We start from the raw sequence: 115,343 nt of genomic DNA, 5'->3' as shown, positions 1-115,343 counted from the left end.
CTGCGGGAGAATGCGAAGGTCGCGCTCAATGAGGGCGATACCTTTGGCACCGGCGGTCCGGGCCATGCGCGGTTGAATTTCTCTACCTCGCGCGAGATTTTGGAGGAGGCACTCGACCGCATGGAGCGTGCCTTCGCCGCACTCGATTAAGCCGGCCCGACTGGGTCAACCATGTATTCTGCGTCACCCCCACACTTTGATTTCTCACCATGTGGGCGGTAATGTCTCATTACACGAACAGGCGTGACCCGCCACCTCGGACCACGAAGACGCACCCCACCCTGCCACCACCCCTCGGCAGATTGGGGAAAGCTTCCTCGCATTCTAGCTGTACATGGAAAATTAAGGAACCACCATGGCTACCCCAGTCGCGTCAAGCACTGCAAAGCCCGTCGCCACCATCGTAATTGCGTCGCTGATGCTGTTTTCGATGTTCTTCGGCGCCGGCAACCTCATCTTCCCACCCATGGTGGGAGTTTCGGCCGGCACCAATTTTTGGCCTGCCGTCCTCGGCTTCCTCGCCGCCGGCGTGCTCCTTCCGGTCCTAGCCATTGTCGCCGTCTCCATTTCGGGCCGCTCCGTGCGCGACCTGAGCTCCAACGGCGGCGCGCTTTTCGGCCTCGTCTTTTCTGTAATGGCCTACCTTGCCATCGGCGCGTTCTACGCCCTGCCGCGCACCGGCGCCGTTTCCATGGAAACCGCCATCACCCCACTGCTGGGCTGGGAGGGAACCATGGCCAATGGCATCTTCAATGCGGTCTTTTTCCTCATCGCCCTAGCACTGTCCTGGAAGCCGAACTCCATTATCGATACCTTGGGTAAGTTCCTCACCCCGGCTTTGGTGGCGTTGTTGGTTATCCTCATCGCCTTGGCAGCTTTCAACAATCCCCGCGATCCCCAGACCCCTACTGCGGACTATACTTCTTCCCCCATGGTCACCGGCCTTTTTGAGGGCTATAACACCATGGATGCCATTGCGGGTCTGGCCTTTTCCATCGTCATTGTCGGTGCTTTACGTTCCAAGGGCTTTAAGACCAAGAAGTCCTTGATCAATGGCACCATCACCGCCGCTCTGGTTGCTGGCGCTTTGCTGGCCGCTATCTATCTGGGCTTGGCGTGGGTAGGCCAAACCATTCCCAATGGCCAGTCCTATGAGTCTGGAGCGCCCCTGCTTGCCGACGCCGCAAATCTCACCATGGGCACCATCGGCCAGGTCGTCTTCTCCGCCATCGTCATCCTGGCCTGCATGACCACCGCGGTGGGCCTTATCACCTCCACCTCCGCCTTCTTCGAAATGCTGCTGCCCAAGGTCAAGTACCACGTTTGGGCCTGCCTCTTTACCGCACTGTCCATTCTCTTTGCCTTCCAGGGGCTGGAGACGGTGCTGTCCATTGCAGTGCCCTTCATTACTTTCCTGTATCCACCAGCTATTTCCCTTATCTTCCTCACCCTGACCCAGCCAGTGGTGAAAAAGTCCGTGGTCTTTTATTGGACCTACCGTTTGGCACTGTGGGTATCGGTGCTGTGGTCGGCCTTGTCCGTTATCGCAGCTCAGGGCTGGGGAACCGACGCACTCGATCCCCTCTTGAGCTTGGCTCCTGGTCAGTCCGTAGACCTCGGCTGGATCGTTCCCACCGCCATCGCGGCAGTCATCGGCCTCGTTGTCGATATCGCCACCAAGGCAGGCGAGAAGCACGAGGCCGCCAACCCACCGGCAACAGAGCCGGCGGAGGCCGACGCCCTCGCTGAGGCTTAGTCTCTCATTCCTACCTCCCCCTCCCACTCCACACCTCACCACGGTGCCGAGGCGGAGGGGTTTTTATGTCAACAGGCCCCTGCGGCGATGCGGTATAGCCCGGAATAGTCAGGCGGCGCGTACCGTTGGAAGAAGAGAACTTAGACAGGATTTACCGAAAGCAAAAGGAAGGCTCTCCCCGTGACCGAACGCGCGCATCTTTCCGTCTTGGACTTCTGCACCATTTATGAGGGCGAGACCCCAGCACAATCCATCGCCCGCTCCGTGCAGTTGGCCCAGGAAGCAGAAAAGCTGGGCTATTCTCGCATGTGGTACACCGAGCACCACAATATGAAGTCCATCATGTCTTCTTCCCCGGCCGTGCTCATCGCCCATATCGGCGCAAAGACTGAGCGCATTCGCTTGGGCTCCGGCGGAGTGATGCTGCCTAACCACTCCCCTTATGTCATCGCCGAGCAATTCGGCACTTTGGAGGAGATGTATCCCAAGCGCATCGACTTAGGCGTAGGCCGCGCACCCGGCACGGATATGAATACCCTGGGCCGCGCCCTGCGCCGCGACGCCCACTCTGCCGAACGCTTCCCCGAAGACGTCAAAGAGCTCAACTCCTATCTCGAGGGCAAGTCTTATATCCCGGGGGTCAGCGCCGTTCCAGGTGCCAATACCAACGTGCCGATCTATATTTTGGGCTCGTCCATGTTCGGCGCCTCGCTAGCCGCCAAGCTCGGCCTGCCTTATGCCTTTGCTTCTCACTTTGCCCCGCAGCACCTCGAGCAGGCTACCACCTACTACCGCGAGAACTTCCAGCCTTCCGAGCGCTTCAGCAAGCCCTACCTCATCGCCGGAGTCAACGTCACCGCCGCCGAGACCACCCAAAAGGCGCAGGAGGAATACGAGCGCGTGTGTTTCAACCGCGTCAAGGCCTTCGCCGGCCGCGGCAAGCACCTCACCGATGAGCAGGTGGAGCAGATTATCGGTTCTTACCAGGGCCAGCAGATCCTAGACATGCTGAAGTACTCCGCCGTGGGCACCGCCGATGAGGTGGCAAACTACCTCGAGACCTTCCAAGAGCACGCTAAGGCCGATGAGCTGATGGTTTCCTTGCAGTCCAGCTCGCACGAGGAAGTAATCAAGAATATGCAGCTGCTCGCGCAGGGCTGGCAGCTCGATCCGGCACGCGTAGCCGGCACCCCGAGCTAGCCTTCGGCCCTTACGTGGCCTAGGTGGTCAATGGGGACCTCGGGGAACCGTTCCCGGAGTTTTCCCTCAAGCTCCCGCGGTCCCAGGTTCGCCTGCTCCGGCAATCGCACCGAATACTGCTGCGCTTCGTCCAAGGTAGAAACGCGTACCCCACGCGGAATCAGGGCCAGGAAATTTTGGCCCGGCTCGAGCGAATAGAACTGCATGCGGTCTAGCTCAGCGGCCGAAAAGCTAACCCGTTGGAAAGGCAAGGAAATATCCTCGCCAATGCGCAGCAGCGCACGAGCTCGGCGCCGCGCGGAGGCTACCACCGCCAGCATCGCGCACAGCGCCCCGCCTAAGGGCATAAGCGCGGCAATGAGGTAGACGGTATGCAAGCGTGTGCCGGCCGGCTCCTGCAGCGCCGAGTAAATAAGCACTCCACCGATTAGCAGCAGCGCGACGGCGATAATGACAGCCATCGTCACTGCCTTGCCCAAGCGCGCGGTTCCACCGGCTTCGCGTACTTCAATGGTTTCGGTGCTCTCGTCCACGAAAACTTAGCCTAGCGCGCTCCCCTACCAACCTGGCGCTGATAGAGCGGCGCGTGGTCTTTTGGTTAGTGCTTTTCACTCAAATAGCGCGTAGTTTCTTAGTGACGCTGTTGCATTAGCGCACCCTAGCAAAATGGAATAACATTGACGTGTTTCGCTCCGCTGCGAAAAGCCCCGGAGAGACTAAGGACAAAGGTTGAATGAGCCCACGCGATAAACAGCAGCATAGAAAGATCGCTGATTACCTGCGAGAGCAGATCAGCTCTGGCGTGCTGCAACCAGGCGATTTTCTACCTAGTGAAGCAGATTTATGCGAGAAGTTTTCTTCTTCCCGCGGACCCGTGCGCCAAGCAGTTGCGGCTTTGCGGGCCAAAGGGCTGGTTTCCTCCGGCCGGGGGCGCCGCTCCACCGTTTTAGCCTCTACCCAGGCAGAGCTTTTTGAATCCATCTATTCCATCTCCAGCTGGCTCAGCGAATATGACGCGGATCCCCAACAGCACACCCTGTGGCTGGCTCGCCGCCGTGCGCCGCGGGAAATCACTCGTTTTCTGCGTGTGGACCCAGAACAAAATGTGGTCTTTGTCCACCGCGTGCGCTATACCGAGGACCACCCCATTGCCATTGAGCGCATGTATTTCCCCATGGTGGTGGGAAAGCACATCTTGGACTTCGACGCGGATGCCGGCTCTATTCATGCGCACCTGCACGAATGCGGCGTGGACTTTGATAATGTGCGCCGCGAACTCACGTTGGAGGAAGCCACGGCCGAGGATGCCGAGGCACTTGAAGTAGCCACTGGCACCCCACTGTGGCGGCTCCAGATGGAAATATCCAACCACTCCGGCGAACCGGTGGAATTGGCGGTATACCTCTATCGCGCGGACCGCATGAAGCTGGCTATGAACAACGTACGCGGGGGCGTTTCACCCCTAGAAGTTATCCCCACTCCAGGAAATTTTGCATAAGTTTCACGGCAGCTATCCCCACCGGCTACCCTGCTTCCTATGAGAAGATTTCGCGCCGGCAGGGCGCTGGGTAGCCTCGCCATGGCGGCCGCTGTCGGAACCGTATCAGCGTGCTCGGCAGGCCATACCGCGGTGGTTGATACCTCCCAAGCAGATAGCGACTCCGCTTCTGCTTCCCTTACCGTAGCCTCCACCTCGGCGGCCACTTCCCTAGATTTCACCACTACCGGTGGTGCTGCCATCCCCGCCGTACTCATGGACAATGTCTACGAAACTCTCGTGCGCATCGATGAGGATGGTTCTATCACCCCAGGGCTCGCCACCTCGTGGGAGATCAGCGACGATGCCCGCAGCTATACCTTCCATCTGCGCAAAGGTGTCACCTTTTCCAATGGCGATGCTTTTACCGCCGAGACCGCGGCCTTTTCCATTGATTACGTTCGCGAGAAATGGACCAATGACATCTCAGCAGCCATGGATCCGGTAGAAAAAGCCACGGCCACCGATGAACACACACTAAAGGTGCGCCTGAAACAGCCGTCGAATGGCTGGCTCTGGTCCATGGGCACGGCCACCGGCGCGATGATGACGCCTAATGGCATGGATAACCTCGCCGCCCAACCGGTGGGTACCGGGCCCTTTGAGGTGTCCCGCTTTGCGCCTTCGGAATTTGTGGAGCTCAAGGTCCGCAAAAATTATTGGGGAAAGCCCGCCGCGCACGATGTCACCGTTCGCTATTTCCCAGACACCATCTCCTCGGTCAATGCCCTGCAGGCCGGCGGCGTGGATGTGGTCTGGGGTGTGCAAAACCCGGAGCTTCTCGACGACGTCAAGGACGGCATCGCTACCGAGGTCGGCACCACCAATGGTGAGGTGTTGCTATCCATGAATAATGCCCGGGCTCCCTTTGATGATCCGCGCGTGCGCCAGGCAGTCGCCTATGCCGTCGACCGCAAGGCGGCCAATGACATTTTGTGGAATGGCCTAGCCAAAGACACCGGTGGTGCACCAATCCCACCTACAGATCCATGGTTCCAAGGCAAGCGCTACTACGACTACAATCCGGATAAGGCCCGCCAGTTGCTCGAAGAGGCCGGCGCAGAAGGGGCCGAAATCACGCTGACTACACCGACGCTGCCCTATGCCCAGACCGTCGCCGAGCTGCTGTACTCGCAACTCACCGAAGTTGGCTTTAAGGTGAAGCTGGAATCCGCCGAGTTCCCAGCCGTATGGTTGGGCCAGGTCATGGGCGCCAAAGACTATCAAATGTCGCTCATCTCCCACGTAGAACCGCGCGATGTGCCAACCCTATTCGGCGATCCGGACTATTACCTCAACTACGATTCGCCGCGCACCCGCGAACTTTTGGCCCAAGCCGACTCCGCGCCCGAGCAGGACTATCCCCAGCTCATGGCACAAGCCGTGGATCAGATCATGGCAGATGCCGGCGCGCTGACCTTGATGAATATGCCAAATATCGTGCTCACCCGCACAGGCGTGCGCGGGCTGCACCCTGATCAGGTCACGGACGCGCTGATCTTGCGCGATCTCAGCTCCGCAGTGACCACCGAAAAGGAGGCACGATGACTTCCCTTCGCCTTACTGGGCGCGCCATCGTGCGCCCGCTGCTGCGCTTTGCATTAACGCTCTTTGCCGCCTCCATCATCATCTTCGCGCTCATGCGCGCGGTGCCAGGCAACCCGGCGCGGGTGGCGCTGGGAGTGAATGCGACCGAAGAGGCCGTCGGCAAGCTCAGCTCTGAGCTGGGCCTGGATCGCCCGCTGCTCACGCAATATTGGGAGTGGATAAAAGGCCTGTTTACCGGCAGTTTTGGGCAGTCATTGTCCTCGCAACAAGATATTACGCCGCTGGTGCTGGACCGCGCCCAAGTCACGCTCATCCTGATTGGTTTGGCGATGCTGCTCGCATTGGCCGGGGCCATTCCGGTGGGAATGTGGTTGGCACTGCGCAACCGTACCCGCAGCGCGGATGTGGTTTCTGCCGGTACGCAGCTAGGCATTGCGGTGCCCAGCTTCCTTCTCGGCATCATCCTGGTGGCCATCTTTGCCGTTCACCTAGGCTGGCTGCCGGCCAATGGTTGGGTGCCGCCAAACCAGGGCGCAGGCGAGTTTATGCGCCACCTCATCTTGCCGGTTATTGCGCTGGCCGTGGTGCAAGGTGCAATGCTGACGCGCTATGTGCGCTCGGCTGTGCTCGATGTGCTGCATCAGGACTATATTCGTACCGCCCGTGCGCTGGGTCAGTCCCCGTGGCAGGCGCTGAAGCGCCACGGCCTGCGCAATGCGGCGCTGCCCGTGCTTACCGTGGCCGGCGTACAGCTAACCACGATGGTCGTGGGCGCCGTAGTAATTGAGTCCGTCTTTGTCATCCCCGGCATAGGTTCGATGCTGCTGGATGCGGTGGCGGTGCGCGATCTGACCACGGTGCAGACCTTGGTCATGCTGCTCGTCGCCTTTGCCTTGGTGGTCAATGCCCTCACGGATGTGGCCTACCGATTCATCGATCCGCGCATCACGGCAGGTGATAAATAATGAAGCTGCGTTTTTCTGGCTGGCTGGGGGCCATCCTCGTCGCCGCCACGGTGCTGGTGGCAGTGATTTCGCTGGTGTGGACGCCGTATGACCCTACTCTCGCGCACCCGGATGTGAGCCTTGCCGGCCCCAGCGCCGAGCATCTCCTTGGTACGGACCGCTTCGGTCGCGATACCGCTTCCCGGATCATGGCGGGTGCCCAGATTACGGTCTTCGTCGGCCTAGTGGCCGTGGGAATCGCCGCCGTGGTCGGCGTGCCGCTCGGCATCCTTGCTGGCATGCGCCGCGGCACATGGGCCGATGCGTTAGTGATGCGCGGTGCAGATTTGCTGCTTGCCTTCCCTGCGCTGCTTTTGGCGATTATTGCTGGCGCGGTCTGGGGGCCTTCAACACTTACGGCCATGATTGCCATCGGCATCGCCGGCATTCCCTCCTTTGCCAGGGTTGCGCGCTCGGGCACGCTGCAGGTCATCACGCAGGACTATATTTCCTCCGCGCGCATTTCCGCGGTGCCGGGCTGGAAGGTAGCGTGGCGCCATATTCTGCCCAATCTTGCCGGTCTGCTCATCGTGCAGGCCTCGGTATATTTCGCGCTTGCCATCCTGGCCGAGGCCGGCCTGTCCTATCTTGGCTTAGGCACCGCCCCACCGGCCGCCTCGTGGGGCCGGATGCTGCAAGATTCCCAGTCGCTTCTGGGCACCGCTCCCCTGCAGGCCTTCTGGCCTGGCCTGGCCATTGCGGCAACAGTGCTGGGCTTTAACCTGCTTGGCGACGCCCTCCGTGACCTCCTCGATCCCCGCCTGAAAGGATCCGCGCGATGAGCCTGCTCAAAGTAGATAACCTGGCGGTCACCGCTGCTGGGTCCACCACTGCCCTTTTGGGGCCCTTGAACTTCGAGCTCGCGGCCGGCGAAAGGCTCGGCATTATTGGTGAATCCGGCTCCGGCAAATCGCTCACTGCGCTGTCCATCATGGGGCTTTTGCCCGATGGGGTACGCGCGAGCGGCTCCGTCACTGTGGATGGCCACGAGGTGATAGGCGCACGCGATGCCCGTATCCGCCCATTGCGCGGGAAGACCATGGCCATGGTCTTCCAAGAACCAATGAGCGCGCTGGATCCGCTTATGCGCGTGGGCAAACAGCTGGCCCACGCCGGGGTGCGCGATGCCGCAACCGCTCTCGAAGAGGTGGACCTGGCCGCCGATATCGCCACCCGATTCCCACACCAGCTCTCCGGAGGCCAGCGCCAGCGCGTGCTCATTGCCATGGCTATGGCCGGCCATCCCGATCTGCTCATCTGCGATGAACCGACCACCGCGCTGGATGCCACCACGCAAGATGGCGTATTGCGCGTCATCGAGCGGGTGACCAAGGCCCGCGGCACCGCGCTGATCTTCATCACCCATGACTTGGGAGTCATCCGCCGCATGTGTCCCCGCGTTGTGGTAATGCACCACGGCGCAGTGGTGGAGTCTGGCCCTACCGAGCGGATTCTTGCCCAGCCCGAGCATCCCTACACCCGCGAGCTCATCGATTCCTCCCAGCTGCCAGAGATGAGCCTTGCCCCGGCCGCAGCGGAAGATTCCCTCGTCACGCTCGAAGAGGTTAGCAAGGTGCACGGCACTCACGCCGCACTCGACGGCATCGACTTGCGCGTGCACCACGGCGAGCGCCTCGGCATTGTGGGTGGCTCCGGATCGGGAAAGACCAGCCTGCTCAAGCTCATCGCCGGACTCGACCAGCCGACAAGCGGCGAGGTCACCGTCGGCGGCCGCGTGCAAATGGTCTTCCAAGACCCGCAGGGCTCTCTCAATCCCCGGCTAAAGATCTGGAAATCCATCGCAGAGGCTATGCCGGGCAACCCAAACAAGGCCGAAAAGCGGTCCCGCGCCGCGGCCGCGCTCGAGGAGGTCGGGCTTCCGACCGATAGCCTCGACCGCTTCCCGCACGAGTTTTCAGGTGGCCAGCGCCAGCGCATTTCCATTGCCCGCGCGCTGTGTGGCGAGCCAGATATCCTGCTGGCCGATGAAGCAGTCTCGGCCCTCGATATGTCCGTGCGCGCACAGGTTTTGGAGCTACTGGCAGAGATCATCGACAAGCGAGGGCTTACCTTGCTCTTTGTCACCCACGACCTTGCGGTGGTGCGCCACCTCTGCGATAGCGTCGCCGTTCTCGACCACGGCCGGCTCATCGAGCACGGCCCTACCGAGGCCGTATGGTCCTCCCCCAGCACGGACTACACGCGCCGGCTTATCGCGGCCGCCGAGATGTAAAGCGGGTGTTGGTGGGCGTAAGGTAGTCGGGTCAGATAACTCCACTTAGAAAGGATCCTGCTGCTCCGTGGCCGCCCAGCTTGACTATCCCATCCCGCAGCGCCCTAGCACCACCCAGCTACTCACCGCGTTTAATAGCGCCTCGGTGCGCTGGCCTGGTGCACTGCGCGCGGGATTGGCGATTCTCCTGCCCGGCGCCATTGCGCTGCTTACCGGCCACGACTACGCTATCCTGCTCATTTCCACCGGCGCGTTTACCGTCATCTTTGGCGAGGGACAGCCCTATCGCACCCGCCCGCGCGTCATGCTCACCGCCGGCACCGCGCTCATTACCGTCGCCGCCGTCGGCGTGTTGGTAGGCCATCTTATCTTTGCGCCCGGCCACGGCCATTGGTGGCTCCTACTCGCAGGCCTCTACTCCACGGCATTGGCCGCCGGTTGTGGCTTTGCCCAAAATGCGCTGCGCCTGCCGCCACCGGGCACCTTCTTCCTCGTCATGGTCGGCGGCGGCTCGGTCATGCTCGCCCGCACCGATGTCACCGTGGGCCAGCTGCTCTTTTGGGCGCTGACGGGCATGGTGGCCAGCTTGATCCTCGGCATGGCCCCGGCCCTTTTTGACCCGCACGGCCCTGAGCGCCGCGCCGTAGCCAGCCTGGAAACGGCCGCGTCTGCCTTCCAGGCCGGACAGGATGATTCACTCGCCCGCCACCACCAAGCACAAACCGCACTTTTTGCTGCATGGCAGGCGCTTTCCGACGCCCACATTATCCGCGGTGGCCGCATCATCGACTCCCAAGGAGCCCACCTAGTAGAGCGCACCCTTGCAGCCCAGCACACCATCGTGGCACATAACCGCGCCCTTGACCTCGGCTCCGATTCGGACCAGCTTACCGATCATGTCACCGACGTCGACCCGAATCGCACCGCTATCCCCCATACCCGGCCCACCGGCCGGTACCGGCTTTACCGCGCCGCGGTGCGGGATTCGCATGCCATGGTCACTACCCAAAAGGTGGTTCTTTCGGCGATCATTACCGTGCTCGTGGGCCTTAGCCTCGGCTTCGACCGGCCGGACTGGGGCGTGGTCTCTGCCTTCCTCATGCTGCAATGGGGACCCGACCATGTGCCGGGCACCGTCCGCGGCATCCACCGCATGCTCGGCTCTGTAGTGGGCGTGCTGCTATTTTCCATCCTTCACTACTTCGGTATTAATGGCTGGACGCTGCTGCTGGCTCTGGCTGCCTGCCAATTCTGCGCCGAAATCTTCGTGGCGAAAAACTACGCCATCTGCGTTATCTTCTCCACCCCGCTCGCGCTTCTCATGGGCAACTCAGCTACCCGCCCCCTGTTGCCCACCATTCAAGCTCGCTGCGGCGAGATCCTCTTGTCCATCCTCATCGCCACCGCGGTGCTATGGCTATGGCAGCGCAGCGCCCCGGTACGCAATCAGGCCCGCCTGCAGGTCCGCGCGATGGAATCCATGGCTACCCTGCTCGGACTGCTCTTTGTCAATACCCCGGATTCCGTGTTGTCCGCACGCCGTGACCTACAGTACGAGCTGCTTTCCGAGCGCCGCGCCATCCAATCCCTCGCCGCCGATAACCCAGATGCCGTGCGCCAATTCTGGGCCCGCCACATCGCGCTGCAGCACGCCGGCTACTTCCTTTTGGACTTTTGCACCACCCACCCAGACCGCACCGCCACCCGCGAAGAGCTCGATGCCCTCGTGCGGGAAATCCGTGCCGCCCGCGCCGCCTAGAATAGGGGGTATTCCTCAATTACTTCGTAGCGCGGCCCGCCGCCGCGGCCCTCGCCCAGGTGCGATTGCATAAGGCAAACCCGGTCCGCGCAAAAGTCCGGTCCTCGGTACACCGATAACGCACGCACGACATCCCCCAGTACCCACGGATCACGGGTACGCCGGCCGGCGCGCGCGACGGTGAGGTGGGGGCGGTGGTGATTAAAGGGGACATCGGCAAGCTGGCAATCCGCCATCAACTCCCGCACACCCCGCGCCTGGCCACCGACGCCCAACCACAGGGTGCGCTGCTCAAAACTTCCCGCTCCGCTCACATGCACATCCAACGCCGAGCGCCCAGCCACCGCGTGGGCGAGGTGCTCGCGCACAGCCGCGGCATCATTGGGCTGGTCGCCATAAAAGGCCATGGTCACATGCCAATTATCCGGATCCGTCCAGCGCAACTCGTTGGTAGTTGCCGCATGGATGGGCCTAAGCGTATGTACCATATGCTCGCGCGCGGCGGCAGAAGGCAGCAGCGCGGAAAAGACGCGAATCATGGTCTAGCTGGCATACACGTTAAGGCGCAGCTCCGCGTCTAGCACGTGTTCTTCCTCGCGTTCAAAGACGGCGAAGGCATGCAAAATATCCGCAACGGCGGTGGAATTATCATCAAACTCGGGCATGAGATAACTTCTTTCAAACCACAAAGGAGGCAGAAGAATCACGCGCGATTCTTCTGCCTCCACATAGTAGCTGACAATGATGTAATTAGCCGCCCTTGACTACCGTGACCTGCCAGCCGGCATCGCCCGCGCGATGGAAATCACGAATCTCATGGCCTTCATCGGCCGCCCACTGCGGAATCGAGTCGGTGGCCTGGGTGCAGTCAAAATCAATGACCAGCGCCTCACCAGGCTCTAGCTCCGCCATGACCTGCTTGGCCTCAATCAAGGGGAACGGGCAGACTGCACCGAGGGTATCCAGCGCGTAGCGCCCACCGCCTAGAGCACGGGCCTTTTCCTTGGCCTGCGGTTTGGTCTTGAGCGCCACTGCCCCGGTGGCAGAGGCAAAGCTCGGCAGCACCTTCTCCTCGGCGGAGACCGCCGAGTTATCCACGGACTCCTCGGTGGAGTAGGTCTGCGGCTGCCGTGACTGGTGGCCCTGCGCCTTCTTCGGCTTGAGCCATAGGCGTGCGCCCGCACCCACGCCGAGTGCCATAAAGAACAACGATACCCAGCCCTGGAAGCTAAACAAGGAGGTCTCCACCATGCCGTTGCCCACGGTGCAACCGCCAGCCAGCGAAGCACCCACACCCATCATGATGCCACCCCAAATAGCGCGGGTTGCAGTCTGTGCATCCGGAACGCGCACGCGGAACTCGCCGGCGGACTTCGCGGCAATGAAAGCACCCACCAGAAGGCCGATGACCAACAGGGTGCCCCAATTCATGCGCACGGAATCACCGGTGGCGGCCCAGCGCACGATATCCGCAGTCGGCGTGGTAATGCCGAGCCCACCATTGCGGCCGGCGTCGGCAGAGAGTACGAAACCCACCGTGCCGATGATGCCAACAGCAACCGCCGCGATATTCATATTCAACGGCTTGGCGTACCACGGCTGGCCCAAGTCCACCTTCGGGCGCCCGGCATCCTTGGCGCGGTAGTGGCGACACAGCATAAAGGTCACGCCCCACAGCACAGCCACGAGAATCCACGGCGAGATATGCAGCGCGTCGTGGATGGTGGTTACCGGCAGGCTCCACTGCTTGAACCAATCATTCGCCCCAGCCAGCGGACCGGACTTCATCGCCGCGGCCGATAGCCCATAAAACAGCAGCGCAATCCACGAGCCAACTAGGCCCTCGGCAGAGCGGTACCACGTGCCTGAAGCGCAGCCGCCAGACAAGATGATGCCAAGGCCAAAGATGAAGCCGCCAACGATGACGGCTACTGGTTTGAAATCAGCAATCTCCGGAGAGAGCACGTCAGCGCCGGTCAACAGGGTAAGGCCAAAAGCATGGACCGAGATCAAAATGAGCAGAGCGGTAAAACCGCGCCAGGTCTTAGTGAGGAAAATATCGCGCAGCATGCCGGTCACGCAGAAGCGCCCGCGCTGCAGCACAGCACCGAAGACGATGCCGGTGAGAAGTCCGGTAATAATCACACTGTCTCCTTGTATCGAGTCAAAGGCCTCAGACTACGCCTTCTAAGACAGATTTGTCTATAATAGATGTACAACCCGGTTCTAGGGTGGCAGATTTCCGCGTTTCCGTCGGCCTTCCCTATGCCACCTCAGGCGCCCCAGCCGCCCCCGGACACTAATAAGGAGAAATAATGGGAATCCCAGATGACGTCGTACTCGATGGATATACCCTCATCGAACAACACGAAATTGACCACGAGTTCCTGCTGCGCGGCTCTCCGCTGGGCACCGAAACTCCCCTCCTCTTCGCCCTGACCATCGCGGGCGTACTGCTGGTTGCGGCCAGCTTCTTCTTGCGTGGGGGCAGCCGCGTTGCCGCCGGCCTCGTGGGCGCGCTGCTCACCCTGACCAAGCTGTGGTGGATGCCTGTAACACTGTGGCAGCACTTCGATGACGGCCAAGTCTTTGGCTACACGCTCAAGTACTACCCGCAATACTGGCCGGCCGCCTCCATCATCGTCGGCGCCATTGCGCTTATCGGGCTAGTCTCCGCCATTTTCCGTCGGCCCTAGCCGGTCCCGCACCGAGCAGGAGCTAGCCGCCAAGCACTGCAATGGCAATATGCACCCGGTTGGTGCCATCGATCTTGGCCAGGATGTGCTTCATGTGCGTCTTGACCGTGGTCAGCGAGATGAAAAGCTGCTCGGCAATCTCGGCATTGCTCAGCCCCTGGGCCACCAGCTGGGCGATTTCATTTTCGCGCTCGCTAAGCTCATCTAGCCCACTGGGCTGAATCATCTCCTGTTCCGGCTGCGGCGGCGTGTCTGCCAACCCCACCAGGTTTTTTAGCACCTTCGGGCTTAACTGTTGCTGGCCTTGGGCCGCTGCTCTTACCGACGCCACCAGCGCCTCCGGCGCCGTCGTCTTCAACAAGAATCCCACCGCCCCAGCGCGCAGGGCGTGCAGGATGAACTCGTCGGTATCAAAAGCAGTGAGCATCACCACCGGGATATCACGCGCGCCGGCGAGCGAATGCAACTGCGCCGTCGCCTCGATGCCGTCCATGACCGGCATGCGGATATCCATCAGCACCACATCAGGTTCCTCGGCCAGGATAAGTTCGATGCCTTCCTTGCCGTTGCCGGCCTCGCCAATGACGCTAATGCCCGGCGCGCCTTCCAAGATCATGCGCAGGCCGTGGCGCAGCAGCGGCTCATCGTCGACGAGCACCACCCGAATTTCACTCACTTTTCTTCCTTCCTTGGCAGGCGCAGCGTCCACGAGAAGCTTTCTTCCCAGTCTTGTACCTGCAATGATCCGCCCACAACACTAGCGCGCTCGCGCATGCCGACGATCCCGTACCCACCACTGTGCACGCCTGCCTTTTCCCCAGTCTGGGCGGTGGGGTTAGACATGGTGATAGACAGGGCGTCGGCAAGCGTGGCGATGGTGATGGTAACCGGCTGCCCCGGTGCGTGCTTGCGTGCGTTGGTCAGGCCCTCCTGGACCACGCGGTTGAGCGCGTGGCCGGCCATGGTGCTCAGCTCCTCCAGCGATTGCGGCCCCGCGCCCGCCTGGTAGCGCACTTCCACGTCCATGCCCGCCTGGCGGGAACGCTCCACCAGCGATTCCACGCCCTCGCGCGGATCGATGCGCCCCTCGCTGCGCAGCGAGTGCAGCGCCTCACGCAGATCCCCCACGGCGGCCTCGGCTTCATCGCGAATCGTGCGCGCGGACTTCCGTGTCTCTTCCGGATCTAGGTCCTTGCGGTAGGCCAACCCGCCGGCGTAGACCGCAATCATGCTCAGTCGATGCGAGAGTGTATCGTGCATATCCCGCGCGATCCGGTCGCGTTCTTCCTGCCGCGCAAAATTCTCCCGGGTGGTCATTTCCTCATGCGTGAGCTCCGCCTGCGCCTGCAGCGCAATCGTGCGCTCTTTTTGGTTCGAGCGAACCAACCCGACGACTAAAACCACTACTGCTGGGAGGATGATGCCAGAGAAAAATCCCAACTTCCCGGGCGCACTAAGCCCTTCGCTTCGAGATATATCAAAATCGACCAACTCCGAGAGCACCATGGCCGTGCATACCAGCGCCATCCACAACCGGCTGCGGCGCGAGGCCGCAGAAAACGCCGCTATAAATACCGAAGGCCGGAACTCAGCAATCGTCACCGTCGCCGAAATAATGGTTGCGGCTACCAATGCACTGCGCGGGCCAGGCTGCGTGCTGCGCGGGTCACGCTCCCCAACGGCATGGCGCAAAGCCAAAGGTAAAAGCGCCCAAGTTCCGACCAACACCGCAAGTATAACAAGCACCCGATTCTCTGAGACATCATTTACCGAAACACTATCCGAGGCGGCCAACACGTCGCCGACGACAGCGATTACTGCGATGAGAATTTTCTGCCACAGCGGACGCTGGAGCATTTCGTCGGATTTTCGGAACAATTTCATAACGTGCACCAGTCTAAGCCGGCCCGCCGGCGGCGCGGTATCCCCCGCAGGGAGGATTCTCCGGCCTTAGCCACGCGCCTCTAAGACCATAATGGCGATGTGCACGCGGCTGGTGCCGCCGATCTTTTTCAAAATATGCTGCATATGCGACTTCACCGTCGCCATGGACACCACCAGTTGCTCGGCGATTTCTTGATTATTCAAGCCCTGGGCCACCAGCCCGGCTATTTCCCGCTCGCGCGAGCTCAAAGTGGAAAGCCGGGTGCGAGCGGTGCGGGTGTGGTGTGAATGGGCGTCGGAAAGCGCGGGGCTTTGCATGCCCACCAGCTTGTCGACGACCTGCGGGCTCAACAACGGCTGCCCCGCCGCGGCCGCACGCACGGCCGCCATGAGCGATTCCGGCGGCGTCGACTTCAACAAGAACCCGGCCGCCCCGGCGCGCAGGGCCCGCAGGATGAAGGAATCGGTATCAAAGGCCGTAAGCATGATTATCGGCATGGCGTGGACCGATAGAATCTTCTCCACGGCCGCGATGCCATCCATGACCGGCATGCGAATATCCATTAACACCACATCGGGCTGCGCGTCGAGCACGGTAGCCACCGCGTCTCGGCCATTGCTCGCCTCGGCCACGACCTCGATATCGGGCGCGTTGGATAGCAGCAGGCGCAGGCCGCTGCGGACTAGAGCCTCGTCATCAACCAGCACCACGCGCAGGGTATCTGCCATCATGCTTCCTTTCCCACTGGTTGATTCCACCGCGCGCGCCAGAACTTCGACGCGACGGGCGTATACGCCACTGTAAGCACCACAAGACTCGCCAGCGCTACCGGCACTATAGTGGCGTGGCCTGCCACTACGCCGTTGAGGAACGAGGGCACGAGAATCTCGTTTATCTTTTCGAAGAATTTCGGGAAAAATTCGATGACTAGTGTGGCCGCAATGAATGTCAGCGCCGTCTGCAAGAGCAACGCCCACAGGTTCACCCGATGCAGCCGCTTATCGACGCCCGGCTCCCCCACCGCCGCAAACATCACTCTCGCTCCTTGCCCGCGAAACTGTGGCACGATATAGCCACGGCGCTCCACCAGCTCGATGCGATCTGCGTCTTCGGGCGCATTATCATCGCTATTTCCGCGCAGGAATTCCACGCTATAGGCCGAAGCATCGGTATCGGTATAGCTGAGCTTGCGCGAAGTTCCGTCGACCATAGAGGTAAAAAGACTGCGCTTAGAGTCTAAGTACTTTCCTGTCCATCCCTCGCGGGTCGTGGTTTCTTCTAGGTCAATGCGCATGAGCCCGTAATCGGGATGGCGCAACTGCCAACTCATTTCGCTCATTGCGTGGCCTCCTGGCGCGCTAGCGGTAAACGGATACTCCATCCAAATTCCTCGCCTTCTTCGCCGACGTGGACATTCATGCGCCCGCCGGATAGCTCCACACGCTCGCGCAGTCCCACCAGCCCGTAGCCGCCGACGCCGCTACCTGCGCGCTCCTCGGCCTTAGCCACTGGGAGCGGGTTGCGCATCTCGACGCCCACCTCACCGGCCACCTCGCGCACCGTGATGCTCACCGGCTGGCCTGCGGCATGCTTGCGCGCATTGGTCAGGCCCTCCTGTACTGCGCGGTGCACGGCGTGCTGCGCCATCGTGGACAACCCAGTAAAAACATCCGGGCTGGCACCGTCCGCGTAGGTCACGGTCACCTGCGTGCCGGCCTCCTGCGCGCTCGCGACTAGCTCTTCTAAGGTGGTGCGCGGATCCTGGGAAAGATCTTCACGTAAAGCGCTAAGGACGGTGCGCAAATCTTCTACCGCGTTCTGGGCCTCCGCGCGGATGGTGCGCGCTGCGTCTGTGAACTCGGCCGGCACGCCTTCACGCGGATAGCTCAGCGCACCCGCATGAATGGCCACAAGGCTCAGCCGATGCGAGAGCGTATCGTGCATGTCCCGCGCGATATTCTCGCGCTCCTCTCGCCGCGCGCGTTCTACCTTGGCACGCATCTCTTCGCGATTCATCCGGGCTTGCTGCTCCACCCGCCACCGCTTTTCGCGCAGATTGGCGCGCTTTTGGCCTACCAATAACCCCGCGACTATCACGACCACAACGAAGATGGCACCAACCCATCCGATATCGTCCCAGGCCATATAGGGGTTGAAGAACGCATCAATCGCAAACGCCGCCACGAAGCACGCCACTGCGGCCACCGAGCGCGAAGTCGAGCGGCGCGAGACCATGGAAATGAAAGCCACGACTCCACTAGCCGCACCAAAATAGGAGCTCGACCCCAGCAGCACGATACAGCCAGCGATGAAGCTACGGGTGGAGTCGCTATAGTCGACGTCGGAAAGCTCGCGCGGCTGGTGCTCTAACGCAAAGGGCAGGGCGATAATCGTCACCACGCCCACCGCAAAACCGGTACAGATATAGGGCCCGTACTCCTCAAACGACGGTGAATACTCCTCGATATCCATGCTCATCAGTACTACGCCGATAAGCCAATTCGCCACCGCACAAGCGGCAACGATACCGGCCGTGCTCCACTTCGTTCTGATCATGGCCTAAAGCTTAAGCCAGCGGCCATAATCCCTAGGGATGAATTATTTTTGCACCCCGGCCGCATCGCGCATGGCCTTCGTCTGCGCGGACGGGTGCTCGTTTTCGGTGGCCAAGCGCTCAAATGCGACGGCCGCCAGTGCCGCGGACTGCATTCCCAGCACCGAGTCATCGAAACGCATCATCGGAGAGTGGTTCCACTCGCGCTCATTTTCGGGCTTGTCTGGATTGGCCGTGCCCATCCACATAAACGTGCCCGGCACTTGCGCGAGGACGTAGCCGAAGTCTTCGGAGGCCATCATCGGGGCATCGAAAGGCTGGACGTTTTCGGTGCCAAACATCTGGCTCCACAAGGTGGCGGCAAACTGATTTTCCCGCGGATTCGTCTTGGTGGTCGGGTACAAAACCTCGAAATCCACCTGTGCGGTGCACCGGTGCGAAGCAGCGACAGAACTGGAGACCTCCGTGATCATCTGCCGCACGGCGTCGATCTTCTCATCGCGCAGCACGCGCACCGTCGCACCCAAGGCCGCGCGCTCCGGAATGGCGTTATACGCGCCGTCTCCGGCCCACAGGTTGGTCACGGTAATAACGATGGGCTCGAGCGCATCGAAGCGGCGGGTCAGTGCGGTCTGCAGCGACATTTGGATCTCCGCCAGCGCCGCCACCGGGTCGATGGCATCGTGTGGGCGAGAGCCATGCCCGCCCTTGCCCAGCACAGTAATGGTCAGGTTGGACGAGCTAGCCATCATCGGGCCTGGCACGTAGTGGAACGTGCCGCGGTCCTGCGGGCCAACGTGGAGGCCGTAGGCGGCAATGGGGCGTCGGCCAGCGGCATCGAGCACGCCCTCTTCAATCATCGGCAGCGCGCCGCCCGGCCCTTCCTCGCCGGGCTGGAACATAAAGGTAACGTCGCCGTGCAGCTCCTCGCGATGCTCGCACAGAATCCGTGCTGCGCCCACCAGTCCGGCGGTATGTAGGTCGTGGCCGCAGGCGTGCATATACCCATTCGTCGAGGCAAACGGGCTGCCGGTCTGCTCGCGTACCTCGAGGGCGTCCATGTCCGCGCGCAAAAGCACCGACACCGGCCGCTCGCCGCGCTGGCCGCCGCGCAGCACGGCCACCACCGAGCTCAAATCCTGGCCCACGTGGATCTCCAGCGGTAGGCCCTCGAGCGCTTCCAAGACCTTCTTTTGCGTACGCGGCAGGTCCAGGCCGATTTCCGGGTTGCGGTGCAGATCGCGGCGGAAGTTCTGCAACTCTTCGAGCATCTCCTCGCCCATTTCCTGAAAGACCTCGGTGGCCATCTGCTCGCCAATGCGCGCCCGAGTCACCGGCAGGGGCGGCAGCTGCTGGGCCTGGCGTGGGGCAGCCAGGCGTCCGGGGTTGGTAGGACGGATTCGCTTGGTCGGGTCAGTCATGGTGGGCTCCTTTTCTCGCTTTCGCATTCGAGGGTACCGCAGGTTATCCACAGGCTGCCGGGTGGGTTCGGGGGTGGTGTGACGGGAGAGGCGAGTTATCCACAGGCTCACGCGGGGGCGCTACTGCGGCCTTGCGGGGTGTCTTATGCTCACGGGCATGACCCGCTTGCAGGACTACGCCCGCCAACTTGCCTCGCCGATGGAGCTTCTCGGCGAGGTCTCCGGCGTGCGCGAGGCGGATCTGCGTCGGCTGGGCCTGCCCCGGCAGGAAGCTCGTAGCCTACTCGCGCTTGCCGACGTCTACTTTGGCCCCACCTCCTTCACCCGCCGGCAGCGCTCGTGCCGGGCGACTAAGCATTGCTTAGCGACGTTGAAGATCATCGAAAAGTACGTCTCCCGCACGAAATCCAAGCGGGACGCGTGGGCGCTGCGCGCTGAATTGTGCGCGACAGACCGGGATGTGGAGCATCTTGCCCGCACGCGGTTGAAGGAGATGTATCCGCCGCGGCAGCCGGAGAAGGGGGTGCGGATGACGCGGCGCAAGGGCGGGCCGTCGACGCTTTCGATTACCGGTGATTCCGATTTCATCGCTGACCTGCACGCCAGCATCAGCGAAGAGAAACCCTTGGATTCCGTGGAGAATATTTTCTTCCGCGGCGGAGCTACGGCGCACCCTGCCGCGATGACGAATATCATCATCCAGCTCGATGAATTGGACGAGATTCTCTCTGGCGGTGGAGAAGAAATCACCCTACGGCTGACCAATGGGGCCGAAATCAGCGGCGCCAAACTGGTGGAAAAGCGCCTTGCCGACTGCGGACTTGTCACGCTCGTCCATCCCTATGAGGGCGCAGTAAACCTGTATCGCACCTCGCGGCATGCCTCGGACAAGCAGCGGCTAATGGCGGGCGCGGAAAACCCCACGTGCCCGTGGGCCGAGTGCAATTATCCGGCTGATAAGTGCCAGATTCATCATCTGCGGGCGTGGAAACACGGCGGCGAGACCAATATGGCGAATCTCAGTGTGGCGTGTCCGTACCACAACGGCGTCAATGACGATGACCCGAACGCCCCGCCGGTGCGCGGCCGGTTAGCGCGGCGGCGGGGCCGAATAGTCTGGGTCCCGCCGTGGGCCAATTCAAGCTGAAGACCCTGCCCTCATTTTTTGGGCGGACGCTTCCCAGATCACACGGCTTTCCCGCACAGTGCGAGTCGGTGAAGCATTTCTAGGCTTGGAGGAGGGAGCGGCCGAAAAAGTCGGAGTCATCAGTGACGCCGGGCAAAGCATAAAAATAGCCACCACCATAGGGGCGAATATAGTCCGCTAGGGGTTCACCTTCGAGGCGCTTTTGCACCGTAATGAACTGACGCTCCAAGTTCTGCTGGAAGCAGATAAAGACGAGGCCGACATCGAGGGTGCCGTTATCGCGCACGCCATTGTCGTAGTTATAGGCGCGGCGCAGCATGAGCTGGTCCGCGGTTTCTGGCGTACGCGGATTCGCCAGGCGAATATGCGCGTCGGTGGGAATGACATCGCCGGTGGCATCGTCGAGGTAGTTGGGCTCGGCATATTCGTCGCCACCGGAAAGCGGGCCACCGGTTGCACGGTCGCGGCCGAAGATTTGCTCCTGCTCAGCAATGGAGATGCGATCCCAGAATTCCGTATACATAGCGATGAGTCGAACCACCATATAGCTGCCGCCGGCGGCCCAGTCCGGCTCATCCGTACCGGCCCAAACCAGCTTGTCCTGATCCTTTTCGGCTGGATTGACGATGCCGTCTTTAAACCCAAGGTGGTTGCGCTGGGTGCCAGACGGCCGCGGTTCATTCATATAACCGTTTTGGCGCCAGCGCACGGCCACATCTCCACGGGTGTGCCGCAAAATATCGCGCAGCGCGTGAATGACGGTATCGTGCTGGTCGGCGCAAATCTGCAGGGCGAGGTCGCCGTGGCATAGCTCCTCCTCCAACGTGTCATCGGCGAAGGCCTGCATGGAACTTAGGTGGGCGGGTTTGTGGGGTTTAAGGCCGAAGCGGTCGTCGAAAAGCGAATTGCCCACGGCGAGGGTAATGGACAAGCTATCGGTGGGAAGCTTAGGTCCTAGCTCCCCGGAATCGCCGGCGGGATAGGCAATGCCATCGGCCGCAGTAGCGCCGCCGGAGGTGAGAATGCGGGCGCGCTCGGTCATGGTGCGAAGCAACTTCTCTAAGCGCGATTTCTCGGTGAACTGTACATCGAGGGCGACGACCTCGGAATACTTTTGGGCTGGGGTCACGATCCCCTGCTGGTGCTCGCCGTGGAAAGGAAGTTCGAGCGGAGCGTCCGCCTCGTTGCGCGGCGATGGAGAAGCATGGTCAGCAGCGCCTTCGCTTCGCTTAGAGGAACCAAAGGAAGAGCCCGCGAGGCTGGACTGCGCATTGGCAGCTGCTGCCGGGCCAGAAAGCGCGGCGGTGGCCGCGAGCCCAGAGAGGAACGAGCGGCGGGAAAAATTAAACGGGCAGGGCACTAATCCATCCTTCTGACTACGGTCATCGTGGCGACAGGGGCAAGCAGTTCATTGGCACGCGCGACGGCGGACTGCACACGCATCCGGTCCTTCTGGGACCACTTATCAAAAGCGGTGTCATATTTTTTATCGAACTCTGCGGCGAGCTTGTCAAGTTCATCCAGCTGCTCATAGATGGGCGAAGCATCGAGCCCACGGCCCTCGACAAGGGAGCGGACGGCATCCAGCGTCAGCCGGGTTGAAATGACATCGCCACGCAGCACGGTGGGCAGGGCATGGGCGCCGAAATCGCGTTCGCCGCGCATATCGAAGCGCTCGAATTCCTCCATTACTTCATGGGTGCGCAGGCCGTAGTCGGGTGCGGGAATGGCGAAATGGGAGGTATCGAGGGCGCGGGCGGTTTTATCGACGGCGTCGGCAAGCGCGCGGGCAGGCTTCGCCGCATCCTTGACGGGGTGCTTGGACCACAGCAGCTTTTCGACGTCCATGTATCCCTCCAAGCCGGGCCCCGGCCACATCTCGCTGGAATCGTCGAAGGATCGGTAGGTCTCGAGGTAGTCAAGGTAGGCCGCTTGGGCAGCGCGGCGATCTTTCGAGGTGGCTTTAGCAAGAGCGTGGGCTTTCTTCTGTAGCTCGGGCACACGCTTTTTCTGCCTGTCCGCTTGCTGAATGGCCACGGCCGCGACCTCGCGGTCAGTAATGGGGACCATCTTGGGAGCATCGGTGATGGTGGAACCGGTGACCGCAAAATCATCAGATTTCACGGCCGAATCATTGTGGAAAACGCAGGTGAGGTGGTATGTGCCGTCCTGCAGTTTCGGGGCCCAGGCGCGCTTGGCTGGGGTGCCTACACGCTCGAGGACCTGGTAGGCGTTGCCCGCATCATCTGCCACGTAGACGGTGAGCGCAAGCCCCGAGGTGTTATAGACCTTCCACGATGCCTGCCCCTGTACCTTCTCCGGCGTAGGACATGAATACACGTCGCGCACATTTAGCTGTGGTTCTTTCGGCTTCGTGCTTTTGCTTGTCGACGCCGCCGGCCGCGAGTCTCGCGAGCTAGACGAGCTAGAACCGAGAGAGCTCAAGGAGCTTTGGGCGACGGCAGTAGGAGCTATGGCCGCGATGGCAAGCACCGCGGCGGTGGCAATATGGAAGGTCTTCATTGATTAAAACGGGAGGTTGGGCAATGGCGGGAGCTTAAAATCTTGCAGCTTCTTCAGGTCTAGGCCGGGGTGGCCATTCATGTACCAAGCGACAACCCCTGCGCCGACGCCCAGAGCCGTAAGGATAGCCGCAATGATACCGCCCTTAGAAGAACCAGCGGAAGAACTGGAACTCGAATTATCGGGCTTATTCGCACCGGGCTGTGGCTTCGCATCTTGGTGCAGCTTGGTGATGTCGGGAACGCCCTGTTCGGTGACCTTGGGGTCGTCCATGCCCTCGACGACGTCCTTGAGGTTGGTGCCGGCGCGGGAGGAATTATCCACCTTTTCAATGGAGGCGTAGTCCTTGGCCACGGTACCGTCGGTCTCGTTCAAGAAAAGCTTCGGGGCCTTGTGGGCGGCGTTGAAGTCAAACATGTTGTTGAGCTCGCCGGCGCGCTCGTCAAAGGCAATGCCCCCTAGACGGCCGAGTCCCCAATTGTCCTGAATGAACTTGGTGACGGAAGTCTGCTCGGTGTAAGTGGAGTCGATGTGGTTAGTCTTCGCGTATGGGGAGATAACCAGCAAAGGCTGGCGGGTACCCGGCCCGCACTGGCCGTCCTTTCCGCCGGCAACGCCTACTTTTGCTGCGGCGGCGGTGCAGATTTCTTTGTCCTGGTGCGGGTCATTGGAACCATTGCGGATTTCTGGGGCCTTGTGGTCGTACCAGCCATCGGAGTCATCGTAGGCGATAACGACCGCGGTGGAATCCCACTCTGGGGAATTTTGCAGCTCATTGATGTAATGGGTGATGAAGGCCTGCTCGTCTAGCGGGTTGGAGTAACCGGCGTGTCCGTCTTGGTAGTTGGCAGCCTTCAGGAAGGACACGGCCGGCAGGTTGCCCTGCTCCAGAGCGGTATCGAAGTCCTGCAGATCGTACTGGTGGTTGGCGCGGTCAGTCTTGCCAATCATGTCATCGCTCGACGGCGCCAAGTGGTGCGGATTCGCGGTGGAAGCGTAGTACTGGAACGGCTGGTGGTGCGGGTTATAGTCCGTCTTGTTCTGGCCGGTCAGCGTGGTGTGGGAGGCGCCGCAGCGTGCGCGAGCGTCGTCTGTAGCTTCCTCGGTTGGCCGGAAGCCGCCTTGGAACCAGCCCCAAGTGACGTCCTTGTCATTGAGCTGGTCACCGATGTTCTTGGAGTGCATCGCGGTGACCTGGTTGGTGCCGGTGGAAGAGTTATTCGAGCAGTCGTCGTAAAGCGGATCTGGGTCGCCGACAACAGTGGCGGTCTTACCATCTTCGGATACCCCAGCGAGGGCGTGGTTCTTGCCAGGTTCGATCTTCTTCTGCTCGCCCGTGGCTGGGTCATGCATGGTCCCGCCGGCCACGGTTCCGGAAATCAGATTCAGCGCGCCTGGGGTGGATGGGCCGAAGATAGTGGAGTAACTATTATCGTTCATCGCAAAGTTTTGCGCGTAGTTCCACATTCCGGTGACGGTATTGCCGTCGTAATAGCCCATAGTCATGCCTGGAACGACATAATAGCCGTTGGAAGACTTATCGATGTCGGTGGATACAGTCTCCGGGAACTTGTCCATCTTGCCGCCGTTATATGCGGCCTGTTCATCACCGTAGTGGTGGTTCTGGTCCGTAGTTACTGCATGGTCTGGCCCGATGCGGAAAGGCTTGACGGAGTTGGGGTTCTTGTCCCCCATTACGCCATCATTTTCGAGGTTTTTCGCCTTGGGGGTGTCCTTCTTGGCGGTAAATTTTGGGGCGTCCTTGTCGCTGCCCTGCAGCTTTTCGCCGTCCTTATTCAGGGCGTTTGGGTAGGTTCCAAAGTAGTGGTCGAAGGAAATATTCTCCGAGTAAATGACAACGACGTGTTCAATTGGGGTCGTGGTGGCTGCCTGGGCAACGCCGGGGACAAGGGACGTAGTGGCGGCTGCGGCGGCGCAAAGGGCCACAGCGCGAGAGCGAAGCTTCATTAAAAATCCAACCTTGGTCAAGAATTTGCGGGGCAGGTCGAAAGTGGCTGTGGCTCACCAGGCGAGTCATCGGTCGCTTTCAAATCGAAATTTAACGCCGCTAAAACACCGACTGCAACTAGATTAAAAGGGCGTCCCCGGCCGTGGGGACGCCCTATAGAAGCAGCTCACTTTGAACTTTTGCCGGCCGCACCCCGGGAGCCGTTAACGAAATGTTAAGAATCTATTCGGCTCCACTTTGCCAATAGGGGGTACGGGGTTAATCGTCGGCGTCGGTAGACAGCGCGGCCACGAAAGCCTCCTGCGGCACCGAGACGGAGCCCAGCGTCTTCATGCGCTTCTTACCGGCCTTCTGCTTCTCCAACAGCTTGCGCTTACGGGAGATATCGCCGCCGTAGCACTTGGCCAGCACGTCCTTGCGCATGGCGCGAATATTCTCGCGGGCGATGATCTTCGAACCAATGGCCGCCTGCACCGGCACCTCGAACTGCTGGCGCGGGATGAGCTCTTTAAGCTTCTTGGTCATCTTATTGCCGTACCACTGGGCGGAATCGCGGTGGACGATGGCGGAGAAGGCGTCGACCGGGTTGCCGTTGAGCAGGATATCGACCTTGACCAAGTCCGCGAGCTGTTCGCCGGCCTCTTCATAGTTCAACGAGGCGTAGCCCTTGGTGCGGGACTTGAGCATATCGAAGAAGTCGAAGATGATTTCACCAAGCGGCATGGTGTAGCGCAGTTCCACGCGGTCCTCGGAGAGGTAATCCATGCCGCCCATCTGGCCGCGCTTGGACTGGCAAAGTTCCATGGTGGGGCCGACGAATTGCTCGGGCACGATGACGGTCATCTTCACCACCGGCTCGTAGACCTCGTTAAGCTTTCCTTCCGGCCAGTCAGACGGGTTGTGAACCCACTTTTCTTCGCCGTCTTCGGCCACCACGCGGTAGGTCACCGACGGCGCGGTAGAAATCAGATCGAGGCCGAACTCACGCTCCAAGCGGTCGCGGGTAATTTCCATATGCAATAGGCCCAAGAACCCACAGCGGAAACCAAAGCCGAGGGCGACGGAGGTTTCGGGCTCGAAGGTAAGGGAGGCGTCGTTAAGCTGCAGCTTTTCCAAAGCATCACGCAAGTCTGGGAAATCGGCCTGGGAGATGGGGAAAAGGCCGGAATAGACCATCGGGTCCGGGTCCTTGTAACCCTTGAGCGGAGTCTCAGCGCCGCCGTTGGACCAAGTGACGGTATCGCCCACCTTGGTCTCGCGCACGTCCTTTACGCCGGTAATGAGGTAGCCCACCTCGCCGGGGCCCAAGCCCTCACACTTTTGCATCGTAGGGGACACGATGCCGATTTCGAGCAGCTCGTGGTTGGCGTTGGTCGACATCATGGTGACCTTCTGGCGCGGGGTGAGCTTGCCATCCACCATGCGAATATAGGTCACAACGCCGCGGTAGGTGTCATAAACGGAGTCAAAAATCATGGCGCGGGCCGGCGCATCCGCGTCGTACTCGGAGGACGGCGGCGGCACCAACTCGCAGACCTTGTCCAGCAGCTCGACCACACCCTCGCCGGTCTTGCCGGATACGCGCAGGACCTCTTCTGGCTCGCAGCCGATGATATTGGCGATTTCCAGCGCGTACTTTTCCGGGTCGGCGGCCGGCAGGTCGATTTTATTGAGGACCGGGATGATTTCCAGGTCGTTTTCCATCGCCAGGTACAGGTTGGCGAGGGTTTGGGCTTCGATGCCCTGGGCGGCGTCGACAAGCAGGATGGCGCCTTCACACGCCTCGAGGGCGCGGGAGACTTCGTAGGTAAAGTCCACGTGGCCAGGAGTGTCGATCATCTGTAGGACGATCTGCTCCCCTTCGTCCGGACCGGACTGGGGTACCCAGGGCAGGCGCACGTTCTGCGCCTTAATGGTGATACCGCGTTCGCGTTCGATGTCCATATTATCGAGGAACTGGTCACGCATATCGCGCTCCGCAACCACCTTGGATAGCTGCAGGATGCGGTCCGCCAGCGTCGACTTGCCGTGGTCGATGTGAGCAATAATGCAGAAGTTTCGGATTCGGGCGGGATCCGTAAACGTCGTGGCCGCAAAGTTTTCAGACATACGTCTACAATAGTCGACATGAAAAGCGCCATGCTCACCCGACTGCGCCAAGCGCTGGGAATCAGCGAGCGCGAGCCCATAGACACCGGCCTGACCCGCATTAATTCCCGGTTGGGGCTGGATAGGTCGGACGAGTTCCACGAGCCGCGCAAGGCCGCTGATATCCGGGTCGAGGCCACCGCCTCTCACCCCCGCTCCATATTTTTCTCCCCCGATATGGATGGCCAGGCTGATTCCGGCGAGGTGGTCTGGGTATGGGCCCCGGCCGAAGGCAAGCAGGCCCCGCCGCGTGAGCGCGCCATCCTGGTTGTCGGCCGCACGCGCACCACGGTGATGGGTTTGCTTATCTCCCCCAACCCGAAGCATGCGCTTGACGACGCCTGGCTGGAAATCGGCGCCGGCGAGTGGGACGAATCCGGGTGCGATTGCTGGGTGCGCCTCGACCGCTTGCTGGAGGTTTCCGAAGAACAGGTGCGCCGACAAGGCACACTTTTTCCCGAACGCCGGTTCGAAAGAATCGCGAATAGGTTACGCGCGCGCTACCACTGGGCCTAACCAGTCGCACAGACGGCGGCCATGCTGAGAGTTTTGGCAGGTCGGGTTCGGTACTGCTATTGTATGTTGGTTACTTACTTGCCGGGCGCGTTGGTCGGGGCGGGCAGGACCTTGGGTTCGCTCTTCGAATACCAGCGCCGAGCGTGCCAGCGATTGCTGGCCGCGGGAGTAGTCCGAGTAGGTCGGTTCCTACGTCAATCACTTTCGATTACTAAGAGGTATTTTTCATGGCAAATATCAAGTCCAAGCAGAAGCGCGTTATCACCAACGAGAAGGCACGCCAGCGCAACAAGAGCGTTCGCTCCGCCGTCCGTACCGAGATCCGCAAGTTCCGCGAGGCCGTTACCGCTGGCGACAAGGCTGCTGCTGAAAAGCAGCTGCGCGTGGCATCCCGCGCCCTGGACAAGTCCGTGTCCAAGGGTGTCTTCCACCGCAACACTGCAGCCAACAAGAAGTCCGGCATGGCTTCCGCGTTCAACAAGATGGACTAAGAGCCATTGCACTGACAATCCCCCGGTCGCACTCTACGGAGCGCACCGGGGGATTTTCTTAGCCTAGACCCGAGCGGGGAGGCTTAGGCGATTTCGTCGTTGAAGTAATCTTCGAAGATGGCACCGGCGTTGCGGAAGGCTTCATTAAGCGAAGTTCCACCACGGGTTTCCACAAAAATCTCGAAGGCGGTCAGGAACTGGGTGTGGATGATGTTGACGGTCGGCGTGAGGCGCGAATCGGAGGATTTCCAGCCCTCACGGGCCTGCACGGCTTGGCGGAGGCGCTCAATAGTGCGGCTATTGCGCTGGTAATACAGGGCACGCAGCTTCGTATCCTTAGCTAGCGCCTGGGCCGTCAGCTGGGAAATTTCGGGGAAGAACTCATCACCCACGGCGCGGTCAAATACGGCTTTGGCCACGATTTCAGAATCTTCGCGCAGGCTTCCGGTGGGCAGCCCGGCGGCGAAATTCTGAAATTGGTGCTCTAGTTCCTCCGAAAATTCGGGACCTAAAACTGCCGATTCTTTGTCTTTTATGTAATTAAAAAGGGTACGGCGGGAAACGCCTACCTTTTGGGCGAGTTCCTCCATAGTAAACCCGCCGTATCCGGCTTCGATGACGAGGTTGAGCGCAGCGACTCGGATTTGTGATATACGCGGCATAAATGCCCCTTTCTGTCCCGACGCTCTAAGGGCCTTACTTTCGTTTTCTAAACCCTTAAATCTTTAGGTGAAAATGGTATTTCCCTACAAACTAAGGCGTTTGGGGTGATTTTATTACCTAATATTCGACTATGGAAACAGCCGTGCGCACGGGAAGAATTTACTACCGGCCGGCCGTACGTTTAGGCCCGTCATAGAACTATTTAACAAAGCTGTGATGTTAGACAACCAAAGTATCTGTGCGGCCAGCCATCCGCTCCAGTTATCCGCCCGCACGTTCGAAAGCCCAATGGTGCTCGTGTCGGGTAGGGCCGCTAAGATGAGTCAACGATGAAAAACGTTAAGCCACTGGTGAAATGGGCGGGCGGGAAGCGCCAGCTCTTACCACATATCCACGCCGCCCTACCGGCGGATAACCCGCGGCGGTTTTATGAGCCCTTCATCGGTGGCGGCGCGGTGCTTTTCTCTCTCCAACCAGCCAGCGCACGGGTCAATGATCTCAATGCTGAGCTCATCAACCTATATGAGGTGGTACGCGGCGGCGTCGACGAGCTCATTGCAGAGCTCGTGAGCTATCCCAATGAGGCGGAGTTTTTCTATGCGCTGCGCGCAGTGGACAGGGATGCGAAGCGGTTTGCCGCCCTCTCCCCTGTCGAGCGTGCTGCACGAACGCTGTATCTCAACCGCACCTGCTATAACGGCCTGTATCGCGTGAATACGGCAGGTCAATTTAATGCGCCGTTCGGGCGCTATAAGAATCCCACCATTTGCGATGAAGACACGCTGCGTGCGGTGCACCGCTATTTTGCGGAAAATGAGGTGATCTTTTCCCAAGGCGATTTCGCCGCAGCGGTGGCAGAAGCAGGCGAAGGCGATTTTGTCTATTTCGACCCGCCCTATGACCCAGTCAATGTGACGAGCTCGTTTACCGGCTATCAAAAGGGCGGCTTTGACCGCGCGGAGCAAGAACGGCTCAAAGAGGTCTGCGATGAGTTGGACAAACGCGGGGCAAAGTTTCTGCTGTCGAATTCAGCCACCGAGTTCATCCGAGAGCTCTATGCGGATTATGAGGTAGGCATCGTGGGGGCAACGCGGGCGATCAATTCCGTCGCTTCGAAGCGCGGCAAGGTCGATGAGGTACTGGTGCGCAATTATGAGGTCAGCGGTGACTAGCGGGCCGAAGGCGCACGCGGGGCGGGAGCTGCAGGAGGAGCTGCGGGCACGTTTTGGCGTTCCGGAGTCGGTGAAGCTAGGCGTTAATGACTGGGGTTGGCTGCGCATCTTGGCGGCTGGCTACGGCGAAGAATTGGAACGGCGCGGGTATTTTTTCATCAGGGCGCGGGAAGTGGAGAAAATCTCTGCTCGGCAGCCACGGTTGATGGCCAAGCATGATTTTTCCACCTCGCGGCCTTGGATCTTTCAGCGCCTGCAGCTCGGCATCGTGCCGGTAAGCCGCAGCGAATACTTGGTGGGCCGGTTCAACCTCTACGAGAAGTTTCCGCAGGCACAGCGCGGGGAGGTACGTACGCTGCAGCTGCCAGCGGGTCTAGATACCCTCTCGTTGGAGAGGGTGAGCTCGGAGGCGGTGGCGTTAAATGGGGCGTCGGCAAGCGGGATGCTAGAAGACTTTCTGGCCTGCGGGCCTTTGCAAGCTACGGTGGCAGGCCGCATGTCCACGCGCGAGATGCAGGTGCGGCTGCCGGACCTGGGCGTGGAGGTCGCGGTGGACCGCGCACAGATGGAAATCGACGGCGGTTTTGAATCGCTCGAGCATCTAGTGCTGGTGGAGGCGAAAAATCACCTCTCGGATGATTTCAATATCCGGCAGCTCTATTTTCCCTACCGGCGCTTCCAACAGCGCCTGGCAAAGGAAGTGGTACCGGTTTACCTGGTGTATTCCAATGGCATTTTCCACCTATACCGCTATGAATTTAGGGATCCGGCCGATTTTCGCAGCATTGCGCTGGTCGATAGCGCCCGCTACGCACTATCGGCCTCGCACCTGGATGCGCAGGCAGCGCTGGATATCGTTCGGGCGGTGGAGCCCGACGTCGAGCCGGAGGTGCCCTTTCCGCAGGCCAATAACTTTGAGCGGGTGGTCAACCTCTTGGAGCTCATGGCGCTGCAGCCGCTGAGTAAGGCAGAGATTACTCAGCGCTATGATTTCGATCCGCGGCAGGCGGACTATTATGCCAACGCCGCGCGCTACCTGGGGTTGGCGGTGCCGGTGGATGAGGCCTGGGAGCCCACCGAGCTCGGGAGGCGAATTATCGAACAGCCGCAGCGCGATGCCCGAAATGCGGCGCTCATACGGACGTTGGCGGCGCGACGGGTATTTCGCGAGGTGCTCGAACTCAGCTTGGCTCGCGGCGCGGTCGCCAGCACCGCGGAGATTATTGCGGCGATGGAGGAATTGGGGCTGAGCTTGGCGACGTCCCGGCGGCGCGCCTCCACCGTCGCCCGCTGGACCCAGTGGGTGCTCGACACGGTGGCGGAGGGAATGCCGCGGCTGTTTTAGTGCAGGAGGTTCTGCGCACCGGAGACAATAAGGACGATGCCGGCGATAATGAAAAACAGGCCCGAGCCGATATCGATCCACGGACCAGCGGCGATGAGCTTGCGGCGCACGGCGTTGGTAGAAATTACCGTGGCAACGACGAGGAAAAAGAGGAAGGCCGAAAGCGATAAGGACAGCGTCAACCCGATGGCCAACCAGATGGGCGGGCTGGCCGGCAGCAGCGGGGCAATCATCGCGGCGAGGAAGAGCACGATTTTCGGGTTGGACATATTCGTGGCTAGGCCGACTTTGAAAGCGGTGCGCAGGCGGCCCAGCTGGGCGGCGGCGTCTTCCAGATCAACCGGCGGGTTAGCGCGTTGGGCGATACCGCTGCGCAGCGCGCGCGAGCCCATAAACACCAGGAAGCAGCCGCCAACGGCCTGAACCGCTCCCAAAATTTCCGGAAAAGCCGTCAGCAGCGCGGCGGCGCCGAAAACGGTGGCGGCGCACCAAAAAAGCACGCCGATTTGGATGCCTGCAGCCGCAGCGACAGCGTGGCGGCGCGATCGGGTGGCGTAACGGGTCACCAAGATGATGTCCGGTCCGGGTGAGGCAACGCCCACCAAATTCATAAGAAGGAGGGTAAAAAAGGATGTCCAGGTCACTCCCCTGCCTCGCTTCCCAGGCGCGGGAGAAGGTCCTCTCGGCCAAAGATGCGGGCGGAATCCAGCGCGGAGGGCTGACCGGCGGTGGGATCGGCGTGGGCAGCTAGGAGGGCGTCGATGACCGCGTCTTCCTTCTTGAAGATGGCTCCGGCCAGGGGCGATTGGCCGCGGTCATTGAGCAGATTAACGTCCGCGCCGGCGCGAGCAAGTGCGATAACCAGCTCGGCGTGGCCGTGATAGGCCGCGAGCATGAGGAAGGACTGACCGTCCTGGTTCACGAGGTCAATATTTACGCCGTGGTCGATATAGGCCAGGAGGTCCAAGCTGCCCTCGCGTGCCATGTCAAAGAGCCGACCGGCGAATTCCTGCACTTGCGTCTCAGACATAGCTTCTAGCTTATCGCGCCAGTTCCGCGACTCGTTTGACGGCCGCCTCTATGGCGAATTCGGGCTCACCGCCTTGGCCTTTGACGGCGGCATCGAGTTCCGAGACGAGGATGACGGCCTTGGTGACATTATCGGCGGACCAGCGGCGAGCCACCGGCTGGGTCATCTTGACCACGTAGGGCGCTAGGCCGGTTTGGCTAGCTAAAGAATACTGGTCCCCGCGGGCGGAATACAGGCGGGCTACGGCTCCGACCTTATTGGCTAGCGCTGCGGCAATCGCCACGGGGCTGGCGCCAAGCTGCAGGGCGCGGCGGCAGGTGGACACGGCGGCTTCGACGCGGCCGGCAACGGCGGCATCGGCAATATCCCAATTGGCAACCTCGGCCACGCCGACGTAGTAGTTCTGCACGGCCTCGCGGGTGACGTTGCCGCCGGTATCGGACACCAACTGGGAGATGGCAGAGGCCAGCTCGCGTAGGTCAGAGCCCACGCCTTCGAGCACGGCATGGATGACGTCCGGGGTCGGGCGCACACCGTGGGAGGAGAATTCGCGGGTGGCCCACTGCCCCAGCTCATTGGGATAGAGCGAGAAGACTTCGTGAACCTCGGCAATCTTGCGCAGCTTGGCCACCAGTTCAGGTTGCTTCTTCTTTTTCTTTAGGGTCTTGGCCGTCACGGAGTAAATGATGACCATGGTCATGCCCGGCGCGGGGTTCGCGCAGGCACGCAGGATGATATCGACTACTTCCTTGCCGGCTCGCTCGCAGTCACTGATGACGATGACGCGGCTATCTCCAAAAAGAGAGGGGCTAGTGGCCTCGAGGATTTCGCCCTCGGAGACTTCGGAAGCTTTAAGCTTGGTCAGCTCGGGGCGAGCACCGGTTGGGCTGCTCTCCTCGGCCGCGGCACGCTGAATCTGCAGGCGGGCGCGTTCGGTGAGGAATTCATCGTCGCCAAGGATGAGATGTACTGGAGGCATGCCCGCCATTCTAACCTGCCGCCACACCGAGCCAGGCGATGCCCGCTAGCGTCAGCGCCAGAGTCAGCCAGGGGCGGTGATAGAGGAGGCCGGCAATGATCCAGGCGTAGGCAAGCAGCGTAAAAAGCGGGCTAGCGGGGATGGTGACCACCGGAAGGTGGGCCACGCCGTGGGCGATGGTATTAATCCACCACGAAAAGGGTTCTATAAGGCGCAGCAAGCCCGCACCTAGCACATCGAGTGGACCGAGCTGGGCGAAGACGGCGGCGATAAGCCCCACGATGGTAATCGGCACGGTGGCGGGCTCAACCAGGATATTGGCCAACACGGAGACCACGGAGACCTCGCCGGACATGAGTGCGACTAGCGGGAGGGTAACGATATCGGCGGCAATGGCCACAGCGACCGCGCGCAGAAAAATGGCGGGCCAGCCGGTTGTGGCCAAGTGTTTATAAATGAGCGGGCTAAGCGCCACGATGCCGAGCGTCGCCGCGCAAGAAAGTGCGAAACCAAAGTGCACGGCGAGGTCGGAATCCACGAAGAGCAGGGCAATGATGCCGAGGCTAAGAGCATGAATCGGCTCCATGCGCGTGGAATTAAGCACGGCGAGCAGCCCCACCAGCCCAGCCACGGCCGCGCGCTGGACGGAGGGCTCAAAACCCACGAGCACAACATAGGTGGCCAAAGCACACAGAGAGGCAGCCACGCGGGCGCGTGGCCCCAGCGCGAAGGCGGCGCAGACCATGGCTGCGGCGGAGCACACGATGGCGACATTTGCACCGGAAACTGCGCTTAAGTGCGAAAGGCCGGTGATGATATACAGGTCGCGCTCTGAAGAGCTTTGCAGGCTAGTATCGCCGAGCACCATGCCAGGAATCAGGCCCTGCCTGGAAGGACCGACGGTATCTACAACCAGCGCGCGAAATGTGTCGGACACGTGGGCCGCCCAGCCGGCTAGGCCTTCGGGCTCACCGGTTACCTGCACGTCTGTGGCAGTGGCGCTGAGCTTTCCGACGCCCGCCCTATCCGACTCCCTCACCTCCACCCTGGCCGTGAGTTCGGCGCCCGCAGCGGCCGGGACCGGTTCCGAGCTAAAGACCGGCAGTTGAGTCGGATACCCTGGCACCTTGAGCTTGAGCAGCCAGCCGCCCGTGCTAGTCTGCGTCGGCGCGGTGGTCAGGCGACCGGTAACCTCGGTGCCGAGGTCGAACGCAGCGGCACGGGCCTGGCGCACCGCGGCAACCAGCGCCGCGGCTGTCGCGACCATTCCGGAAAATAGCGCTTGGCCCCATTGGCGGGCGATCAGGCAGCACCCGACGACCGCCGCAATGATAAAGATTGCCCAGCCACGGCCGCCTAGCAGCACAGCAATGACAGCCAGCCAAGCGGTGGCCGCGCCGGGGACGAGCCGCAGTTCTCGCATCGCGTGCTCGTACTCAGCTTAGAGCTGGACCTGGTCTTTAAGCTGCGCTAGCTTCGCCGGTCCGATGCCGGTGACCTCGAGTAATTCCTCAATATCTTGGAAGCCGCCATGTTCCTCGCGGTACGCCACGATAGCTTGCGCGGTGACCTCACCAACGCCCTTGAGTTCTGTAAGTTCCTCCGCGGTGGCGTTATTCAGGCTCACGCCGCCGGTACTGATGCCGTTTCCGCCGGATGGGGCTGGTTCGCCGGGTGCGGGAGGTGGGGCGGCGCCGGAGGGAAGGATGTGGAGCTGCTGGCCGTCGGAAAGCCGCTGGGCATGGTTGAGCGCGATTGTGTCTGCACCGGGAAGGGGTTGAGCGGCGTCGAGGGCATCGGCGACGCGCGCGCCGGGCTCGAGGGTCTGCAAGCCGGGCTCGGCCACCTCGCCAATGACAGAGACGATGATTTCACTGGGCTCTGCACTGGGTGCAGTGCCAGAATCACCGCTTATTGCCGCAGGCTCGGGCATGCCCGAGGATTCATCGGAGCGGGCGTTGATGCCAAGCCACGCCACCACGCCGACGACGAGAATGACCGCCACGGCGCAGGCTTGCCACGGGCTAATGCGCAGACGCGGGCGAGGATAATCGACGGCGAGGAGCTCTTCCTCACCGGTGGGTTGGGTAAATTCGCGGAGTCGTTCGCTAATCTTGGGTGCCGCCATGGCGCTGAGAATAAAGGCGTGGGCGCTAAGGCAGTAGGTACAGCGAAGGCGGGCTGTGGATAACTTGTTGGGGACGTCAACGAACCCGGCGCACTGGGCCTAGTTATCCACAGAACGGCGCGGTGGGAAGGCGCGTGGTCGACCACGCGTGTGAGGATGCGCTGGATCGGCGGGAGGCTCCGAGCTAAACACCGCAGATACGCCGATGGCGGAGGGGCCGACGTGGACGGAGAGGACGTCGTTAAGCGGGGTGCAGATAAAGGACGAGCCCTGCGGCAGGGCCGCTTCAAGCAGCGCCTCCAGCTTGGCGGCCGCGCCTTCGGCGTGGTTGTGCTGGATGGCGACGAAGACCGGCTTCCCGTTGGCGCGGGAGGCAATGAGGTCTACTAGCTTGGTAAAAGCCTTGGTCTGGGTGCGGGTTTTTCCCACCAGCTCCAGCTTGCCGCGGTTAATCGACATGATCGGCTTGGTGGCCAAAAGCGCCGTAGATAACACGGCTGTGGCCGGCGAAAGGCGGCCGGAGCGGCGCAGATCCTCCGTGGAATGCAGGTACACCCAGGTAGCCGCACGCTTGAGGGTGTCCATGGCCGCAGCGTAGCACTCCTCCAAGCCGGCTCCGCGGGAGGCGACCTTGGCTGCGGACATGGCGGCCGCACCCATCGCCATGCCGGCCGACCCGGAATCAATCACCCGCACCGTGTGCGGGAAAACGCCCGAAGCAGTCACTGCGGCGGAGTAGGTGGAAGAAAGCTCTTTGGATAGGTGTATGGCCACCACGCCATCATCCTGAGAGCGCTCCATTTCGCGGCCATAGGCGGCTGCCAGCTCCAGCGCGCTTAATCCCGAAGTAGATTGCTCCAAGCCATCCTTGCCGTGGCGTTCCATGAGGTGGAGGTCAATGACGGTGATGGATAGCTGCTCCGCCAGCTCCCGGGGCAGGCCTGCAGCGGAATCCGTAATGACGCGAACCGCCACTAGATATCCGCCCCGCCGTCCCCGGTGACCTCGCCGCCCATATTCCAACCGTCGAAGTACCACTGGGCGCGGCCCACGTTGTCGCGGGTGAATTCCAGCGAAGACAGCGGCGTTTCCGGGTTGAAGTCTGGGCGAGCGGTCAGCTGCGACCAGTGGGTATTCTTCAACCCCGAAAGGATCCCGTACTGCGCGTGGTCAAGGCCCAACAGGTGGCAGGTAAGCGCCGAGATGGCCCCGCCATGGGCCACGATGAGGACGGGGCCGGCGTCCCAGCCGGCAAAGTCTTCCATGAGCTCATCGATGACAGGGCGGGCACGCTCAGCCACGTCCACGCGAGATTCCCCCTCCGGCGGGGCCCAGGTGGGATCGTGGCGCCAAATGGCGCGCGCTCCTGGAAACTCCGCATCTACCTCAGCAGAGGTTCTGCCCTGCCACTGACCTAAGTGGGTCTCGCGCAGGCGGGCATCCGTGGTGAAGTCCACGCCAAGAGTTTCAGCGACAACGCGGGCGGTTTCCCGCGCGCGGATGAGATCGGAGGCCACGATTTTAGAGACGCCCTGATCCTGCAGCAGGCGCGCGGCGGCGCGGGCCTGCTCATAGCCCAGCTCGGACAGCTCGGTATCCAAGTGGCCTTGCATGCGGCCGGTGGCGTTATAGGTAGTTTGTCCGTGGCGGATCAGGATCAGGCGGCGACTCATATGGGTTTAAAGCTCCTCGTCCTCACCTGGGACCTTATCGGCCAGTGGGAGCTCGTCGATGGAATCTACCTCACGCGGGTTGACGCCATTGGTCCATTCGCCCGGACGCTCCGGGGCTTCGATGCCCTCAATCTCCAGTGCCGGGCAATCATGGTAAAGGCGGTCCAAGCCGTAGAACTCGCGCTGGTCATTGCGCTGGACATGGACGACGATATTGCCGTAATCCAGCAGCACCCAGCGATTTTCGCGGTTGCCTTCACGGCGCTGCGGTTCAAAGCCCTGCTTGGTCATCTCATCTTCGACTTCATCCACAATGGAGCCCACCTGGCGCTCGTTATCTGCAGAAGCCAGCACGAAGACCTCAGTAATTGCGAGGACATCGGAGACATCAATGGCCGCGATATTGGTGGCTAACTTTTCTTGCGCCGCGTGTGCCGCGGTTTCTGCCATGCTGCGGGCGAGATCAGAAGTAGACAATGTGTATAAATTCCCTTTTCGCGTCTGAGTGCATTCGAAATGAACTATCTCTAGTGAGAATCTATTCTTGCACGTTTAGCAGGCCCGTGCCCAAAATCTGGGAAAGGCCGTGAAAGTTTCTACAGGGGCTTGTCCGGGTTGGGACCGTAGAGATTGTTTTTGGTGATGTACTGCACCACTCCATCCGGTACGAGGTACCACACGGGCTGGCCTTGAGCAGAGCGCTCGCGGCACGCGGTGGAGGAAATGGCCATGGCAGGGATACCGATGAGGTCAATATCCTCTTGGGCATCGGCGGGCAGCATATCGGCGCTTAATTCGTATCCGGGGCGGGTAACCCCCACGAAGTGCGCCATCTCCAGCATCTCTTCCCAGTTATGCCAGCTCATAATGGAGGCCAGTGAATCGGCGCCGGTAATGAAATAGAACTCCGCTTCTGGGAAAAGCTTACGCAGATCCCGCAGCGTATCGATGGTATAGGTAGGCCCCTCGCGGTCAATATCTACCCGCGAGACGGTAAAACGCGGATTGGATGCGGTTGCCACCATCGTCATCAAGTAGCGGTGCTCGGCCGCAGTGACCTCGCGGTGAGACTTCTGCCAAGGCTGACCTGTGGGCACAAAGATGACGCTATCGAGGGCAAAGCGATGCGCGGCCTCACTGGCGGCTACCAAGTGACCGTTGTGGATGGGGTCAAAGGTGCCACCCATGATGCCAATGCGCTGTGGGCTAGTCATGGGTGGTGATTATAGTCCCCGGCCGAGGAGGGAGTAAGCAAGGTGGCGAGGGAGTCGGCAAAAGCGGCGTCGCCAAGCGAGGGCTCTACAAAATAAGAAGCATGGCGAGCCGCCTTGGTAGCCAACGCGTCGTGGGCGGAGGCGAGGTTCAGGTCGCAAACGAAGTCTCCGTCCAGGCAATAGTTAAGCCGGCGCGAGTCCGGCAATGCCGCAGGTTGTAAGAGCAAACGCTGCGGTAGCCAGCCCGCCATACCGTGGGGACGGCTGAGGGGATTGCCCAGGTAAACTGCCCCCACGAGCTTGCCTCGTTGTGCAAGGTAGCGCTCCGCGCTGGTAGCGACAATGGCGCCTTGGGAGTAGCCAGCCGTAATATAGCGCGGCTGGCAGCCTGTTTCGCGCTCATACTTTTCCACCACGCGCGGAGCGTTGGCCATGCCGGTGCGCAAACTATGTACAAAACCAACGGTGACCGAATACGCCAGCTCGTGCAACGGATGCTCCATCACTACCCCACCGAGGCGGCGAATAAGCTGGAGCGGATTCAACTGTTCACCTTCCTGCGCCAGCGGCGGCAGGTTCATTGACGCCGGGTATGCCTGGGGGTCAAGGGCGAGGACATGGACTTTATCCATCGTGCCGGGATGGCGTTTTTCCACTAGATGAAAAAGCGCGGAGAGGTTTGCCCCTTCATAGCCATTCGACGGCGCGGCATGCGGCGAATACTGCTGCGGTCCGAAATACTCGCCGTATTCCTCATTCTGGTCGGAGCCACGAGCAGCCAAAACAACGAACTCGGGACACCCAGCAGGCTGCGGCGATGGGGCGGATTGTGCTGCTGCCTGGGGCACGACCGGGGCAGCATTCGCGGTGGCGGCGGCGGGGGCTATAGAAACGGCAAGCGCCGCCGAGGCGCTTAGGGCGACGGCGGCACGGAAGAAAGCAGATCGAATCATGGCGGGGAGAATTATGGACGGGTCTGACCTGTACCCTGCAGGATCCACTTAGAAGAGGTGAGCTCCGGCAGCGCCATTGGGCCACGAGCGTGCAGCTTCTGGGTGGAAATGCCGATTTCGGCGCCCATGCCGTAGACCTCGCCATCGGTGAAGGCGGTAGAGGCATTGAGCATCACCGCGGCGGCATCCACCTCGTTGCCGAATTTCACTAGGACATCGGCGTCTTGCGCGGCGATGGCCTCGGTGTGGCCAGTGGTGAACTCGGTGATATGCGCGATGGCCCCATCTACGCCGTCGACCACCTTGGCGCAGATATCCATAGATAGTGACTCCTCGCGCCAGTCTTCATCGGTGGCCTGCACGGCATCCTTGACGCCGAAGGCCTCGAGCTCGGCGACGTCGCCGTGGATGGTCACGCCAGCATCCTGCAGCGCGGCGATGATGCGGAGCTTGACGGAGTCATCCAAAGCGGCGTCGATAAGCACGCACTCCGTGGAGTTGCACACGGAGGTGCGGCGGGTCTTGCCGTTGATGACCATGTCGATGGCCTTATCAATGTCTGCAGAGGCATCCACGTAGAAGTGGCAATTGCCGGTGCCGGTCTCAATGGCGGGGACGGTGGCGCCGGTAACGACGGCCTCAATAAGCTTTGCGCCACCACGCGGAATAACCAGGTCCACCAGACCACGGGCGGTAATGAGGTCCTGGACGGAATCGTGCGTCTCGCACGGCAAAAGCTGCACGGCCTCGCGCGGCAGGTCAAACTCAACGAGGGTATCCTGCAAGATTTCTACCAGCTTGGTGTTGGAGTTGCGGGCGGATTTGGAGCCACGCAATAGCGGCACATTGCCGGACTTGATGGCCAAACCGAAGGCGTCCACGGTGACGTTCGGGCGGGCCTCATAGACCATGCCCATGACACCGAGCGGCACGCGCACCTGCTTCATCTGGATTCCGTTATCCATGGTGCGCCCCTGCAGGATCTCCCCTACCGGGTCCTGCAGGCCAGCTACCTGGCGCAGGCCGCCGGCAATGCCTTCCACGCGCGCGGCGTCGAGAGACAGGCGGTCAATAAGGGACTCGGACATGCCGCGTTCGCGGCCGGCATCGATATCCTGCTTATTGGCGGCGAGAATGGCTTCGGTGTGGGCAATGAGGTTGTCGGCTGCGCGCTGCAAGATCTCATTCTTGCGCGGCGTGGACAGCTGCGCCACAACGGGCGCGACTTCCTTGGCAGCACGGGCTTTGGACAGAACTTCTTCGCGTTCAGTGTTGCTCATGTCATACCAGCCTAACGAAAGGCCGCGCGCTTTTCAGCCAGTTGGGCGGCAAGCACCCGCACGGTGGTGTCCTTATTGGCCGAGCTCGCGGCTCCGCTTGTCGGATGCCCGGCGGCGGCGCTTCTCGTCCTTCCGCTCGAACATGAGGTATTCCTCTTCGTAATAGCTCAAGTTATAAACGTGGCGGGCTCCGGCCGAGCATATAAAACAGATAATCGGGATAACCCAAAAATAGGACCAGTGGAAGAAGAAATAGCCGAGCACAACGGAAAGGATGGTGGCCGCCCAGGCAGCATAATCGACCGCCTGTACCTTCTTCCGGCGCTCCTTCATATCCGCGACCTCGGCTTCGGTGGTATTAAAAGAGCTCCCTTGATAAGAACCGTCTTGTGAGGCGGCGTTGTCCATTAATAACCCGCCTGAATATCGACTTCCGTGGGGATTGCTTCACCTGCGGAGTAGCGCTCCATGACCTGTACTGTATGCGAGCCGATGCGCCGGCGCACCGAATAGGGAGGGTTGGCCAGGTGCGGGGTGATGACCACGTTAGGCATGTCCCACAGTGGGTGCCCATCGGGCAGCGGCTCAGGGTCGGTGACATCCAAGCCAGCGCCGGCGATGTCTCCTGCCCGCAAGGCTTCGACTAGAGCATCGGTGTCCACCAGTGGTCCGCGGCCAACGTTAATAATCACGGCGTGATCGGGCATGGCACGGAAGGCAGCGGCATTAAAAAGCCGGTGGGTCTCGTCCGTTAGCGGCGCAAGCGCCACGAAATAATCGGCGGCTGGCCAGACGCGCTCAATATCGGCGGTGGCGAAGGTTTCATCGGCACCCTCCACTGGGTTGCCGGAGCGATTGACCGCGATTATGCGTGGTCCGAAGCCTTCCAGCATACGAATAAGCCGCTTGCCGATGCCCCCGGCGCCCACCACCGCTACCGTCTTATCTTCAAAAAGGAAGCTGGTATGAGCCTCAACCTCATCGCGGTTAGACCAGCTAGTCCCCACGCGCTTATGCGCATGCAAGTGGGCGAGCAGGAGCGCAATGGTAGATTCCGCCACGGTGGCGTCATACAGGCCGGCGGCATTAGACCAGCGGGCGGTGGTATCACGCATGACGTCGAGCAGGTGATCCACCCCAGCGAAGGGGACCTGCACCAGGCCCACGCTCGGTGGCAGGGGCCGTGGGAAATCATCTGGGCCGCCGTTGAAGATGAGAACCTCGGCATCTTCCAGTGGGGCGCGCTCGTGACCCGCTGCATCGAGTGCCTGCAGGGTTTCCTCCCACGGGGTGGGTAGCATCGCGTACTTCATTAGTAGCCCGCCTCCACATCGACGCGGGTAGGCATCGCCTCTCCCCTCTCCCACGCCGCGGCATTGGCGTTGAAGATAGCGCCCAGGTGGTACTGCGCCACGTGCGCGGAAGCAGCCATGTGCGGCGTCATGGTGCAATTGGGCAGGTCGTATAGCGGATGGCCATCAGGCAGTGGCTCGGGATCCATAACTTCCAGCCCGGCGCCGGCGATCTCACCATCGCGCAGGGCCGCCACTAGATCGTCGGTTACTACGGTGCTGCCACGGCCGACGTTGATAAAGATGGCGGAGGATTTCATCGCGCGGAAAGTGGCGGCATCAATGAGCCCCTCGGTGTCCTTGGTCGCAGGCAGGATACAGAAAATGAAATCGGTCTCGCCCCACACGTGATCGGCCTTATCCATGGGCACGACCTCATCGGCGCCTTCCACCGAGCGGCCGGAGCGATTGACCGCGGTAATGTGCACGCCAAACGGTTTCAGCAGCTTAATAAGCTGCTTGCCGATGCCCCCAGCGCCGAAGATGGCTACCCTCTTCGGCCCTCGCTGGTTATAAAGCCACGCCTGGGACTCGTCCAGCTCCTGTGCTACCGACCACGAAGCGGCCTGGGCGAAAGCTTTATGGTGGTGCGCCTGTGACAGGGCCAGGCCAAGTGCAGATTCGGCTACCGGCTGGGCAAAAGCGCCGGCGGAGTTGCACCATGGCACGCCGTCTGGGGTGATGACCCCGGCATCAATGAGCTGATTTACGCCGGTAAAACAATGCTGCACCCAACCGATGTTCTCCGGCATCTCGGGGATGCGGCGCGGGTTGGGCGCATTGTTGATGTAGACCTCGGCATCTTCAAGGCTATTTACGCGTTCGTGCCCGGCAGCCTCGATATCTTCTACCATCGGCTGCCAGGCGTCCGGACCCATGAAATATTTCATGCCCCAACCATACGGGGAATCAGGGACTTGGGTTTAAATACGGGAGGCGAAGTTGGAGAGGTAATCGGCGTGAACAACTGAGCGGCGCTGCTCCTCAGGAAGTTCTTCCATCTTCTTTCCCTTAATACCGTGCAGTTCCTCGGAGTCGAAACGGACTTCGCCACGTCCGATGACCTCGCCATTCGGACCGAGGATATCGATGATTTCGCCCTTGGTGAACTCGCCTTGCACATCGGTAATGCCCACGGCCAGCAGTGAATTACCGCCCTCGGTCACGGCTTGTTTAGCGCCTTCATCGAGGCGGACGGCTCCGCCGGTATCTGCGCAGTAAAGTGCCCAGAACTTCCAGGCGGAAAGCTGGCGTTCCTCGCGGGTGTGGAAGACGGTGCCCACAGAGGCGTCGGCAAGCGCGGGGCCAATATTATCCGTGGAGGTCAACAGCACCGGAATGCCGCCGCGGGTTGCCAGGCGGGCTGCAGAGACCTTGGTGGCCATACCACCGGTGCCCACCTTGCCGCCATCGCCAGCTACAACGCCCTTCAAGTCCTTGCCGGTGCGCACTTCATCGATGAACTTAGCGTCCGGCTCGGCCGGGTTCTTGTCATACAGGCCATCTACATCGGAGAAGAGGAAGAGCGCATCAGCACCCACCAGGTTGGCCACCAGCGCGGAGAGGCGATCGTTATCGCCAAAGTGCATCTCCGAGGTAGCCACGGCGTCATTCTCGTTGACGATAGGAATGGTACGCAGCTGGCGCAGGCGATCAATGGTGCGCTGCGCGTTGCGGGCGCGATCGCGGTGACCAGTATCTGACGCAGTCAACAAAACCTGGCCGATGGTGCGCTGATAGCGAGCAAAGGACTGGCCCCACACATAGGCCAAGTGCACCTGGCCTACAGAAGCGGAGGCCTGCTTGGTAGCCAGATCGGTGGGACGCTGATGCAGCCCGAGCGGCCCCATGCCGGCGGCGACCGCACCAGAAGAAACGATAATGACATCGGAGCGGCCCATGCGCGCATGAACGGCATCGACGATGTGATCAATCTTTTCCTGTGAAACACGGAAATTCTCATCCGTGAGAGAAGAGGAACCAATCTTGACCACGACGCGCTTGGCGTGCGCGATCTCGTGGCGAAGTTCAGATTCAAAACCGGACGCTACCGGGTTCTCATCGAGCGGTTCTGGAAAGGGAGTATCGGCGGTAGGCCCGTCAAAAGGCTCTACCGGAAGTGGAAGGATGGGCTCTTTCTGTTGATCAGAAGACATGCCAACCGAGTCTACAAAGCGCCCCCTCTTATACACCCCAAGAAGAGGGGGCCTACCGAGCTAGCCTTGCCACCTATCCCGATTAGCACCCTCGCGAGTGACCTCTTCGTCGGTGCCGTAATCGTATTCATCGATAAGACCACGGCGTGCCTGAGAGGCACGCTTGCGCTCGGCGGCGGAAACGCGGCTAGTGCCCTTCAAACGGGCGTCCTCGCCGCGGCTGGCCATCGTCGGATCACCGCCAGTCATCGGCTCCCACTCGAAGGTAATGCCGCCGATCGTCACCGGACAGCCTTCCACAGCGCCCTGCTCGCGCAGCTCTTCCTCCACGCCGGCCTTGGCCAAGCGGTCCGCCAAGAAGCCCACTGCCTCATCATTTTCAAAATCAGTTTGGGTAATCCAGCGATCAATCTTCTTGCCCTCAACAATGAAGCCACCCTCGACCTCAGGATCGGCCTTCACGGTGAAATCAGCAAATACACCGGTATGCTTCTTATGGCCCTGGGCCTTGGGATGGATAACGGTGTGGTTCTTATCCTTCTTTGGCAATGGCTGGGCCTTGCGATGCTCGGTCACCATATCCATGAGCCGGAACTTCAGCGGATCCAGGCCCTTGCGAGCGACGGCCGAAATAATAAAGACAGGCCAGCCAAACTTCTCTTCCAGATCATCCTTGACAAATTCCGCCAGCTCTTCGGCCTCAGGCACATCTGCTTTATTCAAGATGATGACGCGGGGGCGCTCACGCAGATCCCCTAAACCAGTATCTTCCTGCAAAGCCCCTTGGTATTTTGCCAGCTCACTTTCCATCGCCTCAATATCGGAAACGGGATCACGGCCGGGCTCAATGGTGGCAGTATCGACCACATGGGCAAGCACCGCCGTGCGTTCAATGTGGCGCAAGAAATCCAGGCCTAGGCCTTTGCCATCGGCCGCGCCTGGGATAAGCCCCGGCACGTCCGCGATAGTAAAGGAGCTATCTCCCATATCCACCACGCCCAGGTTCGGCTGCAGCGTAGTAAAGGGGTAATCACCGATCTTGGGCTTCGCGGCCGACAAAACCGAGATAAGCGAGGACTTACCAGCCGATGGAAAGCCCACCAGCCCTACATCCGCCATGGACTTCAGCTCGAGGATAAGATCATGGGCTTGGCCCGGCTCACCCTGGAGAGCAAAACCCGGTGCCTTGCGGTTCTTTGAGGCCAATGCCGCATTGCCTAGTCCGCCGAAGCCGCCTTCTGCGGCCACAAACCGCGTTCCCGGAACGGTAAGGTCCGCCAAGGTTTCGCCCTTTTCAGTGCGGACCACCGTGCCCGCCGGGACCTCCAAAATCAGGTCCTCGCCGCGAGCACCATTGCGCATATCGCCGGCTCCATTGCCGCCGCGTTGCGCCTTAATATGCGGGCGGTAATGGAAATCCATAAGCGTATGGATTTGTTCAGAGACCTCGAGGATGATGTCACCGCCGTGGCCACCATTGCCGCCATCCGGGCCACCCAATGGCTTAAACTTCTCGCGGTGGACAGACACACAGCCGTGTCCACCGTCACCTGCTTGCAGGTGCAGGACAACGCGGTCAATAAAACGTGCCATGGTCAAATCCTCCGTGCATTGAATAGTTGTCCTACTCAGTGTAATGCGTATCTTGGGCTGGACTCCAACCGTTTAACATAATGTGAATATTGAATATTCTTATTAGGAGGACTTGGATTTTGCTAGGTAGACACCTAGTACCCCGCTTGGTGGAGAAGAAATGAACTGTACCACCATGCCTAAATACTCCGAACAACTCAAACGTGGTGCTATGGTCCGCTCAGAGTGCATTGAAGTCGCCTGCTTCCTTCAGCTTCAGCGAGGTTTGTTGAAAACGTTCCCGCCTTTATTTTCAGGCCCACTAACACGGCACCAGCAAACGTTCCGGCACTAGAGCTTTGCGCGATATTGCCTATGGGTGAGGGCCAATTTCGAGCGAATCCGCCAGGTAGAAAATCATAGAGTTGCACGAACAACAAGATATTTTGCAAAAGGCTGCAAATTCTTTTGAGTAAAGAGACATGTGGGCAATAGAGAGTGTCTGATGGTTTGTAGGCAGATTCCCAACCTGCATGAAGAGTTAGACCAGAATGATTACTGCGACACGACCAGATCTAAGCTTATAAGACCACGACTCATGCAATTGATAAGAAGCTTCTTGCCCACCCTAAAATTGCGAAACACATTGACAGCCTAGAAACGACCACCACGGCTGCCAATAACCTAGTTCGACGCACGTTACAAACCGCAATGACCAGAGACTAAAACTGCCGCCGAAACCGACAATTACCGCAACGAGCCGTACAAAGACAGCGGACAGTAACTACAGCCCAGCCACATTGATATCCCTATGAGATTACCACTCGTTTAGTGGACCCTATTCGTACGGATTTTGTGCCCGTAGGAGAAAATGATCATTGTGAGCTAACAGCGCAAGAAGTACACGCCGGAATATCGGCGCAAAGCCACGAACCTAGTATTCGAGTAAGAGCGCCCGGTATCTTATGTGGCTAAGGAAATCGGTGTTTCCGCCGAGCTTTAGACCAGCGGGGCATACTCGAGCGTGAACAAACCTCCCGGCTGATGCGCTTGGCCGACAATTCTGGCAAGGCAAAGGACGCTCACCTATAACAACGCGCAAGCCCAACGCGCCAAATTTGCGCCAAACCTAGCCAACCATGAGTTTAAACCCCAATGCCCCTACAAACTGTGGATGACCGACATAACAACCGCGCGCACAAAGAAAGGCTTTGTGTACACCGCGATTGTCACTTATACGTTTACTCAACACATTGCCGGATCGTCGTAATCAAAATCCATGCGCACCGAAGCATTGCCGCTGCATGCTTTCAACCCAGTGATCTTATCCGCCAAAGAAAAACAGGTTCGGTGCACCATTCCTACCCCGGCTTGCTGTAAGACTACGTTGTCTACAACAAACAGCTTCCCCGGCAAGGAATCACTCCTTCCACCGGAACTGTCGGGAACTCTTACGACAATGCTCTAGCCGAAAAATTTTAATGGTTCCTACAACCATGAACTCATCCATACTCACAGTATGTGATAATGCTGCCGATGCGGAACCTCCAAAACCCAAATGGTGTCGTGATGGAACAAAACCAAGCTCCACGAAAAATTTAAGACACCCAGACCCAGCCGAGACGGAAACCGAATTATCCAAACCAGAACCCACCACAGGAAATAATAAAACCCCAAGGCAAAAGCCAGGAACAAAACTCGGGCCACTTCAGTACCGAAAAATTTACCCCACTTGCCCTAAGCAACATTGCTAGTCAGGCAAATGGGGTAAATACGCAGTAGACCAAGTATCCTTTTGACACCTGCGGTCTACTTTGGCAGGTTCTTAAACGAACATACCAATGAGCTGGGAAGCGCCGTCAGCAATATTTACAAACGGCTCAACAATAGCCTTAACAACCTCTACGACTGTATTGGAAACGCTGGATAGCTCGGACACAACGCTGGATAGCTCGGACATTTTGACTCCTTCAGGAATTAGGATACTTGAATTATTTTATTCGGACTCGGACAGCGGGTTGATCACATCAACAGCATTTTCAAGATTCTTGCCAGAGAAGATCTCGGTCACGCCGGACAGAATCTTGTACCAACCTTCTTGGGTGTTGACGAAGTTGTCCAAGTGAAGCTGGATGGTGGATAGGTAATCCTGGATGGTCGACAGGTCAAAGTTCATACTCATACTCCTCGGTATCCTCTGGAGAACTTTCAGCCCAGATAGGGTTCGATTGCAGGACCGCTCTCACGTCCCACTAAAGGTATTCTGCCATAAGGTGACAATTCCGCAACAGAAATTCTGCTCCACAAACTAATTGCACCCCCTTTCAACTAGGAAATCATAATGCTAACCCAGCCTCAGTTAAGCCTATACTCATCTTTTGGGAATTCAACAGCGATTATGTAGCCCGCCTTTCAATTAAATTGAAGGATAGGTTAAAAGAGATAAACGCGTAGGTTAACTATCCGCGTTCTAATTTAAAAGTCTTTATTTTTACCTAGCGCCCAAGCACCCCCAATACCCCCCTTATAGGGGGTTAATCTGTACGCTTTATTCCACTGAACAGTTGGCTCTTCTTAATAGCTTCTCTTCCGATTATGTTCCTGCGGGCCTTTTACACGTTGGCAAATCAGCTTTTTATCCTTTCTGACGTGCCGCAAATCCCCAACTGAGCGACCGCTCTCTACAGAAATCAGTGGAGATCCCTTAAGACAACAAGGGTTTCCCTTGCGACACACTATACGTAGGGATATTTTTATTTGATTCCATCTGCTGGCCTACAACCCGTCAGGTGTAGACCACATCCTTCACCAAGTCTGCATTGGCGCCACCTACACGGCAGCTGCTCCATACCTACCATGCACTGCACGTCATGAGCATCGCTCCCCGTTAAGATCCTACTTATATGCCAACAGCCTACACAGAAATATAAGAGTATGTTACGAGATCTAGCGGCCACATATACCGCAAGTCTCTCTTGCTAACCTCCTTCAGACCGCTACCATCTGACTCAGACGTCAAAGGGAACGAGCTACCCCAGCTACAACAACGCTGTCCTACAACAAGGTGGTGCAATAATCTTCTGAACTCAAGATAGCAATTGTTTTAGTAAACCCTTTGTTTACTTCGGAGGCACTACATAGCGTATGGTTCGCTCTACTTGAGCGCCCATTTGCAGACTGGTTATCAACACCTAGGGTGAGATCAGCTACACAAAGACCTGGTACCGCCCAGTCGGAAATCATGACCGTAGGATCGACATACCGCTTGCGGGCGCGCTTCGCGTGCCACGAGGTCGACGTTGCGCGTGATCTCGACGTAGTGCAGCAGCGACTTCTTTTTCGACTCGTATTTAGCCTGGGAAAAACAAAGGTTGATAGCTCCTTTCAGGACACACGTACGTAGCCTCATCACCGGGATAGCAACTACGCAACCACCCGCACATCTGCTGCGGCGAGTACCTATCTTTCACCATCGCCCAGACCGTCTCACGCAAACGTGGATTGGCATCAATCCTGCGCTTCCGGCGTAAACGTACTCGACGCCGATTTACGGTGCGCATATGTGGGAAGATACACCCCAAACTCGTCCCGGTTACGCTAAAGCTTCTTGCTGATAGTGCTAGCAGAGTGCTGAAAACGCCGAGCTGTCTCACACACGCTTTTACCCTGCCGGTCAAGATCAAAGATGAGCTCACGCTTTCTACCGATAGATAACGCGAAGAAATATGCCTATCAATTCGCTCTTGTGGAATAGCCAGGCCTGGGGCTGCTTGGCGGCCAACGACATACGGGATTACCTACATAAGCTTGTTATACAGCGCCAAATCCGGGCCAGCCGGGACAAAAGCACATGCCCAGTGGAAATTTTAATAACGCCTGGTCCATATCAGCAACATCACGCGGATGAATTCCACAAGCTAAAGCTACATCTTTGAGACCTACACATTCACACAGTTGCATATAACCACACCGGCGCGTAGTTACACATCTTCGCGAGCATGCGCATTGCGCTTCCACAACCCAAGCTCATTACCAGTCCGATAAACCGGACTAGAGCTTATGGAAAGCGGGCGCACAAAATGCATCGGTTCCACACCTTCAAGCCGCAATCAGGCTATCGCCTGACTGTCACACAGCTAGTACGCCTGCGATGATTGCGCGGCAAGTCCAACTCACCAGCAGGCCGATAAGCAACAGACTTTGCTAAACCATCCACACCAGCAGCCACTCAGAATGAACCACCAACCTGATCAACGCTGCAAACGGCGACATAATAGGAGAAACTGGACCCAATTCGACTCCACACAATAACCCCACCGACAACAGGTGTTCCCCGAGAAGCAGAATCCGAGAGCCCTTTTACAACAGAAAATCCCCAAGCCCTTCACACTGCTGTGGGACGGACTCGAGGATTAGCCTAATCGGACTGAAGTTAAGCAGTCGCTTCTGCAGCAACCTCTTCAGCCGGGACGATGTTGACCATACGACGGCCACGCTTGATACCGAACTCAACGGAGCCAGCTGCAAGCGCGAACAGGGTATCGTCGCCGCCGCGGCCTACGTTCTCACCTGGGTGGAACTTGGTACCGCGCTGACGCACGATGATCTCGCCGGCATTAACCTGCTGACCACCGAAGCGCTTGACGCCGAGACGCTTAGACTCGGAATCGCGACCGTTGCTGGAGCTGGAAGCACCCTTCTTGTGTGCCATGTGGTTTTCCCTCCTTCAGGGATAATTACAGCCGGTTAAGGCTTACTTGATACCGGTGATCTTCAAGGTGGTCACAGGCTGACGGTGGCCCTGACGCTTCTTGTAACCAGTCTTGTTCTTGTACTTCAGGATATCGACCTTCGGGCCCTTACCCTGCTCAACGATTTCTGCGGAAACAGAAACCTTCTCCAAGTCGGAAGCCTTGGACTTAACATCGGCGCCATCGACGAGCAGAACCGGGGTGAGAGCTACGGCAGAGCCTGGCTCACCCTCGATCTTCTCGACCTTGACGAGGTCACCTTCAGCAACCTTGTACTGCTTGCCGCCGGTCTTGACGATCGCGTACATAGAGGGTTACCCCTTATCTAAACTCGCTCGGAAGCAACCGGGGAGGCCGCGTTCCGAATGGACACTTACATATTGCGTTTAGTTCTCGCGCGAACATGCCCGTACAACTCACTGAGTGAGTGTCGGACTGATCCAGCGCTGTGAGTACTAAACAGCGACTGTCAAAGACTACCCTGTAGCGGGCACAAAATACAAACCACGCTTTTCGTGCCCGCGTGGCGTAGCCCTAAGACTTGCTTCGCCGTGCTACGCGGCGCCGCCCGCGCCCAGATTTAGCTGAGGCTTTTTCTGGGTGGACTCCGCTCGCCGCAGACTGCTTCTGGGCACCGTTATCCTGTGCCTTTGGGGCCCTCGCTCTTGCCGACGTCCCCTTTTTGCGCACCGCCCTCTTCTTGCCACGGCGCAAGACCTTGGAATCGCTCGAGCCCGCCCGGTTCCCAGAACCGGTGCGCTCCGGCGAGCCTTCCTGTCGCGTCGAACGGCCCGACTCGGCCTTCGTTGCCTTCGGGTTCTCTGCTACGGCTTTCTTAGGGGCAGCCTGACGCACGGCACGGCGACGCCCCCGCCCCTTGCCGCCGGGGCGCCCAGCGCGCGTAGTGCCTACGGCCTTTTCATGTCGCTGCTCGGCCGAGCCGCCCGCCTGCTCGTGCTCCTGCGTCTTCTCCTTTACCTCGTGTGGCAGGCGCGAGGAAACACGGCTTTGGGCTTGTTGAGTGCGCACCGTGCGACGGCGACCACGCCGGCGGCCCTTTCGCTCCCCGCGCGAGTCCTTCTGCCCCTGTTGTGCTGCGGCCTCGCTTGCGTTACCGCCATCGGATGCGGGTACCGCGTGATCGGCCTTGGGTACGGCAGACTCCTGTTCACCGGCAACTGCGAATTCCTGCGGCTGTGGACGCCTATCAGAACGCGAATTGCCGCGTGTGCGGCGCTTGCGGCGCGGGGAAGCTTCAAACTCAGCTACGGCTTCCTCATAGGTCTTGCCTGCTGCAGACTCCGGGGCTTTCTGCTCGCTGCCTGCGCCAGCGCGTGTGGCCTTAGCGCGGCGCGTCGCCCGGCGCGGCTTCTTGCCACGTTTGGAGCCCGCCCCAGCATCTGGGTGGGCCTTAGCGATGGCACCCGAGTCCGCGTCCGTATCCGCATCGGGGACGTAGGAATTAAATTCCTGTACCTCGTCGCTTTCCGCAGCATTATCCGCCGCAGCGTATGCGATGGCCTCGATATCGGATACTTCAGTCTGGGTGTGCTTGCGAGCCCGACGGCGGCCACGGCCGCGTCCGCGCTCCTTAGCGCTGTCTCGGTCTCCGCTGTGCGTGTTCTGATCAGCGTGCGGCTCGTCCGCACTGCGCTCATCCACAACGACGTTAGCTACGAGATCCTCCAGCGACGTCTTTGCGGATTCCCGTGCGGCGTCTTCGCTCTCGGTGCCGTAGACCGGCGCCTGCGTTTTCTTAAAGCGCTTGGGCTTGGAATCGCTTTCAGGGGCGTCATCAAGCTCGTGCTTATGCATCGCCACCGCAGCCGGGTGCTGCTGCGGATCATGAGTCTGCTTTTTGTGCGACTTGGACTTGCGCCCAGAGTGCTTCGCGCGCGAATCGTCCTCAGCCTCGTCCACTGGGTACTGGTGAATGATGATCCCGCGGCCATGGCAGCACTCGCACTCGGTAGAGAAGGTCTCCACCAGCCCGGTGCCAAGGCGCTTACGGGTCATTTGCACCAAGCCCAGAGAGGTAACCTCAGAAACCTGGTGGCGGGTGCGGTCGCGGCCCAAGGCCTCCTTCAAGCGGCGCAGGACCAAGTCCTGGTTTTCTGGCAAGACCATATCAATAAAGTCCACCACAATCATGCCGCCCAAATCACGCAGGCGCATCTGGCGCACGATTTCTTCGGCCGCTTCGAGGTTATTGCGGGTTACCGTTTCTTCTAGGTTGCCGCCAGAACCGGTGAACTTGCCGGTATTTACGTCGATGACGGTCATGGCTTCGGTGCGGTCAATCACCAGCGTGCCGCCGGATGGCAGCCATACCTTGCGCGAGAGGGCCTTATGCAGCTGCTCGTCAATGCGGTGGACCTCAAAGGCATCCTGCCCGCCGTGGTCCTTAGCGCGGAAGCGCACCACGCGATCCGCAAGGTCAGGCGCCATGGAATCGACGTAGGCGCGGACGGTATTGAACGAACGCTTGCCATCGACGACGAGCTCGGTGAAGTCCTCGTTGAAGAGATCGCGCACCACTTTGATGAGCATGTTCGGCTCTTCGTACATGGTCACCGGCTTAGCGCCCTTGGAAGACTTTTCCTTCTTGGCGTGGGCGATGATGTCCTCCCACCGGCTGTGCAGGCGATTGACGTCGGTAGCGATCGCCTCTTCCGAGACATTTTCGGCAGCGGTGCGGATAATCGCTCCCCCATCGCCCGGCACCACGCGGCCCAGGATATCCTTCAAGCGCTTGCGCTCCGGGGCGGGCAACTTGCGGGAAATGCCCGCGCTGCGGCCGCCTGGCACATAGACCAGGTAGCGGCCGGCAAGGGAAATCTGGGTGGTCAGACGCGCGCCCTTATGACCAATTGGATCCTTGGCCACCTGAACCAATACCTGATCGCCGGACTTCAGGGCGTTTTCTACCTTGCGGGCGCGCCCATGCAGCTTGGTCTTGCGCCAATCGATTTCACCGGCGTAGAGCACGCCATTTCGGCCCTGTCCGATATCTACGAAGGCCGCCTCCATCGACGGCAGGACGTTTTGGACGCGTCCTAGGTAAATATTGCCAATCAGCGAAGCCTGGGACTCGGTGGTAACGAAGTGCTCGACCAGCAGGTCATCTTCTAGCACGCCCACCTGCGTGATGATTCCGGCACCATCCTCGCGCTCCTTATCGCGCACCACCATGGTGCGCTCCACGGCTTCGCGGCGGGCAAGAAACTCTGCCTGGGAAACAATGTGCTGGCGGGTGCGGCCCTTTGCGCGCAGTTCCGCGCGGCGGCGCTTTTGGGCCTCGATGCGCGTGGAGCCACGGATGGCCTTCGGCTCGTCAATGTATTCGGGCTCGGTAGCCTGATCCTCACGGTTCGAGCTAGCGCCGCGTCCGCGGGAGGCGCCGCGGCGACCTCGACGACGAGCCTCGGATTTACCAGAACCACGGCCGGAGCCCGGCTGCTCACTCACTTCCTCGGCAACATCGTCGCTTTCGGAGTCATCGCCGAAGAAATCTTCCTCCGCAGCGTCTGCAACTAGTGCGAAGGCCGCTGCATCATCTTGCTGTGGGGCCATAAAGATCGGCGCAAAGTCATAGTGCCCGGATTCTTCCTCAGATTCAGCGCGCGGGACAATGTGCGGGGCGTAGTAGTCATCCTCGAAATCCTCGCCGGCCTCCGCAAGCGCTTCGTGCAGCTTCGCCGCATCAACTGTGCCGTTATCGAGTGCACTCGCCGGCGCTTCTTCCACCTCATCCGCGGATTCCGCCGCTGCGGCGTCTTCGGCAGCTGAGTCGGTATCGGCTGCGGCCTTGGCGAGTGACTCTTCTACCTTGTCTTCGATTTGGGAGATCTCATTATCCACGTTCTTGCGCACGCGGTGGCGCAAGCGTTCTTCGTCTTCCGCGGGCTGCACCCCCGCTGCGTCGGTCTCGGCCGAGTCTTCGGACACTGGGGCTGCGGATTTGCGAGTGGCCTTGCGTGCGCGCTTGGCGCGCTTCTTCGCCGGCTTCTTCTCGGGTTGCTTGCCTGAATTATCTTCCTGCGGTACAGCAGCATTGTCTGCGGACTCCGTGTCCGGTGCGGCGGTGGAGGCTTCGCTGGTATCGCCAGAGGGGGCATCGCCAAGCGCCGCGGCTTGAGCCACAGCATCGAGCACCTGGCCTGCTTCCTCACGGGTGAGGGAGCTTTGCGCGCTCTTTTTTAGCCCCATCTCTTTCAGCTGCGCCACCAGATCGCGCGAGGCAAGCCCCAGCTGCTTGGCAAGGGCATAAACGCGGACCTTGTCTTTGAGCTGGCCACGGTCCAAGTTCTGGGCCAAAGACGCCGCCGCCTTGAGGTTTTCAGTTGTTTCTTGAGAGTTCTGTGCCACCATGTTCGGGCTTACTCCTGTACTTCGTCTGTTTCAGGCGCTACCTCGGGCGCAGGCACAGCATGGACTGTACCGCCGCCGCGCGAGGCATTTAGCGCGCTATAAAAGTTTGTGGGTATTAAGTTATTACGCGTCTCGTACGCGCTCATTACCATTGTGTCACAGAAACGCAGCCAGGCTGGCAGGCGGTGTTATGTTGACAGGGTGGCAGAACTAGCACGAATCCCCGCCCGCGAGCTGGCGCAGTATCGGCAGCGCAATGAAATCCCTGTACGCTCGGCGCTTTACTTCGGCGTACCGGCCGGCTTTGCCATTGGATTCGCCAACACCGGTGTGGATTATATGCTGGTAGGAGCCGGTATTTTTGCCATCTTTGCGGTGCTGGGGTTAGTGCACCTCATCCGCAACTACCCACGCGGCATCAACGCCGCGCGGGAGGAGTATCGCGAGGGCGACTATCCCACCATTGCCTATATCGCCCCGCTTATCCCCATCGCCGCGCCGCTGGCCATGGCGCCACTGAGTGCAGCCGGGCTGGTGCCGGAGGTAGAACTTGCCCCGCCCATTGCCGGTGTCCTGTCAGGGGCGTGGTGGGCGTGCGGCTTGCCTTTGGGGCTGTGGGCAATGTTTTCTCAATCCTTTCGGATTGGCCGGCGGCGCATTAACAAGATCCTGGAAAAGGATCCGCTTGAAGGAGTAACCGAGGCTCGCCTAGAGCTTGCCGACGCCCACGTGGACACCCTCACCGCCCTCATAGCCGCCGGCGCGGTGCAAGGAAATACAGTCTCCGCTAGGGCCCTGTCCAAATTCATGCAGGTCGATCTCGACCTAGTGTGTGAGCATCTTGATGAATTGGCACAGGCGAGCCTAGTAAAACTTGACCGCATCGCCTTGCGCTCTGCACCAAGGGACTGGAAAAACACCGTCACGCCGACCGGGATTCGTTGCCTCTACCAATTGGGCAAGCGTTAACGCGGCAAGCTTGTATCTCCCGGAAATAGCTTCGGCCCTATCCAGAGCATAACGTACACGAGTCCCACGAGCACGGGAATCTCAATGAGAGGTCCGATGGTGCCGGCTAGAGCCTGTGCAGACGCGGCTCCAAAAGTGCCAATGGAAACCGCGATGGCTAGTTCGAAGTTATTGCCTGCTGCAGTAAAGGCCACGGAAGCAGATTGCGCATAATTCATCCCCACGGCCTTTGCTACGCCCAGAGCTAGGAAGAACATTCCAACGAAGTAAATGACCAACGGAATCGCAACCTTGATCACCGCCGTGGGCTGCGCTACCAACTGTTCTCCCTGCAGGGAGAACAGCAACACAATGGTATAAAGCAGACCAATCATCGCCAGGGGAGATACTGCCGGAAGGAAGCGGTTTTCAAACCATTCGCGGCCTTTGGCTTTCTCACCCCAGACCCGTGAGAGGACACCAAGCAGCAGTGGCACTCCCAAAAATACGAGAACCGCCGTGACGATGGACCAGAAAGAAAAATCAGCAGAGGTGGTATCCAGGCCTAGCCAACCAGGAAGAACCTGCAGGTAAAACCAGCCCATAACGCCAAACATAGCTACTTGGAAAACGGAATTAATAGCCACGAGAACAGCGGTGGCCTCTCGGTCGGCGCAGGAAAGATCGGACCAGACTAGGACCATAGCGATACAGCGTGCCAATCCGACGATAATCAAGCCGGTTCGCAGCTCGGGCTGGTCGGCAAGAAATATCCACGCCAGGGTGAACATCAATGCAGGCCCCACCAGCCAGTTCAACACAATCGATACCACCATCAACCGGCCGTCGGCAGCAATGTCTCGGGTCTTTTCGTAGCGGACCTTAGCCAGGGGCGGATACATCATGACTAGCAGACCCAGTGCGATGGGAAGAGAAATACCGCCCACCTCTAGGGCAGATAGTGCTTCTCCAATACCTGGCAGGAAGTGTCCGATCAATAGCCCCGCGGCCATGGCCATGATGATCCAGACGGGCAGGAATCTATCGAGAAATGACAATTTTGGGCGTTGCGGAATGGCCATAGCTCTCCTTGCGCGACGAGGAATTCACATTTCAAGGCAGTACTTTAATCACCCATATTGATACTCGTCAATATAACGGAGTGGGAAGCAGCCTCTTTATACTGTGTGCATGGACTCCTCCCCTAGCAATGCCGATAACACCCCCGACGGGCAGTGCTGCTCCCTGAGCAGTGGCCCGCTCAGCCAGAGCGATTCCTTGCGCTTTTCCCAGCAATTTAAAGTACTTGCTGACCCAGCCCGGCTTCGCCTGCTGTCCATATTGTGTGATGAGGGCTGCGGCCCGATGAGTGTTACGCAGTTGACCGAGCTCTCCGGGCTTAGCCAACCGACGGTATCTCATCACCTCGGCAAGTTGAGGGAATCCGGCCTTTTAATCAAGCAGCAATCGGGCCGTACCGTTACCCATCGAGTGCAAAAGGAAGCCTTCAGCACGCTGCGCCAATTACTCTCCTTCGATTAGGAGAGCTCCAGTCCTAGTCTGCGAAGTGAATGACCTCACGGGCGACGTCTTCCGCAACGATGGGAATGCCATACTGCTTCGCTTTCTTGGCTTTGCCCGATTGCGAGTCCGGGTCACCGGCGATGAGCACCTTGGTCTTTTTGGCTAGGCCGCCAATCTCCACGCCGTGCGCGGCAAAATACTCTTCCCATTCCGCAGTCGAGTAGGCCTTAGCTCCGGTAATGGTTACTCGCTCGCCAGCGCTCACCACAATGCCGCCCATGCTGGCGAGTCCGCCAATACTGCCGGCCTTTTCAGAACCTTGCGGCGCCTGTTCACTAGGGGCACCATGCCGACCTTCTGCCTGTGGAGCGGTGTCGGGGTCTACGGCAGCCTCGATATCAGAAGCCGGGATCCCCAAGGCGCGGCCGACAGAAGCCAGGATGTCGCGTTCCTCAGCCGTGACAACACCATCAGCCCAGGCTTCTTCAATCAGCAGCGTGATATAGGCTTCATGCAGCTCGCGCAGACCATGTTCATCGAGCCCATGTGCTTGAGCAAAGGCCAGCAATTGGGTTTGCTCGGTGGCGGAGAGGCGGCGGTCGAGCAAGGCGGCATCGAGAAGCTTGAAATAGTCTTCCGCAGCCGTATTCGATGGCGTCTCACGTTGTGCGACGAGCCCGGCGAACCAGCCGCCGTACTGTGCCGCTTGCTTGGCGGATTCCGCAGCTGCGCGGCTGAGAAGTGCCGGCTCCACCCAACCCGGGTGGGGTGCCAGGCTGCGATACAGCTGTTGCTCAGCCAAGCGCTCACTCATATAGTTCTCTTGGGCTGCCGGGGTATTGGCCAGGAAATGCTGGAATAGTTGCGCCGTGGCCATCGCATCCGCCAATGCGGAGTGTGCCAACTCATTATGAATTCCCAGATGGGCGCAGCAATCCCCCAGCTTCACCTTGGGAAGACCAAGATACCTGCGTGCCAATACGGCCGTATCGATCGCCGGCAACGCCTCTTCAGAACAGGCGCGACAAGCCAGCAGCTCGGACTGAATAAAGGTCCGATCGAATCCCGCATTGTGAGCAACGAATATGCGGTCTTCGAGAGAATTAGCCAGCTTGTCCGCTACTTGCGCAAAGGTGGGCGCGCCTAGAACATCAGAGGCGGAAATGCCATGAATTTCCGTGGCCGCGATATGGCGTTGCGGGTTAATGAGCGTTTCCCAGGAATCCTGCACTGCTCCTTCCGGCGATAGCTCCACGACGCCAATTTCAACGATGCGGTGCCCGTGCTTATAGGAAAATCCGGTGGTCTCAATGTCTACGACCGCGTAGCCGCGCATATGCGCCTCCCTACGTCTTGTTGAAAATAGTTCTTAGCCGCACCAGTGTAGGCGTGTTGTGCTCCTGCTCGCTGCCCATATAACGAGGGACCAGGTGACGCTATGAATAAAGCCCGAGCCGGTGGCTCGGGCTTAAGTGCGTACGAAACGCTATAAAGGCTTTAAAGGTTCGGGAACCAGATAGCGATTTCGCGCTCTGCGGACTCTGGGGAGTCAGAGCCGTGCACGATGTTCTCGCCAACGGTCAGAGCGAAGTCGCCGCGGATGGTGCCCGGGGTGGCCTTGGAAACTGGGTCGGTGCCACCGGCCAGCTGACGCCATGCCTCGATGGCACGCTCGCCCTCGACAACACCAGCGATAAGCGGTGCGGAGGTGATGAACTCGACGAGGTCACCGAAGAATGGCTTATCCTTGTGCTCCTCGTAGTGCTTCTCCGCGGTCTCGCGGTCAGCAACGCGCAGATCGAGTTCGGCCAGCTTCAGGCCCTTGCGCTCGATTCGGGAGATGATTTCGCCTACGTGGCCGTTCTTTACGCCGTCCGGCTTGATGAGAATCAGTGTACGTTCAGTCATGCCCCACACTGTACCGAAACCACCCGACTGCGTCGCGCGCTGGGGTATTCCTTTGGGGTAAAAGTGTGGGGGTCCAGGGCTATGCGAGTTGTTTAACTATCTCTTCGGCGCGCCCCTGCGAAGTCCCCCTGAACCACAGGCGTACCTGGCCTACTGCGGCGCCAAACTGTCCATTAGCCAACAGGCGTTGCAGCTCCGCTCGCTGTTCCTTATCCAAATCCTCGAAGGTGGCTTCTTTGGCCGGTTCGAAGTTGCTCCGCAGGGCCAAAACCAGAAAAACGCCGCCAATAATGAGGGCGACTAGCGGTAGCCACGGCGTTCCCGTAGCGGCACGGGCTACCACCGCGGCAACACAAGCGAGTGCGGCAAGGACGAGATAGAGAGTGCGCATGGCCGCCAGTCTATCGCGTCTTGGCCACTCGCCGAAGGCCGTCAAGGCTACCGTGCTATTTCTCGTTGAGGTGCTGCGTGGTGAGGTAGCCACGCTTCATGCGGGCGATGAGGTTACTGCGCAGGTAAACGGCCAGGAGCCACTCCAAGCCGAAGATGATGAAGATGGCGGCTACGGCCCAGTGGACCATAAAGCCCAAGATGACGCACAGCAGCTGCACCCACACGATGACGGTTAGCGCCCACTTCTTATTCATGAACGCGATCATCACTAGGTGAAAGACAATGGCGGCAAGGACAAAGCAATAGTTAAAAGGCGTCCACAGGGTGCCGTCATACAGCTTGTACAGCATCGGCAGTGCGAAGGATAGGGCGAGCGCCTCCATGGTCAGGGAGCTGGCAATGACCATCCCGTTGAAGCTTTTAAGTGGGTCCTTGACTGGGGCTTGGCCCATGCCTAGGGGTCCGATCTCGCTTTCAGGGATATGTTCCTCGCGGCCGCGGGCACGGCTGCTGCGGGGCGGGCGGGGTTGGCGCTCTCCGCCTGGGTGGTGATTGTCGCGGCTCATGCAGGTTCCTTTCCAAACATCGCGCGGGCATCACCAGCGGTGACGACCGAGCCGGTGATGATGATGCCGGAGCCGGACTGGACCTCGGCGTCTTCGGCAAGTTCAACGGCCTGGGCATAAGCGCCGGGAAGATCCTCGGCAACGTGGACGCGCTCTTCGCCGTATATATCGCGGGCGGTCTCTGCCAAGTCGTAGGCATCGAGGGCGCGCGGCGAGGAATTTTGGGTGATGACAACCTCAGTCAGATACGGCTCCAACGCGGTGAGAATGCCGGTTGCGTCCTTATCCGCAAAGATGGACAACACACCGATGAGACGGGCGAAGTCGAAATCGCGGTCCAACGCTGCGCCTAAAGCCTTGGCACCGTGGGGGTTATGCGCGGCATCAATAAACGTCGTGGGCGAGGTACGTACGCGCTCGAGGCGGCCGGGCGAAATGGCCTGGGCGAAGCCATTACGCACGGTAGCAACGTCCAATGGGTGGCCGGCCGAAGCACCAAAGAAGGCCTCTACTGCTGCAAGGGCCACGGCAGCGTTCTTGGCTTGGTGCTCGCCATGGAGGGGAAGGAAAATGTCCTCATACAGGCCGCCGAGGCCTTGGATATTCACCTGCTGGCCGCCAACGGCAATGCGGGATTCGAGGGCCGCAAATTCGGAACCGGAGCGGGCCACGCCCGCCTCGACATCGACGGCCTGCTGCAAGATGACGCGCATGGCTTCTGGGTCCTGCTCCGCGATAACCACAATATTTTCATTCGGGGTCAACGGATCATCGGCATCCTCGCGCGGCTTAATAATGCCAGCTTTTTCACCTGCGATTTCGGTGATCGTATCGCCCAAATAATCCGTATGGTCCATGCCCACTGGGGTGATGACGGAGACGTCTGCAGTGACCACATTGGTGGCGTCCCAACGTCCGCCGAGTCCGACTTCGACGACAGCGACATCTACGGGGGCGTCGGCAAACGCAGCATAGGACAGGCCGACAAGGACCTCGAACTTAGACATAGGCACGTCCGATTGGGCATCGACCATTTCCACAAACGGCTTGATCTCGTGCCAAATACGCACATAATCGCGCGGGTGAATGGGCTGGCCATCGATGCCGATGCGCTCAGTAACGCGCTGCAGGTGTGGGCTAGTTACCAAGCCCACTCGGCGGTGGAAGGCACGCAGGAGCGAATCAACCATGCGTGCGGTAGAGGACTTACCATTGGTGCCAGCGATGTGGATGACATCAAAAGAACGCTCCGGGTGACCGAGCAGATCCATAAGCAGCTCGATGCGATCGAGGGAAGGCTCAATCTTGGTTTCGGGCCACCGCTCATTGAGTTCTTCTTCAACCTCCGCGAGGGCGCGTAGCTCCGCGGCGGAAACCTCCTGTGGGGCGGCCTCGTTGTACTCATCCTCGCCGCCCATGCCCAGATTGAGCGTCAGGCCGGACTCGGTGATTTCCACCGGACCGCCGTCGGTTCCTTCTTTGAGGGCATCGACGATCTCAAAATCCTCTGTGCCCTTGTCCTTTTCCGCCACTACTTCAGGCCTTCCAAACGGCTGGTAATGCGTTCAACCTCTTCGCGAGCGATCTGCTGGCGCTGCTTAATTTTATTAACCACTTCTTCCGGCGCCTTGGACAGGAAGTTCTCATTGCCAAGCTTCTTGCCGGTTTGCTCCAATTCCTTATTGGCTTTGGCCAAGTCCTTCTCTAGGCGCTTGCGCTCAGCCTCCACGTCTACAGCGCCGTGGGTATCTAGGGTGACCTCCACGGTGGCCTGGGAAAGGCGTACCTCAATGGAGGCGGAAGGATCGAAGTCTTCGGCCGGAGCGGTGGTATTAGCCAGGTTGCGCACCAGCTCTTCCTGGTTCGACAAGTCAGCAGCGGCAAAGTCGAGGCGGCCCGGGACCTTCTGAGAAGGCTTGACACCCTGGTCAGAGCGGAAGCGGCGCAGCTCGGTAATGAGCTTATCCGCGTCTGCAATGCGACGGGCGGCCACCTCATCCTTGGTAGCGCCACCATTGGTATCGGCAACGGTGGGCCACGGTGCCACGACGATAGACTCGCCGCCGGTCAAAGCCTTCCAAAGCACCTCGGTCACGAAAGGCATGGTTGGGTGCAGCAGGCGCAGGACAACGTCTAGGACGCGTCCCAGGACAATCTGGGTATTGCGGCCCTGTTCACTGACACCATCCCGCGGGATCTGGGTCTTTGCAATCTCCAGGTACCAGTCACACAGCTCGTCCCAAGTGAAGTGGTAGAGCAGCTCGTTTGCCTTAGCGAACTGGTAATCATCCAGGTATGCATCCACCTTGGCGCGGACCTCTTCGGCGCGGTCGAGGATCCACCGGTCGGCGTCGCTAAGCTCGTCGCGGTTGGGCAACGTTGCTACGCCGGCGCCATTCATGAGGGCAAACTTGGTGGCGTTGAAAAGCTTGGTGGCGAAGTTACGGGCGGCCGCTGCAGCATCAGAGCCCAAAGGCAGGTCCACACCCGGGTTGGCACCGCGAGCAAGGGTAAAGCGCAGGGCGTCTGCGCCGTAGTCACGCACCCAATCCATCGGGTCAATGCCGTTGCCCAAAGACTTAGACATCTTGCGGCCCTGCTCATCGCGAACCAAGCCGTGCAGGTAAAGATCCTTAAATGGAACCTGCGGTCGACCATCGGTGCCCTCCCCCAAAAGCTCTGGGGTATGAGCGCCAGCGAAAGTACCGAACATCATCATGCGGGCTACCCAGAAGAACAAAATGTCATAGGCGGTGACCAGCACGTTGGTAGGATAGAACTTCTCCAGATCCGGGGTCTTTTCCGGCCAGCCGAGGGTGGAAAATGGCCACAGCGCGGAGGAGAACCACGTATCCAGCACATCAGGATCCTGCTCGTAGCCTGCTGGGGGCTCTTCATCGGGGCCGACGCAGACGATGTCTCGCTGGCCATCTTCGCCTTCCGGCCCGTACCAAATAGGAATGCGGTGACCCCACCACAGCTGCCGAGAGATGCACCAATCGTGCATATCATCGACCCACTCAAAGTAGCGCGGCTCCAGCGACTGCGGATGTAAGGTGGTATCTCCCTCGCGCACAGCAGCACCAGAGTCCTTGGCCATCTTTGATACGTCTACGAACCACTGCAGGGACAGGCGCGGCTCGATGGGTTCCCCAGAGCGCTCGGAGTGTCCCACGGAGTGAACATAAGGACGGATTTCCTTGACAATACGGCCCTGCTCACGCAGCGCCTCGCGGATTTCCACACGGGCTTCTTCGCGGGTCAGGCCGTCGAAGCGGGTGCCAGTATTGGCAATGTGGCCAGTGGTATCCATGACGGTAGGCATGTCCAAGTTGTGGCGGGTGCCCATCGCGTAGTCATTCGGATCGTGTGCCGGGGTGATTTTCACCGCGCCGGTACCAAACTCCATATCGACGTAATCGTCAGCGATGATCTTGAGCTTGAGGTCATCGCGGAATGGGTGCGGCAGCTCCTTGCCCACAAGATCAGCATAGCGCTCATCGTCTGGGTGAACGGCAATGGCAACGTCACCCAGCATGGTCTCTACACGGGTGGTGGCCACGATGAGGTGCGGTTCATCATCATTAAGCGAGCCATAGCGAATGGAAACCAGCTCGCCCTCGACGTCCTTGTAGACAACCTCGATATCAGAGACGGCGGTCTCCAGCACCGGCGACCAGTTGACCAGACGGTTAGCCTGGTAAATCATGCCCTCATCATAAAGGTTCTTAAAAATGGTCTGCACAGCGCGCGAGAGGCCATCGTCCAAGGTGAAACGCTCGCGAGACCAATCTACGGAGTCACCAATGGCACGCATCTGGTTCTGGATGGTGCCACCGTACTGTTCTTTCCACTCCCAGACCTTGTCAATGAACTCTTCGCGCTCGTAGTCCCAGCGCTTTTTGCCCTCGGTTTCCTTGAGCTTGGCCTCGACCTTGGTCTGGGTAGCAATGCCGGCGTGATCGGCGCCTGGCAACCACAGCGTGGCATAGCCCTGCATACGCTTGCGTCGGATAATGGAATCAATCAGCGTGTGGTCCAAAGCGTGGCCCATATGCAGCTGACCGGTCACATTCGGCGGCGGCAGCACGATCGAGTAAGGCTCGGCCTCCGAATGTGCATCCGGGGTGAAGTAGCCCTTTTCTACCCAGCCCTCATAGAGGTCCTTTTCTACGGCCTGCGGCTCCCAAGACTTAGGCAGCGCATCAGCGCGGTTGGTACCAACTAATTGCTCATTATTTTGCTCAGTCACCTGGCCGATTCTACCTTGCACGTCAACCGGCTCATCTAGGCAGGGTGCGCACCGAGCATGTGGTGCGCACCGAGTGGGTTTTAGAGCAGGTCTGCTACGGCTTCGCGCTCCTCACGCAGCTCAGCCACAGACGCTGCAATGCGCTCCTTTTGGAACTCGCTGAGCTCCAGGCCCTGCACGATTTCCCACTTTCCATCACGGCAGATGGTGGGGAATCCACAGATAAGGCCCTTGTCGACGCCGTAGGAACCGTCCGAGGGCACCGCCGCGGTGCGCCAATCCTCAGTGCCATGAATCCAGTCATGCATGTGGTCCACAGCTGCCGACGCCGCCGATGCGGCCGAGGAGCTGCCACGCACCTCAATAATCTCGGCACCGCGCTTCGCTACCTTGGGGATCATCTCTTCGCGGTACCAATCCTGGTCCACCTCGGCATTGGAAAAGGTGATGTCCGGGAACTGGCTTGCAGAGTGATTGCCCCAGACTGCCACCTTGGTGAAATCATTGGTGGACTTGCTGCTTTTCAGCGCTAGCTGGCTCAAGGTGCGGTTGTGGTCCAAGCGCATCAGAGCATTGAACTGAGAATCGTCCACATCCGGGGCATTTTTCGCAGCGATGAGAGCATTGGTATTTGCTGGGTTGCCCACCACAAGCACGCGGACATCGCGCGCGGCATAGTCATTGATGGCCTTGCCTTGCTTGGTGAAGATGGCACCATTGGCTTCCAGCAGATCCGCACGCTCCATACCCTTGCTGCGCGGGCGCGCGCCTACGAGGAAGGCAGCAGAGGTGTTTTCAAAGGCCTCCTTTAGGTCATCAGTTACCGTAATCGAGTTGACCAACGGCAGGGCGGAGTCATTGAGCTCCATGGCCACGCCCTGAGCCTTGCCCACCGCGGCGGGGATTTCCAGCAGCGCCAGATCTACCGGGGTGTCCTTGCCATAAACATCGCCGGCAGCGATGCGCCACAGCAGCGAATAAGCGATATTGCCAGCGGCACCGGTGACAGTGATTTTGACGGGCTGAGTCATGGTTAAAAGCCTCCTCAATGGCTGCGTCAAGGGCGGCACACGCGAGCCAGGCTGCTCGCACCGCCACGGAATGTACCCATCCCCGAGCTTAGCCCCACCGCCGCCTCTCGCGCTGTGAATCTGGCCCCCTCTTTTGGAGGGGATATTCGCTGAGGTTGCGCTAAATTACCCCCATTTACCTCCAAATTAACGCCCCCAATGGGTAAGAAGCTCCCGCAACGGGTGTCTAATCGGGCATGATGGGAAAAGGAAAAGCGGGGCTCTCCCCCACGCCACGCACACAGATTGCATGGGGCCTATCTACTCCCGCACTATTAGATATCAGTTGACCGCGCCACCGCTGCGCCGCAAGGATTAAGGACTTACGCCATGAGCACTGAGAATACTGATGCACTGCAGGATGCAGGCCAGGCGGATTCTCCTCACGCTGCCCACGCGGAATCCGTCAGCATTGACTCCGTGGTGGACGTAGCGATCAAGCACTTTTCCCGCAGTGGTTTCGCAGAAACCAAGCTGGAGACCATCGCCCAAGAATCGGGCATGTCCAAGCGCATGATCCACTACCACTTTGGCGATAAAAAGGGCTTGTACCTACGTGCACTCAGCACGGCCGCGCAGCGCCTTAATCCGCCGCAGGACGCTCTGGAAATCGATACCGCGGTTCCGGTCGAGGGCGTGCGCAAGTTGGTGGATTGGCTCTTCCGCGAACGCGTGGCCAACCCGGATGCTATTCGCATGCTGGTATGGGAGAGCAATCAGCAGATTGTGGATCCAGCTCAGCAAGCTATTGCCGACGTCGCCGGAGTCGCCCTCCACCTCGACCGCCTGCTGCTCTTGGGCCAAGACGCCGGTGCTTTCCGCCCAGGTATTTCCGCCAATGACATTTTCACCCTGATTTCCTCGTTGACCGTCTACCGCGTAACCAACCAGGTGATGGTGGAAAACATGCTGGGCGTGAACTTCAATACCCAAGAAAATATCGATGGTATGCATAGGCTTACCGTCGATGCTGTGCTGGCGTTTTTGACCGCCAATATTCCGGACTCGGGCCACGAGTCCTACCTCACCTCATCCTCGTTCGATACGAAAGAGGGAGACGAGGCCTCACCACAGGATATTTACAGCGAGGAGTAGTCGCGCCGGCAGGCGCTTAGGCAGATTCCTTCGCCTCGTCCTTATAGCTAAACTGCGGCTCCGCGCCCTCTGTCACGCACTCTGGGGTGATATGTACCGCGGCGATATCCTCGCGGTCCGGCAGATCATACATAACTGGCACCAGCAGCTCTTCCATGATGGCGCGCAGGCCACGTGCACCTGTCTTACGCTCCAAGGCAAGCTCTGCGATGGCATCCAACGCCGCCGGCTCGAATTCCAATTCGCAGTCATCCATCTCAAATAGGCGACTGTACTGCTTGACCAAGGAGTTCTTTGGCTCGGTAAGCACTTTGACCAAGGATTCACGGTCCAAGTTATCCACCGTGGCCACGACGGGCAGGCGCCCGATGAATTCTGGAATCAGGCCAAACTTCACAAGGTCCTCAGGGCGTACCTGGGAAAAGAGGTCGACCTTTTCGCGCTCATCCTTGGTATCCAAGTTGGCGCCAAAGCCCACGCCCTTTTTGCCCACTCGATCCGCAATAACCTGGTCGAGCCCAGCGAATGCGCCGGCAACGATGAACAAGATATTCGAGGTGTCTAGCTGGATGAACTCCTGATTCGGGTGCTTGCGCCCACCCTGCGGTGGAATGGCCGCCACGGTACCTTCCAGGATCTTCAGCAAGGCCTGCTGAACACCCTCACCGGAGACATCGCGGGTGATGGACGGATTCTCGGACTTGCGGGAAATCTTGTCCACTTCGTCGACGTAAATGATGCCGCGCTGGGCACGCTCCACATCAAAGTCTGCGGCTTGCAGCAGCTTTAACAGGATATTTTCCACGTCTTCACCCACGTAGCCGGCCTCGGTGAGGCTAGTGGCATCGGCGATGGCAAAGGGGACGTCGAGAAGCCGGGCCAAGGTCTGTGCCAAGTAGGTCTTTCCGGAACCAGTAGGTCCCAACATCAAGATATTGGACTTAGAGATCTCCACCTCATCGCCCTCGGCCTTTTTGCGCCGTGCTTCCAACGCGGCAGACTCTTCCGCCTTGATGCGCTTGTAGTGGTTGTAGACCGCCACAGATAGCACGCGCTTGGCTTTGTCTTGGCCAATGACGTATTTATCCAGGAAGGCAGAAATCTGCGAGGGCCGAGGCAGGCGCACCTCCGCGTCGGAGGATTCCTGCGCCTGTTCTTGGCCCAGTTCCTCTTCGATGATTTCATTGCATAGCTCGATGCACTCGTCACAGATGTAGACACCGCCGCCGGCGATGAGTTTTTTCACCTGTTTCTGACTCTTGCCACAAAAGGAGCACTTGAGCAGGTCAGCGCTTTCTTGCATACGTGCCATTAAGTTCTTTCACACTCGCTTTTCGTACCGCTATCCACAAATGGAAGGATGATTCTACCCTTCCGAGCGGCTTAATCTTCATCTATTTCTACCTTAGTAAATCAACCCGACAGGCCCTTCATTCATTCCCTTCCGCGTGGCGAATTTCCCCGACTTTCCTTGCTCCTGCGACCTAAGCTAAAAGGTGAAACGACCTTCATTCCGCCCCGTTAGGAACAGGAGAATTATGTTCGATCTCACAGACCACGTAGCCGTTGTCACCGGCGGTGCTTCCGGCATTGGCCGCGGCATTGCCGCTTCACTTAGCGAGGCCGGCGCCTCTGTCATCATTGCCGATGTCAATCTAGAGCACGCCACCGCTACCGCAAAAGAGCTAGGTGCCAGTGCGATTCATGTGGATGTCACCGACCGTACTTCTGTACAGGAAATGTACCGCCATGTTGTTGCCACGCATGGCGGGTTCGACATCGTCTGTTCCAATGCCGGCGTCTTTCCCAATTGCCCATTAGCAGAAATGACCGATGAGCAGTGGGAGGCCATGTTTGCCATCAATACCCACGGCACCTTTAAGGTGGTCCAGGAAGCACTCCCCTACCTCCAGGAACGCCGCTATGGACGCATCGTAATTACCACGTCCATCACCGGCTCGCACACGGGCTTTCCTGGCTGGGCCCACTACGGCGCCTCAAATCCACCCAACAAGGATTTATGCGCTCAGCTGCGCTCGAAGTCGCTCGCGATGGCATCACCATCAACAGTGTTCTTCCCGGCAATATCCTCACTGACGGTCTCAAGGCCCAAGGCCAAGAGTATCTCGATCAGATGACGCGATCGGTGCCATTGCATCGTCTCGGCACTCCACGCGATATCGGCAATGCGGCGGCTTTCCTTGCCTCAGAAGAGGCAGGCTTTATTACCGGCCAGACCCTAATTATTGATGGCGGCCAACTCCTGCCCGAAACCCCGGAGGCCATCTTGCCGCCGCGCGATTAGCCGCGCTTACCGAAGTCCACCGAGTCCGGCAAAGCACGAGGCCCCTTGCTGCACAGTATGCGGCAAGGGGCCTCGTGGGGATTTCATTCAGTAGCTGCTTACTGCAGCCAGTCGAAGTCGAGCAGGAAGAGTTCTGCGTCGAGCATCTCAACTTCATCCGGTGCATGACCGGTGACGGCTTCTAGCGCTTCTGCTACGTCTTTAGTCGTAGCAGGAGTCTTATCAGCGTCAAGCAGGGTTTCTGCCACCAAAGCACGGACCGGAGCTTCCGAAATGGTGTCCAGGCCGGTACCAGTGGTGGAGCCCTTGAACGCATCAGCAATGCCGTCCATCAAAGAACGCATCTTGTTCATTTCTCACACCTCCATGTGGCTTTCTCTCTGTCTGATACAGAAGAATATACGTGACACAGCCCCGTTAGGCAACCCATAGGTCGCTTAAAGTTAACCTTTTGTTAACTTTCGGAGAATGTGCCACGCATCACTTGGAAGGTTGACTTCCCCCTCAGGAAGGGAGGAATAACTTAGAGGTCACCGAACGGCGCGAAGCCGAAGTAATGGTCCAGCGTATCGCGAGCAATCCACATGATGGCCACGAGGATAACTACGGCTAGCACTGCGTAAACGGTCCAACCAAGCACCTTCATCTGAGTGCTTGCCGGAGTATCCCCTACGACAACACCGTTGTCATCACGAATGGGGTCACCGGTCATACAACGCATACCCAGGGAGAAAAGGAGCGGAATGCCAGCGCCAAATACCAATGCCAGGCCGGCAACATGGAGAAGAGACTGGAAGATTTCTGCAGCAGTCATGGTTTAGCGCTCCTCTTGAGCAGTAGACGGCGCGGAGGTGTCCTCCGCCTGGGTTGCAGCAACTGGGGCGGCGCCGGCAGCAACCGGCTCCTGACGGTTGGACTCAGCTCCCATCGAGGAATCCACGGACTCGGAGTTTGGATCCCAATCGTTGTTCACGTTGGAGGCATCCACTGGGTTCATGCGGGAGCGGATGACGATAAGTCCGGCCATGGCCAGCAGCAAGACAAAGTCAACGATGGCGCCAGTTGCCACGTTAGTAAAGGAGGAGACACCGTGTGCCAACCACCACGTAGCAAAGCCAACAAACGCAGCGCAGGGCAGGGTGATAAGCCACGCGGAAACCATACGCATCGCAACACCCCAGCGAACCTCGGCACCGCGACGTCCCAGGCCGGTACCCAAGATGGAACCGGTGGACACGTGAGTGGTGGACAGCGCCATACCACCGGTAGCGGAGGTCAAAATGATTGCCGCGGAGGTAGCTTCAGCGGCCATACCCTGCGGGGACTCAATCTCCACCAGTCCCTTACCCAGGGTGCGGATAACGCGCCAGCCACCGGACATGGTGCCGGCTGCGATTGCTACGGCACAGCAGACGATAACCCAGGTAGGGATGCGGGAGTCAGCAACCGCATGCCCGGAAGCAACCAGCGCCAGGAAGATAACGCCCATGGTCTTCTGCGCATCGCCAGCACCGTGTGCCAGCGACACCAAGCAAGCGGTGACAATCTGGCCATGGCGGAAGTGCTCGTTCTTAGCCTTATTCGGAATGGTGTTGGTAACCCAGTAGATAAGGAAGGTGGCACACGCGGAAACTAGGGCCGCAATAATCGGCGAGGCAACGGCCGGGATAACGATCTTGCCAGCGATAGAAGACCACTCAACGCCAGCCGTACCCATGGCGGCGAAGGCGGCACCAATAAGGCCGCCAAACAGCGCGTGGGAAGAACTCGATGGCATGCCCAGCAACCAAGTAAAAAGGTTCCAAATAATGCCGCCGATAAGGCCAGTAAAGACCACCATCAGCAGCGCCTGGCCGTCAGTGTCTGCTGCGGCGCCGGACAAATCATATGAATCGAGGTTAACAATGCCTTTCGCTACGGTCGCAGCAACATTGACCGAAAGGAAGGCACCAACCAGGTTAAGGACTGCGGAGATTGCCACCGCAGTAAATGGCTTCAAAGCACCGGTGGCAATGGACGTAGCCATCGCGTTGGCAGTGTCATGAAATCCGTTCGTAAAGTCAAAGGCAAGGGCGGTAACCACCACAATGCCGAGGATGATCAGAGTCGCTGTCACAGCGTTGGCCCCTTGGAAAGAAAAAGATGAACACGGTACGTATCTACGGCGCCTTCACGCGTCGCGGACGAAATGCAGAATACTCCAGCCCCGAACCATAGACAATTGCTTTTCTTTAACGTTTTCTTTGGTTAACCTTTAGTTAACCTACCGCAGCATAGAACCGTGCCTTTTGGGGTTTCCACCGGCTTAGAAATGCCCTGCTTAGAATACTTATATTCTTTTACCCCCACCGCTTAGCTTGAGTGATAAAAACCACTAAGGGAGGTATGTCGCATTTGAATCGACACACCTCCCATTTCGGGCTCTTTTAACACCCTTTAGCGGAAGCTAGAAAACTTCCTTACTACCCAGCGGCTAAGGACAAGCAATATACCGCCCAACACGATAGATACAACGCCAAGGGAGATAAAGAAGGTATTCTCCGCGCCTGCATCATCTGGGTTGTAGAAGCTAGCCAAAGAGCCAGCCAGGGACGTGCCCATTGCCACGGCCATCATCCATACCGCCATCATGCGGGATGGGAATGCCTCTGGCGCCACCTTGGTAGCTAGAGAATTGCCCACCGGCGAAAGGAGGAGTTCCGCCATGGTGAAAAGGAAGAGAATGAAAATGATGACATACATCGGGGTGGAGTTCGCTTCCGCCCCCGAGAAAGGAAGGAAGAAAAACAAGGAGATGCCGATGACGATATTGGCAGCGCCAAACTTTACTGGGGTGGACCACTGCCTATCCCCTAGCTTTGTCCACATCGTTGCAAAGACCGCGGAGAAAATAACAATGAAGACTGGATTAATGGACTGGACGAGTGATGGAGGAATTTCCCAACCAAATACGTGGCGGTCCAAGCGCACATCCGAGTAAATCGTCATAACGGTGAACTGCTGCTGGAAGATACCAAAGAACAAAACACCGGAAATGAACATCGGAATAAAGCCCAGCAGGCGGTTCTTTTCTTCGCGGGTTACCAACTTCGAGGTATACATCTGAACCCACAGATAAACTGCAGCCAGAAGTGCCACCGCGGTAACAATATTGGAAAGCCAATCAACCTGAATAGCGCCGGTTGCCAGTGCCACAACCATAACCACAATGATGGCCGCTACTGCCAACACACCCATAAGCAATTGCTTGAAGCTCGCTGGGTTTGGAACCTCATGCCCCGCGTCTTTGATAGTGGTCTTGCGCATGAGCGAATATTGAATCAGGCCGAGCGCCATGCCGATTGCTGCGATACCAAAGCCCCAGTGGAAACCCTGCCAGCCCCACAGGGCAGTGGTGAGCAGTGGACCAACGAGAGCGCCGATATTAACGCCCATATAGAAGATGGAGAAGCCACCATCGCGGCGCGGATCATCGCGACTGTACATGGCACCAAGCACAACCTGCGCGGTGGTCTTAACACCGCCGGAGCCGATGGCGATAAGAACGAGGCCAATGGCCAAACCAGTTATTGCGGGAATAAACGCCAAAGCAATGTGGCCAAGCATCACCATGCTAGCCGAGTAAAACAGTGTGCGTTCTGCGCCTAAGACACGGTCAGCAACAAGAGAAGCCAACAAGCAGGCCATGTAGACCAAGCCGCCGTAGGCACCCACGATAGACGTCGCGTCCGCTCGGTCCAGGCCAAGGCCACCATCGGTAGTGGCGTAATACATGTACAGCAAGACAAGGGCTTGCATGCCATAGAAGCTAAAGCGCTCCCACATTTCCACGCCGAAGAGGTTGGCCAATCCCCAAGGGTGCCCAAAGAATGTGCGTTCGCCGCTCTGCGGCGTGGGCGCAGCGGCCTGAGCCGCCGCGTCGGATGTGTGTTTCTCCATAAAAATATATGACCACTTAGAGGTCTAAATCACAAATCGACCATTATAAGTTTAGTGTCGCACGATAGAAATAAACCTAACGACCTGCAGATATTGCGAGAGAGACTTACCCCATTCGGGTGCAGCAAGAATTACCGGGCATTGCCCCTTCCCTGCCCCACAATGCTGAAAGCCCCTGCCTCACAACCGGAACTCGGTTGAGCGGCAGGGGCTACCTAGAATGAGTTATTCCAAATTAAGCGTTGAGCTTGCGGTAATCAAAGACCGTATCGATGATGCCGTATTCAACGGCTTCCTGAGCGGTCAGAATCTTATCGCGATCCGTATCAATGCGGATCTGCTCAGCGGTACGACCGGTGTGCTCAGACAGGGTGGTTTCCATCAGCTTGCGCATGCGCTCAATCTCGGCGGCCTGGATCTCTAGATCAGAAACCTGACCCTGAGTACCCTGAGTTGCCGGCTGGTGAATGAGCACGCGGGAGTTCGGCAAAGCTGCACGCTTGCCCGGCGCACCGGCGGCAAGCAGCACAGCTGCCGCCGAAGCGGCCTGGCCCAAGCACACGGTCTGCACGTCCGGGCGGACGTAGCGCATGGTGTCATAGATGGCCATCAGCGCGGTAAAGGAGCCGCCCGGGGAGTTGATGTACATCGTAATATCGCGGTCTGGGTCCTGGGACTCCAGGACCAGCAGCTGCGCCATGATGTCGTTAGCGGAGGTGTCATCGACCTGGGTGCCCAGGAAGATGATGCGCTCCTCAAACAGCTTGGAGTACGGGTTGGTTTCCTTAGTGCCCTGTGCGGACTGCTCAATGAAGGACGGCAGAACGTAGCGGGAACTTGGCATCTGGGACTGATTCATAGTGATTTTCTCCTTATTCCCTAGTTGCTCAGCGGGCCGTTAACGGACTCAATGACGTGGTCAACAATGCCGTAGTCCTTGGCCTGTTGGGCGGTCATCCAACGGTCACGGTCGGAGTCCTTGGTGATCTGCTCAAAGGTCTGGCCGGTGTGCTCGGCAATGAGCTCCGCCATCTCCCGCTTGGTCTGAGCAAATTGCTCAGCCTGGATGGCGATGTCCGCAGCGGTACCACCGACACCAGCGGAAGGCTGGTGCATCATAATGCGCGCGTGCGGCAGAGCGTAGCGCTTGCCCTTGGTGCCGCCGGAAAGCAGGAACTGACCCATGGAGGCAGCCAGGCCCATGCCGTACGTGGCAATATCGCACGGCGAGTACTTCATGGTGTCATAAATAGCCATGCCCGCAGTGACAGAGCCACCCGGGGAGTTGATGTAGAGCGAAATGTCGCGAGTGGGGTCCTCGGCGGACAGCAGGAGGATCTGGGCGCACAGCTTGTTCGCAATCTCATCATCGACCTGGGTTCCCAGGAAGATAATGCGCTCGCGCAACAGGCGCTCGTACACGCTATCGCTCAGATTCATACCCGTAGACGACGAGTTCATTGAAATCTTCTCAGACATTAGTGGTTCTCCTTCAAGTGAAGAATGCTTTAACTGGCCCCACCTTACCGGCATTCCTCTCAAACTTGGCCTCTGTTCGCTATGAGCGTTGGGCCACAGCGCCAAAGGCGCACACGGAAGCTGGGTTAACATTTACTCATGTCTGTTTCCGAGCTGTCCACCAGTACCCAGAACTATTTGAAAGCTATCTGGGGGCTAAAGGAATGGTCATCCGAGCCCGTTACCGCCACGCTTATAGCGAAACAGCTGGGACTCAAGCTCTCCTCGGTTTCCGATGCAGTGCGCAAAATGGCGAAGCAAGGGCTCGTGTCACACACGCCCTATGGCTCTGTGGAGTTAACCGAACTTGGCAGGCAGTACGCATTGGTCATGGTGCGCCGTCACCGATTGCTTGAGTCTTTTTTGGTTCAAGCATTGGGCTACACCTGGGACGAAGTCCATAATGAAGCCGAAAATCTCGAACACGCGGTGTCTGACATGCTCATAGAACGTGTGGATAAGTTCCTTGATTACCCCACTAGGGATCCGCACGGCGATCCTATCCCTACGGTTGATGGACAGATCACCATCCCCAGTGCGCATCGCCTCACCGACAGCGGTGCACAATCGCAGGTGACCGTGGAACGCATTTCTGATTCCGACCCACAACTGCTGAAGTTCCTTGAAGAGCGCGGCATTGTCACTGGGGCTGTTCTTAGCACGCGCGAGGGAGCGCCCTTTTCAGATTCTCTCGAAATACAGGTGGCCGGCGGCACTCAGTGGGTAGTACTTGGACGCCCAGCTACCGACGCAGTGTTTGTAGCACACCACAACCTTTAGACATTCCCCTTTGCATTAATCCTGCTCTCACCTGCCCTTTTCAAAACTACGTTATACCGTAGTTGCAACTACGGCATTGCGTAGTTAGTCTTTTCGAATATCACCTACCCCACTTATGGCTAAGGCCAGGATGAGCAGGATTGCCATGTCAGACTCACCAGATTTGGTGTACTTTTCCAGCGTTTCAGAGAACACGAAAAGATTCGTCGAACGCTTAGATAGACCCGCGGTGCGCATTCCACTGCGCCCCAAGAAAACCGGGATGATCCAGGTTTCACACCCGTACGTACTCATCGTTCCCACCTACGGCGGCGGCTCGCTCAAACGCGCAGTCCCCAAACAGGTCATCGACTTCCTCAATGACCCAATCAACCGCTCCTTTATCCGGGGCGTTATTACCTCAGGGAATACCAACTTCGGAAGTGCTTACTGCGTCGCCGGACGCATCATTTCCGCCAAGTGCCACGTACCGGAGCTGTATCACTTCGAGCTTCTCGGCACCCAGAAGGACATCGCCGCCGTAAAGCAGGGCCTTCAGAAGTTTTGGAAGCAGCAAAAGCAGCTAACGATGACACCCCATTAATCCCCCACAAGATGAAGAACACATCCGCATCACACAGATTGGAAAACACAATGTGGCCTCTTGATGCCACCCCCACACAGACTATTGGCGCTACGCCCCGCACCGCTTCAGCAGACAATGCCGGCGGTGTCGGCAAGCGCAAGAGCTACCACGCACTCAACGCGCAGCTGAACTTGTTCGACGCTTCTGGAAAAATCCAGTTTGACAAGGACATTCAGGCAGCACAAGACTATGTCACGCACCATGTCGCTCCCCGCATGCATCAGTTCGATTCCACCAAGCAACGCTTGGAATGGTTGGTTGATAACGAGTACTACGAGCGGGATTTCCTTGAGCTTTATGATGACGCCTTTCTGTGCGCCATGTACGACAGAGCACATCGAGTTAAGCATCAGTTCCGCACCTTCCTCGGCGCATTTAAGTTCTTCACTTCATATGCACTGAAAACCTTTGATGGCTCCCGATTCCTAGAAGGCTACGAAGAACGCGTCGCCACCACAGCTTTATACCTTGCACAGGGCGACGAAGAGCTCGCAGAAAAGCTGGTGGATGACATCATGACCGGACGCTTCCAGCCCGCCACCCCTACTTTTCTCAACGCAGGCAAAGCCCAGCGCGGCGAAATGGTCTCCTGCTTCCTCCTGCGAATCGAAGACAATTTGGAGAGCATTGGCCGCTGCGTGAACTCTGCACTGCAACTATCAAAGCGCGGTGGTGGAGTGGCCCTGTTGCTGAGCAATCTGCGCGAATCCGGAGCCCCGATCAAAAAGATTGAGAACCAGGCTTCCGGCGTAGTCCCAGTCATGAAGATTCTCGAAGATAGCTTCAGCTATGCCAACCAATTGGGCTCCCGGCAGGGCGCTGGAGCCGTCTACCTGCATGCGCACCATCCAGATATTCTTCGCTTCCTGGATACCAAGCGGGAAAATGCCGATGAGAAAGTCCGCATCAAGACTCTTTCGCTGGGGGTTGTTATTCCAGATATAACCTTCCGTCTGGCCAAAGAGAACAAGGACATGCATCTTTTTAGCCCGTATGACATCGCTCGCGAGTACGGCGTAGCCATGTCTGACATGTCCATCACCGAGTACTACGACGAGCTGGTTGCCAATCCGCGAATCTCTCACACGACCATTAAGGCCCGCGAGTTTTTCACCACGCTGGCTGAGCTTCAGTTTGAATCCGGATACCCCTACATCCTCTTTGAGGATACGGTCAACCGCGCTAATCCCCTCAAAGGACATATCAATATGTCCAACCTGTGTAGCGAAATCCTCCAGGTCAACACGCCATCGACCTACGGAGCTTCGGGTGACTACACCACCGTTGGCCAGGATATTTCCTGCAATCTAGGTTCGCTCAACATTGCGAAGGCTTTTGAATCGCCGGACTTCGGGGAGACCGTCGAAACCGCAGTGCGTGCCCTCACGAAGGTTTCAGACCTGACGAATATCGAAGCTGTTCCCTCCATCGCTCACGGAAATGCTTCCATGCATGCCATTGGTCTGGGCCAAATGAATCTCCACGGCTTCCTTGCTTCACAGCGTATTCCTTATGGCTGCGCCGAGGCACTGGACTTTACAAATATCTATTTCCTCACGGTGACCTACCATGCGCTCCGCGCATCCCACGCACTCGCGGTTGAAAAAGGTCAACGATTCACAGGCTTCGAAGAATCCACCTATGCCACTGGCGCCTACTTTGACAAATACATCGACCAAGACTGGGCGCCAGCCACTGAACACGTAAAACAGCTCTTCCACGAAGCAGGCGTGCAGATCCCTCAACGCGAGGATTGGCTACGGCTCAAGAATCAAGTGATGCAAGACGGCATCTACAACGCCTACTTGCAGGCAGTTCCACCCACTGGATCAATTTCCTACATCAATGACTCCACCGCGTCCATCCACCCAATTGCCTCCAAAATTGAAATACGCAAGGAAGGCCGCTTGGGGCGCGTGTACTACCCCGCGCCGGAAATGACCAACGACAACCTGGAGTATTTCGATGACTCCTACGCAGTGGGATACGAAAAAATCATCGACACCTACGCCATGGCCACCCAACACGTGGACCAAGGGCTTTCCCTGACCTTGTTCTTTACCGCTGATACCACCACGCGGGACATCAACAAGGCACAAATCTATGCCTGGAAAGCCGGAATCAAGACCCTCTACTACATCCGTTTACGCCAATCCGCGCTCCAAGGAACCGAGGTCGAAGGCTGCGTCTCCTGTGCTTTGTAGGAGCACGGTCCTCCCCCTTGTCTACAACCATTCACTCAGAAAGAAAGAAGCTATGTCGTCAACATCGAATAGTGCTGAACTAACCAGCATTTCAGTTACTCCGCCGAGCTACCGGCATGATCCTTCAGCCCGCATCCGCGCCATCAATTGGAACCGGGTGAGCGATGACAAGGATCTTGAAGTGTGGAACCGTCTAACCGCCAACTTTTGGTTGCCAGAGAAGGTCCCGCTTTCTAATGATCTCCCGGCGTGGCAGAAGATGACACCCGAGGAACGCAACCTCACCATGCGGGTGTTCACGGGACTCACCACCCTGGATACTGTCCAGGCCACCGTGGGTGAAATCTGTCAGATTCAAGATGCCCGCACCGAACACGAGGAGGCCGTGTATACCAACATCGCCTTCATGCAGTCAGTCCATGCCCGTTCATACTCTTCAGTGTTTTCTACCCTGAGCAGTACAAAGGAAATTGATGAAGCATACCGCTGGGCGGTGAATAACGACCTTCTCCAGGCACGCGCCAAGAAAGTTCTCGCGCACTATTTTGGGCCGGATCCACTCAAACGCAAGGTGTCATCGACGTTGCTTTCCTCGCTGCTTCTCTACGCGGGTTTCTATCTTCCCTTGCACTTTTCTGTCCACGCCACCCTGACAAATACGGCAGACATGATCCGCCTCATTCTGCGTGACAAGGCAGTGCACGGCTACTACTCGGGTTACAAATATCAGCGCGGTCTGGAATCCACGACCCCGCTACGGCAGAAGGAGATGCATGATTTCACCATTTCTTTGCTCGAAGAGCTTTATGCACTAGAGCTGGACTATTCCGGCGAGCTATATGAGCCTTTGGGACTCATGGATGATGTAGCCGTGTTCGTTCGCTATAACGCCAATAAGGCACTCATGAATTTGGGCTACCCGGATTATTTCCCGCCCGAAGAAACGGAAGTGAACCCAGAAATCCTCGCGGCCCTAGCCCCCGGAGCAGATGAGAACCATGACTTCTTCTCCGGATCTGGTTCCTCCTATGTCATTGGTACTGCTGAAGAAACGAGTGATGATGACTGGGATTTCTAAACCTTTTCCGCGACCGGACCAAGGAAGCTGGCTTGAGACCATCGCGCTGTTTGAAGCCATCCGCGAAGGAAACCAACCCGCAGCCATGCGGCTGTTGAATACATCCGCCGCACGAGAGGCCGTCCTCGGGGGGCTTCTAGGACTCATCGAACTGTACTTCCGCCATGAAGAAGGAGACAAAGTAGATGGCTTCCTCACCGCCGCCCACGCTGCCGGCCCACCACCGGCCTTTGGCTGCAAGCCTTTTCTCCCTTGACCACGTCTCCCTACACCCAACTAAGAAAGAAGGTTTACCATGACCACCCCACGTATCAGCGTTATCGTCGGCAGCCTGCGCCGAGAGTCATTTGCACGCAAGATTGCACACGAGGTGCTCACGATGATCCCTGAAGGCTACGAGGCAAACATCGTGGAAATCCGTGACTTGCCGCTCTATGACTTCGACTACGATGACCCCGCCGTCACGGACAAGCCCACTCCGGCTGAGTACACCACCTTTCGCGAGACCATCAAGAACTCGAGCGGGATCCTCTTCATTACGCCAGAGAACAACCGCACTATCCCTGCCTGCCTCAAAAACGCAGTGGACATCGGCTCTAAACCCAACTCAGATGTGGCGTGGAAGAACCTTCCCGCAGGTATCATTAGCCACTCTGTAGGCCGCATGGGCGGCTACAGTTCACAGAAGAACCTTCGCCTCGCTCTGTCCTACTTCGACATGCCGCTCCCTGGTCAGCCCGAAGTATTTCTGGGCCAATCCCCCACCCTTTTCGAAGAGTCCGGACATCTCAATCAACGTACCGCAGACTTTGTCAAGGATTACGTTATGCGCTTCCTGCAGTTGACCGACGAGGCCTTTAGAGCCAAGAACGGCTAGCGGTATCCCCAGCCAACACACATCACGCCCTCTTCGAAGTACTCAAAGACTCCTAGAGGGCGTTCACAATGACACAAACCCCGGATTCAGGCTCATCCTTGAGTTACCTGAATCCGGGGTTTCATGCGCGCTCGCCACCACACATGTGGCAGCACCGCGTTACAAGCGGGAGATTACTTCTCCTCGGAAGCTTCTGCAGCGTCCTCTTCTTCGATTTCACCGAAGTACTGGTCAACGTCAACCTTATTGCCCTCTTCATCCTTGACGGTGGTGCGGCAGATAGCGGCAGCCAGTGCCTTGCCACGGCGCACGTCAGAGAAGAGGTTTGCGATCTGGCCGTTGGACTGCAGCTGCTGGATGAACTGGTTCGGGTCCATGCCGTAGGACTGAGCGGTGAACAGGATGTGGTCGGTAAGCTCCTGTTGGGAAACTTCCGGCTCTTCCTTTTCTGCTACGGCGTCGAGGAACAGCTGAGTGCGGACGGACTCTTCTGCCTGCTCACGAGTCTGCTTATCAAACTCCTCGCGAGAAGTGCCCTGTGCCTCAAGCAACTGAGCCAGTGCCTTCTCATCGTGAGCCAGCTGGCCCAGAATCTGGTGCAGTTGGGAGTGAGCCTGCTCGTCCACTACGGACTGCGGCAGTTCGAATTCGACCTCGGAGAGCGCGGACTTCAGGACCTCATCGCGAATCTGGGCAGCCTGCTCAGCCTTCTTGGTCTCCTCCACCTGGGTCTTGGTGGATTCGCGCAGTTCATCCATGGTGTCGAACTCGGAAGCCATCTGAGCGAACTCATCGTCCATAGCCGGCAGCTTGCGCTCCTTGGACTGCTGGACGTGAACCTTGATGGTGGCCTCTTCGTCCTTGTGCTCGCCAGACTGGATGGTGGAAGTGAACTCGTTATCCTCACCGGTCTTCATACCACGCAGGGCGGTGTCCAAGCCCTTGATGAGGTCATCGTCACCGATGCGGTAGGACAGGCCCTCGGTGGAAGCGTCCTCAATCTTCTCGCCGTCAATCTCAGCGGTGATGTCGATGATTGCGTAGTCGCCGGTCTTCATCTTGCGCTTGGTGTCCTTGAGCTCACCGAAGCGCTCTGCCAACTCCTCCAGAGCCTTGTCGACGTCCTCTTCGTCAGCCTTCAGGGCCGGGACGGTAACGGAGATCTTGGAGAAGTCTGGGACCTCGAACTCAGGGCGGATATCAACCTCGGCGGTGAACTCCACGAAGTCTTTATCCTCAATCTTGGAAATATCAACGTCCGGCTGGCCGATAACCTTCAGATCGTTTTCCTTGACTGCCTGCTCGTAACGGGAAGGCAGCATGTCATTGACGACCTGCTCCAGGATGGGGCCGCGGCCGAAGCGAGCGTCAATAAGCTGGCGCGGTGCCTTGCCCTTACGGAAACCTGGAATAGAAACCTGCTGCGCGATTGCCGCGTAAGCTTGATCGATTTCCTGGTCCAGCTCCGCAAACGGAACGTTGACGGTGAGCTTAACGCGGGTATCGCTCAGCTTGTCTACGGTGGTCTTCACGAGTGAATCTCCCTGGCTTCATTGTTTTACGTACATAAACTTAAAGGGGGTCCGGAAATCCTTATTAGGGCATTTCCAGACCCCCATACGTCGGGGCGACAGGATTTGAACCTGCGACCCCCTGCTCCCAAAGCAGGTGCGCTACCAAACTGCGCCACGCCCCGTATGTAGGCCACCAAGTTGCCTTGGCTGCGTTGCATACCTGAGACAGTGTACCGTGTCCGTTTTAAATCTCCTAAACGGACCCCCACTTAAAGGCATCCACGCAGCCCAGCGGCCGATTTTGACAGTGCTTCAGCTAGAAATCGAAATCAAACATTCCATCAAAGAAGCCGTCACCGTCGCCGTCAGTTAGACCATCGAAGAAGCCGCCGCCATCATCGCCGCCACCAACGTCGCCAGCATCACCGGCGTCACCACCCACGTCGCCAGCGTCACCCATGCCATCGGGACCGCCCCAATCGCCGCTTTCTGCAGCAGCCGCAGAGTAGCCAATGCCCGACATGCCGGAGAAGAGGGCATTAAACATCATGGAGTAGCCCACCATCCACACGCCGGTGTGCAGCGCATCGGCCCACCATGGACGGGAGTACCAACCTGCCGGAACCGGACGCCCTGCCACGATTCCACCCGGGTAGTAGTTGGGAGTATTCGCAGAAGCATATGGTGAGGCCGTAATCTCTTGGCCATTCGCTTCGACCGTACGCTCTTCCGTCACCTTGCCAGCCGCACGCTGCCCCTCCAGCGGCGGGAGTTCTGGGCCTGGGTTCATGCCCATAATTTCGCGCGCGGCATTCACATAATGCATGCCTTCCAGGGCCGACTCACGCGCCAAATTCGCCTGCTTGGCGGTAGTAGCACGCGAAATCGCCGCGTTAGCTGCAGTGAACCGTTCAGAAGCATCAGCCATCGCTTGCTGGGAGGCAGAATCCGTGCCAGAAATCTGCATTACTTGGCCACCCAGGCGTTCAATCCACCGACGTGCATCAGCCTGTGCATCGGCCAATTGCTGTGCCTCGCGTTCTTCCCGACGTTTGTGAGAGCTACGGGAGGAAAGAAACCAGACGCCTCCACCAATTGCCAGCGCAACGAGCAAAATTCCCACTATGATCATCGCTTTCTATAGATAGATCCGTTCCTCTTATAACAACGGCTCAGGCGCCAGCCTAGTTCCCTATTTTCTTTTTTGGCCGCGGTTGCGCTAAAGTATGGCCCAGCGTTGATATAGCGCGTTGTGGGAATGTCGTATAGTGGCTAATACCTCAGCCTTCCAAGCTGAAGACGCGGGTTCGATTCCCGTCATTCCCTCCAGTTTTCGCCCACCTCTAGGTGGGCGATTTTTCGTTTTCCACCCATCATCATCGGATGTTCACGGTATACGGCGAAAACATGCGACGAAGTGTAGGGTGGCGCGCATGACTTCAACCAATAAGTATTCGGAGTTTATCCGCAACCGCCATTCGCCTCGCGCGTTTCTGCCAGAGCCCATGCCGGTAGAAGACATCAAGCAAGTTCTAAAAGATGCTCAATCCGCACCGTCCAACTCCAGTACCCAACCGTGGGATGTCCACTTGGTGGGCGGAGAAAAGCTCAAGGAATTAAGCGCGGCGCTTATTAAGGAATTCGGCACCAATGGGCTCAGCCCCGACTTCACCACCGATTATGGTGAGGGTATCCATCCCAAGCGCTCCCAAGAGCTAGCCGCCAAAATGTACGGCCTCCTGGGCATTGAGCGCGAGGACAAAGCAGGTCGCGTGGAATTCATCCGCGAAAACTTGCGCTTCTTTGGCGCACCCCATGCGGTACTTCTCTTTATCCCGCCGATGGGTGACCGCATTCGCGCCGCCTTTGACCAAGGAACCTATACCGAAAACTTCCTGCTTTCTTTGGAAGCACACGGCTACCACGGCATCCCACAGGGGATGATTTCCTTGATTGCGCCAACCGCGCGTGAATTCCTCGGCGTAGACGAGGACTACAAGCTGGTCACCGCTATTACCTTTGGTAAAGCTGATGAATCGAGCCCGGTCTTTAAAACGAATCCAGGCCGCGCGCCACTTTCGGAAACCGTGACAGTTCACGGCATCGATGGCCTCGACCTCGATTAGCCCCCGCCCCATCAGGAAGCTACTTTCAACGATTTCGTCCATCTAAACCACCGCAACCGTCGACGAGACAGGCGATCTGTGGGGACGAAATCGTTGAATCGCCTCGGCAAGCCTAGAATTATGGCTATGGATATCACTCTTGCGACCTTTGACCATGCGCCTGAGACTGCACTGCGGGGCGTACGCTTCAATAACACGTGGGTGCCGTCGGAGACGTACGCTGATTCCCGCCGCGGCACGCTGACTGGGCAGTATCCGCAACGCCAAGCCACCACGCGCATTAGCGAGATTTTTGCGGGCGTCGGTTATGAGGTGCGCGAGGATACGCAGCCGGCCGGTAGCGATGTCTTTCGCTTGCTAGAGCAGCCCAGCCTAGAAGAACTCAACGACGTCAATGGCGTCATCGCCGTCTGCTCGCTACTAGGTGGAAATTCACCTATGTCGGTGTTGTGGCCGGGTGTAGCCGAAAGCGGGGAGAATAATGAGTTGGTCTCCCCTATTGACTTAGCGCCTACGCTCGCTGCCATTGCCGGCCTCGACGTGCGCCCTAATGCGCAACTGTCCTTTGATGGATTGAACTTGGTGCCGGTGCTGCGGCACGGCGCCTCGGGGCACGCAGCGTTGTTCTTTGACAATGGAGTGCGCATGATTGATGCCTCGCTTATCGACGACACCGCTACCCCGCCCCATGAGCGTGCCCGCCTGCAGGATGAGTGGGAGACGTGGAATAAATTCATCACTCTCGGCCCGCTGCAATAGATAGGTAGTCTGGGGCGCATGAGCGTACCTAAAATCACCCTTAATGACGGCAATACCATCCCGCAGCTGGGCTTTGGCGTGTTCCAGATGGATCCGGAGCAGACCGAAGATCTGGTAGCTGAAGCCCTGCGCGTGGGTTATCGCCATATTGATACCGCCGCTATCTACGGCAATGAGGAAGGCGTAGGACGGGCTATTGCCAAGTCTGGCATTCCCCGCGAGGAGCTTTTTATCACCACCAAGCTGTGGAATGACCGCCAGACCGATGCTGCTGCAGCGCTCGATGAGTCCTTGGAAAAGCTCGGCTTGGAGTATGTGGATCTTTACCTCATCCACTGGCCTACACCAGCAAAGGGCACCTATGTTGAGGCTTGGCAGCAACTCATTGATCTGCAGAAGCAGGGCAAGACAAAGTCCATCGGCGTCTCCAATTTCGAGCTGGAGCACCTGGAACAGCTGGAGCTCAAGACCGATATAAAGCCAGCGGTCAACCAAGTCGAGCTTCATCCCTATCTGCAGCGCTGGAGGGAGCTGGACGCCTTCCGCGCCCACACCGTGGCTATCGAGGCATGGGGCCCGCTGGGGCAGGGAAAGAGCGATATCTTGGATGCCCCCGAGGTCACCGACGCCGCTGCAGCGCACGATGTCAGCCCAGCGCAAGTCATCATTCGTTGGCACCTACAAAATGGCGTCATCCTCTTCCCCAAGTCTGCGACGCCCTCGCGCATTGCGGAAAACTTTGATGTCTTCGGCTTTGAACTAACCGAGGAGGAGATGGCTGCCATCACCGCCTTGGACGAAGGCGAGGAGGGACGCGGCGGCCCGCACCCGAATGACATGAATGATGCCTAAGTCTTAGCGCCTTGGCTATGCCTGGCCGAAACACAAAGAAACGCCGCGGAACCACCTTTGTTCCGCGGCGTTTATTTTCTCAAGGCTTAGGCCTCGGGCAGCTCTGGGGCGATACCGGTGCGCTCGTACTGCGCCAAGATGTCGATGCGGCGCTGGTGGCGCTCCGCACGGGACCATTCTTGATCCAGGAAGGCATCGACGATTTCCAAGGCTTGCTCCTCGGTGTGCATGCGGCCGCCGATGCCGATGAGCTGGGCGTTGTTGTGCTCGCGGGCAAGGCGGGCGGTCTCGGCGGACCAGGCCAGTGCACAGCGGGCTCCCTTGACCTTATTGGCTGCAATCTGCTCGCCATTGCCGGAGCCGCCAAGCACAATGCCCAAGGAACCCGGATCATTGACGGTGCGTTGTGCCGCTTCGATGCAAAATGCCGGGTAATCGTCCTCGGCATCGTAGGTGTGGGCGCCGCAATCAATGACTTCGTGGCCCTGTTTAGTGAGGTGTTCAGCAATCAGGTTCTTGGTTTCGAAACCTGCGTGGTCTGCTCCTAGATATACGCGCATGGCCTTTATCCTACCGGCCCGGCGCGCCTCGAGGAGGCTTAGCGCCCGCCCTGTTTCGCATTACAAATTCCTGATAGGCTCGCGGACAAGGATTTTCGCGATAAGAGAGGAAAGCTATGCCTATAACCACCCGGATCCTCGCGCTATACGGCGGAAGCCTTCTAGCCTGGTTCATTATGCTCGGCGTTCAGGTTTCCGGAGGCGGAGGCTTTCTCCTACCGCTTATCGCCAGCACCCTAGCAACGTTGGCTCACGTGGGCTTAGGCATCTGGTGGATTGCCCAGAAGGTGCGCGGGAATCCGCGGGCAAATGGGGGCGCTATTGCGGCCGGCATTATCGCGCTCCTCGCCGGCGCCTCATGGGCTTCCTGGGTACTTGTTGCGTGGGACGACTTTCGAGCCGGCATGGCGCTGCCCGCTATCAATATCGCAGGTCTTCCGGCATTCATCTTGACCCCGCTGACCATCGCGCTGTGTGTCGGCGCCGCAATTCAGCTGCGCCAGCACGAAACGCGCTCCCAGTAGCTACAAGAAACAGATTCTTTGGGTGGAAACTCCCTCTTTGCCTTTGGGCTACCGGCAAAGATCAACTCGGACACCGCTAATCATCGCTTTAAATTTAGAAATCAGACGATTCATATCCAAAAGAGGACTGCAATGGCGAGGGATCAAGTAGCTTAAGTAAAGTCTGAAACTCTCTCCCAAAGGACTAAAGCATGAAAAAGCTACTCCCTATTCTCGTTACAACCACGCTTTTGATATCAGCATGTAGCGATTCAGGCGAAAGCTCCGAGACCACTTCCAGCACGACCAGCAGCAGTCCGTCGAGCACCACCACGTCCTCTACGACTAGCTCGACTAGTAGCGTCACTACCTCCTCATCTAGCGAGGTTACGCCTCCACCAGAGGTTGAAGAACCTGACGAAGAGGATGAGCACGACGATGACGATCTCCACGTACACGATAATCCGAACGCTGCATTGGGCGACTCAGATGAGGAAGAACGTTTTTCTCGGACGGCACCTCCGGCTGGACTCAACAGTGCTCAAATGAAATGGCTCCACAAGTTGCACAGCAATTCGTAGCACCGCCGGCCGAGCAACAAAACGACCCAGCACCAGCCGGTGGTGGATCTGGTCGAACCTGCGCCGAAATTGGGCACAAAGTCTACCCTGGCGACCCTGACTACTCGCTAGAACGAGATGAGGACGGGGACGGTGTGGGCTGCGAATCCTATCCGGGATAATGCATTCCCCGATTTTTGCGGAGAATTAAAGACTAAGTAGGGGGCAAGCAAGGAAGATGCCCCCTGTTCCTTCCTACATCCCATAGCATCTCCGCTTAACGCTGCTGAGATCGCGGCCTTTTCAGCCCCGCGAATCCAGCAGCAAGAGTGGGCCATTTAGCCCCCATGTGCCTATGGCGGAAAGATTTGACTCACCAGCGCCTTCTATTGGAGCGTGTGGTGAGTAATGGTCCTCGTTTTAGCTTAACCCTCCTCCACCTGCGGCATCTCGGTGCGGGAGCGCTTGAGTTCGAAGAAGTAGGGGTACTGGGCAAGGCGCAAGGAGGCGTCGAAAAGCTCGCCTGCTTCTTCCCCGGTAGGAATGCGGGTAATCACCGGGCCGAAGAAAGCGGTCTCGCCTAGCTTGATAACCGGGGTGCCTACCTCATCCCCCACGGAAGAAATCCCGTTGTGGTGGTACTCGCGCAGCTTCTCGTCATAGTCCTCGGTATTGGCCACCTCGGCGAACTCGGCCGGAAGTTCTACCTCAGCCAGAGCCTGCGCGATGATGTCATCATAAGCGCCAAATCCGGTGCGCCCGCCGTTGCCCTTGGTGTGGACCAGGGTGCCCATCGCGGTATAAAGCTCATCTACTTTTTCCGGACGCTCGGCCTTAACCTTGGCAAAGACACGTGCCGGGCCCCAGTTAGCCTTCATCATATCCATGTAAGTGGCGTCTAGATCACGGCCATCGTTCAGCACGGACAGGGACATCGGCTCGAACTCGACCTCAATATCGCGAACCTTTTCTACTTCCTTGATCCACCGCGAGGTGGCCCAAGCGAAGGGGCAAGATACGTCGAACCAGAACTTTACTGCGTCAGCCATGATTACTCCTTTGATTGATAAAAGTTTGCCCCACCAGCCTAGGCGCGCGACTACTGTAGATGCAGAACTATTTTCGGAACCGAAGGAGAATATAGGCTATGACCTCCGTAAACCTCACCCGCGAGGAAGCACAAAAACGCTCCCAGATGATTGAGGTGGACCATTATGATGTCACTTTAGACCTCAAGTATTCCGATACCCACTTCCTGTCCACTACGAAGGTGGAGTTTAAGTCCCGGGAAATCGGAGCGACCTTCATTGATCTGCGCGCCGAGGAAGTCCATGAGGTTCGCCTCAACGGCAATCCGCTGCCTACGGATTCCTATAACCCCACCTACGGCATTCCACTCTCCGGCCTCCAAGTAGCTGACTACACGCTAGAAGTCACCGCGAAGATCCCGTATTCCCGCACCGGTGAGGGCCTGCACCGCTTTATCGACCCCGCCGATGACAAGGTCTACCTCTATACCCAATTTGAAACCGCCGATGCCAAGCGGGTTTTCGCCTGTTTTGACCAGCCGGATATGAAGGCCACCTACGCGCTGCATTTCAAGGCTCCGGAGGACTGGACCGTCATTAGCAACGGCCCAGTGAGCTGGGAAGGAGACGTAGCCAGCACGGATATCGACTACCCGCTGTCTACCTACCTGGTAGCCCTGTGCGCCGGCCCTTACCACGAGGTCACCGATACCTGGCGTGGCGAGCTGACCGCACATCCCGAGGGCAAGCCGGCCCAAAAACTCGAGGTACCACTCGGCATTTACTGCCGCGCTTCGCTCGCCCATGCTCTGGATGCTGAGCGCTTGTTTACAGAGACCAAGCAGGGCTTTGATTTCTATCACCGCAACTTCGGCTTCCCCTACCCCTTTGGCAAGTATGACCAGATTTTCGTGCCGGAGTTCAACGCGGGTGCGATGGAAAATGCCGGGTGCGTCACCATCCGCGATGAATACGTCTTTACCTCCCAGGCCACGCACTATAAGTATGAGCGCCGTGCCGATACTATTTTGCACGAATTGGCCCATATGTGGTTCGGCGATCTCGTCACCATGCAGTGGTGGGACGATTTGTGGCTCAATGAGTCCTTCGCCACTTGGTCTGCGGCCATTTCTCAGGCGGAAGAAACCGAATACGATACCGCGTGGGTAACCTTTGCCAACGTAGAAAAGTCCTGGGCCTACCAGCAAGATCAGCTGCCTACCACCCACCCGATTTCTACCGATGCCAGCGATATCGAAACCGTAGAGCAAAACTTCGATGGCATCACCTACGCCAAGGGTGCTTCGGTACTCAAGCAGCTCCAAGCTTATGTTGGCCGCGAAAACTTCCTAGCCGGCGTGCGCCGTCACTTCGCCGCCCATGCATGGGGCAATGCCACCTTCAATGATCTCTTAGGACACCTTACGGAAGCCTCCGGCCGCGACCTTTCTTTCTGGGCGCAGCAGTGGCTTAAGACCTCCGGCATCAACACTCTGAGCATAGCGCTCAATGCGGATGAGTCCGGCACGATTACCCATGCCTATCTCACCCAGACTGGCGATACCTTACGCACCCACCGCGTGGCGGTGGGCCTATATAACCTGCAGGAGGGTCAGGTAGTGCGCACCGACCGTATCGAAATGGATATCGACGGCGCCTCCACCGAGATTCCAGAACTCATCGGCCGGCAGCTAGCAGACATCGACTTCCTGCTGCCCAATGACGATGACCTGACCTACTGCCTTATCGAATTGGACGCGGGTTCGCTGCAATTCCTGCTGGATAATATCGATAAGTTTGCCGATCCTATGGCCCGCACCCTGTGCTGGTCCACTGCCTGGGAGATGACCCGCGCTGGCACTATGCGCGCCCGCGATTTCATCCAGCTAGTGGCCCGCGGTATGCAGGCTGAGACCGAGCTTGCCGTCCTCGAACGCATTGTTTTGCAGGCCTCCAGCGCACTGAAGAACTACGCCGATCCACAGTGGGCGGCCCAGAGCACCCTGCTTGCCGACGCCCTCCTCGACGGCGCCCACAGCACCGACGCCCAGCGCTCCATCATCTGTACCCAGGCGCTGGCCAAGATTCGCCTGCACGATAGCGCAAGTGACTACCTGCGTAGCGTGCTCGACTCCTCCGAAGATGCGGGGCTGCGTTGGTATGCACTGGCGGCACTCGCCGCCGATGGGGCGATAAATGATGTCCCCACTGCCGCTAATGCGCAGTTAGAGCGCGATAATTCCGCCACCGGCTACTACTCCTCCCTGCGCGCCCGCGCCGCCGAAGCAACCGCCGAAAACAAGCGCACGGTATGGGAGGACATCGTGGCGGGCAACCTCACCAACCGCGAGCTCACCTCCAAACTTGAAGGTTTGCTCTATCCGCATGGCGAGGAGTTCCTTCCCACCACGGAGTTTTTCGATATTGCGGAAAAGGTGTGGTCTTCCCAGTCCTCCGAGGTCGCTCTGACCACCGTGACGGGTCTCTTTCCTTCCTGGGATATTACGCAAAAGGGCTTGGACCGCGCCGACGCTTTCCTGGAGAAAGACCTGCCCGGTGGTCTGCGCCGTACGATAACCGAGCAGCGTGACCGCGTAGCTCGTGCGCTGCGCAATCGCCAGGTGGACGCTAGCTAAGCCAGCTTTCCCGCGCCTCCATCCTCGGTTCGTACGGGTTATGGCGCGGGATCCTCGCCCAAGACTACTTCTACATTGGCGATATCAGAGCGCAGTGACTCTTCGATATAAGCAAAGACCGCGCCGGTCTCATTCTTCAACAATCGCACGAACCGAAGAAGCGGGTGCGATCGGCTCACCTCCAAGAGTTTCTGTTCTTCGGTGCGCGCGGTAGCGGCACTCATACTCTCGCGTTTAAAAACCGGCTTGAGGTTATAGCCAGCCAGTATGTCCATAATCGGCTCGCGCAGGTCGTGCTGATTGAGATCAGGAGCCATATTTACCGGGATGGTATAGCGCGAGAGGACGACCGGCTTGCCGTCGACGGAATAGAGGCGCTTGATTTCCCATGCAAAGGTGGATTCATTCACGCCCAGTATCGCTGCTACATGCTTAGGCACGTGCGCTTTATTGATGGAAACCACCCGCACGGCGGTGTCATGCCCGCGCTCGCGCAATTGCGTGACGATGCTGTTCTTATTGGTCAGGCTCAGCGTAGGGGGGACCCTACGCACGTAGGTGCCGCCGTTGCGCCCACGGCGGCGATCAAGAAGGCCTTCTACTTCTAAAATGTCTAAGGCATGGCGCACGGTCATGCGCGCAACCTGAAATTCTCGGACCAACTCGCGTTCGGTGGGAAAACGCTGACCAGGTTCTAATTCATTGCGCTCGATCTTGTCGCGTAGGGCATCGGAAATAAGGAGATAGGCAGGCCGTTTTCGGCTTTGGGAAGTCACAGTCCTCGAGTGTAACGGGCAGGCCGAAAACCAACCCCATTAATGTATGATGTACCTTACTAAAACCTATTTACTACTTGCGCAGAGATAGTTCGATTCGCGGCCTAACCTGGATTTCCGTGAGTTGGGTGGTGGGCCCTGCCTCCACCACAGTACGGATGGCGCGAGCTACCTCAGCCGGGGCAATGACCTGTGAGGGGTCATAGTCCTGCAGCCCCTGCAGCATCGGAGTATCGGTAGGGCCTGGCGCCACGGTGGATACGCGAATCCCCGGCTCGGAGATACGCAGTCCGTCTGCGAGTGCATACAAAGCGTGCTTCGTGGCCGCGTAGACGACGTTATCGCCATAACTGTGGCGGCCGGCACCAGAGTTAATAAAGACCACTGTGCCCTCGGCTTTACGCAGCTGCGGCAGCAGTATGCGGGTCACCTCTGCAGGAGCGTGCACATTAAGATCCATGTGCGCCCGCCAGTTTTCCGGAGTGGCTTCTTCTACGGAGTATTTGGTGGCCTGCGCAGCGGCGTGCACAAGCACGTCTACACGATCCAGCTCCGGCAGCGCCATGTCCTCATCTAGGCCGGCTACTAGGTCGATGGTTACCGGTGTGATGGAGTCCGATTCGGGCAGATCCGCTGCGCTGCGGCCCAGTGCGTAAACGTGATAATCACCGGCCAAGTCCGCGATAATTTCGCGGCCCATGCCGCCGGTAGCGCCGGTGACAACGGCAACTTTCTGCAAGGCTTGGTCATCCGAGTGTGCTGGTGCGGAGTCATTTTTAATATCAGTCATGCCGCCCCATCATAGGGATCCTTCGCCCCTGCTGCCGCGCCACCCCAGTCAGCGCCGGTCGCCGGTTAGCGGAAACGCTTAGGGACGTCCGGTTGTCCCAATGTGAGCATCAAGCGATTGGCCCAGTTGAAGAAGGAGGAAGCGTAGATCAGATCCAGGATGGACTGATCATCGAATCCGGCTGCGCGCAGGTCCGCGCAAAGTTGCGCATCAAAAGCAAAGGGGGTTTCGGTCAGCGCCACGGCGGCGCGACGAATAAGGTCCCACTCCTGAGAACCAAGGTCTGCTTCGATGCCTTCGTCCAAGAGGCGGTCTACGATGTCGCGGTCACCGCCCTCTTGGACGCACCGCGCCTGGTGCACGGCGGCACAGTACTCGCAGCCGTTATAACGCGAGGCCACAGTTGCGGCGAGCTCCCGATCCGCGCGGGAGAGGCCGCCTTCGGTGTTATAGAAAATGTCCAGGTCAGTCAGCGTGCGCGCCTTCAATGCTGCAGGATCGCGGGCGAGTAAGCGGAAATACTCAGAATCAATGCGCTCTGGTTTGATGAGGGCTTCGGTATGCTCCGCAGTAAAGTCTTCCTTTGCCAGTGCCTCTACCCAAGGCTTCCAGCCTAGGGAGTGGTTGACAAAGTGGTCTGGGAGCACGGTATCGGGCTGCAGTGTATTCGCGGTAGCCTGCCATCCCGGGTTAGTCACGCCGGCGGCGCGCTCAGCCGTGGGACGAGACGCGGAATCCTCCCCAGCAAGCACGTGCAGGCCGTGGACCACGCGCAGCTGAAAGGACAAAAAGGCCACCAGCTGAGACAAGCTGACAATTTCGGTGGCAGGCCACCCGGCAGCATCGAGGTGCCCGATGGCCTGCGGGGAGGCATCTTTGGGGTGGAAGGCCAAAAGATGTGCCCAGTCGAAGGCGGCGGCTAGGCGCTTGCCCAACGCGGCTTCCGCGTCGGTATCGCCAAAGATTAGGAATTCACCTTGGTGGTATGGACCGGTGGACACACCGCGCTGGGCGGCTGCGCGCACGGCGGTGACAAGGCCCTCATCGGCCTCGTCGCCCAAGAGGTCGAAGTAGAAATCCGCAGCCTCGCTCGCCTGGTAGATGGCGGCGGTAAAAGCCGCAACGGCATAGCGCTCCGCATAGGAGAACTCACCCGGCTCTGCGGGCTCAAGCAACGCACTAAAGCTCAGCTGCGCATTATCTTGTGCATCTTGGCGTGCACGGCGCAGCTGCTGCACCTCGGCACTGGCATGGGAAAGCTCGTTAATGATGTCGGTCATTTTTCAGTCCAACCTTTCTGGGGATCGGTTTATAGCCCCAAGTTTAGGTCTCCGGCACGATAGCGGGAGCCTGGAATGGCGTCAATGAGTTGGCGCGTGTACTCGGTTTCCGGGTGAGCAAAAACCTGCGCCGTAGGCCCTGATTCCACTTGCGTACCGTGCGAGAGCACGGAAACGGTATCGGAAATCTGGTTTACCACCGCGAGGTCGTGGGAGATGAAGATATAGGTAAGCTCCAGCTCGCGCTGCAGCTCATCTAGCAGGCGCAGGATCTGTGCCTGGACGGTGACGTCGAGCGCGGAAACGGCCTCATCAAGCACCAGGAGATCGGGTTCAATGATCATGGCACGGGCAATGGCCACGCGCTGGCGCTGGCCTCCAGAAAGCTCGCGGGGACGACGAGACGCCATGGAAGAATCCAAAGCAACCAAATCAAGATACTCCCGTGCCTTTGCGCGAGCATCCCGCTTAGAGGCCCCGGTAAAGTTGCGCACCGGTTCGGCTACGGTATCGCCGATGCTCACTCGCGGATCGAGCGAACCAAAAGGATTTTGGTAAACCATCTGAACAGAGCGGCGCAGCTCCCGGCGGCGCTTGCCACGGGCGGTGCTGATATCTTCCCCCGCCAAGCGAATGCTGCCGGAGGTAGGCGTGCTCAGCAAGGAGATGGCACGGCCGGTGGTTGTCTTGCCAGAGCCGGACTCCCCCACCAAGGCATGGGTAGTACCCCGGGCTACGGAAAAGTTGATGTCATCTACCGCGGTGAAATCCCCGAAGCGCTGGGTGAACCCCTCGACTTCGAGCAACGTCTCCTGTTGGGCGGGCGTACTATTCCGCACCGGAGATGCACTCTGGGAGGAAGTAGGGGCGGTGAGCGAGGGGGCGTCAGCAAGCAGGCGCTTGGAGTAGGCATGCTGGGGCTCGGTGAGGACACGGGCGGCTACGCCCGACTCGCGGACGGTGCCCTTTTCCATCACCACAATATTATTGGCGCGGTCACCCGCCACGGCCAGATCATGGGTAATAAAAAGGATGCCCATGGTGAGCTCTTCGCGCATTTCATCAAGGAGATCCAGGATGATTTTCTGCACGGTGACATCCAGTGCGGACGTAGGCTCATCGGCGATGATGAGCTCTGGCTCCAGTGCCACAGCGGCAGCGATGAGCACGCGTTGCTTCATGCCGCCGGAAAGCTCATGCGGGTACTGATGATAACGACGCTGTGGATCATCAATGCCCACGCGCTCCAATAACTCCAGAGCACGCTTCTTCCGGGACTCCTTATCACCCTGCCGGTGGATGGCCATGCCCTCTTCCACCGAGGCTCCGATGGTCTTGAGCGGGTTGAGCGAGTTATTGGGATCCTGCGGAATCAACCCAATGCGGCGGCCACGCAGGGTACGCCATTGTTTTTGGGAGAAATGGGTGACATCGTGGCCGTCGAAAGTAATGGTGCCGGAGACAATCGAAGCATTGTCTGGCAGCAGGCCAATGGCGGCCATGGCGGAGGTGGACTTGCCGGAGCCGGACTCGCCCACGATGGCGGTCATTTCCCCAGGGTTCACTTCGAGCTCAATGCCGCTGACCGCTTCCATCTCACCTTGGGCGGTGCGGTACGTAATGGATAAATCACTAATGCTAAGCAGGGACATTAGGCCGCCTTTCGCAGTGTCTGGCTGAGGTGGTTGGCCGCAAGAACCACGGCGACGATAACGATGCCGGGGGCGATGGTCAGCCAGCCGGCGGTGGCAATATAGTCGCGTGATTCAGAAATGAGCAGGCCCCATTCCGGTGTTGGGGGCGGGGCGCCGTAACCAAGGAAGCCAAGGGTAGCTAGCTGCAAAATGGCCAGGCCGAATTGCAAGGCGGCTACGGCGAAGACTGCGGTGAGTGAATTGGGAAGAATATGGCGCACGAGCACCTGGAAGGCCGAGCCGCCGGAACCGTAGGCGGCCTCGACGAAATCGGAGCCGGCAACACTAAGAACCTGAGAGCGCGCGAGGCGCGCAAAGGTTGCCACGGAGGTAATGCCCACGGCGATGGCAGCATTAAAGATGCCGTGTCCGAGCACGATGATGACGGACAGGGAGAGCAAGAGCCCGGGTATGGACAGCAGCACATCCACGATGCGCATGATGACAGCATCGACCCAGCCGCGGCGCACTCCGGCGATAATGCCCAAGATGGTGCCGACAATGAGGCCAAACACTACCGCTAGCAGCGCACCCAGCAGAGATTGGCGCGCACCATAGACCACGCGGGTATACAGGTCACGACCGACGGCATCGGTGCCGAACCAGTGTTGGAAACTAGGCTGCAGCAGCGCCATGGTGTCACCGCCCTGGTTAGGGTCTTGGGAGGTAAATAGTTGGGGGAACAGCGCGCAGAGCACCGCTAGGCCCAGCACAATAAGCGAGATAATGGTGCCCGGGGTGAGCTTCAGCTGTGTGGATTTAAGCTTCATGCTTGGACCTTCTTCTCGTTCTTTGCGGGAGTATCGGCGGTGTTGGTGGTGTTGCTGCGTGCGCTATCGTGGCTACCCTCGCGCAGGCGCACGTCAAGCACTGGGTAGAGCAGGTCCACAATGAGATTGATGAGGACAAAGACGGCCGCGGCCAGCACCACGATGGCTAGCAATACGGAGGTATCGCGGTTGGCCACCGCATCCACGGTCAACGCGCCAATGCCGTGGCGGGCAAAAACTGCTTCCGTTACTACGGAGCCGCCAACGAGCTCACCAAAGGTAAGGCCGGCCATGGTCAGAGCTGGCAGCAACGCATTGCGCAGGACATTGCGCCACAGCAACCAGGCACCGCTAGCACCCTTGGCGCGCACTACCTGCACGAAGGACATATCCATTACTTCATCGATGGAGCGCAGTAGCACCTGCGCCAGCGGTGCCGCCACGAAGATGGCCAGGGTAATCACCGGCAGGATTAGGTTTTGGGCGTCACTCGCGCCGATGACCGGCACCCAGCCCAAACCAAAGGAAAATATTTGGATCAGGATGATGCCAATCCAAAAGGTCGGCAGGGAGACCATCACGGAAGGCAGGCTGCGGAAGAAACTGCGCAGCCAAGAGAATGGACCGAAGGTGGAGACGATGGCCACGAGGAAGGCTAAGGCCACTCCGAGGAGGAAGGCGAGGATAGCCAGCGCCAATGTGGAGGGAAGAGCATCCGCCAGCATCTCCGATACCGCAGTGCCGGTGGCGACGGAAAAGCCGAAGTCACCGGTGAGGAATCCACCGAGCGCGCTGAAGTAGCGGCTCAAGATCGGTTCATCGGCGCCATAAACCTCGCGGATAGCGGCCAACTGCTCGGCGTTGAGCCCTAGGGTCGGGTTGTCATAGCGGGTCGCGACGGCGTCACCGGGCAGCGCCGCCAAGAGGATGAATGAGAGGGTGAAGGTTGCCCAGATAACCAGCACGGCTTGGCCGATGCGTAGGGCGATAGATTTCAGGCTCATGGATTAGTCCTCCCCTTCTGCGGTGTTGATGTCTACCGCATAAAACGATGGACGGCCGATAGCCTCGGTGCTAAAGCCCTCGATATAAGGCTGGAAACCATATACCTGCGGCTCTTCGAACATGGGCAGGATATAGGCCTGTTCAGAGAGGTAGTCCTGCATGCGGCCAGTCATGGCCAGGCGGTCCTTTTCGCTGCTGAGGTCGAAGTACTCGTCCACCAATTTCTGCAGCTTCTTATCGCCGAAGCTATCGGTCTTTTCGTCATAGTTAAGGAAAGAATTGCGCCCAGTGCCATCTAGCCACGTAGCCAAGGTGTCCACATTGGCGCGGCCGGTCATGGTGTGGCGTACCTGCACGGTATCTTGGTCCTTCATGGCCTTCTGCTGCGCGGAGCGGTCACCCGGGTTGAGGTTGGCCTCAATGCCAACATTCTTGAGCATCTCTTGGGCCTTGGTGAACATCTCCTTAGAGCGCGGCTGCGGGACGGCCTCATTGAAGGTCACGGAAAGACGCTTGCCATCTTTCTCGCGGATGCCATCTTCTCCTTCGCGCCAACCGGCTGCATCGAGCAAGCGCTTAGATTCCTCTGGATCGAAGGCATAGTTCGCGGATTGATCCTTGTAGCCAATGGCTGTCTTGGCCAGGATCGATGTGCCTTTGGGATAGGAGTCAGAAAAGAGGGTGTTCAGAATATTATCGCGGTCGATGGCGTGAATAATGGCCTGACGCACGCGTTTATCCGCTAAAAGTGGGTGGCGGAAGTGGAAGTGGAAGCTATTATTCACGCCACGGGTAGGCGCGGCGAAAATCTCCAGGTTTTGATCCTTGAGGTGCTTTTCATCGGGAGCTTCGATCTGGCGAGCTATATCGGACTGTCCGGCCACAAGCGAGCCCACGCGCACGGAATCTTCGGCTGCGAGAACAATATTGATGCCCTCAATATCGGCCGGCCCTTGGTGGTCCTTGCGGGCCGGTGGCGCCCAGTCATAGTCCTCGCGCTTTTTGAGCACCAGCTTTGTCCCCAGCTCTTCTTCCTCGATGACGAAGGGGCCAGAACCAGAAATCGCGGTGGCATTGCCCGGTGCGAAGCCGGTGTCATCTAAATCCAGCGTGGCATTAGAAAGCAGCCCTTGGTTCATCACGGAGGTGGACTGTGGGAAGCCTGGGGAGGGCTCGCTGAAGTAGAACTTCACCGTGTAGTCATCGATGACCTCGGATTTTTCATAGTTAGGCAGCTGCTCCGAAGGGGTGAGCATGCGGTTTTCATCCCCTAGGGCATAAAGGTCATAGTTCTTCTTCACGTTCGCGGCATCTAGGCGGGAGCCATCAGAGTAGGTCACGCCCTTGCGGATCTTGAAGGTGAACTCGGTGTTGTCTTTATTTACCTTAGGCATCTCCTCCGCAATCCACGGGTGCAGCTCAAGAGTATTTGGATCCTGCCAGAGCAGGCGATCAGTGATGTTATTGAGCACACCACCGTTGGGGTAATAGCCGCCGGAGGGTGGATAAAGGTTATTGAACATATTGGGCTCGACATAGGTGACCATGCCATCTTCCGCGGCGTGGGAAGTAGAGGCGCACGAGGTTAGCGAGAGAGCAAGCGCGCCGCTGGCCAGGACCGCGGCCACCGGCCGCAGGAGCCGAGAAAGTTGCTTCATAAAAGCTCGATTTCCTTTAAGTCTTAAGTAGTACTCGCCCATTAGACCACACTCACACCTACAAATACAAGACCGGGCGGTCTACTTTATCACCTGCCGAAACAGGGGAAATGAAGCCATACCATAGACAAAACGGTCTATTTTATTCTTACTGCCGGGTGCGATGTTCCTGGAAGAAGCTGAATGTGGCACGATAGAGGTATGTCTACTCCAGCAATCGCGATCGTCGGCATGGGCCCGCGCGGCATTTCCATCTTGGAACGCCTGTCTGCCCGCATGGACGATTCCAGCGACCCTATTACCGTCCACCTCATTGATGATGCCCAGCATGGTGCCGGCCGTATTTGGGAAACGGATCAAACCAAAACCTTGTGCATGAATACCCGCGCCGGCGCCGTCACCCTTTTCACCGAGCCCGGCGCCACCGTAGACGCCCCTGTGCTCGAAGGCCCCATTCAGTACGAGTGGATTAAGCTTCTGCGCGGCGAGGGGGACGACATTTCCGCCGCCAAGCGCGAGCTTTTTGAACAGCATCCCCCAGCCGCACATATTGCGGAAGACTACCGCGAAGAGCTTGCCGCTACCCGCCCAGAATCGAATCCTTCCCGCGCCCTTTATGGCGAATACCTGCGCTGGGTCTATGACGTCGTCATCGCGCGCCTGCCCAAGAGCATTTCCACCGTGAGCCACTTCAGCCGGCTAGAGACCATCGCTGAGGACGACCACGTGGATGTCCTCCGCTTGGCGGATGGCTCCGAGATGCGCGCCGATGCCACAGTGCTGGCCTATGGCTGGATGGTTCCGGAATACAACGAGCAGGAAAAGCAGCTGGCGGCTTCCGGCCTGAACTGGATCGCTCCCGATAACCCGGTAGAGCAAGACTATGCCGCCATCCCTAGCGGCGAGGACGTGCTGGTGCGCGGGCTAGGCATGGGCTTTTATGACATCATGGCACTAACCACCATCGAACGCGGCGGCACCTTCGTCGAAGATTCTTCCGCGCGCTCCGGCCTGCGCTACGAGCCCTGCGGCAAAGAGCCCAACTTCATCATTTCCTCCGGCCGCGGCTACCCCTACCACCCCAAGTCCGAGTACGGTGAGCTGCCGCCTACCATGCCGCGCCGCCGCCTGAAGAATGTCATTGCGGAACTCAGCGGCACTCAAGACATCGACTTTGACGCCCAGGTCTGGCCTGCCATCGCGCGCGATAGCTACGAGGCTTATATCACCACCTTGGAGCGCGTACGTCCGGATTCCCTCCTGCGCCCGCGCACGGAGATTCTCGATGTTATCGATGCCACCGCCCCGGATGAGCTAGGCGCGGCTATTGCGCCCATGGTTACCGAGCCATGGGATATGAATGATCTCATGTACCAGATCGCTGGGTTTACCGGGGACATCACTGAACTCACCGAGCACATTGCCCAGTCCATGGAAAGCGATATCCGGGAGGCCGCCGCCGGCCATGACTCCCCCATCAAGGCCGCGCTATGGTCGCTATCGCAATCGCGCAAGCCCGCCTCCATCCTTGGCGCGGAGGGCCGCTATACCCGCGAGTCCCGCACCGGCCGCTATGCCCAAGTAATGTCCTTTGGCCAGATGATAGGTTCCGGCCCGCCGCTCTTCCGCGTGCGCCAGCTGCTCGCGCTTGTTGACGCCGGCTTGGCCCACTTCCTCGGCGATCACCCCACCCTGGCCATCGAGGCAGATCATTTCACCCTAACCTCCGGCCCACGCTCGGCTTCTGCGCCCACGCTTGTCGACGCCTTTATGCACCGCCCCGATATCCGCTCCGCTGGCGACGCAATGACTCGTTGCTTGGTGGACTCAGGCCGCGTGCGACCTTTCCCCGACCACGGCCAGCCCACCGGTTCACCGGAGACCGATGGCCCTACCCGCCGCACCGTTCACTCGGACGGCGAGCTGGATGCGCGCTTGCACATTGTAGGCATCCCCACCTATTCCCAGTGGCCGGATACCACCATTTCCCCCATGCCAGGAACCGACCCACTCATGCTGCAGGAAACCGACAAGGCCGCCGGTTCCCTCCTGGCCATGGTGCGTTCCTAGCCACCACCGCGCTAATGGCCCGGGCCAGGCCGGTCCCGGTCCCGCCACCGCGGCCTATAGCGCGTCGAGGGCCTGCTCCAAATCCGCGAGCAGGTCATCGATGTCCTCAATGCCAATGGAAATGCGCACCAGATCCTCCGGCGGCACCAGCTCCGACCCTTCTGCGGATACGTGCGTCATATTCTTCGGGTGTTCGATGAGCGACTCCACCCCACCCAGCGATTCCGCTAAGCAGATAAGCCGCGTATTGAGACAGATCTGCTTGGCATGCTCCGCACTATGGAAGCGCACGGACATCATGCCGCCAAAGCCACGCATCTGCTGTGCCGCCAACTCGTGGCCTGGGTGCTCCTTGAGCCCTGGGTAGAGCACCTGTTTGACCTCGGGACGATCCTGCAAGAATTCCGCTACCTTCTGCGCATTGGCGCAGTGGCGATCCATACGCACGGATAGGGTCTTGATGCCGCGAGCGGTGAGGTAGGCGTCGAAAGGCGAGCTCACTGCACCCACATTGCCCTGGAAATAGAGAAGGCGCTCGTCCACGTGGGCGTCATTAGTCACCACCGCACCGCCCAACACATCGGAGTGCCCACCTAGGTATTTGGTGGTCGAGTGCAGCACATGATCCGCGCCCAGCTCCAACGGGTTCTGCAGGTAAGGCGTAGCAAAAGTATTGTCCACCAGCACCTGCGCGCTGCCCTTAATCTTGGCCACCGCAGCGATATCGGTAATATTCAGCGCCGGATTAGTAGGCGTTTCCAACCAAATGAGCTTGGTATTATCCTGCACCGCGGCCGCAACGGCTGCGGTGTCACTGGTATTTACGATGGACATCTCCACGCCCCACTCGGTGAAATCATTGAGCAGGCGGTAGGAACCGCCGTAGGCGTCATTGCCCAAAATGACGTGATCGCCAGGGCGCACCAAGATCCGAATCAGCGTATCGGCGGCAGCCATACCGGAAGAAAACACGCGGGCATACTCAGCGCCCTCTAGCGCCGCTAGAGTGCGTTCGAGCGAGCGCACGGTGGGGTTTGCCACGCGTCCGTATTCGAACCCGCCGCGCAGCTGCGCTAAGCCGTCTTGCGCAAATGTGGTTGAGGCATAGATCGGCACATTAATTGAGCCCATGTGGGGGTCGGGGTGGTAGCCGCCATGGATGGAACGGGACGTAAAGCCTTGAGCGAGGTTCTGCGTGCTGCGTTCAGTCATAGCACCACAGTCTAGACTAAGCTGTTCATTTCTAACGGAGAGATGAGCATTTATTTTCACACTCTCGGACGCCACAATTCATCACACTTTCAGGTTCGCCCCTTACAATGGGCGCGGTTCCTTTTGTACTCGACTTAGAAAGAACAATGACTACGCAATTCTTAGCCTCAGCCGCTTCCACCAAGGACTCGGCCGTCGAGTCCGTCTCCAACTTTTGGAACGATGAGACGGTGCAAAGCTGGCTTATCGAGCGCCCCATTCGCATCGCCGTCATCCTTATCCTGGCCGTAGTTGCCCACTGGCTCCTCCACCGCATTATCAACAAGGTGGCTGATAACAGCATCAAATCTTCTGGGCTGGATAAGCAGCGCTTCCGCGGAAAATTCAAGAGTCGGGCCAACCGCCCCGAGCCCACCCAGCAAGAAGAGGCCATGCGCCATACCCGCGAAACCCGGCGCGCTTCCCGAATTAAGACGCTAGCTGGAGTGGCCCGCTCCGCCGCCGCCATTTTCGTGTGGGTATGGGCCGTTATTGCCATCTTGGATGAATTAGACGTTAACGTGGCACCGCTTATCGCCTCTGCCGGTGTTATCGGTGTTGCCCTTGGTTTTGGCGCCCAGGCGCTGGTGAAAGACTTCCTATCCGGAATTTTCATGCTCATTGAGGATCAATACGGCATCGGCGACGTGGTTGACCTAGGCAATGGCGTCTTCGGCGATGTCGAGTCCATCTCCCTGCGCATCACCACGGTTCGCGATATCGACGGCGCCCTGTGGTACGTGCGCAATGGCGAAATCCTCCAAGTAGCCAACCACTCCGATGAGTACTCCGTTGCCCGCATCCAGATTCCTGTGGGCCTTTCCAATGACCCAGAGGTTGCCGGCGAAGTCATCGAGGACGCTGTGAAAGAAGCGGCACAGGACGATAAGGTGCGCAAGCTCATCCTCAGCACGCCCCGGGTGGATGGCATGTCCGGCTTCGAGCCGGATTATGTTTCCTTCCGCGTTTCCACCAAGACCCTGCCGGGCAAGCAGTGGGACGTTCAGCGTTTCCTCCAATCCCGCGTGCTCAATGTCATGCATGCTAAAGGTATTACTACCCCCTACCCGCACGGTATCGGCATTGCCGATCCCCGCAAGGAAGAAGAAGAGTAAATGGATTCAGTCTATGAGGCCATCGGCGGCATGGAAACCTTTGAGCGCCTCGTCCACGGCTTTTATTCCCAAGTCAAAGGGGACGATGTCATCGGCCCGATGTATCCCGATAATGACTGGGAAGGTGCCGAACAGCGACTTACTTGGTTCCTGGCGCAATACTGGGGCGGCCCCCAGCTATTTTCCGAGAACCGCGGGCACCCGCGGCTGCGCATGCGCCACGCCCCCTACCCCATCGACATCACCGCCCACGATCGGTGGCTGGAACTCATGGGTAACTCCCTCGCAGCGATCGACGCGGAAACCATCCCACCGGCCTACCGCGAGATGATCTGGGATCATATGCAGCGCGTGGCCGCCATGATGATCAACAAAGCACCATAACCGCACTGTCTTCCCCGCGCACGAGACAAGCCCGGCTCCCGCTATTTAGCGAGGAACCGGGCTTGTGGTTTATCTAGCGCGCACTACGAACGCAATGCTTAGTCTTCCCAGTCAAAAGCCTTACGCACAGGCTCGGAGACCAAACGGCCACCGCGAGTCATTACGCCACCCTCCAGGCCTGGGTAGCGCTTGATGGCGGCGTCTAGGCTGTCGTTAGCCACAGCACGGATGTACGGCAGGGTCGCAGAAGACAGCGCACGGGTCGAAGTATTGGCCACTGCACCCGGCATATTTGCCACGCAGTAGAACAAGGTGTCATGCACCTTGAAGGTCGGCTCATCGTGGGAGGTCTTCTTGGAGTTCTCGAAGCAACCACCCTGGTCGATAGCCACATCGACGAGAACTGCACCCTTCTTCATCTTCTTTACGGTTTCCTCACGCACCAGCTTCGGTGCGGCAGCGCCTGGAATAAGTACGGCGCCGATAACGAGGTCGGCTTCCTGCAGTTCCTTGTCAATGGTGGCTGGATCAGAGATCAGGGTGCGCACACCGCCAGCGTATTGATCATCGAAGCGCTGCAGCACGTGCGGGTCAAGGTCGAGCACTGTCACCTCGGCGCGCAGACCGTGGGCCATAGCAACGGCGGACGCGCCAACCTGGCCACCGCCAATGACCACGACGCGTGCCGGCTGGGTGCCCGGAACACCGGAGACCAAGAGTCCGCGGCCACCCTGGGTGGACAGCAGGTGGTGGGTGCCCTCGATAGCAGCAAGACGGCCTGCTACCTGGGACATCGGGGTAAGAAGTGGCAACGTGCCGTGCCGGTCGGTGACCGTCTCATAAGCAATAGCGGTGGTATTGGCCTCAACAAGCGCCTCAGTCAGCGGTCGGTCCGCCGCAAGGTGCAGGTAAGTAAAGACGGTAAGGTCCGGACGCAGGTACTGGTACTCAGACTCGAGCGGCTCCTTGACCTTCAGCAGCAGTTCCGCCTGCGCCCAGGTATCTTCCGCAGTGCCAACGATGCTGGCACCGGCAGCCTCATACTCGGAGTCTGGGAAGGACGCACCTTCACCCGCACCGGTCTCGATGAGGACCTCGTGGCCGTCGTGAACGAGAGTCTGAGCGCCGCTCGGGGTAAGAGCCACGCGGTTCTCGTTATTCATGATTTCTTTAGGCACAGCAATACGCATTACACAATCTCCTTGCGGGTGGAGTAAATTACATCGACCACGTAAGGGTAACGCAGGACACGTTTGCGTGCGGCGCTATGTTCATAAAATCACAAAGCGGGGGTATCAACGCAGCGAGCCATAAGGTAAATGTGCTGCTCAAAGGAGTATTTCCCCATTTGGTCAGAAGCCCCCTCCCCCTAATGTGGACCACTTTCGGGCAATCTCGCCAAACAAGACGCGCGCACCGGTCCTATTAAACAGAACCGACGCGTGGCTGCCCGATATCTCGCAGGCCAGCGAAGCTAGAACAGCGACAGACGAGTAGAACGGTAGATGCTGCCAAAGGGGGCGTCGAGACGCACCCAACGGCTTAGTTGAGCCACCCGCAGGTGCCGCGGCACGTCCATTGGGGCGGAAAATCCGGGGATAAGGCCCAAGTTGGTGCAAGCAAAAATCATGCGCATGGGAATTTCCACCGTGGCACCATCGCCCTCTACGGTAACGACGGTTTGATTCAAAAGACTGGACGGCGGGCCCATGGGGCCAGAAAACTGCCGGGTCAGCTGCTGTCCTTTATCGGATAGCTCGCGCACCACTGTAACCGGCAAGGTATCAACCACACTGTAGCCGGTGGCCGGCGGAAGTGCCCCAGGCCACGACGGATCGCGGGCAGGTCCCAAATCTAACTTTCCGCTCGATTCGTGCTCGTCGAGCTGCTCAGCCAGCGTAGCCGCAGAAACCACTGCCCCATCGCGGGACGCGACGCCCTGCACACGGCGGGAGGCAACCACCTCGAAGGGTGTGGTGACAAAGACATCGACGACGTCGTCAGTCAGCTGGCGCAGGCGGACCGAGGCACCCGCATCCAAGCCAACTGCGCGCGTGACAAGGGCCCGAAGGCCGGGTCCACCGCTTCCGATCTCTAGAGTTTCGGTGACCATGCCTTCGGGCCCTGCCTTTCTCATCTTCGCTCCGTTCCGCGGTTAATTGGCCGCGGTATTTTGCAGAATATCCTTTTCCTGTTCCGTCAGCGGACGAGGAGTCTGCTGCTGACGATCAATGACTACCTGCACGCACTCCACGGTTGCCGCGACCTCGCCCTGGTCATCCTTGACCTGCTGGGTGGTGGTAAACGAGGTGGTACCAATCTGCGAAATGGTAGTTTCTACCTCCACCGTAGTGGTGTCCTTAAACTCCATCGGGCGAAGGAAGTCCACATCGAGGTGGCGCACGAACGCAATGAAGTCAAGGCCTTTGGAATAGATATGTTCCTTCGCAAAGGCCAAGCGCGCTTCCTGGGCGAGCTCGATGTAGTTTGCATTCATCATGTGGCCGTACATATCAAAATCCGACCAGCGGGTTTGAATACGATACGTGTGCACACTTGGGGTTGCCATCATTCTCCTCAGTAAATGCTTCAGCTACTTAGCGGGTCAGCTTGCGGTGGGTCACGCGAGAAGGACGGGCTGCCTCTTCACCAAGGCGGTCGACCTTATTCTTCTCATAATCGCCGAAGTTACCCTCAAACCAGAACCACTGACCTTCTTCCACATTGCCTTCCCAGGCCAAGATGTGGGTACAGGTGCGGTCCAAGAACCAGCGGTCGTGGGAAATGACCACGGCACAGCCCGGGAACTTCTCGAGCGCGTTTTCCAGCGAGCCGAGGGTTTCCACATCCAAGTCGTTGGTCGGCTCGTCAAGGAGGATCAGGTTACCGCCCTCTTTCAGGGTCAGCGCCAAGTTCAAACGGTTGCGCTCACCACCGGAGAGCACCTTGGACGGCTTTTGCTGATCCGGGCCCTTGAAACCGAAAGCGGATAGGTAGGCACGCGAAGGCATCTCGTTTTGGCCCACGTGAATATAATCCAGGCCGCCGGAGACGACCTCCCAGACAGTTGCCTCGGGGTCGATATTCTCACGGTTCTGATCCACGTAAGACAGCTTGACGGTATCGCCCACCTCGACGGAACCGGCGTCCGGCTGCTCCAAGCCAACGATGGTCTTAAACAGGGTGGTCTTACCCACGCCGTTCGGGCCGATAACGCCCACGATGCCATTGCGCGGCAGGGTGAAAGAGAGGTCCTTAATCAAGGTGCGGCCATCAAAGCCCTTCTGCAGGTCCTTGACCTCCACGACCTTATTACCCAAGCGCGGCGGGGTAGGAATCTGGATCTCTTCGAAGTCGAGCTTCTTGTATTTCTCGGCTTCTGCAGCCATCTCCTCGTAGCGCTCCAGACGGGCCTTGTTCTTGGCCTGGCGAGCCTTCGCACCGGAGCGTACCCACTCCAGCTCGTCCTTCAAGCGCTTGCGCAGCTTCGCGTCCTTCTTGCCGGCAACCTCCAGACGCTCCTGCTTCTTATCCAGGTAGGTGGAGTAGTTACCCTCGTATGGGTAGAGCTTGCCGCGGTCAACCTCACAAATCCAGCCCGCGACGTGGTCGAGGAAGTAGCGGTCGTGGGTCACGGCCAAGACAGCGCCCGGATAATCAGCCAAGTGCTTTTCCAGCCACTGCACAGACTCGGCGTCCAAGTGGTTCGTAGGCTCATCGAGCAACAACAAGTCCGGCTCGGTAAGCAGGAGCTTAGCCAGCGCTACGCGACGGCGCTCACCACCAGAAAGGTTGGTCACCGGGGCATCGGAAGGCGGGCAGCGCAAAGCTTCCATTGCCTGCTCAATCTTGGAGTCGACCTCCCATGCATCAGCAGCATCGAGCTCTTCTTGCAGCTTGCCCATTTCTTCCATGAGCTCATCGCTGTAGTTGGTGGCCATCTCTTCGGCGATCTGCTCGAAGCGCTGCTTCTTTTCAAAGATTTCGCCCATGCCCTCTTCGACGTTGCCGCGCACGGTCTTCTCGTCGTTGAGCGGCGGCTCCTGCTGCAGGATACCCACGGTGGCGCCCGGATCTAGGAAGGCCTCGCCATTGGAAGGCTGGTCCAAGCCGGCCATGATCTTCAAAATGGAGGACTTACCGGCACCATTGGGGCCGACCACGCCAATCTTGGCACCTGGGTAGAACGCCATTGTTACATCGTCAAGGATGACCTTATCGCCAATTGCCTTGCGCACGTTTTTCATCGTGTAGATGAATTCGCCCACTTTTACCCCTTTGCAAAAATTTGGGAGACGTATTTATCTACACAAACACTACATCAGAACCACCGCTCGAGTGCCTCGGGTCAGGTACGCCCGAGGCGATCAAGCCAGGGAGGAAACGCTTAAGCGTTCACTGGGGCGGATTCTGCCTCGGCAGCCTCCTCTTCCACTTCGGCGTCGAAGGCATCTTCTTCCCCACCGCGTGCAGCTGCGGCTCGTTCGGCAAGGTAGCGGTCCGCTGCGGTATCGGCAGCGGTGTCTCCCTGCCCCGCCTGCTGCGACGGCAGGCTGTGGTCCACGTCTGGTTCGATAGCATTGTCCCCCAGCTCTGGGACCGCGATATTTTCCTGGTTGTACTGCGGGACGAGGCGCTTTGTACCGATAACGTGACGGTTCAAGTCCAGGCCCACGTACTGCGCCTTAATATACGTGCGGAAATGATCGGCACCCTGGTCATCACGCCATTGTTCGGTAACGAGAGACCCCACGATGACTAGAGGCATGCCTTTTGCCAGGGATTTGCGCACGTTGATGGCGAATTGATTCCACATCTCGACGTCGATATAAAGGTGGTCCACGTCGCGCCACTGCGGGGCCTTGGCGTTTGGCCCTTCCATATTGTCCACACCGGCATCGGCTTGGCGGTCCGGAATCCGGCGCGAGGAGGCGACGCGCAGCTTGGCTTTATAGGCCCCAGTGGAGGTTTTGGTCAAGATTGGGTCGCGAGTAAGGCGACCGGTCAAGGTAATTGGGTATTGGGACATGGTGCTAGAAAATCCTTTGCTGGATAGTTGGGTTGGCGAGTGTGGTTTTCCTCGCTCGTTTGCACATCCTGATGCCCGCGCACAAGCCACACCATGCCGGCGACCCCAACCCTGTGAATAACTTGTTGTATCCGTCAACGAAGGACAGAGTTTGGGGAGATTTTTAAACGGTTATCCACAGGCTAGCGCCCGCGGAAGCTCGATTCATCGCCGTGTCCCATATCCTGCAGCATCGCGTTATAGCGTTCCAATTCGGCATCATCGTCCGCATCCGCCTGCATATCATGGCGGCGGGCGGTAGCACGGTCATCGCCCAGCCAATCCAGGAAGAGCTTGCCAAAGACGATGACCAGCGGGAACTGGCCAAAGCCCCACGCAATGCCGCCGCCCACGCGCTGATCTTGGAGCAGATCCTGATCCCACGGCAGGTCCAAATACTGATAGAAGTCGGCACCCAGCACGCTTTGCAGCTGCATGAGATATACACCAGCAAAAAGGTGGAACGGCATGGAAAGGAATAGCACGGCCAAGCGGAATGGGGTAGATCGACGATTGGGAAGCGGGTCCGGCCCGATGATTTCCCAAAAGTAGAAGCAGCCAGAAACGATGAACGCAAAGTTCATAATGAGGTGGCCTGCGTGTTCCGAGATGGCAAATTGATACAGGCTCGGGAACAAATACAACACGTACAGGAAAAATAGGTACTGCACGAGATTGACAAACGGATTGGTAATAAACGCGACGACCTTAGATTGGGTGGCCGCCAGCGCATAGTCATGCAGGCTCGGCTGACCCTTTGGCCCAGGCTCAAAGGCCTCCATAAGCAGGGTCAGTGGTGCACCAAGGACGAGCAGAAGCGGTACCGCCATCGACAAAATCATATGTACCAACATGTGCATCGAGTACATCGCTGGCATATAAAGTCCCAGGCCGGTAGACATCACGAGGGTCATACCCAACGCGCCGCTCATAAACCATGCAGTACGTCCCTTATTCCACGTCAGGCCACGCTTATGCACGCGGTAGACGCAGTAGCCATACGCCGCGGCCAAGAGCAGGCCAATGGTGCCGAACATGATGTCAAAGCGGAACATGGTCCACACATTGAGCACCGTGGGCTTTTCAAAGAGCTCATAGCCCATCAAAATCTGCATCGAGTTGAGGTTCGGATCGCGCGGCGCTGGGGGCACGGTGCGACCCAGCGTAATGGCCACGCCAATGGTGCCGGCCATAACCGCTACTTCCACAATGGCGATACGGATAAAAAGGCGCGGATCCTTGCCCAGCTGCGGGATGGTGAGCTCGCGGTGAGCAAGGCCGAAGATTCCCAGCAAAATCGTGAGTACGAACTTAGTGATCAAGATGATGCCGTAGGCAGAATCCACCAAATCGGAGATATTCATGCGGATGAGGGTGTTGATCAAGCCCGATACTGCCAGCACCACAATGGCCATGAAGGCAATGCCGGAGTAACGCTTTACCGCAAAGGCGAGATTGGGGCCAAGGCGCCGACCATGGGCGATTAGCGCCATGAGCCCGCCTACCCACAGCATGACAAAGACCAAGTGCCACAGGAGCGAATTGGTGCCATAGTCGTGGTCACCACCAGCCGCGGAATGGCCTTCCATGCCGATGGGCACAACCTGCAAGATGGACAAGAAAAGCAGCACCGGCTGCATCGACCAGCCACGACCGCACAGGCCAAGAACGCCCACGACAAGGGCGATGAGTACGGAGATTCCCCACACAATGGTGGTAGAAATTTCCGTCAACGCCATCTTCATAGTGGAAGGTTCAAATACCTGAAAAAATGGCGCTCCGGTGAGATCGGACATAATGAGCGGAATTTCCACTAGCCCCACGGCCGCCACACCAAAGGAAGCCCAGGTACCTGTGCGCGCGGCGATGTGGCCGTCGACGGACAAGGGGGCGTCGATAAGCGCAGCGTTGTCTCCACGCGGAGCAATGAGGAACGACGAGGCGAGGAACGAGCCGATGGACAAAGCCATGAGTATCCAAGCCAAGCCGCGAAAGAGCGGCAGGCCAAAGGTGGTAATGCGGCCGGGGTCCGGAATTCCCAGGGCCGCTAGGGAATCAGCGAGGAGAAACAGGGAAATGAAACCAGCGATCAAGCCGGCAATAAGCATCGCTGCGACATAAATTCCCCAGGAAGAACGAGGTTTCTTCCCCGCTTTATTTACACTGTTAACCTGCTCATTTGCCATAGTGCGCATTGTATAGCGCAACCTAGTTCCCCACCTAACACACATTTTGTCTTTACATGTGCCATGATGGAGCTTATGGACACCCGTCAACTTCTTTATTTTCGCGCCGTTGTAGACAATGGCTCTTTCACGCACGCTGCCGAGTCCCTCGACATGACCCAGCCGTCCCTGAGCCTTTCCATACGAAAGCTAGAAAAGGAACTTAATGCCCAGCTCCTTTCGCGCGGGCGCTCCGGCGTCTCCACCACGGAGGCCGGCGATTATGTCTATGAAACGGCCGTCAAGGTTGACGCTTTACTGAACGAAACCCAGCGCCATATCAGCGAAATCACCGGCGACAAGGCCAGCACCGTTTCCCTCGCCTCCGCCCCCATTTTGAACTGGGAATTTACCCCTTCCGCCCTGGCCGAACTGAAGCGGATTTACCCCACTGCCACTATCTCGCTGGACGACGCCGCGCCGGCCACCGCCATCAAACGCCTGCTGGATGGCCAGGTAGACCTAGCGCTTTTGCCGACATCCGACCCGAAAGCCTTCCTCCGCCGCTACGCCCACGAGCTCACCATCCACCAGGTGGCCACGTTTGATTACTCCGTCGCCCTACCCCAACGCCTTGCAGGGCTTGAGTCTCCCGTCTCGCTCGCGGACCTGCGCGGCGAAACCTGGCTCATTCCGCCGCGCAGCCGCGAGCTTCCTGAGCTAGCAGAATTCTATAGCGACCTGTGGAATAGCCGCCCTGGCCTCAAGCCAGAAAGGACCCAGGAGGTAGCCAGCCTCAATAGCGCCATTCCCATGGTCTCCAGTGGCCTAGGCGTAAGTATCGTGCCCAATTGCGCACCTGCTGTGCAGCCACAGGGCATTATCAACCGCCCAATTTCCGATGAGCTGCCGCACTACTACGCCATCGTGGCCTACCGCACGGATCGCGAGCTGACCGCTGCCGCCCAAGACTTGGTAGACATCCTGCGCGCCCCGCAGCGCACCCTGGCTTAGGTTTCCCCGCCGTCGTGGGCTACTATGAGTGGGTCATAAGCCCCCATAGCTCAGTGGATTAGAGCAGTGGGTTTCTACCCCATGTGTCGCGGGTTCGAATCCTGCTGGGGGCACCGCGCGAAGCCTTGAGGCGCCGAGTTTCTCGCCGCTTCAAGGCTTTTTGTTTACGCTAGGTCTCACCATGCCCCATCCCGGAAAGGATTAACCATGTCGCTTCCCGCCCCCTCCCGCACCTCCTATGCCCTCGTCACGGGAGCCAGCCAAGGCATTGGCAAAGCCATGGCACAGGATTTCGCTGCCCTGGGTTATAACGTCATCCTCGTGGCCCGCCGCCGCGAGTTACTGGAGTCCATTGCTGCGGAGCTCGAGCAGCGCCACAATATTGACGCCATCGCCCTACCGGCGGATCTCGCCGTGGCTGACGACGTCGCCCGCGTAACCGACACCATCGCCACCCACGAGGTGTCGATCCTGGTTAATTCCGCCGGCATCGCCAGCTTCGGCCCCTTCATGGACCAGGACTGGTCCTACGAGACCACCCAGTTTGAGCTCAATGGCACTGCTGTCCATCACCTCACGCGGGCCGCCTTGGAACACATGCTGCCGCGCCGCAGCGGCGCCATTTGCAATGTCGGCTCTGCCGCGGGCAATATCCCCATTCCCAATAACGCCACTTATGTCTTCACCAAGGCCGGCGTTAATGCGTTTACAGAGGCCCTACACTACGAGCTAAAGGGCTCCGGCGTATCTTGCACCCTGCTCGCCCCCGGCCCAGTGCGCGAGGCCACTATCGCCGAAGAAGACCAATCAATCGTGGACAAGGTAGTTCCGGATTTCTTGTGGACCACCTATGAGTCTTGCTCCCAAGAAACAATTGCAGCGATGCGCCGCAACCAGCGCCGCGTGGTGCCAGGGCCCTTGTCGAAGGCTATGAATACCCTCAGCCAAGTGCTGCCCACCCCGGTAATTGCACCGCTGGTGGGCAGCTTCTACGCCAAGATGGGCTAAGCCCCGGCGTCTTCTAGATCCTTGTTTTTGAGCACGCTGTCCTCGCCGCGTGCTCGTTTGCGCTCTACCCAGAAGTCTGCATTCCTGATTCCCAAGGCCTCGGGGTCGAACTGCGGATCCTTGCCAGCCTTCTTCTGCTTCTCATAGTCTTTGAGTGCCTTGATGGCAGGAACCTGGAGGAAGAGGATGGCAATGATATTAAGCCATGCCGTCGTGCCAACGCCGATATCACCGAGCGCCCACGCCGCCCCCGGGCTGGTGGTAGCACCGACGATGACGGAGACAATAATCAGCGCGCGCAGCACCCAAATCAGGCCACGGCGAGCAGCGCGGGAGCGTACCCACCGGTTGAAATAGGTCAGGTTAACCTCGGACATGTAGTAGTACGCTAGGACCGTCGTAAAGGCGAAAAAGGCAATGGAGACCGCGATGAAGGTGGGTCCCCATCCTGCAAAGACGCTATCGAGACCGGACTGCACATAGCCAGGCCCCACCTCAACGCCTTCTGGCAGCGAACCGTGGTAGACCACTTCACCATCCTCGGAGCTACCGCGGAAGACGGTGTACATATCCGTAGAAATGATCATGAACGCGGTAGCCGAACAGACAAAGAGCGTATCGACGTAGACCGCAAAGGACTGCACGAAGCCCTGCTTAGCTGGGTGGGAAACCTCAGCGGCTGCAGCGGACTGCGGACCGGTGCCTTGACCGGCCTCATTGGAGTAGATGCCGCGCTTTACACCCCACATGATGGCCGCGCCGAGCATGCCGGAGAAGCCGGCTTCCATATTGAAAGCAGATTTGAAGATAAGCCCGAAGACCTCTGGAATCTGCGAGAAGTTCATGCACATGACCACCACAGAAATCACAATGTAGATAACCGCCATAAAGGGCACGACGATGGTGGCGAAGTTCGCAATACGCTTCACGCCACCGATAATGATGATGGCCAAAATGCCCGCCAGGACAACGGCCGCCCAGGTAGAGTTCACGCCCCACGCGGTATCGGCCGCGGCAGCTACCGCGTTGGCCTGAATTGCGGGAAGGAAGTAGCTGGTTGCCAGGATCATGGCGACGGCAAAGACGATTCCGTAGACCACCATGAAGGGTGCAGCTTTAGTGTGCTTGTAGGCCTTCTCGATGTAGTACGCAGGCCCTCCGCGGTATTCGCCGGTGTCCTGGTCCTTTTCCTTGTAGATCTGGGCCAACGTACATTCGATGAACGAGGTGGACGAGCCCAAAAGCGCCACTGCCCACATCCAGAACACGGCACCAGGTCCACCGAAGGCAATGGCCGTGGACACGCCGGCGATATTACCCACACCCACGCGGCCAGATAGCGAGACCATCAAGGATTGGAAGGAAGAAACGCCGTCTGCGGATTTTTCTCCGTTCACGATCTGTTTGAGCATGTCCGGAATGCAGCGCACCTGCAAACCGCGTGTCACCACGGTGAAATAAATACCCGCGCCGAGGCATAAAAACACCAAGACAGGGGACCAAATTACGGTATTGAGGGCATCGAGAAAGTTTGCCATCTGCTCTCTCCTAAGTCTGTCGCACCTCCCGAATGAAGAGCGATAACCCAGAGTATGCCCTAACTCACACTACGATATGAGGCAAATCACCAATTATTTTTATGCAGAACAGAAACACACTCACGGGAAGGCCGCCCTACCCAGTGACAATCACCCCTCCAGAACAACCCCGCCCGTACCCCATCTAGGGGTAAAAGGAGGCGGGAGTAGAATGGGCCGCATGCCACATTCCGACATTGCCGCAAAGCACGACCGCCTCGTTTGGATCGATTTGGAAATGACCGGCCTGGACCCCGAGCGCCATGTCATCGTCGAGGTCGCCGCCGTCATCACCGATGGCAATCTCAACATCCTGGGAGAGGGCATCGATCTGGTCGTCCACGCCACCGAGGAGGAGCTGGCACAGATGGATTCCTTCGTCACCGAGATGCATGCCAATTCCGGGTTGGATAAAGAAATCCGCGAGTCCACCACCTCCATCGGCGAGGCCGAAGATGCCGTACTTGCGCTCATCAACGAGTACTGCGATCCGGAGCACCCCGCTCCCCTGGCCGGCAATTCCATCGCCACTGATCGCACCTTCATCCGCACCTATATGCCCCGGCTCGATAGTGCCCTGCACTACCGCATGATCGACGTGTCCACCATCAAGGAGCTTGCCCGCCGCTGGCACCCGCGCGCCTATTTCAACCAGCCCGATAAAGGCATGGTCCACCGCGCACTGCAGGACATCATCGAATCCATCCGCGAGCTAGACTTCTACCGCCGCAGCGTCTTCCGCACCGATGAGGGCCCTACCTCCCCCGAGGCGGAACAGATAAAGGCGGAAACCACCGCAGATTACCAGGCGTTTTTGTAATTTAGGCGGCGTGAGTTAACCTATATCTCGTTGCTTTAAAGCAGCGATGGTGGCTGTAGTTCAGCTGGTAGAGCACCAGGTTGTGATCCTGGGTGTCGCGGGTTCGAGTCCCGTCAGCCACCCCAAGTGCCCGAGCCTTGCGCTCGGGCTTTTTCAGTTTTCTACCTGCATGCTCGGGTTAAGGGTCAAAATGTGTGTCTGGCTCGGCGTGTCGCGGGGGTTAGATTTGGCCTTTTTGAATGCCGATTGAGT

At 58.6% G+C, this 115,343-nt stretch carries 108 protein-coding genes, 4 tRNA genes and 1 pseudogene (1 of these 113 running past the window's edge); 40 read left to right on the top strand and 73 right to left on the bottom strand.

What is annotated here, in order from left to right:
- The 3 genes from QP904_RS08595 to QP904_RS08585 form a co-directional block, all read left to right on the top strand.
- Positions 1–150, top strand: partial view of a MalY/PatB family protein gene (locus tag QP904_RS08595; protein ID WP_284835886.1) — the 3' portion only. The gene continues 981 nt to the left of window position 1, outside the view; only the last 150 of its 1,131 coding nucleotides appear in the window; its start codon lies off the left edge, out of view; its stop codon occupies positions 148–150.
- 205 nt (positions 151–355) lie between these two features.
- Positions 356–1,756, top strand: coding sequence for a branched-chain amino acid transport system II carrier protein (gene brnQ, locus QP904_RS08590; protein WP_284835885.1), 1,401 nt, complete (start codon positions 356–358; stop codon positions 1,754–1,756).
- A 180-nt stretch (positions 1,757–1,936) separates the two neighbouring features.
- The gene (locus QP904_RS08585; protein ID WP_284835884.1) at positions 1,937–2,956 is read left to right on the top strand and encodes an LLM class flavin-dependent oxidoreductase; all 1,020 of its coding nucleotides are present in this window, start codon (positions 1,937–1,939) and stop codon (positions 2,954–2,956) included.
- Here the strand turns inward: QP904_RS08585 and QP904_RS08580 are convergent.
- Positions 2,953–3,489, bottom strand: a complete 537-nt coding sequence (locus tag QP904_RS08580; protein ID WP_284835883.1) for a hypothetical protein — start codon at positions 3,487–3,489, stop codon at positions 2,953–2,955. The genes QP904_RS08585 and QP904_RS08580 overlap by 4 nt on opposite strands.
- A gap of 200 nt (positions 3,490–3,689) precedes the next feature.
- Between QP904_RS08580 and QP904_RS08575 the strand changes: the two genes are divergently transcribed.
- From QP904_RS08575 to QP904_RS08550, 6 genes are all read left to right on the top strand, one after another.
- Positions 3,690–4,454, top strand: coding sequence for a GntR family transcriptional regulator (locus tag QP904_RS08575; RefSeq protein ID WP_284835882.1), 765 nt, complete (start codon positions 3,690–3,692; stop codon positions 4,452–4,454).
- Between the two features lie 39 nt (positions 4,455–4,493).
- Positions 4,494–6,041: an ABC transporter substrate-binding protein gene (locus tag QP904_RS08570; RefSeq protein ID WP_284835881.1), complete on the top strand. Its 1,548-nt coding sequence runs from the start codon at positions 4,494–4,496 to the stop codon at positions 6,039–6,041.
- Complete coding sequence (locus QP904_RS08565; RefSeq protein WP_259825564.1) at positions 6,038–7,006, top strand: ABC transporter permease; 969 nt, start codon at positions 6,038–6,040, stop codon at positions 7,004–7,006. The genes QP904_RS08570 and QP904_RS08565 overlap by 4 nt, the downstream gene beginning before the upstream one ends.
- Entirely contained in the window at positions 7,006–7,827 is an 822-nt protein-coding gene (locus QP904_RS08560; RefSeq protein ID WP_259825565.1) for an ABC transporter permease, read from the top strand. The genes QP904_RS08565 and QP904_RS08560 overlap by 1 nt, the downstream gene beginning before the upstream one ends.
- Complete coding sequence (locus QP904_RS08555; protein WP_284835880.1) at positions 7,824–9,278, top strand: ATP-binding cassette domain-containing protein; 1,455 nt, start codon at positions 7,824–7,826, stop codon at positions 9,276–9,278. Before QP904_RS08560 ends, QP904_RS08555 begins: the two co-directional genes overlap by 4 nt.
- 67 nt (positions 9,279–9,345) lie before the next feature.
- Positions 9,346–11,037, top strand: coding sequence for an FUSC family protein (locus tag QP904_RS08550; RefSeq protein ID WP_284835879.1), 1,692 nt, complete (start codon positions 9,346–9,348; stop codon positions 11,035–11,037).
- Here the strand turns inward: QP904_RS08550 and thpR are convergent.
- The 3 genes from thpR to QP904_RS08535 all read right to left on the bottom strand — a co-directional run bounded on the left by thpR (position 11,034) and on the right by QP904_RS08535 (position 13,182).
- Positions 11,034–11,576 (bottom strand): RNA 2',3'-cyclic phosphodiesterase, encoded by a 543-nt coding sequence (gene thpR, locus QP904_RS08545; protein WP_200288757.1) that lies wholly within the window; start codon positions 11,574–11,576, stop codon positions 11,034–11,036. The genes QP904_RS08550 and thpR overlap by 4 nt on opposite strands.
- A gap of 3 nt (positions 11,577–11,579) precedes the next feature.
- Entirely contained in the window at positions 11,580–11,702 is a 123-nt protein-coding gene (locus tag QP904_RS08540) for a hypothetical protein (protein WP_005324145.1), read from the bottom strand.
- Positions 11,703–11,787: 85 nt separating this feature from the next.
- Positions 11,788–13,182: a YeeE/YedE thiosulfate transporter family protein gene (locus tag QP904_RS08535; protein ID WP_200288756.1), complete on the bottom strand. Its 1,395-nt coding sequence runs from the start codon at positions 13,180–13,182 to the stop codon at positions 11,788–11,790.
- A 170-nt stretch (positions 13,183–13,352) separates the two neighbouring features.
- Between QP904_RS08535 and QP904_RS08530 the strand changes: the two genes are divergently transcribed.
- On the top strand, positions 13,353–13,733 hold the full coding sequence (locus QP904_RS08530) for a hypothetical protein (RefSeq protein ID WP_200288755.1): 381 nt from the start codon (positions 13,353–13,355) through the stop codon (positions 13,731–13,733).
- Between the two features lie 22 nt (positions 13,734–13,755).
- Here QP904_RS08530 and QP904_RS08525 read toward each other — a convergent pair whose 3' ends face one another.
- From QP904_RS08525 to QP904_RS08500, 6 genes are all read right to left on the bottom strand, one after another.
- Positions 13,756–14,409, bottom strand: a complete 654-nt coding sequence (locus QP904_RS08525; protein WP_200288754.1) for a response regulator — start codon at positions 14,407–14,409, stop codon at positions 13,756–13,758.
- On the bottom strand, positions 14,406–15,617 hold the full coding sequence (locus QP904_RS08520; RefSeq protein WP_200288753.1) for a sensor histidine kinase: 1,212 nt from the start codon (positions 15,615–15,617) through the stop codon (positions 14,406–14,408). Before QP904_RS08520 ends, QP904_RS08525 begins: the two co-directional genes overlap by 4 nt.
- A gap of 66 nt (positions 15,618–15,683) precedes the next feature.
- The gene (locus QP904_RS08515; protein WP_200288752.1) at positions 15,684–16,349 is read right to left on the bottom strand and encodes a response regulator; all 666 of its coding nucleotides are present in this window, start codon (positions 16,347–16,349) and stop codon (positions 15,684–15,686) included.
- Positions 16,346–16,957, bottom strand: a complete 612-nt coding sequence (locus QP904_RS08510; protein ID WP_200288751.1) for a hypothetical protein — start codon at positions 16,955–16,957, stop codon at positions 16,346–16,348. The genes QP904_RS08515 and QP904_RS08510 overlap by 4 nt, the downstream gene beginning before the upstream one ends.
- A complete protein-coding gene (locus tag QP904_RS08505) occupies positions 16,954–18,174 on the bottom strand; it encodes a sensor histidine kinase (protein WP_284835878.1) in 1,221 nt (406 codons plus the stop codon). Before QP904_RS08505 ends, QP904_RS08510 begins: the two co-directional genes overlap by 4 nt.
- Before the next feature lie 42 nt (positions 18,175–18,216).
- Positions 18,217–19,593 carry a M20 metallopeptidase family protein gene (locus tag QP904_RS08500; RefSeq protein ID WP_284835877.1) on the bottom strand — a complete coding sequence of 459 codons (1,377 nt, stop codon included), beginning with the start codon at positions 19,591–19,593 and terminating at the stop codon, positions 18,217–18,219.
- 157 nt (positions 19,594–19,750) lie between these two features.
- On the opposite strand from QP904_RS08500, the gene QP904_RS08495 reads away from it, so the two are divergent.
- On the top strand, positions 19,751–20,740 hold the full coding sequence (locus tag QP904_RS08495) for an HNH endonuclease signature motif containing protein (protein ID WP_284835876.1): 990 nt from the start codon (positions 19,751–19,753) through the stop codon (positions 20,738–20,740).
- Positions 20,741–20,819: 79 nt separating this feature from the next.
- On the opposite strand, the gene efeB is transcribed toward QP904_RS08495, so the two are convergent.
- The 4 genes from efeB to lepA form a co-directional block, all read right to left on the bottom strand.
- Positions 20,820–22,100, bottom strand: coding sequence for an iron uptake transporter deferrochelatase/peroxidase subunit (gene efeB, locus QP904_RS08490; protein WP_284835875.1), 1,281 nt, complete (start codon positions 22,098–22,100; stop codon positions 20,820–20,822).
- Positions 22,100–23,263, bottom strand: a complete 1,164-nt coding sequence (locus tag QP904_RS08485) for an EfeM/EfeO family lipoprotein (RefSeq protein WP_284835874.1) — start codon at positions 23,261–23,263, stop codon at positions 22,100–22,102. Before QP904_RS08485 ends, efeB begins: the two co-directional genes overlap by 1 nt.
- A gap of 3 nt (positions 23,264–23,266) precedes the next feature.
- Positions 23,267–25,231, bottom strand: a complete 1,965-nt coding sequence (locus QP904_RS08480) for a phospholipase C (RefSeq protein ID WP_284835873.1) — start codon at positions 25,229–25,231, stop codon at positions 23,267–23,269.
- 259 nt (positions 25,232–25,490) lie between these two features.
- Positions 25,491–27,341, bottom strand: coding sequence for a translation elongation factor 4 (gene lepA / locus QP904_RS08475; protein WP_284835872.1), 1,851 nt, complete (start codon positions 27,339–27,341; stop codon positions 25,491–25,493).
- 18 nt (positions 27,342–27,359) lie between these two features.
- On the opposite strand from lepA, the gene QP904_RS08470 reads away from it, so the two are divergent.
- Together QP904_RS08470 and rpsT are read left to right on the top strand one after the other, a co-directional pair.
- Positions 27,360–27,896 carry a type II toxin-antitoxin system PemK/MazF family toxin gene (locus QP904_RS08470; RefSeq protein WP_023031165.1) on the top strand — a complete coding sequence of 179 codons (537 nt, stop codon included), beginning with the start codon at positions 27,360–27,362 and terminating at the stop codon, positions 27,894–27,896.
- A 227-nt stretch (positions 27,897–28,123) separates the two neighbouring features.
- Complete coding sequence (gene rpsT / locus QP904_RS08465) at positions 28,124–28,387, top strand: 30S ribosomal protein S20 (RefSeq protein WP_049361613.1); 264 nt, start codon at positions 28,124–28,126, stop codon at positions 28,385–28,387.
- Between the two features lie 83 nt (positions 28,388–28,470).
- Here rpsT and QP904_RS08460 read toward each other — a convergent pair whose 3' ends face one another.
- Positions 28,471–29,049, bottom strand: coding sequence for a TetR/AcrR family transcriptional regulator (locus QP904_RS08460; RefSeq protein ID WP_284835871.1), 579 nt, complete (start codon positions 29,047–29,049; stop codon positions 28,471–28,473).
- Between the two features lie 330 nt (positions 29,050–29,379).
- Here QP904_RS08460 and QP904_RS08455 point away from each other — a divergent pair, with 330 nt between their 5' ends.
- Positions 29,380–30,222 carry a DNA adenine methylase gene (locus tag QP904_RS08455; RefSeq protein ID WP_284835870.1) on the top strand — a complete coding sequence of 281 codons (843 nt, stop codon included), beginning with the start codon at positions 29,380–29,382 and terminating at the stop codon, positions 30,220–30,222.
- The gene (locus QP904_RS08450; RefSeq protein ID WP_284835869.1) at positions 30,215–31,567 is read left to right on the top strand and encodes a type II restriction enzyme; all 1,353 of its coding nucleotides are present in this window, start codon (positions 30,215–30,217) and stop codon (positions 31,565–31,567) included. The genes QP904_RS08455 and QP904_RS08450 overlap by 8 nt, the downstream gene beginning before the upstream one ends.
- Here QP904_RS08450 and QP904_RS08445 read toward each other — a convergent pair.
- The 22 genes from QP904_RS08445 to QP904_RS08340 form a co-directional block, all read right to left on the bottom strand.
- Positions 31,564–32,211, bottom strand: coding sequence for a LysE family translocator (locus tag QP904_RS08445; RefSeq protein ID WP_284798736.1), 648 nt, complete (start codon positions 32,209–32,211; stop codon positions 31,564–31,566). The genes QP904_RS08450 and QP904_RS08445 overlap by 4 nt on opposite strands.
- Positions 32,208–32,597 carry an ankyrin repeat domain-containing protein gene (locus QP904_RS08440; protein WP_284835868.1) on the bottom strand — a complete coding sequence of 130 codons (390 nt, stop codon included), beginning with the start codon at positions 32,595–32,597 and terminating at the stop codon, positions 32,208–32,210. The genes QP904_RS08445 and QP904_RS08440 overlap by 4 nt, the downstream gene beginning before the upstream one ends.
- 10 nt (positions 32,598–32,607) lie before the next feature.
- Complete coding sequence (gene holA / locus QP904_RS08435) at positions 32,608–33,585, bottom strand: DNA polymerase III subunit delta (protein ID WP_284835867.1); 978 nt, start codon at positions 33,583–33,585, stop codon at positions 32,608–32,610.
- A gap of 1 nt (position 33,586) precedes the next feature.
- A complete protein-coding gene (locus QP904_RS08430; protein WP_284835866.1) occupies positions 33,587–34,999 on the bottom strand; it encodes a ComEC/Rec2 family competence protein in 1,413 nt (470 codons plus the stop codon).
- Between the two features lie 18 nt (positions 35,000–35,017).
- Positions 35,018–35,704 carry a ComEA family DNA-binding protein gene (locus tag QP904_RS08425; protein ID WP_200288744.1) on the bottom strand — a complete coding sequence of 229 codons (687 nt, stop codon included), beginning with the start codon at positions 35,702–35,704 and terminating at the stop codon, positions 35,018–35,020.
- Between the two features lie 99 nt (positions 35,705–35,803).
- Positions 35,804–36,679: a DegV family protein gene (locus tag QP904_RS08420; protein ID WP_023020949.1), complete on the bottom strand. Its 876-nt coding sequence runs from the start codon at positions 36,677–36,679 to the stop codon at positions 35,804–35,806.
- A complete protein-coding gene (locus tag QP904_RS08415; protein WP_284798730.1) occupies positions 36,679–37,377 on the bottom strand; it encodes a histidine phosphatase family protein in 699 nt (232 codons plus the stop codon). The genes QP904_RS08420 and QP904_RS08415 overlap by 1 nt, the downstream gene beginning before the upstream one ends.
- 6 nt (positions 37,378–37,383) lie before the next feature.
- Positions 37,384–37,827 carry a ribosome silencing factor gene (gene rsfS, locus QP904_RS08410; protein ID WP_179387589.1) on the bottom strand — a complete coding sequence of 148 codons (444 nt, stop codon included), beginning with the start codon at positions 37,825–37,827 and terminating at the stop codon, positions 37,384–37,386.
- A gap of 146 nt (positions 37,828–37,973) precedes the next feature.
- Positions 37,974–38,591 carry a nicotinate-nucleotide adenylyltransferase gene (gene nadD, locus QP904_RS08405; RefSeq protein ID WP_284835865.1) on the bottom strand — a complete coding sequence of 206 codons (618 nt, stop codon included), beginning with the start codon at positions 38,589–38,591 and terminating at the stop codon, positions 37,974–37,976.
- Positions 38,588–39,544: a cutinase family protein gene (locus QP904_RS08400; protein WP_284835864.1), complete on the bottom strand. Its 957-nt coding sequence runs from the start codon at positions 39,542–39,544 to the stop codon at positions 38,588–38,590. The genes nadD and QP904_RS08400 overlap by 4 nt, the downstream gene beginning before the upstream one ends.
- 11 nt (positions 39,545–39,555) lie before the next feature.
- Complete coding sequence (locus QP904_RS08395; RefSeq protein WP_200288741.1) at positions 39,556–40,824, bottom strand: glutamate-5-semialdehyde dehydrogenase; 1,269 nt, start codon at positions 40,822–40,824, stop codon at positions 39,556–39,558.
- 72 nt (positions 40,825–40,896) lie between these two features.
- A complete protein-coding gene (locus tag QP904_RS08390) occupies positions 40,897–41,232 on the bottom strand; it encodes a hypothetical protein (protein ID WP_284835863.1) in 336 nt (111 codons plus the stop codon).
- Positions 41,232–42,137, bottom strand: coding sequence for a D-isomer specific 2-hydroxyacid dehydrogenase family protein (locus tag QP904_RS08385; RefSeq protein WP_023020942.1), 906 nt, complete (start codon positions 42,135–42,137; stop codon positions 41,232–41,234). Before QP904_RS08385 ends, QP904_RS08390 begins: the two co-directional genes overlap by 1 nt.
- Positions 42,137–43,066, bottom strand: a complete 930-nt coding sequence (locus QP904_RS08380; RefSeq protein WP_284835862.1) for a D-isomer specific 2-hydroxyacid dehydrogenase family protein — start codon at positions 43,064–43,066, stop codon at positions 42,137–42,139. The genes QP904_RS08385 and QP904_RS08380 overlap by 1 nt, the downstream gene beginning before the upstream one ends.
- Before the next feature lie 33 nt (positions 43,067–43,099).
- Positions 43,100–44,332: a glutamate 5-kinase gene (gene proB / locus QP904_RS08375; RefSeq protein WP_034660157.1), complete on the bottom strand. Its 1,233-nt coding sequence runs from the start codon at positions 44,330–44,332 to the stop codon at positions 43,100–43,102.
- A 60-nt stretch (positions 44,333–44,392) separates the two neighbouring features.
- Positions 44,393–45,925: a GTPase ObgE gene (gene obgE / locus QP904_RS08370; RefSeq protein ID WP_023020939.1), complete on the bottom strand. Its 1,533-nt coding sequence runs from the start codon at positions 45,923–45,925 to the stop codon at positions 44,393–44,395.
- 1,804 nt (positions 45,926–47,729) lie between these two features.
- Entirely contained in the window at positions 47,730–47,864 is a 135-nt protein-coding gene (locus QP904_RS08365) for a hypothetical protein (protein ID WP_023020938.1), read from the bottom strand.
- Positions 47,865–47,900: 36 nt separating this feature from the next.
- Positions 47,901–48,086, bottom strand: coding sequence for a hypothetical protein (locus QP904_RS08360; RefSeq protein ID WP_284835861.1), 186 nt, complete (start codon positions 48,084–48,086; stop codon positions 47,901–47,903).
- A 1,415-nt stretch (positions 48,087–49,501) separates the two neighbouring features.
- Positions 49,502–49,561, bottom strand: a complete 60-nt coding sequence (locus QP904_RS08355) for a hypothetical protein (protein WP_234288187.1) — start codon at positions 49,559–49,561, stop codon at positions 49,502–49,504.
- A gap of 775 nt (positions 49,562–50,336) precedes the next feature.
- Positions 50,337–50,615: a 50S ribosomal protein L27 gene (rpmA, locus tag QP904_RS08350; protein ID WP_005324079.1), complete on the bottom strand. Its 279-nt coding sequence runs from the start codon at positions 50,613–50,615 to the stop codon at positions 50,337–50,339.
- A 42-nt stretch (positions 50,616–50,657) separates the two neighbouring features.
- Complete coding sequence (gene rplU, locus QP904_RS08345; protein WP_005324077.1) at positions 50,658–50,963, bottom strand: 50S ribosomal protein L21; 306 nt, start codon at positions 50,961–50,963, stop codon at positions 50,658–50,660.
- A gap of 226 nt (positions 50,964–51,189) precedes the next feature.
- Positions 51,190–55,026 (bottom strand): translation initiation factor IF-2 N-terminal domain-containing protein, encoded by a 3,837-nt coding sequence (locus tag QP904_RS08340; protein ID WP_284835860.1) that lies wholly within the window; start codon positions 55,024–55,026, stop codon positions 51,190–51,192.
- Between the two features lie 201 nt (positions 55,027–55,227).
- On the opposite strand from QP904_RS08340, the gene QP904_RS08335 reads away from it, so the two are divergent.
- Complete coding sequence (locus QP904_RS08335) at positions 55,228–55,995, top strand: hypothetical protein (protein WP_259825384.1); 768 nt, start codon at positions 55,228–55,230, stop codon at positions 55,993–55,995.
- Here QP904_RS08335 and arsB read toward each other — a convergent pair.
- Positions 55,992–57,056 (bottom strand): ACR3 family arsenite efflux transporter, encoded by a 1,065-nt coding sequence (gene arsB / locus QP904_RS08330; RefSeq protein WP_259825383.1) that lies wholly within the window; start codon positions 57,054–57,056, stop codon positions 55,992–55,994. The two genes, QP904_RS08335 and arsB, sit on opposite strands and share 4 nt — an antisense overlap.
- Positions 57,057–57,165: 109 nt before the next feature.
- Between arsB and QP904_RS08325 the strand changes: the two genes are divergently transcribed.
- Positions 57,166–57,516 (top strand): ArsR/SmtB family transcription factor, encoded by a 351-nt coding sequence (locus tag QP904_RS08325; RefSeq protein WP_023020933.1) that lies wholly within the window; start codon positions 57,166–57,168, stop codon positions 57,514–57,516.
- Positions 57,517–57,529: 13 nt separating this feature from the next.
- Here the strand turns inward: QP904_RS08325 and QP904_RS08320 are convergent, their stop codons facing one another.
- The 7 genes from QP904_RS08320 to QP904_RS08290 form a co-directional block, all read right to left on the bottom strand.
- The gene (locus tag QP904_RS08320; protein WP_284835859.1) at positions 57,530–58,834 is read right to left on the bottom strand and encodes an exonuclease domain-containing protein; all 1,305 of its coding nucleotides are present in this window, start codon (positions 58,832–58,834) and stop codon (positions 57,530–57,532) included.
- A gap of 161 nt (positions 58,835–58,995) precedes the next feature.
- On the bottom strand, positions 58,996–59,406 hold the full coding sequence (gene ndk, locus QP904_RS08315) for a nucleoside-diphosphate kinase (RefSeq protein WP_005324068.1): 411 nt from the start codon (positions 59,404–59,406) through the stop codon (positions 58,996–58,998).
- Between the two features lie 79 nt (positions 59,407–59,485).
- The gene (locus tag QP904_RS08310) at positions 59,486–59,797 is read right to left on the bottom strand and encodes a hypothetical protein (protein WP_023020931.1); all 312 of its coding nucleotides are present in this window, start codon (positions 59,795–59,797) and stop codon (positions 59,486–59,488) included.
- Between the two features lie 55 nt (positions 59,798–59,852).
- Positions 59,853–60,365 (bottom strand): DUF4233 domain-containing protein, encoded by a 513-nt coding sequence (locus tag QP904_RS08305; RefSeq protein WP_023020930.1) that lies wholly within the window; start codon positions 60,363–60,365, stop codon positions 59,853–59,855.
- Entirely contained in the window at positions 60,362–61,897 is a 1,536-nt protein-coding gene (folC, locus tag QP904_RS08300; RefSeq protein ID WP_023020929.1) for a bifunctional tetrahydrofolate synthase/dihydrofolate synthase, read from the bottom strand. The genes QP904_RS08305 and folC overlap by 4 nt, the downstream gene beginning before the upstream one ends.
- Positions 61,897–64,617: a valine--tRNA ligase gene (locus QP904_RS08295; RefSeq protein ID WP_239204999.1), complete on the bottom strand. Its 2,721-nt coding sequence runs from the start codon at positions 64,615–64,617 to the stop codon at positions 61,897–61,899. Before QP904_RS08295 ends, folC begins: the two co-directional genes overlap by 1 nt.
- A gap of 80 nt (positions 64,618–64,697) precedes the next feature.
- On the bottom strand, positions 64,698–65,648 hold the full coding sequence (locus QP904_RS08290; protein ID WP_239207920.1) for a malate dehydrogenase: 951 nt from the start codon (positions 65,646–65,648) through the stop codon (positions 64,698–64,700).
- Positions 65,649–66,017: 369 nt separating this feature from the next.
- Between QP904_RS08290 and QP904_RS08285 the strand changes: the two genes are divergently transcribed.
- The gene (locus tag QP904_RS08285) at positions 66,018–66,782 is read left to right on the top strand and encodes a TetR/AcrR family transcriptional regulator (RefSeq protein WP_239204995.1); all 765 of its coding nucleotides are present in this window, start codon (positions 66,018–66,020) and stop codon (positions 66,780–66,782) included.
- 16 nt (positions 66,783–66,798) lie between these two features.
- On the opposite strand, the gene clpX is transcribed toward QP904_RS08285, so the two are convergent.
- Positions 66,799–68,094, bottom strand: a complete 1,296-nt coding sequence (gene clpX / locus QP904_RS08280) for an ATP-dependent Clp protease ATP-binding subunit ClpX (RefSeq protein WP_023020925.1) — start codon at positions 68,092–68,094, stop codon at positions 66,799–66,801.
- Positions 68,095–68,320: 226 nt separating this feature from the next.
- Between clpX and fabG the strand changes: the two are divergent.
- Positions 68,321–69,087: pseudogene (gene fabG, locus QP904_RS08275) on the top strand (3-oxoacyl-ACP reductase FabG).
- 98 nt (positions 69,088–69,185) lie between these two features.
- Here the strand turns inward: fabG and QP904_RS08270 are convergent.
- From QP904_RS08270 to QP904_RS08245, 6 genes are all read right to left on the bottom strand, one after another.
- Positions 69,186–69,440 carry a hypothetical protein gene (locus QP904_RS08270; RefSeq protein ID WP_023020923.1) on the bottom strand — a complete coding sequence of 85 codons (255 nt, stop codon included), beginning with the start codon at positions 69,438–69,440 and terminating at the stop codon, positions 69,186–69,188.
- Between the two features lie 170 nt (positions 69,441–69,610).
- Positions 69,611–69,901 (bottom strand): hypothetical protein, encoded by a 291-nt coding sequence (locus QP904_RS08265; protein WP_023020922.1) that lies wholly within the window; start codon positions 69,899–69,901, stop codon positions 69,611–69,613.
- A 3-nt stretch (positions 69,902–69,904) separates the two neighbouring features.
- The gene (locus QP904_RS08260) at positions 69,905–71,203 is read right to left on the bottom strand and encodes an inorganic phosphate transporter (protein ID WP_239207921.1); all 1,299 of its coding nucleotides are present in this window, start codon (positions 71,201–71,203) and stop codon (positions 69,905–69,907) included.
- Between the two features lie 320 nt (positions 71,204–71,523).
- A complete protein-coding gene (locus QP904_RS08255) occupies positions 71,524–73,026 on the bottom strand; it encodes a peptide MFS transporter (protein ID WP_239207922.1) in 1,503 nt (500 codons plus the stop codon).
- Positions 73,027–73,261: 235 nt separating this feature from the next.
- On the bottom strand, positions 73,262–73,885 hold the full coding sequence (locus QP904_RS08250) for an ATP-dependent Clp protease proteolytic subunit (RefSeq protein ID WP_005324052.1): 624 nt from the start codon (positions 73,883–73,885) through the stop codon (positions 73,262–73,264).
- A gap of 20 nt (positions 73,886–73,905) precedes the next feature.
- The gene (locus tag QP904_RS08245; RefSeq protein ID WP_005324051.1) at positions 73,906–74,505 is read right to left on the bottom strand and encodes an ATP-dependent Clp protease proteolytic subunit; all 600 of its coding nucleotides are present in this window, start codon (positions 74,503–74,505) and stop codon (positions 73,906–73,908) included.
- Positions 74,506–74,643: 138 nt separating this feature from the next.
- On the opposite strand from QP904_RS08245, the gene QP904_RS08240 reads away from it, so the two are divergent.
- The 6 genes from QP904_RS08240 (at position 74,644) to QP904_RS08215 (ending at position 80,108) form a co-directional block, all read left to right on the top strand.
- The gene (locus tag QP904_RS08240; RefSeq protein ID WP_005324050.1) at positions 74,644–75,324 is read left to right on the top strand and encodes a metal-dependent transcriptional regulator; all 681 of its coding nucleotides are present in this window, start codon (positions 74,644–74,646) and stop codon (positions 75,322–75,324) included.
- Positions 75,325–75,439: 115 nt separating this feature from the next.
- Positions 75,440–75,907: a class Ib ribonucleoside-diphosphate reductase assembly flavoprotein NrdI gene (gene nrdI, locus QP904_RS08235; RefSeq protein ID WP_150850436.1), complete on the top strand. Its 468-nt coding sequence runs from the start codon at positions 75,440–75,442 to the stop codon at positions 75,905–75,907.
- 50 nt (positions 75,908–75,957) lie between these two features.
- Positions 75,958–78,153 (top strand): class 1b ribonucleoside-diphosphate reductase subunit alpha, encoded by a 2,196-nt coding sequence (gene nrdE, locus QP904_RS08230; protein ID WP_005324048.1) that lies wholly within the window; start codon positions 75,958–75,960, stop codon positions 78,151–78,153.
- Between the two features lie 52 nt (positions 78,154–78,205).
- Positions 78,206–79,231 carry a class 1b ribonucleoside-diphosphate reductase subunit beta gene (gene nrdF / locus QP904_RS08225; RefSeq protein ID WP_023020918.1) on the top strand — a complete coding sequence of 342 codons (1,026 nt, stop codon included), beginning with the start codon at positions 78,206–78,208 and terminating at the stop codon, positions 79,229–79,231.
- Positions 79,232–79,316: 85 nt separating this feature from the next.
- Entirely contained in the window at positions 79,317–79,487 is a 171-nt protein-coding gene (locus QP904_RS08220) for a hypothetical protein (RefSeq protein ID WP_005329175.1), read from the top strand.
- A 39-nt stretch (positions 79,488–79,526) separates the two neighbouring features.
- Complete coding sequence (locus QP904_RS08215) at positions 79,527–80,108, top strand: NADPH-dependent FMN reductase (protein WP_005324045.1); 582 nt, start codon at positions 79,527–79,529, stop codon at positions 80,106–80,108.
- Positions 80,109–80,281: 173 nt separating this feature from the next.
- Here QP904_RS08215 and tig read toward each other — a convergent pair whose 3' ends face one another.
- The 3 genes from tig to QP904_RS08200 form a co-directional block, all read right to left on the bottom strand.
- The gene (gene tig, locus QP904_RS08210) at positions 80,282–81,640 is read right to left on the bottom strand and encodes a trigger factor (protein ID WP_023020916.1); all 1,359 of its coding nucleotides are present in this window, start codon (positions 81,638–81,640) and stop codon (positions 80,282–80,284) included.
- A 90-nt stretch (positions 81,641–81,730) separates the two neighbouring features.
- Positions 81,731–81,804, bottom strand: a tRNA-Pro gene (locus QP904_RS08205).
- 134 nt (positions 81,805–81,938) lie between these two features.
- Complete coding sequence (locus QP904_RS08200; protein ID WP_023020915.1) at positions 81,939–82,754, bottom strand: hypothetical protein; 816 nt, start codon at positions 82,752–82,754, stop codon at positions 81,939–81,941.
- A 122-nt stretch (positions 82,755–82,876) separates the two neighbouring features.
- Here QP904_RS08200 and QP904_RS08195 point away from each other — a divergent pair.
- The 4 genes from QP904_RS08195 to QP904_RS08180 all read left to right on the top strand — a co-directional run bounded on the left by QP904_RS08195 (position 82,877) and on the right by QP904_RS08180 (position 85,359).
- Positions 82,877–82,951 (top strand) — tRNA-Gly (locus tag QP904_RS08195).
- Between the two features lie 104 nt (positions 82,952–83,055).
- Positions 83,056–83,748, top strand: coding sequence for a nitroreductase family protein (locus QP904_RS08190; protein WP_284835858.1), 693 nt, complete (start codon positions 83,056–83,058; stop codon positions 83,746–83,748).
- A gap of 126 nt (positions 83,749–83,874) precedes the next feature.
- Positions 83,875–84,507 (top strand): hypothetical protein, encoded by a 633-nt coding sequence (locus tag QP904_RS08185; protein ID WP_034655494.1) that lies wholly within the window; start codon positions 83,875–83,877, stop codon positions 84,505–84,507.
- 18 nt (positions 84,508–84,525) lie between these two features.
- Entirely contained in the window at positions 84,526–85,359 is an 834-nt protein-coding gene (locus tag QP904_RS08180; protein ID WP_023020912.1) for an aldo/keto reductase, read from the top strand.
- A gap of 86 nt (positions 85,360–85,445) precedes the next feature.
- Here QP904_RS08180 and QP904_RS08175 read toward each other — a convergent pair whose 3' ends face one another.
- Positions 85,446–85,919, bottom strand: coding sequence for a ribose-5-phosphate isomerase (locus QP904_RS08175; protein WP_239207926.1), 474 nt, complete (start codon positions 85,917–85,919; stop codon positions 85,446–85,448).
- A gap of 116 nt (positions 85,920–86,035) precedes the next feature.
- On the opposite strand from QP904_RS08175, the gene QP904_RS08170 reads away from it, so the two are divergent.
- Complete coding sequence (locus QP904_RS08170; protein WP_239207927.1) at positions 86,036–86,443, top strand: MFS transporter; 408 nt, start codon at positions 86,036–86,038, stop codon at positions 86,441–86,443.
- A 184-nt stretch (positions 86,444–86,627) separates the two neighbouring features.
- Here the strand turns inward: QP904_RS08170 and QP904_RS08165 are convergent, their stop codons facing one another.
- Positions 86,628–86,789, bottom strand: coding sequence for a hypothetical protein (locus QP904_RS08165; RefSeq protein WP_284596648.1), 162 nt, complete (start codon positions 86,787–86,789; stop codon positions 86,628–86,630).
- A gap of 183 nt (positions 86,790–86,972) precedes the next feature.
- On the opposite strand from QP904_RS08165, the gene QP904_RS11835 reads away from it, so the two are divergent.
- Positions 86,973–87,164 carry an excalibur calcium-binding domain-containing protein gene (locus QP904_RS11835; RefSeq protein WP_396130123.1) on the top strand — a complete coding sequence of 64 codons (192 nt, stop codon included), beginning with the start codon at positions 86,973–86,975 and terminating at the stop codon, positions 87,162–87,164.
- 243 nt (positions 87,165–87,407) lie between these two features.
- Here QP904_RS11835 and QP904_RS08160 read toward each other — a convergent pair whose 3' ends face one another.
- Positions 87,408–88,031: a mycothiol-dependent nitroreductase Rv2466c family protein gene (locus QP904_RS08160; protein ID WP_284835857.1), complete on the bottom strand. Its 624-nt coding sequence runs from the start codon at positions 88,029–88,031 to the stop codon at positions 87,408–87,410.
- Positions 88,032–88,129: 98 nt separating this feature from the next.
- On the opposite strand from QP904_RS08160, the gene pepN reads away from it, so the two are divergent.
- Complete coding sequence (gene pepN, locus QP904_RS08155; protein WP_238801162.1) at positions 88,130–90,646, top strand: aminopeptidase N; 2,517 nt, start codon at positions 88,130–88,132, stop codon at positions 90,644–90,646.
- A gap of 38 nt (positions 90,647–90,684) precedes the next feature.
- Here the strand turns inward: pepN and QP904_RS08150 are convergent, their stop codons facing one another.
- From QP904_RS08150 to QP904_RS08120, 7 genes are all read right to left on the bottom strand, one after another.
- Positions 90,685–91,422, bottom strand: a complete 738-nt coding sequence (locus QP904_RS08150; protein WP_238801161.1) for a GntR family transcriptional regulator — start codon at positions 91,420–91,422, stop codon at positions 90,685–90,687.
- 73 nt (positions 91,423–91,495) lie between these two features.
- A complete protein-coding gene (locus QP904_RS08145; protein WP_238801160.1) occupies positions 91,496–92,212 on the bottom strand; it encodes an SDR family oxidoreductase in 717 nt (238 codons plus the stop codon).
- 65 nt (positions 92,213–92,277) lie between these two features.
- Positions 92,278–93,492 carry an alkylhydroperoxidase domain protein gene (locus tag QP904_RS08140; RefSeq protein ID WP_238801159.1) on the bottom strand — a complete coding sequence of 405 codons (1,215 nt, stop codon included), beginning with the start codon at positions 93,490–93,492 and terminating at the stop codon, positions 92,278–92,280.
- 29 nt (positions 93,493–93,521) lie between these two features.
- Entirely contained in the window at positions 93,522–95,144 is a 1,623-nt protein-coding gene (locus QP904_RS08135; protein ID WP_238801158.1) for a dipeptide ABC transporter ATP-binding protein, read from the bottom strand.
- Entirely contained in the window at positions 95,144–95,956 is an 813-nt protein-coding gene (locus QP904_RS08130; protein WP_238801157.1) for an ABC transporter permease, read from the bottom strand. Before QP904_RS08130 ends, QP904_RS08135 begins: the two co-directional genes overlap by 1 nt.
- Positions 95,953–96,960 (bottom strand): ABC transporter permease, encoded by a 1,008-nt coding sequence (locus QP904_RS08125; protein ID WP_238801156.1) that lies wholly within the window; start codon positions 96,958–96,960, stop codon positions 95,953–95,955. Before QP904_RS08125 ends, QP904_RS08130 begins: the two co-directional genes overlap by 4 nt.
- Before the next feature lie 3 nt (positions 96,961–96,963).
- The gene (locus QP904_RS08120) at positions 96,964–98,619 is read right to left on the bottom strand and encodes a TIGR04028 family ABC transporter substrate-binding protein (protein ID WP_284835856.1); all 1,656 of its coding nucleotides are present in this window, start codon (positions 98,617–98,619) and stop codon (positions 96,964–96,966) included.
- Between the two features lie 201 nt (positions 98,620–98,820).
- Here QP904_RS08120 and QP904_RS08115 point away from each other — a divergent pair, with 201 nt between their 5' ends.
- Positions 98,821–100,689 (top strand): FAD/NAD(P)-binding protein, encoded by a 1,869-nt coding sequence (locus QP904_RS08115; RefSeq protein ID WP_284835855.1) that lies wholly within the window; start codon positions 98,821–98,823, stop codon positions 100,687–100,689.
- Positions 100,690–100,743: 54 nt separating this feature from the next.
- Here the strand turns inward: QP904_RS08115 and QP904_RS08110 are convergent, their stop codons facing one another.
- Positions 100,744–101,901: a cystathionine gamma-synthase gene (locus QP904_RS08110; protein ID WP_238801153.1), complete on the bottom strand. Its 1,158-nt coding sequence runs from the start codon at positions 101,899–101,901 to the stop codon at positions 100,744–100,746.
- Between the two features lie 146 nt (positions 101,902–102,047).
- Between QP904_RS08110 and QP904_RS08105 the strand changes: the two genes are divergently transcribed.
- Entirely contained in the window at positions 102,048–103,055 is a 1,008-nt protein-coding gene (locus tag QP904_RS08105; protein WP_238801152.1) for a mechanosensitive ion channel family protein, read from the top strand.
- Entirely contained in the window at positions 103,056–103,439 is a 384-nt protein-coding gene (locus tag QP904_RS08100) for a globin (RefSeq protein WP_238801151.1), read from the top strand. It abuts the gene before it with no gap.
- 98 nt (positions 103,440–103,537) lie between these two features.
- On the opposite strand, the gene ald is transcribed toward QP904_RS08100, so the two are convergent.
- The 6 genes from ald to QP904_RS08070 all read right to left on the bottom strand — a co-directional run bounded on the left by ald (position 103,538) and on the right by QP904_RS08070 (position 110,702).
- Positions 103,538–104,629: an alanine dehydrogenase gene (gene ald, locus QP904_RS08095; RefSeq protein WP_284835854.1), complete on the bottom strand. Its 1,092-nt coding sequence runs from the start codon at positions 104,627–104,629 to the stop codon at positions 103,538–103,540.
- A 284-nt stretch (positions 104,630–104,913) separates the two neighbouring features.
- Positions 104,914–105,552: a DUF8185 domain-containing protein gene (locus tag QP904_RS08090; protein ID WP_238801149.1), complete on the bottom strand. Its 639-nt coding sequence runs from the start codon at positions 105,550–105,552 to the stop codon at positions 104,914–104,916.
- Between the two features lie 42 nt (positions 105,553–105,594).
- Positions 105,595–106,011 (bottom strand): acyl-CoA thioesterase, encoded by a 417-nt coding sequence (locus tag QP904_RS08085; protein ID WP_034660154.1) that lies wholly within the window; start codon positions 106,009–106,011, stop codon positions 105,595–105,597.
- Between the two features lie 25 nt (positions 106,012–106,036).
- The gene (gene ettA, locus QP904_RS08080; RefSeq protein WP_284835853.1) at positions 106,037–107,707 is read right to left on the bottom strand and encodes an energy-dependent translational throttle protein EttA; all 1,671 of its coding nucleotides are present in this window, start codon (positions 107,705–107,707) and stop codon (positions 106,037–106,039) included.
- A 119-nt stretch (positions 107,708–107,826) separates the two neighbouring features.
- A complete protein-coding gene (locus tag QP904_RS08075; RefSeq protein WP_239204949.1) occupies positions 107,827–108,468 on the bottom strand; it encodes a single-stranded DNA-binding protein in 642 nt (213 codons plus the stop codon).
- Positions 108,469–108,650: 182 nt separating this feature from the next.
- Entirely contained in the window at positions 108,651–110,702 is a 2,052-nt protein-coding gene (locus QP904_RS08070) for a bifunctional copper resistance protein CopD/cytochrome c oxidase assembly protein (RefSeq protein ID WP_023020891.1), read from the bottom strand.
- A gap of 66 nt (positions 110,703–110,768) precedes the next feature.
- Here QP904_RS08070 and QP904_RS08065 point away from each other — a divergent pair, with 66 nt between their 5' ends.
- The 3 genes from QP904_RS08065 to cmrA all read left to right on the top strand — a co-directional run bounded on the left by QP904_RS08065 (position 110,769) and on the right by cmrA (position 112,694).
- A complete protein-coding gene (locus QP904_RS08065) occupies positions 110,769–111,686 on the top strand; it encodes a LysR family transcriptional regulator (RefSeq protein ID WP_023020890.1) in 918 nt (305 codons plus the stop codon).
- Positions 111,687–111,725: 39 nt separating this feature from the next.
- Positions 111,726–111,799: transfer RNA gene (locus QP904_RS08060), tRNA-Arg, on the top strand.
- A 94-nt stretch (positions 111,800–111,893) separates the two neighbouring features.
- Positions 111,894–112,694, top strand: coding sequence for a mycolate reductase (gene cmrA / locus QP904_RS08055; RefSeq protein ID WP_239207933.1), 801 nt, complete (start codon positions 111,894–111,896; stop codon positions 112,692–112,694).
- Here cmrA and QP904_RS08050 read toward each other — a convergent pair.
- Positions 112,691–114,232, bottom strand: a complete 1,542-nt coding sequence (locus QP904_RS08050) for an alanine/glycine:cation symporter family protein (RefSeq protein WP_023020888.1) — start codon at positions 114,230–114,232, stop codon at positions 112,691–112,693. The two genes, cmrA and QP904_RS08050, sit on opposite strands and share 4 nt — an antisense overlap.
- 211 nt (positions 114,233–114,443) lie before the next feature.
- Between QP904_RS08050 and orn the strand changes: the two genes are divergently transcribed.
- Both orn and QP904_RS08040 read left to right on the top strand, forming a co-directional pair.
- Positions 114,444–115,091, top strand: coding sequence for an oligoribonuclease (gene orn / locus QP904_RS08045; RefSeq protein WP_023020887.1), 648 nt, complete (start codon positions 114,444–114,446; stop codon positions 115,089–115,091).
- A gap of 49 nt (positions 115,092–115,140) precedes the next feature.
- Positions 115,141–115,216: transfer RNA gene (locus tag QP904_RS08040), tRNA-His, on the top strand.
- Positions 115,217–115,343: the final 127 nt, after the last annotated feature.

This window comes from Corynebacterium nasorum (genome assembly GCF_030229765.1).
Classification (GTDB): Bacteria; Actinomycetota; Actinomycetes; order Mycobacteriales; family Mycobacteriaceae; genus Corynebacterium; species Corynebacterium kefirresidentii.
Note: the sequence above shows the minus strand (reverse complement) of the source record. Positions and strands in the feature narration are given on the sequence as shown.

Coding starts and splice junctions, on each gene's coding strand:
- QP904_RS08135 (WP_238801158.1), bottom strand. CDS start 95,144: ATGTCCCTGCTTAGCATTAGTGATTTATCCATTACGTACCGCACCGCC.
- QP904_RS08530 (WP_200288755.1), top strand. CDS start 13,353: ATGGGAATCCCAGATGACGTCGTACTCGATGGATATACCCTCATCGAA.
- nrdE (WP_005324048.1), top strand. CDS start 75,958: ATGTGGCCTCTTGATGCCACCCCCACACAGACTATTGGCGCTACGCCC.
- QP904_RS08555 (WP_284835880.1), top strand. CDS start 7,824: ATGAGCCTGCTCAAAGTAGATAACCTGGCGGTCACCGCTGCTGGGTCC.
- QP904_RS08115 (WP_284835855.1), top strand. CDS start 98,821: ATGTCTACTCCAGCAATCGCGATCGTCGGCATGGGCCCGCGCGGCATT.
- QP904_RS08105 (WP_238801152.1), top strand. CDS start 102,048: ATGACTACGCAATTCTTAGCCTCAGCCGCTTCCACCAAGGACTCGGCC.
- QP904_RS08380 (WP_284835862.1), bottom strand. CDS start 43,066: ATGAAATATTTCATGGGTCCGGACGCCTGGCAGCCGATGGTAGAAGAT.
- clpX (WP_023020925.1), bottom strand. CDS start 68,094: ATGGCACGTATGCAAGAAAGCGCTGACCTGCTCAAGTGCTCCTTTTGT.
- QP904_RS08285 (WP_239204995.1), top strand. CDS start 66,018: ATGAGCACTGAGAATACTGATGCACTGCAGGATGCAGGCCAGGCGGAT.
- QP904_RS08480 (WP_284835873.1), bottom strand. CDS start 25,231: ATGAAGCTTCGCTCTCGCGCTGTGGCCCTTTGCGCCGCCGCAGCCGCC.
- QP904_RS08145 (WP_238801160.1), bottom strand. CDS start 92,212: ATGACTGATATTAAAAATGACTCCGCACCAGCACACTCGGATGACCAA.
- nadD (WP_284835865.1), bottom strand. CDS start 38,591: ATGACTAGCCCACAGCGCATTGGCATCATGGGTGGCACCTTTGACCCC.
- QP904_RS08395 (WP_200288741.1), bottom strand. CDS start 40,824: ATGAGCAACACTGAACGCGAAGAAGTTCTGTCCAAAGCCCGTGCTGCC.
- QP904_RS08415 (WP_284798730.1), bottom strand. CDS start 37,377: ATGAGTCGCCGCCTGATCCTGATCCGCCACGGACAAACTACCTATAAC.
- QP904_RS08180 (WP_023020912.1), top strand. CDS start 84,526: ATGAGCGTACCTAAAATCACCCTTAATGACGGCAATACCATCCCGCAG.
- rplU (WP_005324077.1), bottom strand. CDS start 50,963: ATGTACGCGATCGTCAAGACCGGCGGCAAGCAGTACAAGGTTGCTGAA.
- rsfS (WP_179387589.1), bottom strand. CDS start 37,827: ATGGCAGAAACCGCGGCACACGCGGCGCAAGAAAAGTTAGCCACCAAT.
- QP904_RS08430 (WP_284835866.1), bottom strand. CDS start 34,999: ATGCGAGAACTGCGGCTCGTCCCCGGCGCGGCCACCGCTTGGCTGGCT.
- QP904_RS08130 (WP_238801157.1), bottom strand. CDS start 95,956: ATGAAGCTTAAATCCACACAGCTGAAGCTCACCCCGGGCACCATTATC.
- QP904_RS08160 (WP_284835857.1), bottom strand. CDS start 88,031: ATGGCTGACGCAGTAAAGTTCTGGTTCGACGTATCTTGCCCCTTCGCT.
- QP904_RS08495 (WP_284835876.1), top strand. CDS start 19,751: ATGACCCGCTTGCAGGACTACGCCCGCCAACTTGCCTCGCCGATGGAG.
- QP904_RS08075 (WP_239204949.1), bottom strand. CDS start 108,468: ATGTCCCAATACCCAATTACCTTGACCGGTCGCCTTACTCGCGACCCA.
- QP904_RS08540 (WP_005324145.1), bottom strand. CDS start 11,702: ATGCCCGAGTTTGATGATAATTCCACCGCCGTTGCGGATATTTTGCAT.
- QP904_RS08290 (WP_239207920.1), bottom strand. CDS start 65,648: ATGACTCAGCCCGTCAAAATCACTGTCACCGGTGCCGCTGGCAATATC.
- QP904_RS08185 (WP_034655494.1), top strand. CDS start 83,875: ATGGATATCACTCTTGCGACCTTTGACCATGCGCCTGAGACTGCACTG.
- QP904_RS11835 (WP_396130123.1), top strand. CDS start 86,973: ATGGCTCCACAAGTTGCACAGCAATTCGTAGCACCGCCGGCCGAGCAA.
- cmrA (WP_239207933.1), top strand. CDS start 111,894: ATGTCGCTTCCCGCCCCCTCCCGCACCTCCTATGCCCTCGTCACGGGA.
- QP904_RS08100 (WP_238801151.1), top strand. CDS start 103,056: ATGGATTCAGTCTATGAGGCCATCGGCGGCATGGAAACCTTTGAGCGC.
- QP904_RS08570 (WP_284835881.1), top strand. CDS start 4,494: ATGAGAAGATTTCGCGCCGGCAGGGCGCTGGGTAGCCTCGCCATGGCG.
- thpR (WP_200288757.1), bottom strand. CDS start 11,576: ATGATTCGCGTCTTTTCCGCGCTGCTGCCTTCTGCCGCCGCGCGCGAG.
- nrdI (WP_150850436.1), top strand. CDS start 75,440: ATGGCTAAGGCCAGGATGAGCAGGATTGCCATGTCAGACTCACCAGAT.
- QP904_RS08515 (WP_200288752.1), bottom strand. CDS start 16,349: ATGATGGCAGATACCCTGCGCGTGGTGCTGGTTGATGACGAGGCTCTA.
- QP904_RS08175 (WP_239207926.1), bottom strand. CDS start 85,919: ATGCGCGTATATCTAGGAGCAGACCACGCAGGTTTCGAAACCAAGAAC.
- QP904_RS08320 (WP_284835859.1), bottom strand. CDS start 58,834: ATGCGCGGCTACGCGGTCGTAGACATTGAGACCACCGGATTTTCCTAT.
- QP904_RS08500 (WP_284835877.1), bottom strand. CDS start 19,593: ATGACTGACCCGACCAAGCGAATCCGTCCTACCAACCCCGGACGCCTG.
- rpsT (WP_049361613.1), top strand. CDS start 28,124: ATGGCAAATATCAAGTCCAAGCAGAAGCGCGTTATCACCAACGAGAAG.
- pepN (WP_238801162.1), top strand. CDS start 88,130: ATGACCTCCGTAAACCTCACCCGCGAGGAAGCACAAAAACGCTCCCAG.
- QP904_RS08305 (WP_023020930.1), bottom strand. CDS start 60,365: ATGAGCCGCGACAATCACCACCCAGGCGGAGAGCGCCAACCCCGCCCG.
- arsB (WP_259825383.1), bottom strand. CDS start 57,056: ATGGCCATTCCGCAACGCCCAAAATTGTCATTTCTCGATAGATTCCTG.
- orn (WP_023020887.1), top strand. CDS start 114,444: ATGGGCCGCATGCCACATTCCGACATTGCCGCAAAGCACGACCGCCTC.
- QP904_RS08190 (WP_284835858.1), top strand. CDS start 83,056: ATGACTTCAACCAATAAGTATTCGGAGTTTATCCGCAACCGCCATTCG.
- ndk (WP_005324068.1), bottom strand. CDS start 59,406: ATGACTGAACGTACACTGATTCTCATCAAGCCGGACGGCGTAAAGAAC.
- QP904_RS08440 (WP_284835868.1), bottom strand. CDS start 32,597: ATGTCTGAGACGCAAGTGCAGGAATTCGCCGGTCGGCTCTTTGACATG.
- ald (WP_284835854.1), bottom strand. CDS start 104,629: ATGCGTATTGCTGTGCCTAAAGAAATCATGAATAACGAGAACCGCGTG.
- QP904_RS08565 (WP_259825564.1), top strand. CDS start 6,038: ATGACTTCCCTTCGCCTTACTGGGCGCGCCATCGTGCGCCCGCTGCTG.
- nrdF (WP_023020918.1), top strand. CDS start 78,206: ATGTCGTCAACATCGAATAGTGCTGAACTAACCAGCATTTCAGTTACT.
- QP904_RS08065 (WP_023020890.1), top strand. CDS start 110,769: ATGGACACCCGTCAACTTCTTTATTTTCGCGCCGTTGTAGACAATGGC.
- brnQ (WP_284835885.1), top strand. CDS start 356: ATGGCTACCCCAGTCGCGTCAAGCACTGCAAAGCCCGTCGCCACCATC.
- QP904_RS08170 (WP_239207927.1), top strand. CDS start 86,036: ATGCCTATAACCACCCGGATCCTCGCGCTATACGGCGGAAGCCTTCTA.
- QP904_RS08365 (WP_023020938.1), bottom strand. CDS start 47,864: ATGTCCGAGCTATCCAGCGTTGTGTCCGAGCTATCCAGCGTTTCCAAT.
- holA (WP_284835867.1), bottom strand. CDS start 33,585: ATGGCGGGCATGCCTCCAGTACATCTCATCCTTGGCGACGATGAATTC.
- QP904_RS08240 (WP_005324050.1), top strand. CDS start 74,644: ATGTCTGTTTCCGAGCTGTCCACCAGTACCCAGAACTATTTGAAAGCT.
- QP904_RS08120 (WP_284835856.1), bottom strand. CDS start 98,619: ATGAAGCAACTTTCTCGGCTCCTGCGGCCGGTGGCCGCGGTCCTGGCC.
- QP904_RS08575 (WP_284835882.1), top strand. CDS start 3,690: ATGAGCCCACGCGATAAACAGCAGCATAGAAAGATCGCTGATTACCTG.
- QP904_RS08485 (WP_284835874.1), bottom strand. CDS start 23,263: ATGAAGACCTTCCATATTGCCACCGCCGCGGTGCTTGCCATCGCGGCC.
- QP904_RS08265 (WP_023020922.1), bottom strand. CDS start 69,901: ATGACTGCTGCAGAAATCTTCCAGTCTCTTCTCCATGTTGCCGGCCTG.
- QP904_RS08125 (WP_238801156.1), bottom strand. CDS start 96,960: ATGAGCCTGAAATCTATCGCCCTACGCATCGGCCAAGCCGTGCTGGTT.
- QP904_RS08090 (WP_238801149.1), bottom strand. CDS start 105,552: ATGGTCACCGAAACTCTAGAGATCGGAAGCGGTGGACCCGGCCTTCGG.
- QP904_RS08110 (WP_238801153.1), bottom strand. CDS start 101,901: ATGACTGAACGCAGCACGCAGAACCTCGCTCAAGGCTTTACGTCCCGT.
- QP904_RS08250 (WP_005324052.1), bottom strand. CDS start 73,885: ATGAATCAGTCCCAGATGCCAAGTTCCCGCTACGTTCTGCCGTCCTTC.
- QP904_RS08220 (WP_005329175.1), top strand. CDS start 79,317: ATGCGGCTGTTGAATACATCCGCCGCACGAGAGGCCGTCCTCGGGGGG.
- QP904_RS08390 (WP_284835863.1), bottom strand. CDS start 41,232: ATGGACAACGCCGCCTCACAAGACGGTTCTTATCAAGGGAGCTCTTTT.
- QP904_RS08200 (WP_023020915.1), bottom strand. CDS start 82,754: ATGATCATAGTGGGAATTTTGCTCGTTGCGCTGGCAATTGGTGGAGGC.
- QP904_RS08255 (WP_239207922.1), bottom strand. CDS start 73,026: ATGGAGAAACACACATCCGACGCGGCGGCTCAGGCCGCTGCGCCCACG.
- QP904_RS08400 (WP_284835864.1), bottom strand. CDS start 39,544: ATGATTCGATCTGCTTTCTTCCGTGCCGCCGTCGCCCTAAGCGCCTCG.
- QP904_RS08360 (WP_284835861.1), bottom strand. CDS start 48,086: ATGAGTATGAACTTTGACCTGTCGACCATCCAGGATTACCTATCCACC.
- QP904_RS08425 (WP_200288744.1), bottom strand. CDS start 35,704: ATGGCGGCACCCAAGATTAGCGAACGACTCCGCGAATTTACCCAACCC.
- QP904_RS08460 (WP_284835871.1), bottom strand. CDS start 29,049: ATGCCGCGTATATCACAAATCCGAGTCGCTGCGCTCAACCTCGTCATC.
- QP904_RS08510 (WP_200288751.1), bottom strand. CDS start 16,957: ATGAGCGAAATGAGTTGGCAGTTGCGCCATCCCGATTACGGGCTCATG.
- QP904_RS08385 (WP_023020942.1), bottom strand. CDS start 42,137: ATGAAGTACGCGATGCTACCCACCCCGTGGGAGGAAACCCTGCAGGCA.
- QP904_RS08325 (WP_023020933.1), top strand. CDS start 57,166: ATGGACTCCTCCCCTAGCAATGCCGATAACACCCCCGACGGGCAGTGC.
- lepA (WP_284835872.1), bottom strand. CDS start 27,341: ATGTCTGAAAACTTTGCGGCCACGACGTTTACGGATCCCGCCCGAATC.
- obgE (WP_023020939.1), bottom strand. CDS start 45,925: ATGGCACGTTTTATTGACCGCGTTGTCCTGCACCTGCAAGCAGGTGAC.
- QP904_RS08505 (WP_284835878.1), bottom strand. CDS start 18,174: ATGATCAGAACGAAGTGGAGCACGGCCGGTATCGTTGCCGCTTGTGCG.
- QP904_RS08340 (WP_284835860.1), bottom strand. CDS start 55,026: ATGGTGGCACAGAACTCTCAAGAAACAACTGAAAACCTCAAGGCGGCG.
- rpmA (WP_005324079.1), bottom strand. CDS start 50,615: ATGGCACACAAGAAGGGTGCTTCCAGCTCCAGCAACGGTCGCGATTCC.
- QP904_RS08070 (WP_023020891.1), bottom strand. CDS start 110,702: ATGCGCACTATGGCAAATGAGCAGGTTAACAGTGTAAATAAAGCGGGG.
- proB (WP_034660157.1), bottom strand. CDS start 44,332: ATGTCTTCTGATCAACAGAAAGAGCCCATCCTTCCACTTCCGGTAGAG.
- QP904_RS08520 (WP_200288753.1), bottom strand. CDS start 15,617: ATGAAATTGTTCCGAAAATCCGACGAAATGCTCCAGCGTCCGCTGTGG.
- QP904_RS08310 (WP_023020931.1), bottom strand. CDS start 59,797: ATGCGCACTCTCTATCTCGTCCTTGCCGCACTCGCTTGTGTTGCCGCG.
- QP904_RS08050 (WP_023020888.1), bottom strand. CDS start 114,232: ATGGCAAACTTTCTCGATGCCCTCAATACCGTAATTTGGTCCCCTGTC.
- QP904_RS08455 (WP_284835870.1), top strand. CDS start 29,380: ATGAAAAACGTTAAGCCACTGGTGAAATGGGCGGGCGGGAAGCGCCAG.
- QP904_RS08270 (WP_023020923.1), bottom strand. CDS start 69,440: ATGAACAAGATGCGTTCTTTGATGGACGGCATTGCTGATGCGTTCAAG.
- QP904_RS08140 (WP_238801159.1), bottom strand. CDS start 93,492: ATGACCGACATCATTAACGAGCTTTCCCATGCCAGTGCCGAGGTGCAG.
- QP904_RS08245 (WP_005324051.1), bottom strand. CDS start 74,505: ATGTCTGAGAAGATTTCAATGAACTCGTCGTCTACGGGTATGAATCTG.
- QP904_RS08215 (WP_005324045.1), top strand. CDS start 79,527: ATGACCACCCCACGTATCAGCGTTATCGTCGGCAGCCTGCGCCGAGAG.
- QP904_RS08470 (WP_023031165.1), top strand. CDS start 27,360: ATGAAAAGCGCCATGCTCACCCGACTGCGCCAAGCGCTGGGAATCAGC.
- QP904_RS08085 (WP_034660154.1), bottom strand. CDS start 106,011: ATGATGGCAACCCCAAGTGTGCACACGTATCGTATTCAAACCCGCTGG.
- QP904_RS08560 (WP_259825565.1), top strand. CDS start 7,006: ATGAAGCTGCGTTTTTCTGGCTGGCTGGGGGCCATCCTCGTCGCCGCC.